The 84,615-nt window shown below is 72.5% G+C and carries 76 protein-coding genes and 2 pseudogenes (1 of these 78 cut by a window edge); 48 read left to right on the top strand and 30 right to left on the bottom strand.

The genetic code is table 11. The features are described 5' to 3' along the window. Both ggt and J7E86_RS07555 read left to right on the top strand, forming a co-directional pair. On the top strand, positions 1 to 1,749 hold a 1,749-nt coding region (gene ggt, locus J7E86_RS07560), incomplete at its 5' end, for a gamma-glutamyltransferase (RefSeq protein WP_215080732.1). Between the two features lie 89 nt (positions 1,750 to 1,838). Continuing rightward, positions 1,839 to 2,873, top strand: coding sequence for a hypothetical protein (locus J7E86_RS07555; RefSeq protein ID WP_215080731.1), 1,035 nt, complete (start codon positions 1,839 to 1,841; stop codon positions 2,871 to 2,873). 43 nt (positions 2,874 to 2,916) lie between these two features. Here J7E86_RS07555 and J7E86_RS07550 read toward each other — a convergent pair whose 3' ends face one another. After that, a complete protein-coding gene (locus J7E86_RS07550) occupies positions 2,917 to 3,468 on the bottom strand; it encodes an isochorismatase family protein (protein WP_215080730.1) in 552 nt (183 codons plus the stop codon). Between the two features lie 58 nt (positions 3,469 to 3,526). Next, positions 3,527 to 3,991 (bottom strand): MarR family winged helix-turn-helix transcriptional regulator, encoded by a 465-nt coding sequence (locus J7E86_RS07545; protein ID WP_215080729.1) that lies wholly within the window; start codon positions 3,989 to 3,991, stop codon positions 3,527 to 3,529. A gap of 173 nt (positions 3,992 to 4,164) precedes the next feature. Here J7E86_RS07545 and J7E86_RS07540 point away from each other — a divergent pair, with 173 nt between their 5' ends. The 4 genes from J7E86_RS07540 to J7E86_RS07525 all read left to right on the top strand — a co-directional run bounded on the left by J7E86_RS07540 (position 4,165) and on the right by J7E86_RS07525 (position 8,850). Next, positions 4,165 to 5,007: a nitrilase-related carbon-nitrogen hydrolase gene (locus J7E86_RS07540; protein WP_215080728.1), complete on the top strand. Its 843-nt coding sequence runs from the start codon at positions 4,165 to 4,167 to the stop codon at positions 5,005 to 5,007. A 134-nt stretch (positions 5,008 to 5,141) separates the two neighbouring features. After that, positions 5,142 to 6,416, top strand: a complete 1,275-nt coding sequence (locus J7E86_RS07535) for an aspartate aminotransferase family protein (RefSeq protein WP_251018801.1) — start codon at positions 5,142 to 5,144, stop codon at positions 6,414 to 6,416. Next, the gene (gene hydA, locus J7E86_RS07530; RefSeq protein ID WP_215080726.1) at positions 6,413 to 7,813 is read left to right on the top strand and encodes a dihydropyrimidinase; all 1,401 of its coding nucleotides are present in this window, start codon (positions 6,413 to 6,415) and stop codon (positions 7,811 to 7,813) included. The genes J7E86_RS07535 and hydA overlap by 4 nt, the downstream gene beginning before the upstream one ends. A gap of 11 nt (positions 7,814 to 7,824) precedes the next feature. Beyond that, positions 7,825 to 8,850, top strand: a complete 1,026-nt coding sequence (locus J7E86_RS07525) for a TIGR03842 family LLM class F420-dependent oxidoreductase (RefSeq protein ID WP_215080725.1) — start codon at positions 7,825 to 7,827, stop codon at positions 8,848 to 8,850. 37 nt (positions 8,851 to 8,887) lie between these two features. Here J7E86_RS07525 and J7E86_RS07520 read toward each other — a convergent pair whose 3' ends face one another. After that, entirely contained in the window at positions 8,888 to 9,943 is a 1,056-nt protein-coding gene (locus tag J7E86_RS07520) for a biotin/lipoate A/B protein ligase family protein (RefSeq protein WP_215080724.1), read from the bottom strand. Positions 9,944 to 10,072: 129 nt separating this feature from the next. Here J7E86_RS07520 and J7E86_RS07515 point away from each other — a divergent pair, with 129 nt between their 5' ends. From J7E86_RS07515 to J7E86_RS07505, 3 genes are all read left to right on the top strand, one after another. After that, the gene (locus J7E86_RS07515) at positions 10,073 to 11,854 is read left to right on the top strand and encodes a gamma-glutamyltransferase family protein (protein ID WP_215080723.1); all 1,782 of its coding nucleotides are present in this window, start codon (positions 10,073 to 10,075) and stop codon (positions 11,852 to 11,854) included. A gap of 87 nt (positions 11,855 to 11,941) precedes the next feature. Then, complete coding sequence (locus J7E86_RS07510; RefSeq protein ID WP_215080722.1) at positions 11,942 to 12,769, top strand: inositol monophosphatase family protein; 828 nt, start codon at positions 11,942 to 11,944, stop codon at positions 12,767 to 12,769. 28 nt (positions 12,770 to 12,797) lie between these two features. Then, entirely contained in the window at positions 12,798 to 14,234 is a 1,437-nt protein-coding gene (locus tag J7E86_RS07505; protein WP_308312508.1) for an NAD(P)/FAD-dependent oxidoreductase, read from the top strand. Between the two features lie 38 nt (positions 14,235 to 14,272). Here J7E86_RS07505 and J7E86_RS07500 read toward each other — a convergent pair whose 3' ends face one another. Beyond that, complete coding sequence (locus J7E86_RS07500) at positions 14,273 to 14,911, bottom strand: Clp protease N-terminal domain-containing protein (RefSeq protein ID WP_215080721.1); 639 nt, start codon at positions 14,909 to 14,911, stop codon at positions 14,273 to 14,275. Positions 14,912 to 14,913: 2 nt separating this feature from the next. After that, a complete protein-coding gene (locus J7E86_RS07495; RefSeq protein WP_215080720.1) occupies positions 14,914 to 15,138 on the bottom strand; it encodes a hypothetical protein in 225 nt (74 codons plus the stop codon). A gap of 133 nt (positions 15,139 to 15,271) precedes the next feature. On the opposite strand from J7E86_RS07495, the gene J7E86_RS07490 reads away from it, so the two are divergent. Then, positions 15,272 to 16,747: an AlkA N-terminal domain-containing protein gene (locus J7E86_RS07490; RefSeq protein ID WP_215080719.1), complete on the top strand. Its 1,476-nt coding sequence runs from the start codon at positions 15,272 to 15,274 to the stop codon at positions 16,745 to 16,747. A 29-nt stretch (positions 16,748 to 16,776) separates the two neighbouring features. Beyond that, positions 16,777 to 17,283, top strand: coding sequence for a methylated-DNA--[protein]-cysteine S-methyltransferase (locus J7E86_RS07485; RefSeq protein ID WP_215080718.1), 507 nt, complete (start codon positions 16,777 to 16,779; stop codon positions 17,281 to 17,283). A 12-nt stretch (positions 17,284 to 17,295) separates the two neighbouring features. Here J7E86_RS07485 and J7E86_RS07480 read toward each other — a convergent pair whose 3' ends face one another. After that, positions 17,296 to 17,865 (bottom strand): hypothetical protein, encoded by a 570-nt coding sequence (locus J7E86_RS07480; protein WP_215080717.1) that lies wholly within the window; start codon positions 17,863 to 17,865, stop codon positions 17,296 to 17,298. Then, on the bottom strand, positions 17,862 to 18,173 hold the full coding sequence (locus J7E86_RS07475) for a hypothetical protein (protein WP_215080716.1): 312 nt from the start codon (positions 18,171 to 18,173) through the stop codon (positions 17,862 to 17,864). Before J7E86_RS07475 ends, J7E86_RS07480 begins: the two co-directional genes overlap by 4 nt. Positions 18,174 to 18,279: 106 nt before the next feature. Between J7E86_RS07475 and J7E86_RS07470 the strand changes: the two genes are divergently transcribed. Then, complete coding sequence (locus J7E86_RS07470) at positions 18,280 to 18,858, top strand: TetR/AcrR family transcriptional regulator (RefSeq protein WP_215080715.1); 579 nt, start codon at positions 18,280 to 18,282, stop codon at positions 18,856 to 18,858. 87 nt (positions 18,859 to 18,945) lie between these two features. Continuing rightward, positions 18,946 to 19,728: an oxidoreductase gene (locus J7E86_RS07465; protein ID WP_215080714.1), complete on the top strand. Its 783-nt coding sequence runs from the start codon at positions 18,946 to 18,948 to the stop codon at positions 19,726 to 19,728. A gap of 285 nt (positions 19,729 to 20,013) precedes the next feature. Here J7E86_RS07465 and J7E86_RS07460 read toward each other — a convergent pair whose 3' ends face one another. Further along, entirely contained in the window at positions 20,014 to 21,735 is a 1,722-nt protein-coding gene (locus tag J7E86_RS07460) for a BCCT family transporter (RefSeq protein ID WP_215080713.1), read from the bottom strand. 147 nt (positions 21,736 to 21,882) lie between these two features. On the opposite strand from J7E86_RS07460, the gene J7E86_RS07455 reads away from it, so the two are divergent. After that, positions 21,883 to 23,034, top strand: a complete 1,152-nt coding sequence (locus tag J7E86_RS07455) for a glycerate kinase (protein WP_215080712.1) — start codon at positions 21,883 to 21,885, stop codon at positions 23,032 to 23,034. Between the two features lie 308 nt (positions 23,035 to 23,342). Here the strand turns inward: J7E86_RS07455 and pssA are convergent, their stop codons facing one another. From pssA to J7E86_RS07410, 9 genes are all read right to left on the bottom strand, one after another. Beyond that, on the bottom strand, positions 23,343 to 24,197 hold the full coding sequence (gene pssA, locus J7E86_RS07450) for a CDP-diacylglycerol--serine O-phosphatidyltransferase (RefSeq protein ID WP_215080711.1): 855 nt from the start codon (positions 24,195 to 24,197) through the stop codon (positions 23,343 to 23,345). Continuing rightward, positions 24,184 to 24,840: a phosphatidylserine decarboxylase gene (locus J7E86_RS07445; protein ID WP_215080710.1), complete on the bottom strand. Its 657-nt coding sequence runs from the start codon at positions 24,838 to 24,840 to the stop codon at positions 24,184 to 24,186. The genes pssA and J7E86_RS07445 overlap by 14 nt, the downstream gene beginning before the upstream one ends. Positions 24,841 to 25,010: 170 nt before the next feature. After that, positions 25,011 to 26,222, bottom strand: coding sequence for an acyl-CoA dehydrogenase family protein (locus J7E86_RS07440; RefSeq protein ID WP_215080709.1), 1,212 nt, complete (start codon positions 26,220 to 26,222; stop codon positions 25,011 to 25,013). A gap of 1 nt (position 26,223) precedes the next feature. Next, the gene (locus tag J7E86_RS07435) at positions 26,224 to 26,736 is read right to left on the bottom strand and encodes a MaoC family dehydratase (protein WP_215080745.1); all 513 of its coding nucleotides are present in this window, start codon (positions 26,734 to 26,736) and stop codon (positions 26,224 to 26,226) included. Positions 26,737 to 26,741: 5 nt separating this feature from the next. Next, positions 26,742 to 27,704 (bottom strand): CoA ester lyase, encoded by a 963-nt coding sequence (locus J7E86_RS07430; RefSeq protein ID WP_215080708.1) that lies wholly within the window; start codon positions 27,702 to 27,704, stop codon positions 26,742 to 26,744. Further along, on the bottom strand, positions 27,701 to 29,713 hold the full coding sequence (locus J7E86_RS07425; protein ID WP_215080707.1) for a protein meaA: 2,013 nt from the start codon (positions 29,711 to 29,713) through the stop codon (positions 27,701 to 27,703). The genes J7E86_RS07430 and J7E86_RS07425 overlap by 4 nt, the downstream gene beginning before the upstream one ends. A gap of 13 nt (positions 29,714 to 29,726) precedes the next feature. Further along, on the bottom strand, positions 29,727 to 31,064 hold the full coding sequence (ccrA, locus tag J7E86_RS07420; RefSeq protein WP_215080706.1) for a crotonyl-CoA carboxylase/reductase: 1,338 nt from the start codon (positions 31,062 to 31,064) through the stop codon (positions 29,727 to 29,729). Between the two features lie 438 nt (positions 31,065 to 31,502). Continuing rightward, complete coding sequence (locus J7E86_RS07415; protein ID WP_215080705.1) at positions 31,503 to 32,342, bottom strand: TetR family transcriptional regulator; 840 nt, start codon at positions 32,340 to 32,342, stop codon at positions 31,503 to 31,505. Between the two features lie 85 nt (positions 32,343 to 32,427). After that, a complete protein-coding gene (locus J7E86_RS07410; protein WP_215080704.1) occupies positions 32,428 to 34,239 on the bottom strand; it encodes a 3-hydroxyacyl-CoA dehydrogenase family protein in 1,812 nt (603 codons plus the stop codon). 351 nt (positions 34,240 to 34,590) lie between these two features. On the opposite strand from J7E86_RS07410, the gene J7E86_RS07405 reads away from it, so the two are divergent. The 5 genes from J7E86_RS07405 to J7E86_RS07385 all read left to right on the top strand — a co-directional run bounded on the left by J7E86_RS07405 (position 34,591) and on the right by J7E86_RS07385 (position 41,932). After that, entirely contained in the window at positions 34,591 to 35,208 is a 618-nt protein-coding gene (locus J7E86_RS07405) for a HEAT repeat domain-containing protein (RefSeq protein WP_215080703.1), read from the top strand. A gap of 296 nt (positions 35,209 to 35,504) precedes the next feature. Further along, the gene (locus tag J7E86_RS07400; RefSeq protein ID WP_215080702.1) at positions 35,505 to 35,948 is read left to right on the top strand and encodes an SRPBCC family protein; all 444 of its coding nucleotides are present in this window, start codon (positions 35,505 to 35,507) and stop codon (positions 35,946 to 35,948) included. Between the two features lie 187 nt (positions 35,949 to 36,135). Beyond that, positions 36,136 to 38,604, top strand: coding sequence for an MFS transporter (locus J7E86_RS07395; RefSeq protein WP_215080701.1), 2,469 nt, complete (start codon positions 36,136 to 36,138; stop codon positions 38,602 to 38,604). A gap of 163 nt (positions 38,605 to 38,767) precedes the next feature. Continuing rightward, positions 38,768 to 41,125: a SpoIIE family protein phosphatase gene (locus J7E86_RS07390; RefSeq protein WP_215080700.1), complete on the top strand. Its 2,358-nt coding sequence runs from the start codon at positions 38,768 to 38,770 to the stop codon at positions 41,123 to 41,125. An 84-nt stretch (positions 41,126 to 41,209) separates the two neighbouring features. Beyond that, a complete protein-coding gene (locus J7E86_RS07385; RefSeq protein ID WP_215080699.1) occupies positions 41,210 to 41,932 on the top strand; it encodes a class I SAM-dependent methyltransferase in 723 nt (240 codons plus the stop codon). A gap of 228 nt (positions 41,933 to 42,160) precedes the next feature. Here J7E86_RS07385 and J7E86_RS07380 read toward each other — a convergent pair whose 3' ends face one another. Beyond that, positions 42,161 to 42,661: a rodlin gene (locus tag J7E86_RS07380; RefSeq protein ID WP_308312507.1), complete on the bottom strand. Its 501-nt coding sequence runs from the start codon at positions 42,659 to 42,661 to the stop codon at positions 42,161 to 42,163. 205 nt (positions 42,662 to 42,866) lie between these two features. Here J7E86_RS07380 and J7E86_RS07375 point away from each other — a divergent pair, with 205 nt between their 5' ends. Further along, a complete protein-coding gene (locus J7E86_RS07375) occupies positions 42,867 to 43,250 on the top strand; it encodes an ATP-binding protein (protein ID WP_215080698.1) in 384 nt (127 codons plus the stop codon). 174 nt (positions 43,251 to 43,424) lie between these two features. Here J7E86_RS07375 and J7E86_RS07370 read toward each other — a convergent pair whose 3' ends face one another. After that, positions 43,425 to 43,871: a hypothetical protein gene (locus J7E86_RS07370; protein ID WP_215080697.1), complete on the bottom strand. Its 447-nt coding sequence runs from the start codon at positions 43,869 to 43,871 to the stop codon at positions 43,425 to 43,427. A 157-nt stretch (positions 43,872 to 44,028) separates the two neighbouring features. On the opposite strand from J7E86_RS07370, the gene J7E86_RS07365 reads away from it, so the two are divergent. From J7E86_RS07365 to J7E86_RS07320, 10 genes are all read left to right on the top strand, one after another. Next, positions 44,029 to 44,862 (top strand): M55 family metallopeptidase, encoded by an 834-nt coding sequence (locus J7E86_RS07365; RefSeq protein WP_215080744.1) that lies wholly within the window; start codon positions 44,029 to 44,031, stop codon positions 44,860 to 44,862. 8 nt (positions 44,863 to 44,870) lie between these two features. Then, complete coding sequence (locus tag J7E86_RS07360) at positions 44,871 to 46,229, top strand: M20/M25/M40 family metallo-hydrolase (RefSeq protein ID WP_215080696.1); 1,359 nt, start codon at positions 44,871 to 44,873, stop codon at positions 46,227 to 46,229. A 5-nt stretch (positions 46,230 to 46,234) separates the two neighbouring features. Further along, positions 46,235 to 48,220: a prolyl oligopeptidase family serine peptidase gene (locus J7E86_RS07355; protein WP_215080695.1), complete on the top strand. Its 1,986-nt coding sequence runs from the start codon at positions 46,235 to 46,237 to the stop codon at positions 48,218 to 48,220. 221 nt (positions 48,221 to 48,441) lie between these two features. Continuing rightward, positions 48,442 to 49,221, top strand: a complete 780-nt coding sequence (locus J7E86_RS07350) for a 2,3-dihydro-2,3-dihydroxybenzoate dehydrogenase (protein ID WP_215080694.1) — start codon at positions 48,442 to 48,444, stop codon at positions 49,219 to 49,221. 187 nt (positions 49,222 to 49,408) lie between these two features. Further along, positions 49,409 to 50,635, top strand: coding sequence for an isochorismate synthase DhbC (gene dhbC, locus J7E86_RS07345; RefSeq protein WP_215080693.1), 1,227 nt, complete (start codon positions 49,409 to 49,411; stop codon positions 50,633 to 50,635). After that, positions 50,632 to 52,287, top strand: coding sequence for a (2,3-dihydroxybenzoyl)adenylate synthase (locus J7E86_RS07340; protein ID WP_215080692.1), 1,656 nt, complete (start codon positions 50,632 to 50,634; stop codon positions 52,285 to 52,287). Before dhbC ends, J7E86_RS07340 begins: the two co-directional genes overlap by 4 nt. A gap of 92 nt (positions 52,288 to 52,379) precedes the next feature. After that, positions 52,380 to 53,012, top strand: a complete 633-nt coding sequence (locus J7E86_RS07335) for an isochorismatase family protein (protein ID WP_215080691.1) — start codon at positions 52,380 to 52,382, stop codon at positions 53,010 to 53,012. A 7-nt stretch (positions 53,013 to 53,019) separates the two neighbouring features. Further along, a complete protein-coding gene (locus J7E86_RS07330; protein WP_215080690.1) occupies positions 53,020 to 53,250 on the top strand; it encodes a phosphopantetheine-binding protein in 231 nt (76 codons plus the stop codon). Then, complete coding sequence (locus tag J7E86_RS07325) at positions 53,247 to 57,245, top strand: amino acid adenylation domain-containing protein (RefSeq protein ID WP_374223773.1); 3,999 nt, start codon at positions 53,247 to 53,249, stop codon at positions 57,243 to 57,245. The genes J7E86_RS07330 and J7E86_RS07325 overlap by 4 nt, the downstream gene beginning before the upstream one ends. Beyond that, on the top strand, positions 57,245 to 57,952 hold the full coding sequence (locus J7E86_RS07320; RefSeq protein WP_215080689.1) for a 4'-phosphopantetheinyl transferase superfamily protein: 708 nt from the start codon (positions 57,245 to 57,247) through the stop codon (positions 57,950 to 57,952). Before J7E86_RS07325 ends, J7E86_RS07320 begins: the two co-directional genes overlap by 1 nt. Positions 57,953 to 58,133: 181 nt before the next feature. Here the strand turns inward: J7E86_RS07320 and J7E86_RS07315 are convergent, their stop codons facing one another. Together J7E86_RS07315 and J7E86_RS07310 are read right to left on the bottom strand one after the other, a co-directional pair. Further along, positions 58,134 to 59,786 carry an FAD-dependent oxidoreductase gene (locus J7E86_RS07315; RefSeq protein ID WP_251018778.1) on the bottom strand — a complete coding sequence of 551 codons (1,653 nt, stop codon included), beginning with the start codon at positions 59,784 to 59,786 and terminating at the stop codon, positions 58,134 to 58,136. A 584-nt stretch (positions 59,787 to 60,370) separates the two neighbouring features. Next, the gene (locus J7E86_RS07310) at positions 60,371 to 61,141 is read right to left on the bottom strand and encodes a glucose 1-dehydrogenase (protein ID WP_215080687.1); all 771 of its coding nucleotides are present in this window, start codon (positions 61,139 to 61,141) and stop codon (positions 60,371 to 60,373) included. Positions 61,142 to 61,248: 107 nt separating this feature from the next. On the opposite strand from J7E86_RS07310, the gene J7E86_RS07305 reads away from it, so the two are divergent. Beyond that, a complete protein-coding gene (locus J7E86_RS07305) occupies positions 61,249 to 61,848 on the top strand; it encodes a TetR/AcrR family transcriptional regulator (protein WP_215080686.1) in 600 nt (199 codons plus the stop codon). Positions 61,849 to 61,936: 88 nt separating this feature from the next. Here J7E86_RS07305 and J7E86_RS07300 read toward each other — a convergent pair whose 3' ends face one another. Continuing rightward, positions 61,937 to 62,521 carry a hypothetical protein gene (locus J7E86_RS07300; protein WP_215080685.1) on the bottom strand — a complete coding sequence of 195 codons (585 nt, stop codon included), beginning with the start codon at positions 62,519 to 62,521 and terminating at the stop codon, positions 61,937 to 61,939. 399 nt (positions 62,522 to 62,920) lie between these two features. Between J7E86_RS07300 and J7E86_RS07295 the strand changes: the two genes are divergently transcribed. After that, a complete protein-coding gene (locus tag J7E86_RS07295) occupies positions 62,921 to 64,543 on the top strand; it encodes an MFS transporter (RefSeq protein ID WP_215080684.1) in 1,623 nt (540 codons plus the stop codon). A gap of 95 nt (positions 64,544 to 64,638) precedes the next feature. Here J7E86_RS07295 and J7E86_RS31800 read toward each other — a convergent pair whose 3' ends face one another. The 3 genes from J7E86_RS31800 to J7E86_RS07280 form a co-directional block, all read right to left on the bottom strand. Next, positions 64,639 to 65,025 carry a VOC family protein gene (locus J7E86_RS31800; protein WP_215080683.1) on the bottom strand — a complete coding sequence of 129 codons (387 nt, stop codon included), beginning with the start codon at positions 65,023 to 65,025 and terminating at the stop codon, positions 64,639 to 64,641. Between the two features lie 107 nt (positions 65,026 to 65,132). After that, a complete protein-coding gene (locus J7E86_RS31795) occupies positions 65,133 to 65,288 on the bottom strand; it encodes a hypothetical protein (protein ID WP_215080682.1) in 156 nt (51 codons plus the stop codon). Further along, entirely contained in the window at positions 65,285 to 65,533 is a 249-nt protein-coding gene (locus tag J7E86_RS07280) for a hypothetical protein (protein ID WP_215080681.1), read from the bottom strand. The genes J7E86_RS31795 and J7E86_RS07280 overlap by 4 nt, the downstream gene beginning before the upstream one ends. Positions 65,534 to 65,665: 132 nt before the next feature. On the opposite strand from J7E86_RS07280, the gene J7E86_RS07275 reads away from it, so the two are divergent. Genes J7E86_RS07275 through J7E86_RS07265 form a run of 3 tightly spaced genes read left to right on the top strand, consistent with a single transcriptional unit; the run spans position 65,666 to position 67,649 of the window. Further along, complete coding sequence (locus J7E86_RS07275; RefSeq protein WP_215080680.1) at positions 65,666 to 66,493, top strand: helix-turn-helix transcriptional regulator; 828 nt, start codon at positions 65,666 to 65,668, stop codon at positions 66,491 to 66,493. Continuing rightward, on the top strand, positions 66,490 to 66,699 hold the full coding sequence (locus J7E86_RS07270) for a DUF397 domain-containing protein (protein WP_215080679.1): 210 nt from the start codon (positions 66,490 to 66,492) through the stop codon (positions 66,697 to 66,699). Before J7E86_RS07275 ends, J7E86_RS07270 begins: the two co-directional genes overlap by 4 nt. 50 nt (positions 66,700 to 66,749) lie before the next feature. Beyond that, positions 66,750 to 67,649 carry an aminoglycoside phosphotransferase family protein gene (locus tag J7E86_RS07265; RefSeq protein WP_215080678.1) on the top strand — a complete coding sequence of 300 codons (900 nt, stop codon included), beginning with the start codon at positions 66,750 to 66,752 and terminating at the stop codon, positions 67,647 to 67,649. Positions 67,650 to 67,679: 30 nt separating this feature from the next. On the opposite strand, the gene J7E86_RS07260 is transcribed toward J7E86_RS07265, so the two are convergent. Continuing rightward, positions 67,680 to 67,829: a hypothetical protein gene (locus J7E86_RS07260; RefSeq protein ID WP_308312506.1), complete on the bottom strand. Its 150-nt coding sequence runs from the start codon at positions 67,827 to 67,829 to the stop codon at positions 67,680 to 67,682. Positions 67,830 to 68,298: 469 nt separating this feature from the next. Here J7E86_RS07260 and J7E86_RS07255 point away from each other — a divergent pair, with 469 nt between their 5' ends. After that, on the top strand, positions 68,299 to 69,000 hold the full coding sequence (locus tag J7E86_RS07255; RefSeq protein ID WP_215080676.1) for a class I SAM-dependent methyltransferase: 702 nt from the start codon (positions 68,299 to 68,301) through the stop codon (positions 68,998 to 69,000). Here J7E86_RS07255 and J7E86_RS30870 read toward each other — a convergent pair. The 3 genes and pseudogenes from J7E86_RS30870 to J7E86_RS07245 form a co-directional block, all read right to left on the bottom strand. Next, positions 68,913 to 69,107, bottom strand: a pseudogene (locus tag J7E86_RS30870) (response regulator transcription factor); the annotation flags it as partial. The gene J7E86_RS07255 and the pseudogene J7E86_RS30870 overlap by 88 nt on opposite strands. 1 nt (position 69,108) lies before the next feature. Continuing rightward, positions 69,109 to 69,204 (bottom strand): annotated as a pseudogene (locus tag J7E86_RS30865) (DNA-binding response regulator); the annotation flags it as partial. 489 nt (positions 69,205 to 69,693) lie between these two features. Continuing rightward, the gene (locus tag J7E86_RS07245; protein WP_308312505.1) at positions 69,694 to 70,686 is read right to left on the bottom strand and encodes an NADPH:quinone reductase; all 993 of its coding nucleotides are present in this window, start codon (positions 70,684 to 70,686) and stop codon (positions 69,694 to 69,696) included. A gap of 198 nt (positions 70,687 to 70,884) precedes the next feature. Between J7E86_RS07245 and J7E86_RS07240 the strand changes: the two genes are divergently transcribed. Both J7E86_RS07240 and J7E86_RS07235 read left to right on the top strand, forming a co-directional pair. Next, complete coding sequence (locus J7E86_RS07240; protein WP_215080674.1) at positions 70,885 to 71,517, top strand: DsbA family protein; 633 nt, start codon at positions 70,885 to 70,887, stop codon at positions 71,515 to 71,517. Positions 71,518 to 71,522: 5 nt separating this feature from the next. Beyond that, positions 71,523 to 71,963: a GNAT family N-acetyltransferase gene (locus J7E86_RS07235; protein WP_308312504.1), complete on the top strand. Its 441-nt coding sequence runs from the start codon at positions 71,523 to 71,525 to the stop codon at positions 71,961 to 71,963. Between the two features lie 25 nt (positions 71,964 to 71,988). Here the strand turns inward: J7E86_RS07235 and J7E86_RS07230 are convergent, their stop codons facing one another. Then, positions 71,989 to 73,032 carry a LuxR C-terminal-related transcriptional regulator gene (locus J7E86_RS07230; protein ID WP_251018777.1) on the bottom strand — a complete coding sequence of 348 codons (1,044 nt, stop codon included), beginning with the start codon at positions 73,030 to 73,032 and terminating at the stop codon, positions 71,989 to 71,991. A gap of 362 nt (positions 73,033 to 73,394) precedes the next feature. Here J7E86_RS07230 and J7E86_RS07225 point away from each other — a divergent pair, with 362 nt between their 5' ends. The 10 genes from J7E86_RS07225 to J7E86_RS07180 all read left to right on the top strand — a co-directional run. Further along, positions 73,395 to 74,144 carry an SDR family oxidoreductase gene (locus J7E86_RS07225; RefSeq protein ID WP_215080672.1) on the top strand — a complete coding sequence of 250 codons (750 nt, stop codon included), beginning with the start codon at positions 73,395 to 73,397 and terminating at the stop codon, positions 74,142 to 74,144. Positions 74,145 to 74,201: 57 nt separating this feature from the next. Further along, positions 74,202 to 75,251: an Inducer of phenazine A gene (locus J7E86_RS07220; RefSeq protein ID WP_215080671.1), complete on the top strand. Its 1,050-nt coding sequence runs from the start codon at positions 74,202 to 74,204 to the stop codon at positions 75,249 to 75,251. 433 nt (positions 75,252 to 75,684) lie between these two features. Further along, positions 75,685 to 77,856 carry an iron-containing redox enzyme family protein gene (locus J7E86_RS07215; protein WP_215080670.1) on the top strand — a complete coding sequence of 724 codons (2,172 nt, stop codon included), beginning with the start codon at positions 75,685 to 75,687 and terminating at the stop codon, positions 77,854 to 77,856. Continuing rightward, entirely contained in the window at positions 77,849 to 79,684 is a 1,836-nt protein-coding gene (locus J7E86_RS07210) for a carbamoyltransferase (RefSeq protein ID WP_215080669.1), read from the top strand. The genes J7E86_RS07215 and J7E86_RS07210 overlap by 8 nt, the downstream gene beginning before the upstream one ends. A gap of 358 nt (positions 79,685 to 80,042) precedes the next feature. Continuing rightward, the gene (locus J7E86_RS07205; protein WP_215080668.1) at positions 80,043 to 80,186 is read left to right on the top strand and encodes a hypothetical protein; all 144 of its coding nucleotides are present in this window, start codon (positions 80,043 to 80,045) and stop codon (positions 80,184 to 80,186) included. 36 nt (positions 80,187 to 80,222) lie between these two features. After that, positions 80,223 to 81,179 (top strand): TauD/TfdA family dioxygenase, encoded by a 957-nt coding sequence (locus J7E86_RS07200; protein ID WP_215080667.1) that lies wholly within the window; start codon positions 80,223 to 80,225, stop codon positions 81,177 to 81,179. 69 nt (positions 81,180 to 81,248) lie between these two features. After that, positions 81,249 to 82,505, top strand: a complete 1,257-nt coding sequence (locus J7E86_RS07195) for an ATP-grasp domain-containing protein (RefSeq protein ID WP_215080666.1) — start codon at positions 81,249 to 81,251, stop codon at positions 82,503 to 82,505. 71 nt (positions 82,506 to 82,576) lie between these two features. Beyond that, positions 82,577 to 82,825 (top strand): hypothetical protein, encoded by a 249-nt coding sequence (locus tag J7E86_RS07190; RefSeq protein WP_215080665.1) that lies wholly within the window; start codon positions 82,577 to 82,579, stop codon positions 82,823 to 82,825. Continuing rightward, a complete protein-coding gene (locus J7E86_RS07185; RefSeq protein WP_215080664.1) occupies positions 82,822 to 84,099 on the top strand; it encodes an acetyl-CoA carboxylase biotin carboxylase subunit family protein in 1,278 nt (425 codons plus the stop codon). The genes J7E86_RS07190 and J7E86_RS07185 overlap by 4 nt, the downstream gene beginning before the upstream one ends. A gap of 27 nt (positions 84,100 to 84,126) precedes the next feature. Beyond that, positions 84,127 to 84,615 carry the 5' portion of a LysE family translocator gene (locus tag J7E86_RS07180; protein WP_215080663.1) on the top strand. It continues 135 nt past the right edge of the window, so only the first 489 of its 624 coding nucleotides appear in the window; its start codon is at positions 84,127 to 84,129; its stop codon lies beyond the right edge, outside the window.

Raw genomic sequence — 84,615 nt, 5'->3', positions numbered from 1 at the left:
GGCCGGGAGGCCCCGGCGGGCACGGCCGCCCGTACGCCCGCCAAGTCGCCCGTCGCCGTCGGCTACGGCGGTGCGGTGGCCAGCGTCGACCCCGACGCCTCGGCCGCCGGTATCGAGGTGCTGCGCAAGGGCGGCAACGCCGTCGACGCGGCCGTCGCCACCGCCGCCGCCCTCGGCGTCACCGAGCCGTACTCGGCCGGCGTCGGCGGGGGCGGCTACTTCGTCCACTACGACGCCAAGCGGCACCGCGTCTCCACCCTCGACGGCCGCGAACGCGCCCCCTTGTCGGCGGACAAGAACCTCTTCCTGGAGAAGGGGCGCCAGATCCCCTTCAACGACGCCGTCACCAGCGGCCTGAGCGTCGGCACCCCCGGCACGCCCGCCACCTGGGACACCGCCCTGCGCACCTGGGGCAGCCGGTCGCTCGCCCAGGTCCTCGAGCCCGCGGAGCGCCTCGCGCGCTCCGGCTTCACCGTCGACGACACCTTCCGCAAGCAGACCGCCGACAACGAGGCGCGGTTCAAGGACTTCCCGGCCTCCGCGAAGCTCTTCCTGCCGGGCGGGCGCCTGCCGGTCGTCGGCAGCACCTTCAAGAACCCCGACCTCGCCCGCACCTACGCCCTGCTGGCCCGGCGCGGCACCGGGGCGATGTACGACGGCGACCTCGCCCGCGACGTCGTACGGACCGTCCGCAAGCCGCCCGTCGACCCGAAGGCGAAGCGCGTCGCGCGGCCCGGCGACCTCACCGCACGGGACCTGCGCGCGTACACGGTCAAGCGGCAGGACCCGACCCGTACGTCCTACCGCGGCCTGGACGTCTACGGCATGGCCCCGTCGTCCTCCGGGGGGACGACGGTCGCCGAGGCGCTGAACATCCTGGAGACGGGCGACCTCGCCAAGCTCTCCGAGAAGACCTATCTGCACCGCTACATCGAGGCCAGCCGCGTCGCCTTCGCCGACCGCAACCGCTGGGTCGGCGACCCCGCGCAGGAGCGCGTGCCCACCAAGGAGCTCACCTCGCAGCGCTTCGCCGACGCGCGCGCCTGCCTGGTCGCGGACGACGCCGTCCTCACCAGCCCGGTCGCGCCCGGCGACCCGCGGCATCCGGCGCCCTGCGGCACGCACGGCAGGGCGGCCCCCACCCCGTACGAGGGCGAGAACACCACGCACCTGACGGTGGCCGACAAGTGGGGCGATGTCGTCGCCTACACGCTCACCATCGAGCAGACCGGCGGCAGCGGCATCACCGTCCCCGGGCGCGGCTTCCTGCTCAACAACGAGCTGACGGACTTCTCCTTCGTCCCGGTGACCCCGGGGGTCCACGACCCCAACCTGCCGGGCCCGGGCAAGCGCCCCCGCTCGTCGATGTCGCCGACGATCGTCCTGGAGCACGGCCGGCCCGCGTTCGCGCTCGGGTCGCCCGGCGGCGCCACCATCATCACCACCACGCTCCAGACGTTCCTCAACCACGTCGACCGCCGGATGCCGCTCGTCGACGCGATCGCCGCGCCGCGCGCCAGCCAGCGCAACTCCGTGACGACCGACATGGAACCGGCCCTGTGGGACAGCCCGCTGCGGGGCCGGCTCGAAGCCCTCGGCCACGTCTTCAAGGAGGTACCGGAGATCGGCGCGGCGGCCGGCGTGCAGCGGCTGCCCGACGGCCGCTGGGTGGCCGCTGCCGAGAGGTCGCGGCGCGGGGGCGGCTCGGCGATGGTCGTGCGCCCGAGCGGGCGGCCGCCCGTGCGCTGAGCGCGTGCCCTGACGATCCGTCCCCCACATGGGTGCATTGCCGCCGGGCTCCGGTTCACCCGGCCCGCATCCGGTGACGCTCTTGGCATATGGCTGGGGAGCGCGGGGGACGGATCGGCCGGGGGATCCCGGCTGTCCTGGTGGTGTTCGGCGTGTTCGCGATGTGGCTGCTGACGGCCCCCGCCGCGAGCGCGGCTCAGGCTCCCACCTGCCGGGTCGGCACGTACCTCAGCGACCTGTACGACCTCGACCCCGCCAAGCACACCTTCTCCGCGCGGCTGACGCTGTGGAGCGTGTGCCCCACGCGCGCACTGGACCCGCTGCCCACGGCGTCCTTCGGCAACTCCAACGACCCCGAGAAGGGCGAGCCGACGCTGACGTCCGAGGGGGGCGGCTTCCGGGACGTGACACAGGTCCAGGGGGTCTTCCGGCAGCACTGGGACGTGCGGGCCTTCCCCTTCGACCGGCACCGCATCACGATCAAGATCAACTCGCCCCGGAACCACGACGCGTTCCGGTTCACCCCCGACAACAAGAACTCCGCGGCGAACCGGGACATCGCGCCGCCCGGCTGGCGGCTGACCGGCTTCCGGCTCAGGGAGGTCGCCCGGCACTACCCCACGAACTTCGGCGACCCCACGCTTCCCACGGGGGCGGGCACCACGCACAGCCGGCTGCTCATCGAGATGGACCTCGAACGCAGCGACCCCACCATCTTCTGGAAACTGACCGGGCCGCTGTACCTCATGCTGCTCATCGCCACCGCCACCTTCCTGCTCCCCTCGCACAGCGAGGAGTTGGGCATGGCCGAGCGGCTGGACACCCTGCAGAGCCGGCTCGCCCTGCTGGGCGGGGGACTCTTCGTCGTGATGCTGAATCTCCAGCAGGTCAACGACACCATCGCCAGCACGGCCGGGCTGACGCTCATCGACTGGCTGCACCTGCTGACGCTGGTCTACGTGCTGCTCGCGGTGGTCGCCACGGTGCTGTGCTGGCGCTGGACGGTGCACGGTGGCGACCCCGCGCAGGCGGAGCGCTTCCACCATCGCGGCGCCCTGCTGGGGCTGGTGGGGTACGCGCTGGTCGCCGGGGCGATGGTGGGATGCGCCGCCTGGACGGGATAGCGGCCCGGCGGCGGTAGCGGCCGGGCCCGTGTCGCACCGCCGGTCAGCCGAGGAGCTCGATCACGTCCTCCGTGGTGCCGGTCTCGGCCAGGCGCGGGAAGACCTTCTCCAGGCTGTTGCGGTGCACGTCGGGGTCCATGTCGGTGACGGCGTCGGTCACGACCGTCACGTGGTAGCCGTGCTCGTGGGCGGCGCGGGCGGTGGACTCCACGCCCATGCTCGTCGCGATGCCCGCGAGCACGACCTGGGTGACGCCCCGGCGGCGCAGCTGGAGGTCGAGGTCGGTGCCGAAGAACGCGCCCCAGCTGTGCTTGGTGACGACGATGTCGTCGTCGCGGGGGCCGAGTTCGGGCGCGAGGTCCGCGAAGCCGGCCGGCGGCCGCCCGGCGCGGGCCGGGGCCTGGGCACGGCCGGGCGCGGAGCCCACGACGCGTACGAGCACGACGGGCAGCCCGCGCTCGCGGAAGGCGTCGGCCAGCCGGGCGCCGCGCTTCAGGATCTCGCCAGCCGGGTGGACGGTGGGCAGGGCGAGGATGCCCTTCTGGAGGTCGACGAGGACGAGGGCGGCGTTCGCGTCGAGGGTGGTGACGGGCACGGTGGTCCAACTCTCGGTCGGGATCGGTGCGGGGGACGTGCGGGGTGGCTCCGGCGCCTCACTCCTCCAACAGGCGCCTGAGGAGCCGGGTGGCCTCGGCAAGGGTGTGCTGTTCGTCGGGGCCGAGCCGGTGGGTGATGGCGTCGGTGAGCCAGGTGTGCTTGGAGTGGCGTACGGACGCGACGGCCTCCCGCCCCCGGCCGGTCAGCGAGAAGATCACCTGCCGGCCGTCCGTGGGGTGGGGCGAACGGGCGACCAGGGCCAGGTCCTCCAGCGCGCCGAGGATCACGCGCATGGACTGCGGGCGGACGAGCTCGGCGCGGGCCAGGGCGGCGGTGGTGGCCGGGCCGCCGGTGTCCAGGCGGGCGAGGACCGTGCGCTGCGAGGGGGTGAGGGAGCCCTGCGGCGAGGCCGTGCGCAGCCGGCGCACGAGCTGGGAGACCGTGGCGGCCAGGTCGGCCGCGACGCGTTCCTGCTCTTCGCCGGCCGGGCTCACGGGGCGTTCCCGTTGCGTGTCGGGCATGCTCGCACCCTAGAGAAAGACAGGAAGACTTGCAAGTTTTCCTGTCTGGTTATCCACAGGTCGAGCGATGGTCTTGCCACAGAGTGTGACGGGTCATACGGTCGCATTCACACGTGGATCTCCGCGGGTCTACGCGTGTCAGCCTGGCTTACGCCCCGGCAAAGGAGCAGCTCATGGCCAATGTTGTCCGCGCCGCACTGGTTCAGGCGACCTGGACCGGCGACACCGAGTCGATGATCGCCAAGCACGAGGAGTACGCCCGCGCGGCCGCCGCGCAGGGCGCCAAGGTGATCGGGTTCCAGGAAGTCTTCAACGCCCCCTACTTCTGTCAGGTCCAGGAGAGCGAGCACTACCGCTGGGCCGAGCCGGTCCCCGACGGGCCCACGGTCCGCCGGATGCGTGACCTCGCCCGCGAGACCGGCATGGTGATCGTCGTGCCCGTCTTCGAGGTCGAGGGCTCCGGCTTCTACTACAACACCGCCGCCGTCGTCGACGCCGACGGCAGCTACCTCGGCAAGTACCGCAAGCACCACATCCCGCAGGTCAAGGGCTTCTGGGAGAAGTACTACTTCAAGCCGGGCAACGTCGGCTGGCCCGTCTTCGAGACAGCGGTCGGCAAGGTCGGCGTCTATATCTGCTACGACCGCCACTTCCCCGAGGGGTGGCGCCAACTGGGCCTGAACGGCGCCCAGCTCGTCTACAACCCCTCCGCCACCTCGCGCGGTCTGTCCGGCTATCTCTGGCAGCTGGAACAGCCCGCCGCGGCCGTCGCCAACGAGTACTTCGTCGCCGCGATCAACCGCGTGGGCCAGGAGGAGTACGGCGACAACGACTTCTACGGCACCTCGTACTTCGTGGACCCGCGGGGCCAGTTCGTCGGCGGCACCGCCAGCGACACCAAGGAGGAACTCCTCGTTCGCGACCTGGACTTCGGCCTCATCGACGAAGTGCGGCAGCAGTGGGCCTTCTACCGCGATCGCAGGCCCGACGCGTACGACGGACTGGTCCAGCCATGAGCCCCGCGGCCGGGGCCGCCGGCTCGTCCCCGCTCCCCGGGGCGGACCCCGCCGGCGGCTCCCCGCCGGCCGACGGCGGGCAGGCCCCCGCGTTCCCGCCCGCCACGCACCTGCACGCCCGGCACCGGGCCGTCATGCCCGAGTGGCTCACCCTCTACTACCGGGAGCCGCTGGAGCTGACCCACGGCGAGGGCCGCCACGTCTGGGGCGCCGACGGCCGGCGCTACCTCGACTTCTTCGGCGGCATCCTCACCACCATGACCGCCCACGCCCTCCCCGAGGTCACCAAGGCCGTCGGCGAGCAGGCCGGGCGCATCCTGCACACCTCGACCCTCTATCTCGACCGGCACATGGTCGAGCTCGCCGAGCGCGTCGCCGCCCTCTCCGGCATCCCCGACGCCCGCGTCTTCTTCACCTCCTCCGGCACCGAGGCCAATGACGCGGCCCTGCTCCTCGCGACGACGTACCGCCGCTCCAACCAGATCCTGGCGATGCGCAACAGCTACCACGGCCGCTCCTTCTCCTCGATCGGCGTCACCGGCAACGCCTCCTGGTCGCCCACCAGCCTCTCCCCGCTCCAGACGCTGTACGTGCACGGCGGGGTCCGCTCGCGGGGCCCGTTCGCCGAGCTGAGCGACGAGCGCTTCACCGAGGCGTGCGTGGCCGACCTGCGGGACGTCCTCGGCCAGACGCACGGCAATGTGGCCGCGCTCATCGCCGAACCCGTCCAGGGCGTCGGTGGGTTCACCGCACCGCCCGACGGTCTGTACGCGGCCTTCCGCGACGTCCTGGCGGACCACGGCATCCTGTGGATCTCCGATGAGGTGCAGACCGGCTGGGGCCGCACCGGAGACCACTTCTGGGGCTGGCAGGCGCACGCCGCGAGCGGCCCGCCCGACCTGCTCACCTTCGCCAAGGGCATCGGCAACGGCATGTCCATCGGCGGTGTCGTCGCCCGCGCCGAGGTCATGAACTGCCTGGGCGCCAACTCCATCTCCACGTTCGGCGGCAGCCCGGTCACCATGGCCGCCGGCCTCGCCAACCTCACCTACCTGCTGGAGCACGACCTCCAGGGCAACGCCCGCCGCGTCGGCGGGCTCCTCATCGAGCGGCTCCGCGCCATCGCCGCCCCCCTCCCCGTCGTCCGCGAGGTGCGCGGCCGCGGCCTGATGATCGGCGTCGAGCTGGCCCGGCCCGACGGCTCGCCCTCGCCCGAGGCCGCCACGCTCGCCCTCGAACTCGCCCGCGAGCGCGGCCTGCTGATCGGCAAGGGCGGCCGCGAGGCCGACGTCCTGCGTATCGCACCGCCCCTCTCGCTCACCGTCGCCGAGGCCGAGGAGGGCGCGGCCGTCCTCGAAGCGACCCTGCGCCACGTGCAGTCCACCCTCGCCGGAAGGGAAGCGCCATGACCACGACGGCCATCCGCGGCGGCCTCGTCATCACCGCCGCCGACGAGATCGACGCGGACGTCCTCGTCGAGGACGGCAAGGTCGCCGCCCTCGCCGCCCCGGACAGCGCGTACGCCCGGGGCTGGACCGCCGACCGTACGCTCGACGCGACGGGGAAGTACGTCATCCCCGGCGGGGTCGACGCCCACACCCACTTCGAACTCCCCTTCGGTGGCACGGCCTCCTCCGACACCTTCGAGACGGGCACCCGCGCCGCCGCGTGGGGCGGCACCACGACCGTCGTCGACTTCGCGGTCCAGTCCCGCGGGAAGGCGCTGCGCGAGGGGCTCGACACCTGGCACGCCAAGGCCCAGGGCACCTGCGCCGTCGACTACGCCTTCCACATGATCCTCTCCGATGTGAACGAGAGTTCGCTGAAGGAGATGGACCTGCTGGTGGGGGAGGGGGTGACGTCCTTCAAGCTGTTCATGGCCTATCCCGGCGTCTTCTACAGCGACGACGGGCAGATCCTGCGGGCCATGCAGCGCGCCGAGGGCAACGGCGGACTGATCATGATGCACGCCGAGAACGGCATCGCCATCGACGTCCTCGTCGAACAGGCACTCGCCGCCGGCCGCACCGACCCCCGCTACCACGGCGAGGTCCGCAAGGCGCTGCTGGAGGCCGAGGCCACCCACCGTGCCATCGCGCTCGCCCGCGTCGCCGGCAGCCCGCTGTACGTCGTGCACGTCTCCGCCGAGGAGGCCGTCGCCGAGCTGGCCCGCGCCCGCGACCAGGGCCTGCCGGTCTTCGGCGAGACCTGCCCGCAGTACCTCTTCCTGTCCACCGACAATCTCGCCGAGCCGGGCTTCGAGGGCGCGAAGTACGTCTGCTCCACGCCACTGCGGCCCCGCGAACACCAGAAGGCCCTCTGGCGGGGGCTGCGGACCAACGACCTCCAGGTGGTCTCCACCGACCACTGCCCCTTCTGCTTCTCCGGCCAGAAGGAGCTGGGCCGCGGTGACTTCTCCAAGATCCCCAACGGGCTGCCGGGCGTGGAGAACCGTATGGACCTGCTCCACCAGGCCGTCGTGGACGGGCACATCTCCCGCCGCCGCTGGATCGAGATCGCCTGCGCCGCCCCCGCCCGGATGTTCGGCCTCGCCCCGCACAAGGGCACCATCACCCCAGGCGGCGACGCCGACATCGTCATCTACGACCCGCACGCCACCCAGACCCTCTCCGCCGCGACCCACCACATGAACGTCGACTACTCGGCGTACGAGGGCAGGCGGATCACCGGACAGGTCGAGACGGTCCTCTCCCGCGGCGAACCCGTCATCGAGCGCCGGCGCTTCACCGGCCGTGCCGGGCACGGCCGTTACGTACCGCGCGCCACCTGCCAGTACCTCGCGTAAGGAGCACCACCGTGGACTTCGGCCTCGTCCTCCAGACCGACCCGCCCGCCTCGGCCGTGGTGGACCTCATGCGCCGCGCCGAGGGCGCCGGCTTCCGCTACGGCTGGACGTTCGACTCCGCCGTGCTGTGGCAGGAGCCCTTCGTCATCCACAGCCGCATCCTCGACCACACCGAGCGGCTCATCGTCGGTCCCATGGTCACCAACCCCACCACCCGTACCCCCGAGGTCACGGCCTCCACCTTCGCCACCCTCAACGACATGTACGGCAACCGCACCGTGTGCGGCATCGGCCGCGGCGACTCGGCCATGCGCGTGGCCGGGCGCAGGCCCAACACCCTGGCCACCCTGCGCGATTCCATGCGGATCATCCGCGACCTCGCCGAGGGCCGCGAGACGGACGTCGGCGGCACCACGCTCAAACTCCCCTGGGTACGGGACGGCCGGCTGCCCGTGTGGATGGGCGCGTACGGACCCAAGGCGCTCGCCCTCGCCGGCCGGGAGGCCGACGGCTTCATCCTCCAGCTCGCCGACCCGTTCCTGACCGAGTGGATGGTCAAGGCCGTCCGCACCGCCGCCGCCGACGCCGGCCGCGACCCCGACGACGTCACCATCTGCGTCGCCGCGCCCGCCTACGTGGGCGACGACCTCGCCCACGCCCGCGAGCAGTGCCGCTGGTTCGGCGGCATGGTCGGCAACCACGTCGCCGACCTCGTCGACCGTTACGGCGCACACTCCGGCCTCGTGCCCGAGGCCCTCACCGCCTACATCCAGCAGCGCCACGGCTACGACTACAGCCACCACGGCCGCGCCGGCAACCCCTCCACGGACTTCGTGCCCGACGAGATCGTCGACCGCTTCTGCCTGCTCGGCCCGGTGGCGGCCCACCGCGAACGCCTGGAGGAGCTCCGCGCGCTGGGAGTCGACCAGTTCGCGGTCTACGCCATGCACGATGCGAAGGAGTCCACGATCGACGCTTACGGGCGGCACATCATCCCCGCACTGGGCGGCGGCGCGGCCGGCCCGGACCCGTCGTAGACCCCCGGGCCGTGACCGGCGGAGGGGGTGCCCCCGGTCACGGCACGCGCGCGGTCCACTCCGGCGAGGAGAACTTCGTCGCCGCCAGCTCCCGCGCCCGCGCCATCTCCTCCGGCGTCACCGCTCCCCGCGCCAGCCCGTAGCGCTCCCGGAAGGAGCCGACCATCCTCTCGATGACCGCCTCACGCGGCAGCCCCGTCTGCCGGCGCAGCGGATCCACCCGCTTCTTCGCGCTCTTCGTGCCCTTGTCGGACAGCTTCTCCTTGCCGATCCGCAGCACCTCCAGCATCTTGTCCGCGTCGATGTCGTAGGCCATCGTCACGTGATGCAGCACCGCGCCCCGGTCCCCCACCAGCCGCTTCTGCGCCGCGCCCGCGATCTTCCCGGAGTCGGTGGCGATGTCGTTGAGCGGCTGGTACCACGCCTTGACGCCCATGTCCTCCAGCGCGCCCAGCACCCAGTCGTCGAGATAGGCGTAGCTGTCGGCGAAGGACAGCCCCTGCACCAGGGCGTCGGGCACGCACAGCGAATAGGTGATGGTGCTCCCGGGCTCGATGAACATGGCGCCGCCGCCGCTGATCCGGCGCACCACCGTCATCCCGTGCCGTTCCGCGCCCTCCGGGTCGACCTCGTTGCGCAGCGACTGGAAGCTGCCGATGACCACGGCCGGCGCCCCCCACTCCCACACGCGCAGCGTCGGGGGCCGCCGTCCGGCCGCCACCTCGGCCGTCAGCACCTCGTCCAGCGCCATGTGCAGGGCGGGAGGCTGGGGGCCGTCGTGGATGAGCTCCCAGGCGTAGTCGGTCCAGTCGGTGGCCTGCGCCAGCGCCCGGCGGACGGCGATCCCCACGGCCTCGGAGGTGAGGCCGAACATCACCGTCCCCTCCGGCAGCGCCGCGTCGATACGGGCCGTGAGCTGCGGGGCGAGGGTGTCGGCGGGGGCGCCCTCCAGGGCGCGGTCGATCGCGGGGAGCGCCTCGTCGGGCTCCAGGAAGAAGTCCCCGGCCACCCGCACATCGCGCAGCACCCCGCCGTCGACCTCCAGGTCCACCACGACGAGCTTGCCGCCCGGCACCTTGTACTCACCGTGCACGGGGCATCCTCCAGCGTCTTCTCTCCGGCCGGCCCGCACGGCCGGCAGCGCCCTCCACCGTAACGCCGCGCGCGCGGACCATCCCCGGCGGTATTGCGCGGCGGGCGACGGTCTGGCTGGCTGGACGTCATGTTCACGACCCGGCCCACCCTCCAGGGCACGTTCGGCATGGTCTCCTCCACCCACTGGCTCGCCTCGCAGTCCGCGATGGCCGTGCTGGAGAGCGGCGGCAACGCCTTCGACGCCGCCGTCGCCGCCGGTTTCGTCCTGCACGTGGTCGAACCGCACCTCAACGGACCGGCCGGCGAGGTGCCCGCCCTCCTCGCCCCGGCCGGCGGTCCGGTGCGGGTGCTCTGCGGCCAGGGCCCCGCGCCGGCCGGGGCGAGCGTCGCCCACTACACCTCGCTCGGCCTGGACCTCGTCCCCGCCACCGGCCCCCTCGCCGCGGCCGTGCCGGGCGCCTTCGACGCCTGGATGCTGCTCCTGCGCGACCACGGCACCAAGCCGCTCGCCGACGTCCTCTCCTACGCCATCGGCTACGCCGAGCACGGCCACCCCCCGGTCGAGGGGCTCGGCCTGACCGTCGAGAGGGCCCGCGGGCTGTTCACGGCCGAGTGGCCGGCCTCCGCCGCGCTGTACCTCCCGGACGGCCGGCCGCCCGCCCCCGGCAGGCTCTTCCGCAACCCCGCGCTCGCCGCCACCTGGCGCCGCCTGCTCACCGAGGCCGACGCGGCCGGCGGCAGCCGCGAGCGGCGGATCGACGCCGCCCGCCGCGTCTGGCGCGAGGGCTTCATCGCCGAAGCCCTCCTGCGCACCGCCGCCCGCCCCACCCTCGACACCTCCGGCGAACGCCACACCGCCACCCTCACCGGCGACGACCTCGCCCGCTTCCGCGCCGGCTACGAGGACCCCGTCACCCTCGACCGCGACGGCTGGACCCTCTGCAAGGCCGGCCCCTGGTCGCAGGGCCCGGTCCTGCTCCAGCAGCTCGCCCTGCTCCCGGACCGGGACGACCTCCCGGCCCCCGGCACCCCGGAATACGTGCACACCCTCGTCGAGGGCGGCAAGCTCGCCATGGCCGACCGGGAGGCGTGGTACGGGGACGCCGCCGAGGTGCCGCTGACCGCCCTGCTGTCACCCGGCTACAACGCCGCCCGCCGCACCCTGATCGGCGACACCGCCTCCTACGCCCTGCGCCCCGGCAGCCCCGACGGCCGCACTCCCCGCCTGCCCCGGCTGCCGGACGGCCCGGCGGCCGGCGACGCCGCGGGCGCGGGCGAGCCGACCGTCGCCCTCGACAACGCCACCCGCGGTGACACCTGCCACCTCGACATCGTCGACCGCTGGGGCAACATGATCTCCGCGACGCCCAGCGGCGGCTGGCTCCAGTCCAACCCGGTCGTCCCCGAACTCGGCTTCCCCCTCGGCACCCGCCTCCAAATGGCCTGGCTCGAACCCGGCCTGCCCAACTCCCTCACCCCCGGCCGCCGTCCGCGCACCACGCTCACCCCCTCCCTGGCCCTGCGCGACGGCGAACCGGTCCTGGCGTTCGGCACGCCGGGCGGCGACGCGCAGGATCAGTGGCAACTGCACTTCTTCCTCGCCGTCGCGCTGCGTCCGCCGGTGCGCGGCGGCCTCGACCTGCAGGGCGCGATCGACGCGCCCAACTGGCACCAGGAGTCCTTCCCCAGCTCCTTCCACCCGCGCGTCACGCGCCCCGGCGCCGTCACCGTGGAGTCGAGGATCGGCGAGCGGACGATCGCGGAGCTGCGGCGCCGGGGACATGACGTGACGGTGGGCGGCGCGTGGTCGGAGGGGCGGCTGTGCGCGGTCGCGCGGGACCCGGCGACCGGCCTGCTGTCGGCGGCCGCGAACCCGCGCGGCAGACAGGGGTACGCGGTCGGGCGCTGAGCCGCGTTCATCCCGGGGATGCCCGTCGGACGCGGTGCGGCCATCACCGCACCCCCGTTTGTCAGTGCGGCGTGATTCGATGGACGTATGATCGATGACTTTCTCGCAGGTGACCTGAACGACGTCGAGGAGGCGGTCCGCAAGGCGGCCGCCGCCGAGATCGTGCCCCGCTTCCGGCAGCTCGCCGCGCACGAGATCGTCGAGAAGAACGGTCCGCACGACCTGGTGACCGTCGCGGACCGGCTGGCCGAGGAGCACCTGACCGCCTCGCTCACGACCCTGCTGCCCGGCTCCGTCGTGGTGGGGGAGGAAGCGGTGCACGCCGACCCGGGCGTCCTCGACGCGCTGCGCGGCGAGGACCCGGTGTGGATCGTCGACCCCGTCGACGGCACCCGGCAGTTCGTCCACGGCGACCCCGGTTTCGCCACCCTCGTCTGCCTGGCCCACCACGGCGAGCTGCTCGCGTCCTGGACGTACGCGCCCGCCCTGGAGCTGATGGCCACCGCCCGCCGGGGCCGGGGAACGCTGCTCAACGGCGTGCCGCTGAGCAGCGGCACGCCCGAGCCGGGCAAGGTCCTCGAAGTGGCGATATCGCACTACGACTTCACCACCGACGAGCAGAAGCGCGTTCTGGAGCCGCTGCGCACGGACGGCGTCGCGCCGCGCCCGTGCGGCTCCGCCGGCCTCGAATACCTGAACGTGGCGCGCGGAATCATCGACGCCACGGCCTTCTCGTGGGAGAACGCCTGGGACCACGCCGCCGGGCTGCTGCTCGTCGCCGAGGCGGGCGGCGCGAGCGGGACCGTCGCGGGCGAGCCGTTCCGCGTCGGCGGCGGCAACGCCCTGCCGTTCGCCGCCGCACGGGACGAGGTGACGCTCCGGCATATCCTGGGCCTGCTGGCGTCCGCCGGCTGACCCACAGGGACGAGGGGAGTGGCGACCGGTGCCGACCATGCTGGACGCGGTCGTCGTAGGGGCCGGGCCCAACGGGCTGACCGCCGCCGTCGAACTGGCCCGTCGCGGCCTGTCCGTCGAGGTGTTCGAGGCCGCCGGCGCCATCGGCGGGGGAGCGCGGACCGAGGAGCTCACGCTCCCGGGCTTCCGCCACGACCCGTGCTCCGCCGTGCACCCCCTCGCCGCCGGCTCGCCCGCGTTCAACGCCATGCCGCTGGCCCGCCACGGCCTTGAGTGGCTGCACCCCGGGCTGCCCATGGCCCACCCCTTCCCCGACGGCACGGCCGCCGTGCTCGCCCGCTCCGTCGGCGAGACGGCCCACTCCCTCGGGCCGCGGGACGCGGGCGCCTACCGGCGGCTCGTGGCGCCCTTCCATGGCCGGTGGGAGACGGTGGCCGCCGACTTCCTGCGCACCCAGTGGGACGGCCTGCCGCGCGACCCGGCGCTCTACGCGCGCTTCGGCCTGGTCGCCGCGCAGCCGGCGGCCCTGCTGACCCGCCGCTTCCACGACGCGAAGGCCCGCGCGCTCTTCGCCGGGCTGGCCGCCCACGGCATCGCCCCGCTCACCGGTCTCGGCACGGGCGGCATGGCCCTGGTCTTCGCCCTCGCCGCGCACGCGGCCGGCTGGCCCGTCCCGCGCGGCGGCTCCCAGGCCGTCGCCGACGCACTCGCCTCGTACCTACGGGAATGCGGCGGCGCCGTGCACACCGGCTTCGAGGTCAAGCGCCTGGACGACCTGCCGCCCGCCCGCGCGTACGTCTTCGACACCTCACCCACCGCCCTCGCCCGGATCGCCGGGCTCGGCGACGCCTACCGCCACTTCCGGTACGGCCCCAGCGTCTTCAAGATCGACTACGCGCTGAGCGGGCCCGTGCCCTGGACCTCGCCGGAGGCCCGAGAGGCCGGCACGGTCCACGTCGGCCCCACCTATGGGGAGATCGGCGCCGCCCTGCACGCCGCCGTCGACGGCCGGGACCCCGAGGTCCCCTTCCTCATCACGTCACAGCCCAGCCTCTTCGACCCCACCCGGGCACCGGAGGGGCGGCACACCTTCTGGGTCTACGGGCACGTACCGCGCGGCTGGGAGGGCGACGCCACCGAGGTGATCGAGCGCCAGATCGAGCGCTTCGCCCCCGGCTTCCGCGACCTGGTCCTCGCCCGCGCCACCGCCGGGCCCCCACAGCTCGCCGCCCGCAACGCCAACTACGTGGGCGGCGACATCGCCACCGGCTCCGTCGCGGGCCTGCGCCTGCTGATCCGCCCCAAACTCGCCCGCGTCCCCTACGCCACCGCCCACCCCGCCGTCTTCCTCTGCTCCTCGGCGACCCCACCGGGCCCTGGCGTCCACGGCATGTGCGGCCACCACGCGGCGAGGGCGGTCTGGAAGCGCCTGCGGGGCGGCGGGGCGGCCCGCGGCCGGGGCTGATCCCGCGCGGCGCGCCCGCGTCCCGGCCTGTGCCGGGCCTACGCCGCCTGTCCCAGGTCCGCCAGGATCGCGGCGTGGACCGTCTCCGGCGTCAGCTCCAGACGGCGCAGCACCTGCACGATGACCTTGTCCTCCGAGGTGAGGAGGGCCAGGGCGAGGTGCGCGAAGGAGATGCGGTTGTCCTGCTGTTCGAGCGTCACCTTCAGGGTGTTCTCCAGTGCCTTCTTCCCTCGGGGGGCCCAGGGGAGGTGGCTGGAGTCGGTCTTGAGAGCGGGGCGCTCCGCCGGCTTCTTGCGGCGGCCGAAGGACAGCAGACGGCGCCGGGGTTCGGGCTCGTCGCCGTCGAGGGGCGGCGGTGCCGGCCGGTCCAGGGCTCCCGGACCGAACGCGCTCTCCGCGCGCTCGCGCACCGCGTCCAGGTCGATGCCGAAGGCCAGCAGGGGGTCGCGGTCGTCCTCGTCCACCCCGGAACCCCCGCCCACCGTCGAGCGGACTGCGGCCCGGCAGAGCTCGTGGGTCAGGCCGAGCCGGGCGAAGGCGGGCAGCGGCGCGTCCTTCTCCCCGACGAGCGCGAGCAGCAGGTGCTCACTGCCGATCCACGGGTGCCCCAGGTCGCGCGCCTCCTGCTGGGTGCGCACCACCGCCATGCGCGCGCTCAAGGTGAACCTCTCGAACATCCCTACCTCCTGGAGTGCTTCTTGTGGGCGGCCTGCCGGCTGACGCCGAGCGCGACCCCGATCTCTTCCCAGGACCAGCCCTGCCGCCGCGCGTTGTCGACCTGGAGCGCTTCCAGACGCTCCACCAGCCGTCGCAGCGCGGCGACGGCACGCAGTCCCACGTGGGGATCGCTGTTCATGGCGGCCTGGGCGGTACCGACCGCGTCGTTCGCTTCCGTTCCGGCCATGCTGTCAACCTACGATGACAGGCGGCCGGTGGTCAACCTCCGTTGACGAGGTGAGCGGCGGAGGGCACGGCCATCGAAGGACCATGTCGGATTTCCGCGAGCCACGACGGCTCGTACGGCGGATGCTGGAGACATGCACACCGACTTCGAGCGCTGCGTCAGGGCCGTCCGGTCCAAGGACGCCCGGTTCGACGGCTGGTTCTTCACCGCCGTGCTCACCACGCGCATCTACTGCCGTCCGAGCTGCCCGGTCGTCCCGCCGAAGGACCGGAACATGACCTTCTACCCGAGTGCGGCCGCCGCCCAGCAGGCCGGCTTCCGCGCCTGCAAGCGCTGCCGGCCCGACGCCAGCCCGGGCTCGCCGCAGTGGAACGAGCGCGCCGACCTCGTCGCCCGGGCCATGCGGCTCATCGGCGACGGCACCGTCGACCGCGAGGGCGTCCCCGGCCTCGCCGCCCGCCTCGGCTACAGCACCCGGCAGATCGAACGCCAGCTCCTCGCCGAACTCGGCGCCGGACCGCTCGCGCTCGCCCGCGCCCAGCGCGCCCAGACCGCCCGGCTCCTCATCGAGACGAGCGAACTGCCCATGGCCGACGCCGCCTTCGCGGCCGGATTCTCCTCCATCCGCTCGTTCAACGAGGCCGTCCGCGAGGTCTTCGCCCTCACCCCCACCGAACTCCGCGCCCGCGCCGTACGCGGCACCCGGCCGGCCACGCCCGGAACACTGACCCTCCGCCTGCCCTTCCGGGCTCCCCTGTGCCCCGACACCCTCTTCGGGCTCCTCGCCGCCACGGCCGTCCCCGGCGTGGAGGAGTGGCGCGACGGCGCCTACCGCCGCACGCTGCGCCTGCCCTACGGGCACGGCACCGTCGCCCTGGCCCCGCACCCCGGCCACATCGAGTGCCGGCTCACCCTCTCCGACCAGCGCGACCTCGCCGGGGCCATCAGCCGCTGCCGCGCCCTCCTCGACCTCGACGCGGACCCGGAGGCGATCGACGCGCTCCTCGGCACGGACGAGCGGCTGGCCCCGCTGGTGGCCGAGGCGCCGGGGCGGCGGATACCGCGCACCGTGGACCCGCAGGAGCTCGCCCTGCGGGCCGTCCTCGGCCAGCAGGTGTCGACCGCCGCGGCCCGCACGCTGGCCGCCCGCCTCGTCATCGCCCACGGCGAACCCGTCAAGGACCCCGTGGGCGGCACGCTGACCCACCTGTTCCCCTCGGCGGAGGCGCTCTCGGGCCTGGATCCCGCGGCGCTCGCCATGCCCGCCGGCCGCCGCGCCACCGTCGTCCGGCTGGTACGCGCCCTCGCCACCGGCGAGCTCGGCCTCGGCGTCGGCAGCGACTGGTCGCGCGCCCGCGAGCAGCTCGCCGCCCTTCCCGGCGTCGGCCCCTGGACCCGCGAGATCATCGCCATGCGGGCCCTCGGCGACCCCGACGCCTTCCTCCCGACGGACCTCGGCGTCCGGCGCGCGGCGGCCGCCCGCGGCCTGCCCGGGACGCCGGGCGCCCTCACACGGCACGCCGCCGCCTGGCGGCCGTGGCGCTCGTACGCCGTGCAGTACCTGTGGTCCGCCGACGACCACGCCGTCAATCGCCTGCCGACGACCTGACACCGACCCGGAACCCGAACGGACTCGCCATGCCCCGCGTTGTGCACACCGTCACCGACAGCCCGTACGGCCCGCTCACCCTCGTCGCGACCGACGACGTCCTCAGCGGCCTCTACATGACCGGCCAGCGGCACCGGCCGGCCCAGGAGACCTTCGGCCCGCGCGACGACGCGCCCTTCACCGAGGCGCTGCGGCAGCTGACGGCCTACTTCACCGGCGAGTCGGCCCGCTTCGACCTCCCGCTGCACCTGGCGGGAACGCCCTTCCAGCGCCGCGTCTGGGCCGGCCTCCAGGAGATCCCGTACGGCCGCACCCTCTCCTACGGCGAGCTGGCCGAGCGACTGGGCGCCCCCAACGCCTCCCGCGCGGTGGGTCTGGCGAACGGCAGGAACCCCATCGGCATCATCGTCCCCTGTCACCGGGTCATCGGTTCCACCGGCGGCCTCACCGGTTACGGCGGCGGGCTGGACCGCAAGCGGCGGCTGCTCGCCTTCGAACGGGGAGAGGCGGCGCCGGAGCAGGAGGGACTGTTCTGACCCGGCCCGGCGTCAGTCCCGCTTCAGCGGCCGCTTGTAGTAGCGCCAGGGGAACGAGCCCGAGCCGACCTGGGTCCACCCCTCGCTCTCCATGCGGCGGTGCCGGCTGCCGACCGCGAAGGGCACCCGGCGGTGCTCCCAGGGCCGGTCGGAGGACTCCACGACGTGGAACAGCGGCCCGTAGTCGACCAGCTGCCAGCACTCCAGGCCCGCCTCGGCGAGCGCCTGCATCTCGTCGAAGGCGGTGAGCGGTGTCAGCACCCGCCGTTCGGCGGCGCCGGAGGTGTCCGGGTCCGGCCCCTTGCCGGCGAACCGCTGCTGGGCGGCCTGCCGGCTCACGCCCAGGACGCGGCCCACGGTGTCCCAGCTGTGCCCGGCGGCCCGGGCGCCCTGCACCGCCTCGCGCAGGAGCCGGCTGGTCTCCTCGGCGCCGGCCCGCGTGGCGGCGACCAGGCGCAGATAGCCCTCGGGGTCGTGCTCCAGCGACGCGGCCAGTCCCTCCGGCGCCCCCAGGACGGCGGCCGCGATCCCCTCGCGGATGCGGGCGGTCTCCTCAAGGCTGAGCGGCCCCTCCTCGCTCATCGCCGATCACCTGCCGCGCCCTCGGTGCGCAGCGGCTCCAGCGCGTCCAGCGTCTCCTGGTCGCGCCGCAGCCGCTCGGCGTCGGCACCGCCGGCGGCCGTCGCCGCCCGGGCGACGCCGAAGAGCGTCCCCATGCCGAGGACGATCAGGAGTTCCGCCGCGATCAGGACGCAGAACGCCGGTGTGCCGAGGTCGTCCGCGAGGGAGATCCCCAGGGAGATGAGGGCCGTGGCGGGCGTCAGGAAGGCCGCCGCGAGAGCGGCGGGGGCAGGCCGGGAAGCGGCCCGGGGCCGCGTCGGGGTGATCATGACGTCAAGATTCCCTTGACGCCGCCTTGTTGTCAACTTTTCCTTGACGTGATCACCGGCGCACGATACTTGACCCGCAGGTCAATAATCCTGCTAAGGTCATCCCATGGGCAGACCCAAGCAGTTCGACCCGGACGTCGCGATCGACAAGGCCATGGACGTGTTCTGGCGCAAGGGCTACGCCGCGACCACCCCGCAGGACCTGGTCGACGAGATCGGCATCGGCAAGGGCAGCCTCTACCACGCCTTCGGCAGCAAGCAGGGCCTGTTCGAGCGGGCGCTGGAGCGGTACCGCGACACCCGGGCCGCCGAGCTCGTCGGGATACTCGACCGGCCGGGGCCCGTACGCCCGCGCCTGCGGGCGGCGCTGGAGCTGCTCGTCGAGATGGACCTCGCCGACCCCGCGCGGCGCGGCTGCCTCGCCGTGAACACGGCGACCGAACGGGCGGGCGTGGACCCCGTGTCCGCCGAACTCGTACGGAAGATGTTCGCGCGCACCGAGGACGCCTTCCGGGCGGCCGTCGAGCGCGGGCAGCGGGCCGGTGAGATCGACGCTGGGCGGGACGCCCATGCCGTCGCCGGCCTGCTGCTCGCGACGATCATCGGTATGCGTGTGATCGCCCGGACCGCGGAGGGCCCGGAGCGGCTCCACCGCGTCGTCGACGCGGTGCTCACCGCGCTCTGACGCCTGCCGTACTCCCATCACCCGCGCCCGGGCGGGTTCACCCTTAACCATTTTTTGTACCTACAGGTCAAGAAAAAAGGAACTCCCATGGACCTCCACCTCACCGGCAAGACCGCCCTCGTCACCGGCGCCAGCCGCGGTATCGGCCTCGCCACCGTCCGCCGCCTCGTCGCCGAGGGCGTACAGGTGGTCGGCGCCGCCCGTACGATCACGCCGGAGCTGACGGAGACCGGGGCCGTCACCGTCGCGGTGGACCTCAGCACCCCGCAGGGCGCGGACACCCTCGTCGAGCGGGCCCTGGAGGAGCTGGGCGGCCTGGACCTGCTCGTCAACAACGTCGGCGGTGGTGACACCTTCGAGCTCGGTGGGTTCCTCGCCCACGATGACGAGCAGTGGCGGTCCACCTTCGACCTCAACTTCCTCAGCGCCGTACGGACCAGCCGGGCCGCGCTGCCGAGCGTGGTCGAACGGCGCGGATCGGTCGTCAACGTCTCCTCGATCAATTCCCGGCTGCCCGCGGCCGGCCCCGTGGCCTACAGCGTGGCGAAGGCCGCGCTCAGCGCGCTCGGCAAGTCCCTGTCCGAGGAGTTCGGCCCCCGGGGATGCCGGGTCAACACCGTCTCGCCGGGCGTCGTCCGCACCGCGATCTGGGAGGCCCCGGGCGGCTTCGGCAGTGAGGTGGCCGCTGCCGCCGGGGTGGGGCACGAGGAGTTCCTCGGCCGGGTGCCCGAGCTGTTCGGCATGGCCAGCGGGCGCATCACGGAGCCCGACGAGGTGGCCGCGCTGATCGTCTTCCTCCTCTCCGACGTGGCGGGCAACATCACCGGCGCGGACCACATCATCGACGGCGGCACCGTGAAGACGGTTTAGGCCGTGTCCGGCGGATCATGTGAGCGGGCGCTGCGGGCTGTGTCGTGCGCACCACCGCTGCGCGGTGGTGTCCTCAATCTCCCCCAGCTACCGCTGGGAGGTGCCCCCAACGGGCTTGTTTCGGCTGAGCCCAGCTCTCCGATCAGCCCGTCCGAGGTTTGAGGACGCGCCCGCCAGGGCGCCCGTCGCTGCAGGCGGCAAAAACAGCCCGCAGCCGAGGATCCGCCGGACACCGCCCAGGGCAGCGGCCGGCGCGGCCCGGTCGTCGCCGTCGTGGCCGCGGGCTCAGTCCCGGGGCCCGTCCGGGCCGGTGTCGTCGCGGTCGCGGGCGCTCTCCACGATCCGCCGCAGGCGGGGGTGGCGGACCGGCCCCTGCTCCGTCATCGCGTCGCCGACCATCGTGCGCAGCGCGTCCCGCAGGCCGTGCATCGCGTGGTGACGGGCCGGGCCCGCGCCCGGGTCCTCGCGCAGCTCCTTCAGCAGCGCCCAGCACAGGGCCAGCATCACCAGGACGAACGGCAGGGCGACCAGGATCGTCGCGGACTGGAGGGACTTGAGCCCGCCGGCCACCAGCAGCACCGCCGCCACCGCCGCCATCAGCACCCCCCACGTCACCACCAGCCAGGTGCGCGGGTGCAGGGCGCCGCGGCTGGAGAGCGAGCCCATCACGAGGGACGCGGAGTCGGCGCTGGTGATGAAGTACGTCATCACCAGCGCCATCGCGATCCACGACGACAGCGTCTCCAGCGGCAGCGTGTCCAGCAGCGCGAACAGCGACGCCTCCGCGCCCTCCCGCACCGTCCCCGCCATGTCGGCGGCGCCCGACATGTCCAGGCGCAGCGCGCTGCCGCCCATGACGCAGAACCACACCACCGTCGCGCCGCTCGGCACCAGCAGCACGCCGATGAGGAACTCCCGGATCGTCCGGCCGTGCGAGATGCGGGCGATGAACGTGCCCACGAAGGGGGCCCACGACAGCCACCACGCCCAGTAGAAGATGGTCCACGCGCCGAGCCACTGCGGGTCCGTGAACGCGCCGGTGCGCGTCGCGAGCGGCACCAGGTCGTGCAGGTAGCCGCCGGCGGCCGCCGGGATGGTGTTGAGGACGAAGACCGTCGGGCCGAGGACGAAGACGAAGAGCATCAGGCACGCGGCCAGCACGATGTTGAGCGTGCTCAGCCACTTCACGCCCTTGTGCAGGCCGGAGAACGCCGACAGCACGAACGCCGCCGACAGCGAGCCGATGATGATCAGCTCCAGGGTGGTGGAGTCCTCGACGCCGGTGGTGAGGTTCAGGCCCTTCGACACCTGGAGGGCGCCGAGGCCGAGGCTGGTGGCGGTGCCGAAGACCGTCGCGAAGACCGCCAGCAGGTCGATGACCCGGCCGGGCCAGCCGCCCGCCCGCGCCTCGCCGAGCAGCGGTACGAACGCCGAGCTGAGCCGGTTGCCGCGGCCCTTGCGGAAGCCGGCGTAGGCGAGGGCGAGACCGGACATGCCGTAGATCGCCCACGGGTGCAGGGTCCAGTGGAAGAAGGAGTACTCCAGTGCCGTACGGGCCGCCCCGGGGGAGTTGGCGGTGACCCCGCTGCCCGGTGGCGGCGAGACGAAGTGCTGGAGCGGTTCGCCGACGCCGTAGAACATCAGGCCGATGCCCATGCCGGCGCTGAACATCATCGCGATCCACGCCAGGTTGCCGAACTCCGGACGGTCGTCGTCCCGGCCGAGCCGGATGGCGCCGAAGCGGCTGACGGCGATGACCACGCACAGGCCGAGGAAGACATCGGCGGCGATGACGAACAGCCAGGCGAAATTGGAGAGCACCCAGTTCAGGGCCGTCGAGGACACCCGGTCGAAGGAGTACTTACCGAGCGCCGCCCACGCCACGACCGCCAGGACGGCGGCGCCGCCGATCGCGACCAGGACCAGGTCCGGTGGTTCGTCCCCGGACGCGGCGGCGGGGCTGGACGGACCGGTCGGGCCGGCCGGCTCGTACGCGTCGGTGCTCATGCCGCCCCACTATGGACGGAATTGACCTGATTGCGTGGGCTGGCACGCCGTTCGCGGCCAGGGGTAACCGCGCATACGTCCGGGTAGGGTCGCTGCGGCGCGACCGCCTGTGCGAGAGCACGGCACGGAAGCAAGGGGATGTGCGAGATGGCAGACGCTGCGAGGGCGAAGGCCGCGCGGGTGCTGGTCGCCGCGGACAAGTTCAAGGGCTCGCTGACGGCCGTGGAGGTCGCCGAGCACTTCACGGCCGGGCTGCGGCGGGCCGTGCCCGGCCTGGAGGTGGCCGCCCTGCCGGTCGCCGACGGCGGCGACGGCACGGTGGACGCCGCCGTGGCGGCCGGGTTCGAACGCCGCGAGGCCCGGGTGACCGGGCCGCTGGGAGAGCCGGTCACCGCGGCGTACGCGCTGCGCGGCGACGGCACGGCGGTGGTGGAGATGGCCGAGGCGTCCGGGCTGCGGCGGGCGGCCCGCCGGGCGCCGCTGACGGCCACGACGTACGGCACCGGGGAACTGGTGCGGGCCGCGCTCGACGCGGGCGCCCGCACGGTCGTCCTCGGCGTCGGCGGAAGTGCGACCACGGACGGCGGGGCGGGGATGCTCGGTGCGCTGGGCGCGCGCTTCACGGACGCCGCCGGGCGCCCCGTGGCACCCGGCGGCGGGCCGCTGGCGGAGCTCGCGCACGCGGACCTGTCGGGGCTGGACGAACGGCTCGCCCGCACCCGTGTGATCCTCGCCAGTGACGTCGACAACCCGCTGACGGGTCCGAAGGGCGCCGCCGCCGTGTACGGGCCGCAGAAGGGCGCCACACCGGCCGACGTGGCCGCGCTGGACGCGGCCCTCACGCACTACGCCCGCGTCCTGGAGCACGCGGCCGGCCCGCGCGCCGCCGAGTACGCGCGGGCGCCGGGCGCGGGCGCGGCGGGCGGCATCGGCTACGGCGCCCTCGTCGGGCTACGGGCGGTCTTCCGGCCCGGCATCGAGGTGATGCTGGAGGTCCTGGGTTTTGACGCGGCCCTGTCCCGCACGGACCTGGTGATCACGGGCGAGGGCTCCCTGGACACCCAGACCCTCCACGGCAAGGCTCCCGCCGGGGTGGCGGCGGCGGCGCGGGCGCGCGGCGTGCCGGTCCTGGCGGTCTGCGGCCGGGTCTCCCTGCCCCCTACGGCCCTGCGGGCCGCCGGCATCCAGCGCGCCTACGCCTTGACCGACCTCGAATCGGACCTGTCACGCTGCGTGTCCGAAGCGGGGCCGCTCCTGGAGCGGCTGGCGGAGTGTGTCGCGACGGATTACCTGCGGTAAGCGGCAGGGACGTTCTCGGGCCCGCCCTTGCCGTCTGCGGCGGCGAGCGCCCTGCGGGCGCGTCCTCAAACGCCGGACGGGCTGGTTTTGGCTGAGCCCGGCGGACATCAAGCCGTCTGTGTTTGAGGACACCACTGGGCTCAGCCCAATCAAGCCCGTCCGGCGTTTGAGGACACCGCCGCGCAGCGGTGGTGCGGACGACACGGCCCGCAGGCGGCGCGGCCGCCCCCCCCAAACGCCAAACGGGGTGCCCCGAATCACAAGGATTCGGGGCACCCCACTCGGAGGAAAAGCCCGTGCCGTCGCCGCTAAGGCAACTGCGCCGCCCGCGCTTCGCGGCGGTTGTCGCGGAACGTGTTCACGCGGCGGGCCGTCGCGAAGAGCGGGATCACCGCGCCCAGGACGACCTGGAGCGCGCAGCCCGTCTGGAGGAGGAGCTCGCCGCCGGGGGCGTCGAAGGCCCAGGCCGCCAGCAGGCCCATGCTCAGCACGATCCAGCTCAGCATCGCCACCGCGAGGCGTCCCCGCGGCTTGGGGTACTCGACCCGGCTCACCATCAGCCACGCCACGCCCACGATCGCCAGCAGCGTCGGGACGAAGGGCAGCTCCAGCAGCACGATCGAGACGACCGTCAGTGCCCCGAAGGGGCTCGGCATTCCCTGGAAGATCCCGTCCCGCAGCTGGACGCACGAGAAGCGCGCCAGACGCAGGACGACCGCCAGCAGCACCACGACGGCCGCGACCGCCGAGACGCGCTGGTGCGCGTCGTCGGCGACCATGCCCCAGACCACCACGAAATACGCGGGGGCCAGGCCGAAGCTGATCAGGTCCGACAGATTGTCCAGTTCCGCGCCCATCGCCGAGCTGCGCAGCTTCCGTGCCACGAGCCCGTCGAAGAGGTCGAACACCGACGCGAGGAGCATCAGTATCACCGCGGTGGCGGCGCTGTGGCGGGCCATGCCGCCGTCCTCGTTGCCCGTCAGATGCGGGATGAGGACACCGGTGGTGGTGAAGTACACCGCCATGAAGCCACAGATGGCGTTACCGAGAGTGAGCGTGTCCGCTATCGACAGCCGCGTGGACAGCGGCATGTCGACCTCGTCCTCAGCCGCCTCGGCCTCGGGCACCCAGGAAGCCTGTGTGTCCTGATCAATCACGGTCAAGGCGTGTCACCCCCGCCATGGTGGGCTGGCCGACCTCGACCGCGACCTCGATCCCGGCCGGGAGGTAGACGTCGACGCGCGAACCGAAGCGGATCAGGCCGATCCGCTCGCCCTGCTCCACCTTCGTGCCCTGCGGCACGTACGGGACGATCCGACGGGCGACGGCACCGGCGATCTGCACCATCTCGATGTCGCCGAGCTCGGTGTCGAAGTGCCAGTGGACGCGCTCGTTGTTCTCGCTCTCCTTGTTGAACGCCGGGACGAACCCGCCGGGGATGTGCTCCACGGACGTCACCGTGCCGGCCAGCGGCGCGCGGTTGACGTGGACGTTCAGCGGGCTCATGAAGATCGCGACGCGGGTGCGCCCGTCCTTCCACGGCATGATGCTCTGCACCACGCCGTCGGCCGGGGAGATGACCCGACCCTGGGTGATCTCGCGATCGGGGTCGCGGAAAAACCACAGCATGCCCGCCGCGAGCGCGGTGGTGGGCACGGCCAGCGCCGCCCAGCGACCGGAGCGCCGGGCGCGGCTGAGACTGACCGCCGCCGTGGCGACGGTCGGGAGGAGCCACGGCGATGCTCCGCGCGCGAGGCGTACGCCAGCAAGGCTGTCGCGTGGTGCAGAGGAAGAGCTGTGGGGCATGGGTGACCTTCGTAGCGGAGGGTGCCGCGTAACGATTGGGGGACGGCGGCTTTCCGGGGATGCTATCGGTTGCGGGTGGCAACTGGCCAAGCGCCAGGGCCAGTCGATGACCGAAGTTCGATGACTGGGTGTGATCTTCTTCTCGGTCAAACAACCCCTAATTGGGACAATCAGCCCTGGAGTCGGTACTCCTCCAGTAGCCGCCGCCCAATGATCATTTTCTGGATCTCGGCCGTGCCTTCGCCGATGAGCAGCATCGGAGCCTCCCGGTAGAGGCGCTCGATCTCGTACTCCTTGGAGAAGCCGTAGCCGCCATGGATGCGGAACGCGTCCTCGACCACTTCCTTGCAGTACTCCGACGCGAGGTACTTGGCCATTCCGGCCTCGAGGTCATTGCGCTGTCCCGAGTCCTTCTTGCGTGCCGCGTTCACCATCATCGCATGCGCCGCTTCGACCTTTGTCCCCATTTCGGCCAGTTTGAATTGAATGGCCTGGTGTTGCGCGATGGGTTTTCCGAAGGTCTGCCGCTGCTGGGCGTAGGAAACACCCAGCTCGAAGGCGCGCTGAGCGACGCCGCAACCACGCGCGGCGACATTGACGCGGCCGACCTCCACGCCGTCCATCATTTGGTAAAAACCCCGGCCGGTGGTCCCGCCGAGCACCCGGTTCGCCGGCACCCGCAGGCCATCCATGATCAATTCGGTGGTGTCGACACCCTTGTAGCCCATTTTGTCGATCTTTCCGGGAATGGTCAGACCCGGCTTGACCTGCCCGAATCCCGGTTCCTTCTCGACGAGGAAGGTGGTCATCGACTTGTGCGGCGCGGTGCCCGCCGGATGACCCTCGTCCGTCCGGCAGAGCACGGCCACGAGCGTGGAGGAGCCGCCGTTCGTCAGCCACATCTTCTGGCCGTTGAGCACGTAGTCACCGGAGTCGCCGTCCAGTACGCCCTTCGATGTGATGGCCGACACATCCGAGCCCAGGCCCGGCTCGGACATCGAGAACGCGCCCCGCACCTCACCGGTGGCCATCCGGGGCAGGAAGTGCTCCCGCTGCTCCTGCGTGCCGTGCTGCTTGAGCATGTAGGCGACGATGAAGTGCGTATTGATGATTCCCGACACACTCATCCAGCCGCGCGCGATCTCCTCGACGCACAGTGCGTATGTGAGAAGCGACTCACCCAGGCCGCCGTACTCCTCCGGGATCATCAGCCCGAAGAGGCCGAGTTCCTTGAGGCCCTCGACTATCCGGGTCGGGTACTCGTCGCGGTGCTCCAGCTCGGTCGCGACCGGGATGATCTCTTTGTCGACGAATTCACGGACCGTGGCGAGGATTTCCCGCTGGATGTCCGTCAGACCGTCGGTCTGCGCGAGGCGTCGCATCTCACTTCTCCCGGGTGATCGGCTCGGGGCGGCCGGGCTGCTCTCCGCCGCGCTCCTCGATGTACGTGGCGGTGGGCACCATCACCTTGCGCCGGAAGACACAGACGACGGTTCCGTCCTGCTTGTAGCCCTTGGTCTCGACATACACGATGCCGCGGTCGTTCTTGGACTTCGAGGGCGTCTTGTCCAGCACGGTCGTCTCGCCGTAGAGGGTGTCGCCGTGGAAGGTCGGCGCGATGTGCTTCAGCGACTCCACCTCCAGATTGGCGATCGCCTTGCCCGAGACATCGGGGACGGACATGCCCAGCAGCAGCGAGTAGATGTAATTGCCGACCACGACGTTCTCGCCGAAATCGGTCGTCTTCTCCGCGTAGTTGCTGTCCATGTGCAGCGGATGGTGATTCATCGTGAGCAGACAGAAGAGGTGGTCGTCGTATTCGGTGACCGTCTTGCCGGGCCAGTGCTTGTAGACATCGCCGACGGTGAACTCTTCATAGGTGCGGCCGAACTGCATCGTGCTCATGCCTCCGGAACTTCGAACTTGGACGTACGGGTCATGCCCGCCGCGCGGCCCTTGCCGGAGACGACCAGTGCCATCTTCCGGCTGGCCTCGTCGATCATCTCGTCGCCGAGCATGGCCGAGCCCTTCTTGCCGCCCGCCTCGGAGGTGCAGTACTCGTACGCGTCCAGGATCAGCTCGGCGTGGTCGTAGTCCTCCTGCGACGGCGAGAAGATCTCGTTCGCCAGCTCCACCTGGTCCGGGTGCAGCACCCACTTGCCGTCGAAGCCCAGCGCGGCGGCGCGGCCGGCCACCTCGCGGTAGCCCTCGGAGTTACGAATCTGAAGGTAAGGACCGTCGATCGCCTGGAGATCGTTGGCGCGGGCCGCCATCAAAATGCGCATCAGGATGTAGTGATAGGCGTCCGCGCCATAGCCGGGGGGCTGGTGGCCGACGACGAGGGACTTCATGTTGATGGAGGCCATGAAGTCGGCCGGGCCGAAGATGATCGTCTCGACACGCGGCGACGCGGCGGCGATGTCGTCGACGTTGATCAGGCCCTTGGCGTTCTCGATCTGCGCCTCGATGCCGATGAGCCCGACCTCGAAGCCCATGGTCTTCTCGATCTGCGTCAGCAGCAGGTCCAGGGCGACGATCTGCTGGGCGTCCTGCACCTTCGGCAGCATGATGCAGTCGAGGTTCGGGCCGGCGCCCTCCACGACCGTGACGACGTCGCGGTACGTCCAGTGCGTCGTCCAGTCGTTGACCCGTACGACCCTGGTCTTGCCCGTCCAGTCGCCGTTGTTGAGCGCGTCGACGATGGTGTGCCGGGCCCCCTCCTTGGCGAGCGGCGCGCAGGCGTCCTCCAGGTCGAGGAAGACCTGGTCGGCCGCCAGGCCCTGCGCCTTCTCCAGGAACCGCGGGTTGCTGCCGGGGACGGCGAGGCAGGAGCGGCGCGGCCGCAGACGGTTGGGCGTGGTCATGCGGGGACCTCCAGAGGGTCGAGGTGGTTCGCTTTCCGGATCTCGTCGACGATACGGCCGATGATCTCCGTGATACCGAAGTCCTTGGGTGTGAAAACGGCCGCGACACCCGCCGCCCGCAGGGCGACGGCGTCCGCGGACGGGATGATGCCACCGACGATGACCGGGACCTCGTCCGCCCCCGTGCTCCGCAGCCGGGTCAGCACGTCCGGCACCAGCTCGGCGTGCGAACCCGAGAGGATCGACAGGCCGACGCAGTGCACGTCCTCCGCGACGGCCGCCGAGACGATCTGCTCCGGGGTGAGCCGGATGCCCTGGTAGACCACCTCGAAGCCGGCGTCGCGGGCCCGTACGGCGATCTGCTCGGCGCCGTTGGAGTGCCCGTCCAGGCCGGGCTTGCCGACCAGCAGGCGCAGCTTGCCGCTGCCCAGCTCCTCGGCGGTACGGGCGACCTTGGTGCGGACGGCGGCGAGCGGGGTGCCCGCCTCCGCGGTGACGGCCACCGGGGCGCTGCTCACGCCCGTGGGGGCGCGGAACTCGCCGAAGACGTCCCGCAGCGCCCAGGCCCACTCGCCGGTCGTCACGCCGGCGCGTACGCACTCCACGGTGGCGGGCATGAGGTTCTCGATGCCCGCCGCCGCCTTCTTCAGCGCCGACAGCGACTCCTGCGCGCGGCCCTCGTCGCGGTCGTCGCGCCAGCGGTGCAGGGACGCCACGACGCGGGCCTCGTTCGCCGGGTCGACCGTCATGATCGCGGTGTCGAGATCGGCGGTGAGCGGGTTGGGCTCGGTGGACACGTGGCAGTTGACGCCGACGATCTTCTCCTCGCCGGCCTCGATCCGGGCCCGCCGCTCGGCGTGCGAGGAGACGAGCTGGGACTTCAGGTAGCCGGACTCGACGGCCGCCATCGCGCCGCCCATCCGCTCGATGCGCTCCATCTCGGCGAGGCACTCGGTGACCAGCTCCGTCACCTTCGCCTCGATGACGTGCGAGCCGGCGAAGATGTCCTCGTACTCCAGCAGGTCGCTCTCGAGGGCGAGGACCTGCTGGATGCGCAGCGACCACTGCTGGTCCCAGGGGCGGGGCAGGCCCAGCGCCTCGTTCCAGGCCGGCAGCTGCACGGCGCGGGCGCGCGCGTCCTTGGAGAGGGTGACGGCCAGCATCTCCAGGACGATGCGCTGGACGTTGTTCTCCGGCTGCGCCTCGGTCAGACCCAGGGAGTTGACCTGGACGCCGTAGCGGAAGCGGCGCTGCTTGGGGTCCTCGATGCCGTAGCGCTCCCGCGTGACCTGGTCCCAGATGCGCCCGAAGGCGCGCATCTTGCACATCTCCTCGACGAACCGGACACCCGCGTTCACGAAGAACGAGATGCGGGCGACGACCTCGCCCTTGCGGTCCTCCGCGATCTGGCCCGACGCGAACACCGCGTCGAGCACGGCGATCGCGGTGGACATCGCGTAGGAGATCTCCTGGACCGGCGTGGCGCCCGCTTCCTGCAGGTGGTAGCTGCAGATGTTGATCGGGTTCCACTTCGGGATGTGGTTCACCGTGTACGTGATCATGTCGGTCGTCAGCCGGAGGGACGGCCCGGGCGGGAAGACGTGCGTGCCCCGGGAGAGGTACTCCTTGACGATGTCGTTCTGGGTCGTCCCCGACAGCCTGGTGATGTCGGCGCCCTGTTCCTCCGCGACCACCTGGTACATCGCCAGCAGCCACATGGCCGTGGCGTTGATGGTCATGGAGGTGTTCATCTGTTCCAGCGGGATGTCCTGGAACAGCCGCCGCATGTCACCGAGATGGGCCACCGGGACCCCGACCCGGCCCACCTCGCCGCGGGCGAGGATGTGGTCGGAGTCGTAGCCGGTCTGCGTCGGCAGGTCGAACGCGACCGAGAGGCCGGTCTGCCCCTTGGCGAGGTTGCGGCGGTAGAGCTCATTGGACGCCTCGGCCGTGGAGTGACCGGCGTAGGTCCGCATGAGCCACGGACGATCCTTGTGACGATCGGTCATGTGTACACGTCTCTCAGACGTTCCGGAATCGGTTGATCGCGTCGATGTGGCGGGCGCGCATTTCGTGGTCGGTGACACCCATGCCCTCCTCGGGCGCGAGCGCGAGGACGCCGACCTTGCCCTGGTGGAGGTTGCGGTGGACGTCGTAGGCGGCCTGACCGGTTTCCTCGAGGGTGTAGGTCTTCGACAGCGTCGGGTGGATCTTCCCCTTGGCGATCAGGCGGTTGGCCTCCCATGCCTCACGGTAGTTGGCGAAGTGGGAGCCGATGATCTTCTTCAGCGACATCCACAGGTAGCGGTTGTCGTATTCGTGCTTGTAGCCGGAGGTGGAGGCGCAGGTGACGATGGTGCCGCCCTTGCGGGTGACGTAGACCGAGGCGCCGAAGGTCTCGCGGCCGGGGTGCTCGAAGACGATGTCCACGTCCTCGCCGCCGGTGAACTCGCGGATGCGCTTGCCCAGGCGCTTCCATTCCCTCGGGTCCTGGGTGTGCTCGTCCTTCCAGAACTTGTAGCCCTCGGCGTTGCGGTCGATGATCGCCTCGGCGCCCATCCGCCGGCAGATCTCGGCCTTCTGGTCGCTGGAGACCACACAGATCGGGGTGGCGCCGCCGGCCAGGGCGAACTGGGTGGCGTACGAGCCGAGTCCGCCGCTCGCGCCCCAGATCAGCACGTTGTCGCCCTGCTTCATGCCGGCGCCGTTGCGGGAGACCAGCTGGCGGTACGCGGTGGAGTTGACCAGCCCCGGCGCCGCGGCCTCCTCCCAGCTCAAGTGCTTGGGCTTGGGCATCAGCTGGTTGGACTTCACCAGCGCGATCTCGGCCAGGCCGCCGAAGTTGGTCTCGAAGCCCCAGATGCGCTGCTCGGGGTCGAGCATGGTGTCGTTGTGTCCTTCGGCGCTCTCCAGCTCCACCGACAGGCAGTGCGCGACCACCTCGTCGCCCGGCTTCCAGGCGTTGACGCCGGGTCCGGTGCGCAGGACCACGCCCGCGAGGTCCGAGCCGATGACGTGGTACGGCAGGTCGTGGCGCTTGCCCAGCGGGGAGGTGCGCCCGTAGCGCTCCAGGAAGGCGAAGGTGGAGACGGGCTCGAAGATCGAGGTCCAGACGGAGTTGTAGTTCACCGAGCTGGCCATCACGGCCACCAGTGCCTCGCCGGGCCCCAGTTCGGGGACCGGCACCTCTTCGATGTGGAGCGACTTCCGCGGATCCTTCTCCCGCGTGGTGAGGCCCTCGAACATCGCGGCCTCGTCCTTGTGCACGGTCACCGCGCGGTAGGACTCGGGGACGGCGAGGGCGGCGAAGTCCTCGGTGGTGCTGTCTGACGCCAGGATCGCGTCGAGTATGTGGTTCACGGTATTGCCTCCGGCGAAGCGCGTCGGGGAACGGCTTGAGGGAACGTCGGGGTGGTGCAGAGGCGGTGCCGTCGGTTCGGCGGGTCGTGCTGAGGGGTCCGGCCGGGCGCGGGTGGTTCTCCCGGCTGTCGCCGGGTGGTGCCCCCCGAGGAGCCTGTGACGCAGGCGGGTCCGGGCGCACGGCGTACCTGTTCGGCACTTGGTGGGGACAGCCGGCGCACGACGGTTGTGTCTGCGCGCCGGCCGCCCGGACACCCACAAGGTATGGCACCGCGTGCCACGCGACAAGACACTGGGTGCCAACAATTTCTCTCAGATGTCATCTCGATGGCACGTATGAGCAACACGTAGTCGGCAGGTGACGCACAATGGCCGCCCCGGTGGGGCGGCCATTGCCTGAAATGGTGAGCTATAGGGGGATTTGAGGCCCGATGGGGTTCAGCCCTTCTTGAGCGCCTTCTCGATGGCCCGCATGACCTCGCCGAGCGGCGCGTCCGTACGGGCCACCGTGACCAGCACCTCGCCCTCGGCCCGCGCCGTGGCGGCCGGGGCGTCGGCGGCCGCCTCCTGGGCGGGCCGGCCGGCGCCGATGCCCGTGCCGAACGTCTCGCGCACGATGGAGAAGGCGTGGTCGAGCTGGGTCTCCACGTCGCCCACGCCGCCGCCGCGCAGCCAGCGCCGCAGCACGTGGTTGTGCGCGGTGACGACGGCGGAGGCGGCGACCTCGGCGAGCAGGGGGTCGTCATCGCCGACGTGGTGGGCGGTCTCGTCGAAGTGGCCCAGGAGGTAGCGGGTGAACAGCCGCTCGTAGCGGGCGACCGAGGCGATCTCCCGCTCGCGGAGCGCGGGCACCTCACGGGTCAGGCGGTAGCGCTCCACGGAGACGGCGGGGGAGGCCGCGTACATCCGCATGACCTCCTTGATCCCCCGGCAGACGGTGTCGAGCGGGTTCTCGTGGGCCGGGGCGGCGTCGAGGACGCCCGCCGCCCGGACGAGGGTGTCGTCGTGGTCGGGGAAGATGGCCTCTTCCTTGGAGCGGAAGTGGCGGAAGAAGGTCCGGCGGGCGACGCCGGCCGCGGCCGCGATCTCGTCGACGGTCGTCGCCTCGTAGCCCTTCGTCGCGAACAGCTCCATCGCGGCCGCGGCGAGTTTGCGGCGCATGGTGAGCCGTTGAGCGGCGGCGCGGCGGCTGCCGGCGCTCTCGGTGCCGGCGTGCGGCTCCCGGGGTTCTTCGACGGCCCCGCGCGTGGAGCGGGCGGCCTTGGCGGGCTGGGACATGTGGGGAACGTAACACGCGTGCGCGGCGGTGTGCCGGGGCGGACCTCCGGCCGGTTCGAGCAGGCCGCCCCAGCCCGGGGTTCCGTCAGGCCTTCGCATACTCGCGGAAGCCGCGGCCCGTCTTCCGGCCCAGGCAGCCCGCCGCCACCAGGTGCTCCAGCAGCGGCGCCGGGGCGAGCCCCGGATCGCGGAACTCCCGGTGCAGGACCTTCTCGATGGCCAGCGAGACATCGAGGCCGACGACGTCGAGGAGCTCGAAGGGGCCCATCGGATAGCCGCCGCCGAGCTTCATCGCGGCGTCGATGTCGTCGAGCGTCGCGTAGTGCTCCTGCACCATCTTCACCGCGTTGTTGAGGTAGGGGAACAGGAGCGCGTTCACGATGAACCCGGCCCGGTCGCCGCAGTCCACGGGGTGCTTGCGGACCCGGGCGCACACCGCGCGGACGGTGGCGTGCGCGTCGTCGGCGGTCAGGACCGTACGCACCACCTCGACGAGCTTCATCGCCGGCGCGGGGTTGAAGAAGTGCATCCCGATCACGTCCTGCGGCCGGGAGGTGGCGCGGGCGCAGGCGACGACGGGCAGCGAGGACGTCGTGGTGGCGAGCACCGCGCCCGGCTTGCAGATCTTGTCGAGCGCGGCGAACAGCTGCTGCTTGACGGCCAGGTCCTCCGCCACCGCCTCGACGGCCAGATCGACGTCCGCGAAGGCGTCGAGCGAGCCCGCCGGGGTGACGGCGGCGAGCGCGGTCTCGCGCTCGGCGGCCGTGAGCCGCCCCTTCTTCACCGACCTGGCCAGCGACGCGGCGATCCGCTCCTTCGCCGCCTCCGCCTTCTCCGGGGTACGGGCCGCGAGCACGACCCGGTAACCGGCCTTGGCGAAGACCTCGGCGATGCCGCTGGCCATCGTGCCCGACCCGGCCACGCCGACGGCCCGCACGTCGCGCACCACCGCACCGCCGTCCCCGGCCGCGCCCGGGGTCCGGTCGTCCGGCACGACGACGGCGGAGTCCCGCGCGTCGTACGTGTAGAACCCGCGGCCCGCCTTGCGGCCGGTCAGTCCCGCCTCGGCGAGCTGGCCCAGGATCGGCGCCGGCGCGTGCAGCCGGTCGTGCGAGGCGGCGTACATCGCCTCCAGGACCGTACGGGCGGTGTCGATGCCGATCAGGTCGAGCAGGGCGAGCGGCCCCATCGGCAGCCCGCAGCCCAGCCGCATCGCCGCGTCGATGTCCTCGCGGGTGGCGTAGCGCGACTCGTACATCGCGGCGGCCTGGTTGAGGTAGCCGAACAGCAGCCCGTCGGCGACGAATCCGGGCCGGTCGCCGACCGCGACCGGCTCCTTGCCCAGCTCGTGGGCGAGCTCGGTGACGGTGGCGACGGCGGCCGGGGCGGTGAGCACCGAGGAGACGATCTCGACCAGCTTCATGGCCGGCGCGGGGTTGAAGAAGTGCAGGCCCAGGACGCGCTCGGGGCGGGCCGAGTCGGCGGCGAGGCGGGTGACGGACAGGGCGTTGGTGCCGGTCGCCAGGATGGTGTCCGGACGCACGATGGCGTCCAGGGCGGTGAAGACCTCATGCTTGAGTGCGTAGTCCTCCGGGACGACCTCGATCACGAGGTCGGCGGCCGCGGCGTCGCGCAGATCGGCGGAGGTGCGGAAGCGGGCGAGCACGGCCTGCCGCTCGGGCTCGGTGATGCGTTCGCGCCGCACCGCGCGGGCGGTGGAGATCTCCAGCGCCCGGACGGCGTGGGCGGCGGCGGCCTCGGAGACGTCGATGCCGATGACCTCGCGGCCGGCCTGGGTGAGCACGTCGGCGATGCCGGTGCCCATGGTGCCGAGGCCGACGACGGCGACGGTGCGGAGGGGAGAAGGGGACGGCTCAGGGGTGGACGGACGGTCCATCGCGAGACTCCAGAAGGTGTTCCCCTTGTGCGGGGGATACGTCGGTTGAGTGAGCGGGCCCTGGCGGACCGCGGCGACCGTGGGATTTCCGGGTACGGGTAAGGAGCGCCCACGGAAAGGGAGTTGATCGACCGGCGGGCCCTGTCCCGGGGCCCTGCCGTCATGACGTTGCCGAACCGACGAACCGACGTCACTGTCTGAGCGAGTGGAGCGAGGGCGGCTGCGTCACCAGGCCGCCCGAGCGGGTGTGCCGCTCTTGCCGGGAGATTAACTCACGGGTAACCAAGAGCGCCAGGGGTCGAGCGCGCGACTTACGATGTGGTCCAGGCCACTCGGGGAGGAGAGCGGGCAATGGAAGACGAATTTCGCGCGCTGTTGAAGCGGGTACGCGCCGAACTGGCCGGCCCGGCCGAGTTCGCGGCCTTCGAGGAGCTCCTCGCGCTCGTCCGCGCGGGCGACCCCGGCCCCCGCGGTGACCGCCGGGCCCGGCGTCGCGACGAGCTCGCCACGATCCTGGTGGCCGACGAACAACCGCTCTGGGCGCGGGAGATCGCCGCCTTCGCCCTCGGCGCGGAGGGCGACCGCCGCGCCTTCGAGACCCTCGTGCTCCTCCTGAACTACCGCGAACCCGTGCGCTGCGCCACCGCCGCCCGCGTCCTGGCCCGCCTCGGCGACCCCCGCACCGCGCGCGCGGCGGCCGCCCTCGCGACGAATCCGCTGCGCACGGCCTACGCCCTCCACCCCGTCCGGCTTCTGACCGAACTGCGCGCCCCGGAGTCCGTGCCCGCGCTGATCTCCACCCTGGAACGCCTGCTGGCCGCCCGCGACCACTGCTGGCCGGTGGCCCGAGCCTGCGTCGAGGGCCTGGGGGCGCTGGGGGACCGCCGGGCGGAGGACGTCCTGGTCGCCGCCCGCCGCCATGATCGCTTACGCGATGTTGCCCACGAAGCGCTGGCACGGCTCGGATAGGAGATGTCCGGTCTGCGGCTGCGGGCCGTCTTTGCCGCCTGCGGCGGCGGGCGCCCTGCGGGCGCGTCCTCAATCGCCGGACGGGCTTGATTTCGGCTGAGCTCAGCCGAAATCAAGCCCGTCCGGCGATTGAGGACACCGCCGCGTAGCGGTGGTGCGGACGACACGGCCCCGGTGGGTCACAGACACGTGTTCGCAAACGGCGACCCCACCCGGATTTGGGCGGGTGTGGCGATGGTGGTTGGCTGTGGCGCGAAGGCAGGTACGCCACAGCACGACGTCCGGGAGGACAAGCCATGGGCCAGGTCGAGGCCACCACGGAGCGGATCATCGCGGCGGACCCGGAGGAGGTGTTCGACGCGCTGGCGGACTACACCGGCACCCGGGCCAAGCTGCTGCCCGAGCACTTCAGCGAGTACGAGGTGCGCAAGGGCGGCGACGGCGAGGGCACCCAGGTGCACTGGAAGCTCCAGGCCACCAGCAAGCGCGTCCGCGACTGTCTGCTGGAGGTCACGGAGCCGACCACCGGGCAGCTGGTCGAGAAGGACCTCAACTCCTCCATGGTCACCACCTGGACCGTCACCCCCGCCGGTGAGGGCAAGGCGAACGTCGTCGTCTCCACCGTCTGGAACGGCGCCGGCGGCATCGGCGGCTTCTTCGAGCGCGCCTTCGCGCCCAAGGGTCTCGCCCGCATCTACGACGCCGTGCTCGCCAAGCTCGCCGCGGAGGTCGAGAAGTAGGGCCGGGAACGGGCCGGACCGGCCCGGGGGAAGCCGAGGATCCGGGCTTCACCGTTTCGAGTGGTTTCCCCGGCGGCGCCACGGTGTGCCGTATGCCTCCGACCGGCGAAAAGCCGCACAGAGGGCACTCTCCGGTCATTCGTCGCGCTTGCTAGCCGTCGTCGCGAAATGCGAGAAAAGGGCGGCGATGCAGGCGCGACGAGGGGAGCGGTACGTGGGCGGGACCACACGCGGGACCACCTTGGTGCAGAGCGACGGACCACCCGGCGCCCGGCTCGCCGGGCCGCCGCCCGGCCACCGGCCCGCCGTCGCACCCGAGCCGGCCCCGGCCTCGCGGGAACCCCGGCTCGGCCCCGCCCGGGTGCGCCTGGTCTTCACGGGGCTGCTGCTCGCCCTGCTCCTCGCCGCGCTGGACCAGACCATCGTGGCCACCGCGCTGCCGAAGATCGTCGGAGAGCTGCACGGCCTGGACCGGATGTCCTGGGCCGTCACGGCCTATCTGCTCAGCTCCACCGCCGTCCTGCCGGTCTACGGCAAGCTCGGCGACCTCTTCGGCCGCAAGGGCCTCTTCCTCTTCTCGATCGTCGTCTTCGTCGCCGGCTCCGCGCTCGCCGGCCGGGCCGCCACCATGGACCAGCTCATCGCCGTCCGCGTGGTCCAGGGCATCGGCGGCGGCGGACTGATGATCGGCGTCCAGGCGATCATCGCCGACATCGTCCCGCCCCGGGAACGCGGCCGCTTCATGGGCGTCATCGGCGCCGCCTTCGGCCTCGCCTCCGTCGCCGGCCCGCTGCTCGGCGGCTTCTGCACCGACCACGCCTCCTGGCGCTGGTGCTTCTACCTCAACATCCCGGTCGGCCTGGTCACCTTCGCCGTCGTCGCCCTCGGCCTCAAGCTGCCCCGGCCCCGGCGCCGGGCACGGTTCGACGCCGTCGGCGCCCTGCTGCTCATGGTCTTCTCGACCTGCCTGGTGCTGCTGACCACCTGGGGCGGCACGGAGTACGAGTGGAGGTCCCGCGTCATCCTCGGCCTCGCCGCCGGCGCGGTCGGCACCGCGCTGCTGTTCCTCGCGGTCGAGAACGTCGTTGCAGAACCGATTATCCCACCGCGGCTCTTCCGTGATCCGGTCTTCACCGTCTGCGGACTCATGGGCGCGGCGGTCGGCCTCGCCCTCTTCGGCGCCGCCAGCTACCTGCCGACCTTCCTCCAGATGGTCGACGGCGCCGACGCCACCGAGTCGGGGCTGCTGATGCTGCCGATGATGGGCGGCGTCGTCCTCGCCTCGCTCGTCACCGGCCAGCTCATCAGCCGCACCGGCCGCTACAAGCTCTTCCCCGTCCTCGGCGGCGCCATCGCCTCGGTGGGCATGTACCTGCTCTCGCATCTCGACACCGACACCGAACGGGCCGTCTACAGCGCGTGGATGGGCATCCTCGGCATCGGCGTCGGACTCGCGCTGCCGGTCCTCGTCCTCGCGGTGCAGAACTCCGTCAGCCCCGCCGACCTCGGCACCGCCACCAGCGCCAACAACTACTTCCGCCAGATCGGCGGTTCCGTCGGCGCGGCGGTCTTCGGCACCCTCTTCGCCCGCCGCCTCACCGACCGGCTCGCCGACGAACTGCCGCACCGGGCCGGCCTGCCCGCGCCCGACTCCCTGACCCCGCAGCTGGTCCACGCGCTGCCCGCGGCCCTGCGCGACAGCTACGTACGGGCGTACGCCGACGCCATGCCACGGCTGTTCCTCTATCTCGTACCGGTGCTCATCCTCGGCTTTCTACTCGCCTTCCTGCTGAAAGAGAAACCCCTGGTGTCCCACAACGCATCCGAAGCCCCAGTCATCCCGTCCGCGCGCCCCGCGCCGCCGGAGGAGGCGCCCCTGCCCCCCGCGGCCTTCGTCGCGGGCATCCCCGTCACGGGCACGGTCCAGCACCCGGACGGCACCACCGTCCCGCGTGCCGCCCTGACCCTCATCGACGTCCGCGGCCAGCAGATCGGGCGCGGTGCGAGCGGTGAGGACGGGCGGTACGCCTTCAGTACCCCCGGCACCGGCTCGTACGTCCTCATCGCCGCCGCCCAGGGCCATCAGCCGCAGGCCGTCACCGTCTCCATCGGCGAACGGCCCGTGGAGCTCGACGTCGTCCTCGGCGGCGCCGGCCGCCTCGCCGGCACCGTGCTCACCCCCGACGGCAACCCCGTGCGCGACGCGCTCGTCACCCTCACCAACGTGCACGGCGAGGTCGTCGCGTCCACCCGCACGGCCCGCGAAGGCGGCTATGTGATCTCGGAGTTGGTCGCCGGCGAGTACACCCTCGCCTCCAGCGCCCCCGCCTTCCGGCCCGCCGCCCTGCCGGTGACCGTGCAGTCCTGCCGCGAGACCCGCCAGGACATCGAGCTGGCGGGCGGTGCCGTGCTGCGCGGCGTCGTACGGGCGGGGGCCGGCCGGGTCGTGGAGGACGCCCGCGTCACGCTCCTGGACGCCGCGGGCAACGTCGTCGACTTCGCCACCACCGGAGCCGACGGCGCCTTCCGCTTCGTGGACCTCTCGGCGGGCGAGTACACCGTCATCGCCGCCGGATACCCGCCCGTGGCAACGGTGTTGCAGGTCGCGGGTGGCGGCCGCACCGAACGGGATCTTCAACTGGGCCATTCCGACTAGCCGGTTCCGGCCGGGGTGAGCCGGTACGCGACGTGCGCCGGGGGGCGTGGAGGCCCCCCGGCGCACGGCATCTTCGCCAATGGCTCCCGCCCGGACCGTCCCGGGCCCTACGGTGGTAGTGGTGGCGCAGATCTTGCGTACGCGTACGAAGGAGCAACCGCCCATGGACCGTGGCAGGCCGGATCCCGTACCCGCGCAGCGGCGAGCAGCCCCAGGACGGATCCCGCTCGCGGTGGCCGTGGTCGACTTCGCCGGGCTGGTGACGCACTGGAGCAGCGGCGCCCGCAGGCTGTTCGGCCACACCCGCGAGGAGGCCGTCGGGAGCGCCGCCACCGATCTGATGCCCGTGAGCGGCGCGCTGTCAGCGGCCCACGGCTATCCCAGCTGCGGCCGGGCCCGGCTCACCGACTCCGGGCGCGGGCCCGTCGATGTGCTGTGGTGGGCGTATCCCCTGGTCGGATCCGGCCCGGAACGGCTGCTCGTACTGGCCTCCGACGCCGGTGACCCGGACGGCGGCGCCGACGGCCGGCTGTCACCGGCCTTCGCCCCGCACACCGACTTCCCCGAAGCCGCGCGGCTCGCCGGCCGGCTGCCCGACATCCTGCCCAGCATGGGCCCCGCCATGAGCGGACGCATCGCCGAGCAGGTACTCGAACTGGGCTACCCCGTCCTGGAGATCAACCACAGCGAGCGCCTCCCCGTCACCCCCGACTGGGGCCTGCCGAAGTACGTCGAGCGCCGGTCCCGGCGGACGGCGGCCGCCGCCGGCGGGGACGCCGTGCCTCCCGCGGGCGACGCGGATCTCGCACCGGACCTCGAATACGCCGCCGTGCGCGAGCGCCTGGAGTTCCTCAACGAGGTCAGCGGCGGCATCGGCACCTCCCTGGACCTGGAGCGCACCATCCGCGAGGTCACCAGCGCCGCCGTGCCGCGCTTCACCGACTTCGCCGGTACGCACCTGCGCGCCGCCGTCCTGGCCGGCGAGGGCTTCCCCGACGGCCCGCCCGACGTCACCACCGTCTGGCACCGCGTCTGGGTCGAGCACAACGACGAACCCGGCCGCTGGGACGACACCGTCCCCGTCGGCGAGGCCATCGCCTTCCCCGAGCACACGCCGTTCTTCCAGTGCATGGTCACCGGTGAGCCCGTGCTCATCCCGCGCATCAGCGAGGAGCTGGGCAACCGCATCTCCGGACAGTTCGAGAAGCGCGACCTGCGGCCCCTGATCAACGGCCGCTCCATGCTGGTCGTCCCGCTCAAGGCGCGCAACGTCGTCCTCGGCTTCATGGTCCTCATGCGGCGCGACGGCCGCGAACCCTTCAACGACATGGACCGCACCACCGGCGCCGAACTCGCCGCGCGCGCCGGCCTCGTACTCGACAACGCCCGCATGTACACCTACCAGGAGAACGTCGCCGAGACCCTCCAGGACAGCATGCTGCCGCAGTTCACGCCGCGTATGGCCGGCTGCGACACCGCCACCCGCTATCTGCCCGGCACCCGCCTCGGCCGGGTCGGCGGCGACTGGTTCGACACCATCAAGCTGCCCGGCTCGCGCACCGCGCTCGTCGTCGGCGACGTCATGGGTCACGGCCTCAACGCCGCCGCCATGATGGGCCAGCTGCGCACCGCCGTGCAGACCATGGCCGCCCTCGACCTGCCGCCCGAGCAGCTCCTGCGCAACCTCGACGACCTCGCGCAACGACTCGGCGAGCACTACCTGGCCACGTGCCTGTACGCCGTCTACGACCCGGTCCGCTCGGAGCTGCGCATCGCCAACGCCGGGCACATCCCGCCCGTGCTCGTCCGCGCCGAGGACGGTCGCAGTGAACTGCTGACGCTGCCCACCGGTGCGCCGATAGGGGTGGGCGGGGTGGCGTTCGAGACGGCGAGGGTACGGGTGGCGCCGGGCGACCGGCTGGTGCTGTGCACGGACGGGCTGGTGGAGGTCCGCGGCCAGGACATCGGCACGGGCCTGGCCGCGCTGTGCGAGTCCGCCGCCCACCCGGCCGCGTCCATGGACGACGCCTGCGACACCATCATCCGCGCCCTCAACCCCGCCGACGGCCGCAACGACGACGTGGCGCTGCTGATGGCCCGGCTCAACGGCATCCCGCCGGAGCACGTGGCCCAGTGGCAGCTGGACCGGGAGCCCGCCGCGGCCGGCCGGGCCCGCCGGCTCGTCCGCGACCGGCTGCTGGAGTGGGGTCTGGCGGAGGCGGCCGGGACCACCGAGCTCCTCGTCAGCGAGCTCGTCACCAACGCCGTGCGGCACACCGTTTCCCGCCGGGTGGGGCTGCGGCTGGTGCGTACGGAATCGCTGCTGTGCGAGGTCACCGACGAGGACCACCGGCTCCCGGCGCTGATCGGCGCGGGCCCGGCCGAGGAGTTCGGGCGGGGGCTGAGAGTACTGGGCGGCCTGGCGCGGGAGTGGGGCGCGAGCCATGACAGGGACGGCAAGACGGTCTGGTTCGAACAGTCGTTGATCCGCGCCGCGCGCCCCGGGTCGAACATGGCGTGAAAATCGGCGTCAGGGCCTTGATCGGCCGTGCGACGGGTAGTCAAGACTTCGACGATCCGTCACACGGCCGACCGGGGAGCGGGCATGACCGAAGCACAGCGGTACACCGAGGCTTGGGAAGGGTTCTGGGGGAACACCTCCGACGTGCCGGGCGAGGCGATCTGGGACTCGGACCCCGCGCTGACCGCCGCCCCCCACCTGGACCTGCTCCAGCCGTACGTCGCCGACCCCGGGCTGCCCATCCTCGACCTCGGCTGCGGCAACGGCACCCAGACCCGCCACCTGGCCACCCGCTTCCCGCGCGCCCTCGGCGTGGACCTCTCGCACGCCGCGGTGGAGCTGGCGCGCCGCGCCGACCGGGCCGGCGTCGCGCGGTACGAGCAGCTCGACCTGGCGGACGCGGAGCGGGTACGGGCGCTGCACGAGCGGCTCGGTGACGGCAATGTCTACATGCGGGCCGTGATCCACCAGAGCCGCCCCGAGCACCGGGCCCCGGTCGCGGGCGCCGTGGCGGAGCTGATCGGTACCGCGGGCCGGGCCTTCGTGGTCGAGTTGACTCCGGCGGCCAAGGAGGTGCTCCGGGACCTCGCGGAACAGCCGGGCGGCCCGCCGGAGAAACTCCGGCGGGTGTTCGCGCACGGCCTGACCCCCGCCGAGGCGACCGACGACGAGGTCCCGGCGCTGCTCCGGTCGGCGGGTCTGGAACTCCTCGCCGAAGGGCGCACCGAGCTGGTCATGACGGAGTGCCGCCGCGACGGCACGCGGATCGATCTCCCGGCGCGCTGGTTCGTGGCCGGGCGCGGCTGAGGGCGTACCGGCGCAATCGCCGGACGGACTGCTGTGTTGTGTCCTCAAGCTCCCCCAGCTACCGCTGGGGGTGCCCCCAACAGGCTGAAGCGGCTGAGCCCAGCCGAATCAAGCCCGTCTGGGGGCACCTCCCAGCGGTAGCTGGGGGAGATTGAGGACGCGCCCGCAGGGCGCCCGCCGCCGCAGGCGGCAACGACGGCCCGCGGCCGAAGATCCGCCGGACACCGCCTAATGGTGACCGCCCCCGCGGTGGTCGTGCCCGTGGTGACCGTCCCCGTGGTGACCCTGCTCGTGGTGGTCGCGCTCGTGGTGCTCGTGGTGGTGGTCGTAGCGGTGGTGCGTGCGGTTGCCGGAGCCGTTGCCCGAGAGGACGGCGATCTCGTCGACGAGGTGGCTCAGCGGGTCGTCGCCGTCGTTGATCGTGGAGGTGTCGGTGCACTGCTGCTGTTGCTGCGAGGTGAGGACCGGGATGTCCTGGAGGCCGATGTTGATCAGCAGGAGCGACTGGAGTCCGAGCTTCCCGATCGGCACGCACAGCTTGTTGAGGCTGCCCTGCACCCCGCTCATCTGCGGGCTGGCGTGTCCACCGGTCACGGTGTTCCCGTAGCCGGTCCTCGCGCCGTTGCCGTTCGCGACGTCCTGGCCGTCCCCGGCGGCGAGGACGGGAGCGGTGGCCATGGTGGCGGCGGCGGCCGTGAGAGCGACTGTCGCGCATACCTTCTTGAGCACGGGCGTGCCTTTCGAGCGTGGGGTTGCTGCCGGGTGGGGATTGACCTGAGCAACTCCGGTAAAGTCATGCGGTTCCGAACCCTCACCCATTCGTCGCATTTACGTCACTTATGGTCAAGTCGGGCAGGGGGTGGTCCGTGCGTGTCCTGACGATCGGCCGGTCGTTCAAGTCGTAAAAGCCCACCGCCTTCTTGGAGGAGACCCGATGCGCCGAGCTCTTGCCGCCGCCACCCTTGCCGCAGCCGCCCTGGCAGCCGGATCGACCGCCGCCGCGCACGCCGCCGAACTGCCGGCGGCACCGGATCTCGGCGGGTTGAGCGCCGTCGACCCCGGCACCCTGGGTGCCACCGTGGACGGGGCGGCGCAGAAGGCGACGGGACTCGCCGGAGACGCCGGGAGCAAGGCCGTGAAGAAGGCCGTACCGGTGGCGGGCGGGGCGGTCGGCCCGACCGTGAAGGCCACCGGTGATGTCGCGGGGCCGGCCGGCGAGATCCTCGGTGGGACCGCGAAGGCGGCCGCCGAGGGCGGCTTGCCGACCGGTGGTCTGCCGACGGACTCGCTCCCGGTGAAGAGCCTGCCCCTGAGCTGACGCGGACTTCGCGCCGGGGTGTGGCGGGCGATCGCCGCGCGATCGAGCGGCCACGCCCCGGCCGAGCCGCTCGCCGCGCGTCCTCCGCCACGACCCCGCCGACCCCACTCCCTCCGTGGGCGGGCCCCTGCTCTCGCGCGGTGCTGCCGGCCCCCGCGGCGGGTTGACGGAGCGTTACCGGCCGCTCGTCACCCAAGTGCTGTACAAGCAGGCGGCGATGAGCGCGGCCATACAGGTGATCACCAGCCAGGAGCCGAGGCCCGTGTGACGCCCCCGGGGGACACGGCGCGACCCCACGCGCCGTGCCGGCCGCGGGTTGTGCGGCGCGGGGTCGGAGGCGGTCTCGGCGAGCAGGCGGCGGCAGGCGGCGGCGAGCTCGCTCGTCCCGGCGGAGAGCGGCACGACCGCCTCCGAGCGCGCGGGGGCGGTCGTACCCCCGTCGAGGATGCGGCCCGCGCGGACGAGGATCTCGTCATGGCCCCCCGCGGGAGCCAGGCTGATCCACCGCTGTACGTGCTCCCCCCGGATGACCACGTGCCCGGACCTGTCCCGGTACACGATGTGTTCCCGCCACAACACCTCGGCCAGCTCGACCGCGGTCTCTCTCAGTCTCGCCCTCATGTCCTCTCCCCCTCCACCGTCCGACAATCGAACAAATATCTCATGGCCGGTTCGGTGTCGGATGCCCCCTTCCCCCGACCGCCGCGCGCGCCGCCGTCCGACAACTCCCCTCCGCACCGGTGCGCCGCCACCCCGCCTGCGATAGAACGGGTGAATGGTGAAGATCCTGATCTCCGCGGACATGGAAGGCGTCACCGGCGTCACCTGGCCCGCCGACGTGCTGCCCGGGGCATCGCAGTGGGAGCGGTGCCGGCACCTGTTCACCTCCGACGTGAACGCGGCGATCGCCGGGTTCTTCGACGGTGGCGCCGACGAGGTGGTCGTCAATGAGGCGCACTGGTCCATGCGCAATCTGCTGCTGGAGAAGCTCGACGAACGGGCGCAGATGCTCACCGGGAAGCACAAGAGCCTGAGCATGGTCGAGGGGGTGCAGCACGGCGACGTGGACGGTGTCGCGTTCGTCGGCTACCACGCGGCGGCGGGTGCCGAGGGGGTGCTCGCGCACACCTACCTGGCCAACTCCCTCACCGGCGTGTGGGTGGGCGGCGCGCGCGCCAGCGAGGGGTTGCTCAACTCTCTGGTCGTCGCGGAATACGGTGTGCCCGTGGTGCTGGTGACCGGGGACGACCGGACCTGTGAGGACGCCAAGGGGTATGCCCCCGGGGCGCCTTCGGTCGCCGTCAAGGACTATGTCTCGCGGTACGCGGCGGTGTGCCGCACCCCCGCCCGCACGGCCGCCGACATCCGGGCCGCGGCCCGGGAGGGGGCCGCGCTGGCGGTGCGGTACGAGCCGGTGCGGGGCGGGCCGTTCACGGTGGAGATGGAGTTCGACGCCGAGCACCTGGCCGGTCAGGCCACCTGTGTGCCGGGTGTCGAGCAGTGCGGTGAGCGCCGGGTCTCCTACACCACGCCGACCATGTACGAGGGCATCCGCGCCTTCAAGGCGGTCACCACCGTCGTGTCGGCCGCGGTGGAGGAGCAATATGGCTGAGGAACGCGATGACTGACACCGGCGTGCTGTCCGAGGAGCGGATCGACGATCAGGCGCTGGACGAGGCGGTGCGGTTCACCTCGGAGCTGATCCGTATCGACACCACCAACCGGGGCGACGGGGACTGCCGGGAGCGGCCCGCCGCCGAGTACGTGGCGGGGAAGCTGGACGAGGCGGGCATCGAGGCGACGCTGCTGGAGAAGGCGCCGGGCCGGACGAACGTCGTCGCCCGGATCCGGGGCGCCGACCCGGACGCGGACGCCCTGCTCGTCCACGGCCACCTGGACGTGGTGCCGGCCGATCCGGCCGAGTGGACCGTCGACCCCTTCTCCGGCGAGATCCGCGACGGGGTGGTCTGGGGCCGGGGCGCCGTCGACATGAAGAACACCGACGCGATGGTCCTGGCGATCGTACGGGCCTGGGCGCGCGCCGGGGTGCGGCCGCCGAGGGACATCGTGCTGGCCTTCACCGCCGACGAGGAGGACACCGGAGACGTCGGTTCGGGGTTCCTCGCCGACAAGCACGCCGGGCTGTTCGAGGGCTGCACCATCGGCATCGGCGAGTCCGGCGGGTACACCTTCCACGGCGCCGGGGGCCTGCGGCTCTACCCGGTGGCGGCGGGGGAGCGCGGCACGGCCTGGCTCAGACTCACCGCGCACGGCACCGCCGGCCACGGCTCGAAGGTCAACGGCGACAACGCGGTCAGCCATCTGGCGGCCGCCGTCGACCGGATCGGCGCCTACCGGTGGCCGGTGCGGCTGACCCCCACTGTGCGGGCCGCGCTGACGGCCATCGCTGCCGCGCAGGGCATCGAGGCCGACCCGGACGCGCCCGGCTTCGACGTCGACGAGCTGCTCGACAAGCTCGGCCCGGCCCGTGCGCTGGTCGCCGCGACGGTCCGCAACAGCGCCAACCCGACCATGCTCAAGGCCGGTTACAAGGTCAATGTCATTCCGGGCACGGCCGTCGCCCATGTGGACGGGCGGGTGGTGCCCGGCGGCGAGGAGGAGTTCCTCGCCACGATGGACGAGCTCACCGGGCCGGCGGTGCGGTGGGAGTTCCACCACCGGCACACCTCGCTGGCCGCGCCCGTGGACGCCCCGGTGTTCGCGCGGATGCGGGCGGCCATCGAGCGCTTCGACCCGGAGGGCCGGGTGGTGCCGTACTGCATGTCGGGCGGCACGGACGCCAAGCAGTTCGCCCGCCTGGGCATCACCGGCTACGGCTTCGCCCCGCTGCGACTGCCCCCCGGCTTCGACTACCAGCCGCTCTTCCACGGCGTCGACGAACGGGTGCCCGCCGAGGCACTGCACTTCGGCACCCGGGTGCTGGATCATTTCCTGATGGACCGTCCTGAGGAGGCGTAGCAATCATGGTGTCCACGGCGCCCTACGGAGCGTGGCAGTCGCCGATCCACGCCGAGCTCGCCGCGTCGCACGGCGGCCGGCCGGACTTCGTGGCCACGGTCGGCGACGAGGTGTGGTGGGTGGCGCCGCGCCCGGTGGAGGCCGGCCGCTTCACGCTGGTGCGGCGGCGGGCCGACGGCACGGAGGCGTCCGTCCTGGCCGCGCCGTGGAACGTCCGCAACCGCCTCTTCGAGTACGGCGGCTGCCCCTGGGCGGCGACGGCCCGGGAGGCCGGCGGCCCGCTGGTGGTCTTCACGCACTTCACCGACCAGCGGCTCTACGCCTACGAGCCCGACGCGCCCGGCGCCGTGCCCCGGCCCCTGACGCCGCTCTCGCCGGTCGGCGGCGGGCTGCGCTGGGCGGACCCCCTCCCGCGCCCGGAGCTCGGCGAAGTGTGGTGCGTGCTGGAGGAGTTCACGGGCGAGGGGCCCGGCGATGTGCGCCGGACGATCGTGGCGGTGCCCCTGGACGGCTCGGCGGCCGCCGACCGCCGCGCGGTGCGCGAGCTGTCGGACGACCGGCACCGCTTCGTCACCGGCCCCAGGCTCTCCCCGGACGGCCGGCAGGTGGCCTGGATCGCCTGGGACCACCCCCGCATGCCCTGGGAGGGCACCGAACTCAAGGTCGCCCAGGTCACCGAGGACGGGCGGTTCGCGCGGGCGCGGACCGTCATGGGCGGGCCGGAGGAATCCGTCGCCCAGGTGGAGTGGGCACCGGACGGTTCGCTGATCGCGGCGAGCGACCGTACGGGCTGGTGGAACCTGCACCGCGTGGACCCGGTCACCGGACGCGCGGTCAATCTGTGCCCTCGTGAGGAGGAGTTCGCGGGGCCGCTCTGGGTGCCGGGACTGCGCTGGTTCGCGCCGCTGCCCGGCGGTCCGATCGCCGTCGTGCACGGCCGGGGCGCCGCCGTCCTCGGCGTACTCGACCCCGAGACGGGCGAGGTCGTCGACGCGGCGGGCCCGTGGACCGAGTGGGCGGCCACCCTGACCGTCAGCGGCACCCGCGCCATCGGCGTCGCCGCGAGCCCCCGCAGCGCGTACGAAGTGGTCGAGCTGGACGTCCGCTCCGGCCGGGCCCGCGTCATCGGCGCCCCGCACACCGACCGCGTGGACCCGGCGTACTACCCCGAGCCGCAGATCCGGGTCTTCACCGGCCCCGACGGGCGGGAGATCCACGCCCACCTCTACCCGCCGCACAGCCCTGACCACACGGGGCCGTCCGACGAGCTGCCGCCGTACGTCGTGTGGGCGCACGGCGGTCCCACCGTGCGGATGCCGCTCGTACTCGACCTGGAGATCGCCTACTTCACCTCGCGCGGCATCGGCGTCGCCGAGGTCAACTACGGCGGCTCGACCGGCTACGGGCGCGCCTACCGCGAACGGCTGCGGGAGCGGTGGGGGACGGTCGACGTCGAGGACTGCGCGGCGGTCGCCGAGGCGCTCGCCGAGGAGGGCACGGCCGACCGCGCCCGGCTGGCGATCCGCGGCGGCAGCGCCGGCGGCTGGACGGCGGCGTCCTCGCTGGTGGCCACCGGCCTGTACGCCTGCGGCACCATCCTCTACCCCGTGCTGGACCTGCTGACCTGGGCGAAGGGAGGCACGCACGACTTCGAGTCGCGCTACCTGGACAGCCTGGTGGGCCCGCTCGACGAGGTGCCCGACCGCTACCGGGACCGCTCGCCGCTGTACCGGGCGGACCGGGTCTCGGCCGCCTTCCTGCTGCTCCAGGGGCTGGCGGACCCCATCTGCCCGCCCGAGCAGAGCGAGCGGTTCCTGGAGGCCGTGGCCGGGCGCGGGGTGCCGCACGCGTATCTGACGTTCGAGGGGGAGGGCCACGGCTTCCGCCGGGCCGAGACGAGGGTGCGCGTGCTGCACGCGGAACTCTCGCTGTACGCCCAGACGTTCGGCTTCACCGCGCCCGGTACGCCCGTACTGGAGCTCGTGAAGTGAGCGGTCGCCCCGGCCTCGGGTGAGCAGGGGCGTGCGCCGGGGGCGCCTCCCTATAGGCAAGAGCCTGAGGTTAGCCTAACCTAAGCCTTGTTTCGCGCCCGCGCGCCCGACGCGCGTGGGTGCCGAGGCATGTCCTCAGCCCCTGTGGGCCGTTCACTTCGGTCGAAACGGTCATGTAAGGTAAGCCTTGCCTTAGCTCGAATGGAATCGGGGGAACCGCCGTGCAGCAGTCAGAACTCGCCGGCCGCGTCGCGCTGGTCACCGGCGCCGGCCAGGGCATAGGCGAGGCCGTGACCCGCGCCCTCGTCGAACGGGGAGCGCGCGTGGCGGCCCTGGACCTGACCCCGGACGGCATCAAGGACCTCGAAGCCGAGTACGGGCGGGACACCGTCACCGCCCACACCGCCGACGTCGCCGACAGCTCCGCCGTCGAAGCCGTCGTCGAGGAGGTCGAGCGCACCGTCGGCCCGCTCGCCATCCTCGTCAACGTCGCCGGAGTGCTGCGCACGTCCCCCGTCATCGACATCACCGACGACGTGTGGGAGCACACCTTCGCCGTCAACTCCACCGGCGTCTTCCACACCTCACGGGCCGTCGCCCGCCGCATGAGCGAACGCCGCGCCGGCTGCATCGTCACCGTCGGCTCCAACGCCGCCGGCGTGCCGCGCACCAGCATGGCCGCGTACGCCGCGTCCAAGGCCGCCGCCACGATGTTCACCAAGTGCCTCGGCCTGGAACTGGCCCGCAGCGGAGTGCGCTGCAACGTCGTCTCGCCCGGCTCCACCGACACCGCCATGCAGCGCGGCCTGTGGACCGACGAGCAGGCGCCCGAGCGGGTCGTCGAGGGCGACCCTGCCACCTACCGGGTCGGCATCCCCCTCGGGCGGATCGCCGAACCGGCGGACGTCGCCGACGCGGTGACGTTCCTGGTCTCCGACCGGGCCCGGCACATCACGATGCACGACCTGTACGTCGACGGCGGCGCGACGCTGCGGGCCTGACGGCCCGTCCGCCGCGCTCCTGACCCGGGGGCGCCGCCCCGGCTCCCGGCCGCGCTGAAGCGCGGTGTCCTCGATCGCCGGACGGGCTTGAAAAACCGGAGCTCCGGCCACCCACAAGGCGGCTCGCCCCGCCCACTTCACCACCCCACAAACCCGGTGGGACCCACCGGAGGAACGGAGCAGCAAGGTGACCACGGCTCACCACGTCGCCGACCCGCGAACGGCGTCCGACAGACCCGGCCACCGCACCGTCGGCGCCGCGACCTCGCTGCTCGACGCCTACGAGCCCGGCGACGCCCGCTTCTTCGCGTCCCCCACCCGCACCCTCCTCGCCCGCGGCGTCCGCGCCGAGGTGCCCCACGGTGACACGCCCCTGACCCGGCGCGTCACCGAGACCCTCGACGCCGAACTGCTCGCCGGCAACCCCGCGCCCGTCGTCATCGGCGCCGTGCCCTTCGACCCCGCCGCGGCCGCCTCGCTCGCCGTGCCCGGGACCACCCGGTGGGCCGCGCCGCTCGCCGAGGACCCGCTGATCGCCCTGCCCGCCGCCGCCCCCACGGCCGCCCGCTGGGACATCCGGCCCGTACCCGAGCCCGCCGTCTACGGCGCGGCCGTCGCCGAGGCCGTACGCCGCATGAAGCGCGGCGAATTCGGCAAGGTCGTCCTCGCCCGCACCCTGGAGCTGCGCTCCGACCGCGAAGTGGACCTGCCCGCGCTGCTCCAGCGCCTCGCCCGTCGCGACCCCTCCGGCTACACCTTCGCCGTCCCCTCCGGCCCCGGCCGCACCCTCCTCGGCGCCAGCCCCGAACTCCTCGTCGCCCGCCGCGGCGGCCGGCTCATAGCCAACCCGCTCGCCGGCTCCACGCCCCGCAGCGCCGACCTGGCCGAGGACGTCCGCAGGGCCGCGGCCCTGCTCCGGTCGGAGAAGGACCTCCACGAGCACGCCGTCGTCGTCGACGCCGTCCGCGACGCCCTCGCCCCCTTCGCCCGCGGCCTCGACGTGCCCGCCCGCCCCACGCTGGTGCGCACCGCCGCGATGTGGCACCTGTCCACGACCCTCACCGGCGACCTGGCCGACCCCGCCGTCTCCGCCCTGGAACTGGCCTCCGCCCTCCAGCCCACCCCGGCCGTCTGCGGCACCCCCACCGATGTCGCCCGCGAGGTCATCGGGGAGCTGGAGCCCTTCGACCGCGGCGCCTACACCGGCATGGTCGGCTGGAGCGACGCGAGCGGCGACGGCGAATGGGTCGTCACCATCCGCTGCGCCGAGGCCGAGGGGCGCACCCTGCGGTTGTTCGCCGGCGCCGGCGTCGTCGAGCAGTCCTCGCCGGAGTCCGAGACCGCCGAGACCGCCGCCAAGTTCCGTACGTTCCTCGACGCCGTCGGCGCCGACCAGCAGGAGACCGGCCGATGAGCCCGCAGGCCCTCACCCAGGACGCCCCCGCCCACCCCGCCGAGTACGCCGAGCGCTACCGCGCCGCCGGCTACTGGCGCGGCGAGACCTTCGGACGGATGCTCCGCGAGCGCGCGGCGGCCCACCCGGACCGGATCGCGATCGTCGACCCCGCCGGTGAGCGCCGGGCCTGGACGTACGGCGAGCTCGACGAGCGCGCCGACCGGCTCGCCGCCGGCTTCCTGGACCGCGGCATCGCCAAGGGCGACCGGGTCGTCGTCCAGCTGCCGAACGTCGCCGAGTTCTTCGAGGTCGTCTTCGCGCTCTTCCGCATCGGCGCCCTGCCCGTCTTCGCGCTGCCCGCGCACCGCGAGAGCGAGATCCGCCACTTCTGCGCGTTCACCGAGGCCGTCGCCTACGTCATCCCCGACGTCGCCGCCGGCTTCGACCACCGCGAACTGGCCACGAAGGTACGCGCCGAGGTCGCCACCCTGCGCCACGTCTTCGTCGTGGGCGAACCGGGCGAGCACACCGCGCTGCGCGACGTGCCCCGCGACACCGCCCCCCTCCAGGACGGCCCGGCCCCCGACGACCTGGCCTTCCTCCAGCTCTCCGGCGGCTCCACCGGCGTGCCCAAGCTCATCCCGCGCACCCACGACGACTACATCTACTCCCTGCGGGGCTCCAACGAGATCTGCGCGGTGGACGAGAACAGCGTCTACCTCTGCGCGCTGCCGGCCGCCCACAACTTCCCGCTGAGCTCCCCGGGCACGCTCGGCGCGCTCCATGCCGGCGCCCGCGTCGTCCTCGCCCCGCAGCCGAGCCCCGACGTCGCCTTTCCGCTGATCGAGCGCGAGGGCGTCACCATCACCGGGCTCGTACCGCCGCTCGCGCTGGTGTGGACGGAGGCCGCGGCGAGCACCCCGCACGACCTCTCCAGCCTCGATGTGCTGCTCGTCGGCGGCGCGAAGTTCAGCGAGGAGGCCGCCCGGCGGGTGACGCCCGCCCTCGGCTGCACGCTCCAGCAGGTCTTCGGCATGGCGGAGGGCCTGGTGAACTACACCCGGCTCGACGACCCGTACGAGACCATCGTGACCACCCAGGGCCGCCCCATCTCGCCCGACGACGAGATCCGCGTCGTCGACGACGCCGACGCCGACCTGCCCGTCGGCGCCACCGGCCACCTGCTGACCCGCGGCCCGTACACCATCCGCGGTTACTGGCGGGCGGCCGAGCACAACGCGACGGCCTTCACCGAGGACGGCTTCTACCGCACCGGCGACATCGTCCGGCGCACGGAGACCGGCCACCTGGTGGTCGAGGGACGGGCCAAGGACCAGATCAACCGGGGCGGCGAGAAGGTCGCCGCCGAGGAGATCGAGAACCACATCCTCGCCCATCCGGCCGTCCACGACGCCGCCGTCGTCTCGATGCCCGACGACTATCTCGGCGAGCGCACCTGCGCCTACGTCGTCCTGCGCGAGGGCGCCGAACCGGTGAGGTCCCCGGCCATCAAGAAGTTCGTCCGCGAGCGCGGCCTGGCCGCCTACAAGGTCCCCGACCGGGTGGAGTTCGTGGAGCGCTTCCCGCAGACGGGTATCGGCAAGGTGTCGAAGAAGGACCTCCGCGCCGCGATCGCCTCCCGGCTGAGCTCCGTGTCACCGCCCCGCTGAGCGGGGCGGCCCCGACGCCGGGCGGCGACCGCCCGCGCCCGGTGACCGAACCACCCCTACGAGGCAGACCTCCCGCACCTGAAAGGCCCTTCATGGCACTGCCGGCCATTGCTCCCTATCCGATGCCCAGCGCGTCCGACCTGCCCGCGAACAAGGTCGACTGGACCGTCGACCCCGACCGGGCCGTGCTGCTCGTGCACGACCTGCAGAACTACTTCCTCGACGCGTTCGAGCCGGGCGCCTCGCCGTTCACCGAGCTCCTCGCCAACGTCGCCGCCGTGAAGAAGGACTGCGAACGCCTCGGCGTCCCGGTCGTCTACTCCGCCCAGCCCGGCGGCCAGAGCGCCGCCGAACGCGGTCTCCAGCAGGACTTCTGGGGCCGCGGCCTGCCCGACGACGCGCACGCCAAGGCCATCGCCGCCGAGGTCGCCCCGGCCGGCGGCGACACGGTCCTGACGAAGTGGAAGTACAGCGCGTTCGTCCGCACCGACCTCGCCGAGCGGATGGCCGCACAGGGCCGCGACCAGCTGATCGTCGTCGGGGTGTACGCGCACATCGGCGTGCTGATGAGCGCCGCCGACGCCTGGATGCGCGACATCCGGCCGTTCCTCGTCGCCGACGCCGTCGCCGACTTCTCCGCCGAGGACCACGCCATGGCCCTGCGCTGGGCCGCCGCCAAGTGCGCCGTGGTGACCACCACCGACCGGCTCTTCGAAGGGGCATGACACTCCGATGGCTCTCACCCTCGAACAGATCCGGGCCGATGTCGCCGACGTCCTCGGCGAGGACCCCGCGGACATCCCCGACGACGAGAACCTCGTCGACTACGGGCTCGACTCGGTGCGCATCATGACCCTCGTCGAGCGCTGGCGCCGCGACCACGGCACGGCGGTCACCTTCGTCGAGCTCGCCGAGCAGCCGGCCATAGAGCAGTGGGCGCCCCTGCTGGGGGCCGGGACGTGAACGTTCGTACGCTCGACCGGCTCACCCCCTCCGGCGCGCGGCCCTCGCCCGCGCCGGAGGGGCTGCCCCTGACCTCGGCCCAGGCGGGCATGTGGTTCGCCCAGGCACTCGACCCGGTCAGCCCGGCCCTCAACACCGCCGAGTACATCGAGATCCACGGCGAGGTGGACCCCGTCCTCTTCGCCGACGCCCTGCACCGCACGGTCGGCGAGGCGGACGCCCTGCGCGTCCGGCTCGCCGACACCGGCGACGGCCCCCGCCAGCTGCCCATCGCCGTCGAACCGCCCGGCCACGGCTTCCCCCTGCACGCCGCCGACCTGCGCGACCAGGGCGACCCCGACGCGGTCGCCCTCGCCTGGATGCGCGCCGACCTCGCCGAGCCCTTCGACCTCGCCGCCGGCCCGCTCTTCGCCCACGCCCTCTTCCGCGTCGGCGACCGGCGCTGGCTGTGGTACCAGCGGGCCCACCACGCCGTCCTGGACGGCTACGGCCACTCCCTCGTCGCCCGCCGCGTCGCCGAGGTCTACTCCGCCCTCGCCACCGGCGCCGACCCCGGCGCCAGCCCCTTCGGCCGGCTCGCCGCCCTCGTCGAGGAGGACACCGCCTACCGCGCCTCCGGCACCCGCGCCCGCGACCGCGCCCACTGGCTCGGCCTCTTCGCCGACCGCCCCGCGGCCTCCACCCTCGCCGGCCGCACCGCCCTGCCCTCGCGCACCTCCGTCCGCAGCACCGCCCACCTGGCCCCCGACGCGACCGACCGGCTGCGCCGCCTCGCCGCGTCCGTACGGGCCACCTGGACCGATGTGCTCTTCGCCGCCCAGGCGTTCTACCTGGCCCGCGCCACCCGCAGCGAGGACGTCGTCCTGGGCCTGCCGATGATGGGCCGCATGGGCTCGGTCGCCCTGCGCGTCCCCGGCATGGTCATGAACGTGCTGCCCCTGCGGCTGACGGTCACCGCCGACACCACCTTCGCCGAGCTGACCCGCCAGGTGGTCCTCGGCATCCGCGCCGCCCGCCGCCACCAGCGCTACCGCCACGAGGACATCCGCCGCGACCTCGGTCTGCTCGGCGAGGGCCGCGCCCTGGTCGGCCCGCTCGTCAACGTCATGCCCTTCGACTACGGGCTGACCTTCGCCGGCGCCCGCTCCGACGCGCACAACCTCGCCTCCGGGCCGGTGGACGACCTCACCGTCAACATCTACGACCGTGCCGACGGCTCGGGCCTGCGCGTCGACTACGACGGCAACCCCGCCCTGTACCGCCGCCGCGAACTCGCCGCCCACCAGCACCGCTTCCTCGACCTGCTGACCCGCATCGCCGACAGCGACCCGCACCGCCCGCTGGGCGCCCTCGCGCTGGCCACCGACGCCGAGTGCCAGCAGGTCCTCGTCGACTTCAACGACACCGCCGCCGAGCTGCCGCCCACCACCCTCATCGGCCCGATCGAGGCCCGCGCCGCCCGCACCCCCGGCGCCACCGCCGTCGTCCGCGGCACCGAGAGCCTCACCTACGGCGAGCTCAACACCCGCGCCAACCGCCTGGCCCGGCACCTGACCACCCTCGGCGTGGGTCCCGGCGCCCTCGCCGCCGTGGCCCTGCCGCGCTCCACCGACCTCGTCGTGGCCCTGCTCGCCGTCCTCAAGGCGGGCGGCGCCTATCTGCCGCTCGACCTCGACCACCCGTCCGCGCGGCTCACCGCCGTCCTGGACGGCGCCCGGCCCGCCTGCGTCGTGACCGACCTCGCCGGCCTGGCCGCGCTGCCCGCCGGCGCCCCGCCCGCCCTCGCCCTGGACGACCCCGCACAGCGGGCCGCCCTCGCCGCGCACCTGCCCACCGACCCCGGCCGCGCCCTCACCCCGCAGCACCCCGCCTACGTCCTGCACACCTCCGGATCCACCGGCACCCCCAAGGGCGTCGTCGTCCCGCACTCCGCGATCGACAACCGGCTGCGCTGGATGCAGGACCGCTACCGGCTCACGCCCGAGGACCGGGTCCTGCAGAAGACGCCCATCGGATTCGACGTCTCGGTGTGGGAGTTCTTCTGGCCGCTGCGCGAGGGCGCCACCCTCGTCGTCGCCGAGCCCGGCAGCCACCGCGACCCCGCGCGGCTGGCCCGCACCATCCGCGAACAGGGCGTCACCACCGTCCACTTCGTGCCCTCCATGCTCCAGCTGTTCCTCGACGAGCCCGGCGCGGCCGGCTGCACCGGCCTGCGCCGGGTGTTCAGCAGCGGGGAGGTGCTGCCGCGCGCCACGGCGGAGACCTTCCACCACCGGCTCCCCGGCGTCCCGCTGCACAACCTCTACGGGCCGACCGAGGCCGCCGTCGACGTCACCCACCACACCTGCGTGCCGGGCGAGAGCGGGCCCGTACCCATCGGCCGCCCCGTCCACAACACCCGCCTCTACATCCTCGACACCGCCGGCCGGCCCTGCCCGCCCGGCGTCCCCGGCGAGCTGCACCTCGCCGGCGCCCAGCTCGCCACCGGTTACCTCGGCCGGCCCGACCTCACCGCCGAGCGGTTCGCCGAGGACCCCTGGGGCCGGCCGGGCACGCGCATGTACCGCACCGGCGACCTCGCCCGCTGGCGGCAGGACGGCGTCGTCGAGTACCTCGGCCGCACCGACCGCCAGGTGAAGCTGCGCGGCCAGCGCGTCGAACTCGGCGAGATCGAGGCCGTGCTGGTCTCCGACGAACGCGTCGCCGCCGCCTGCGCGCTGGTCCGCGAGGACCGGCCCGGCGACCCGCGCCTGGTCGCCTATGTGACTCCGGCCTCGGCGGATGCCGCCGCCGAGGCCGGTCCGCCCGACCCCGCCGCGCTGCGGGCCCACGTCGCCTCGACGCTGCCCGCCGCCATGGTCCCGGCCGCTGTCGTCGTCCTCGACGCCTTCCCGGCCGGCCCCAACGGCAAGCTGGACCGCGCGGCCCTGCCCGCCCCCGCGGCCGCCGTGACCGGCGGCGCGGGACGCGCGCCCCGGGGCCACCACGAGGAGACCCTCACCGGTCTCTTCGCGGAAGTCCTCGGACTGCCCCACGTCGGCGTCGACGACGGCTTCTTCGACCTGGGCGGCGACTCCCTCCTCGCCGTCCGCCTCGTCACCCGCGTACGGGAGGCGCTCGGCGCCGACCTCGCCCTGGGCACGCTCTTCCGGGCCGCCACCCCGGCGGCGCTCGCCGAGCGGCTGGGCGGCGAAGGAGAAGGCGACGCGTCGGCGCTCGGCGTCGTCCTGCCGCTGCGCGCCACCGGCGGCGGCACCCCGCTGTTCGCCCTGCACCCCGCGGCGGGCCTGGCCTGGTGCTACACCGGGCTGCTCACCCACCTGGGCCCCGACCGGCCGGTCTACGGGCTCCAGGCCCGCGGCCTGCTCCCCGGCGACGAACTCCCCGCCACGCTGGAGGAGATGGCCGCCGACTACGTCACCCACATCCGCCGGCTCCAGCCGGACGGCCCGTACCGCCTGCTCGGCTGGTCGGCGGGCGGCGTCCTCGCCCACACCGTCGCCGTGCTGCTCCAGGAGGCGGGGGAGAAGGTCGAACTGCTGGCGATGATGGACGCCTACCCGTCCGACCAGTGGCGGCGGCGCGCCGCCACCGTCGAGGCGGACGCCCTGGCGGCGCTCCTGGAGACCGCCGGCTGCGAGCGGGACGAGGGCGTGCCGCTCACCCGCGACGGCGTCACCGCCCGGCTCCGCGAGGAGGGCAGCGCGTTCGCCGCGCTGACCGGCCGCGCGCTCGGCGCCGTCGTCGACGTCGCCGTCAACACCACCACGCTCACCCGCGCCCACCGGCACCGCGTCTACGACGGCGACGTCCTCTTCTTCACCGCCGTGGCGCCCCGCCCGGAGAAGTGGCTGACGCGCGACGCCTGGCGGCCCTACGTCACCGGTAATCTGATCAACCGCGACATCGACTGCGCGCACGCGCGGATGACCTGGCCGGGCCCGCTCGCGGAGGTCGTCGAGGCGGTGACCGGCCACCTGGGGGAGAGCGACTGATGCACGTGGACGGGGCGCCCCGCGTCCTCGGCCGGGACCCGCTGCCCGGCGTCTGGGCGCCGGGCCCTCCCCGGCTGTGGCTGCTGCGCGTGAGCGACCGGCCGGTCCCGCCGCCCGGGGAGTACGAGCGGATCCTCGACGCCCGGGAACGGGAACGCGCCGCCGGCTTCGTACGCGACCTGCACCGGGAGCGCTACGTCGCGGCGCACCTGGGACTGCGGCAGCTCCTGGGCGCGTATCTGGACCTCGCCCCGGCGGCGGTCGGGACGGTCCGCGAGCCGTGCCCCGGCTGCGGGGGACCGCACGGCCGCCCGGCCGTCGCCGGGGCGCCCTTCCACTTCAGCCTCTCGCACGCGGGAGACCTGGCGCTGTTCGCCTTCGCCTCCACGCCCGTCGGCGCGGACGTGGAGGAGGAACAGGGCCCCGGCGTCATCGACGAGGTGGCGCGGATGCTGCACCCCGACGAGACCGCCGAGATCACCGCCCACGCGGGCCCCGAGCGGCCGGCGGCCTTCGCGCGCTGCTGGACGCGCAAGGAGGCGTACCTCAAGGGGACCGGGACCGGCCTGTCCGAGGACCCGTCGGTGACCTACGTCGGCGCGGGGCCCGTCCCGGGGGCACCGGGCGGCTGGGCGCTGACCGATGTGGCGGTGGGGCGGGGGTACGCGGCGGCGGTCGCGGTCGCTTTCAGCCCGTCCGGCGTTTGAGGACACCGCCGCGCAGCGGTGGTGCGGACGATACGGTCCGCGGATCTTCGGCTGCGGGCCGTCTGTGCCGCCTGCGGCGGCGGGCGCCCTGCGGGCGCGTCCTCAATCTCCCCCAGCTACCGCTGGGGGTGCCCCCAACGGGCTTGTTTCGGCTGGGCTCAGCCGACTTCAGCGCGCCCGCTCACTTGGCGGGCGCCACCGACAGGGAGTGGCGGAAGACGTCGGCCGGGTCCCAGCGCTTCTTCACCTGCTGGAGCCGGGCGTAGTTGTCCTTGTAGTAGAGCGCGTGCCACGGCACACCCGAGGTGTTGATCTTCGGGTCGGCCATGTCGCTGTCCGGGTAGTTGATGTAGCAGCCGTCCGACTGACCGTTCAGGCCCGGCACGCCGCCGGTCTCGGCGAAGAACTTGCCGTACATCCCGCGGATCCAGCCCAGGTGGGTGTCGTCCTGGGCCGGGTCGTTCCAGAACGTCTGGAAGAGCAGCTTGAAGGCCGAGCTGCGCTGTGCGTAGGCGGTGGCGTCCGGGGCGACGGCGTTGACCTGGCCGCCGTAGGAGAACAGGATCGCCATGGTGCGGGCGTTCTTGTAGTTGGGATCGGTCAGGGCGGCGTACAGCGCGGCGACCTGGGTGTCGGTGAAGTTCTTGCGCAGGTAGGCCGACTTGTGGGCGCCGCGCACCGCCGGGTCGTTGAGGGTGGAGTTGCTCGTGGCGATCAGGCGGGTCGCCTGGAGCCACGGCAGCTGCCGCGCCGCGGCCAGCTGCGGCAGCGCCGGGAGCTCGCCGTTGGGCTTGTCCAGGGCCTTGACCGTGGCACCGACACCCGCGGTGATCGCGGCGAGGTACTCGTCCAGCAGCTGGCTCGCCCCCGGCACGGTCGCGTCGACCTGCGTGAACAGGCCGATGACGCCGTTCGCCTGGGAGGAGATGTTCATGATGCTGCTCAGGTGGCGGTTCTTGTTGTCCGCGGCGCTGTTGGCCTCGAACCACGCGCCGTAGTTCTTCACCAGCCGCGTGAAGCCCTGCTGGTCCAGCTGGCTCCAGGGAATGCCGACCGCGCTGACCAGCACGGTCGACGGCGGCTGTATCAGCTGGTTGCCGGGTGTGGAGCCGGTGGCACCCGGCGAACGGAACCAATAGCGGGTCACCAGACCGAAGTTGCCGCCGCCGCCACCGGCGTGCGCCCACCACAGGTCGCGGTTGGGGTCGCCCGCCTCCCGGGTGGCGCGGACGACCTTGACCTCGCCCGAGGCGCTCGCGACGACCACCTCCACCGCGTACAGGTGGTCGACGACCAGGCCGTTCCGGCGTGAGAGGAGCCCGTAGCCGCCGCCGGCGATGTGGCCGCCGATGCCCACGCTGTAGCAGGTGCCGCCGGGGATGGTGACGCCCCAGCCCTTGTAGAGGGCCTCGTAGACGTTGAGCAGCCGGGCGCCCGGCTCCACCGAGAACGCGCGCAGCGACGGGTCGTAGCCGACCGCCGTCATCTCGGAGAAGTCCAGGATCACCTTGGCGTCGGGGTGACAGACGAAGTCCGCGAAGCAGTGCCCGCCGCTGCGCACCGAGACCCGTTTGCCGGCCTTGATGGCGTCGCTCAGGGCGCGTACGGCGTCGCCCGAGGACTTGATCATCTTGACGTACTCGGGCCGGGCGACGAAGCGCTGGTTGTTGCCCGTGGTCAGCCCCGGGTAGCGGGCGTCGGACGGTGCGATCGTGGCGCCTCCGGCGCGCTCCAGCGGGCTGGACTCGCCGGGCGCGGGCTCGTCGGCCGCGTGCGCCTGGCCGGCGAGGCCGGTGAGCGCGGCGCCTCCGGCGACGGCGGCGCTTCTTCTCATGAGGGTACGACGATCCATGTGCTGCAAGGTGACTCCCCCGTGTGTGCCGTGGTGGTGACGCGAAAGGCGCTGAGCGCAAGGCAGTTGTGCGCCAGACCGCTCAATGCCTGGGGGGATTAACTCCCGGAATTCCGGCTTCACCGGAAGTGATGTCGGTCATAGGCGCGGTGGGGGCGGCCGATGGGTTCCGCGCACCCGGCTCTTCCTGCGCTTTTGCGTGCGCGGCCGGTGATCTCGGTCGGCCGGGGGCGCCGGGCGGACTTTGTCATGTCGGTGCGCGGGTACGGCGAAGGGCCCCTCGCCGTGTGGCGAGGGGCCCTTGTCGTGCGCACCACCGCTGCGCGGTGGTGTCCTCAATCTCCCCCAGCTACCGCTGGGAGGTGCCCCCAACGGGCTGATAGTGGCTGAGCTCAGCCGCAATCAAGCCTGTCCGGCGATTGAGGACGCGCCCGCAGGGCGCCCGCCGCCGCAGGCGGCAAGGACGGCCCGCGGCCGAAGGCCCGCGCCCGCCGCCGCGGGCGGCAAGACCGCGGCCGGCGGCCGAAGACCCACCGGACACCGCCTAAGGGGTACTTCGGATCAGGTCACCGCTTGGCGGCAGCCGGTCCGTTGCCGAGCGCGGAACCGCCGCTGACGTCGATGACCTGGCCGGTGGTCCAGCGGGAGTCGTCCGAGGCCAGGAAGGCCGCGAGGCCCGCCACGTCCGCGGGCGTACCGGTGCGGCCCAGGGCCGACCAGCTCTCGGCGGTGGCCTTCATCTCCGGTATGGCGAGCCACGGGTTGAAGTCGGTCTCGACGATGCCGGGCGCGACCGCGTTCACGGTGATGCCGCGCGGCGCCAGCGCCTCGGCGAGCGTCAGGGTCAGGGTGTTGACCGCGCCCTTCGCGGCGGAGTACGCCACGATGTTCGGCATGGCGATGCGGGTGGTGGCGCTGGAGACGTTGATGATCCGCCCGCCGTCGCGCACCCGGGTGAGCGCCTGCTGGGTGACGAAGAACAGCGACTTGACGTTGACCGCGAACAGCCGGTCGTAGTCGGCCTCCTGTACGGCCTCGATCGGGCCCATCAGGCCGACGCCGGCGTTGTTGACGAGGATGTCCAGCCCGTCGGCGTGCTTGTCGAACTCCGCCCACAGCTCGGCCGCGTCACCGGGGACACCCAGCTGGGTGCGGATCGCGAACGCCTGGCCGCCGGCCGCCTCGATCGCGCTCACGACCTCCTTGGCCGCCTCGTCGTTGCTGCCGTAGTGCACGCCCACGCGGGCCCCCTCGGCGGCCAGTCGCTCGGCGACGGCACGTCCGATGCCCCGGCTTCCGCCGGTGACGAGGGCGGTCTTTCCCGAAAGTGCACCCATGGCACTGCTCCCCTTCGTGGTTCTGCGTCCGGTCGTACGTACTTCTGTAGCGATCGCTATGCGGCGGACCCTAACACAATGATTAGTGGCCGATATAGAATTCGGTCATGACAGCGAGCAAGCGCGGCCGGCCCCGCTCCTTCGACCGCGAGGCGGCCCTGGAGACCGCGACCCTCGCCTTCTGGGAGCACGGCTACGAGGCGACGTCGGTCGCCGACCTGACGCGGGCGATGGGCATCGCCCCGCCCAGCCTCTACGCCGCGTTCGGCAACAAGGAGACGCTCTTCGCCGAGGTCGTCGACGCGTACGCGCGGACGTACGGCGACTTCGTGCGCCGCGCCCTGAAGGAGGAGCCGACCGCGCGCCGGGCCGTCGCCCGCGTGCTGCGCGAGGCCGCGTACGAGTACACGGCGCCGGGGCGCCCCACGGGCTGCCTGATGCTCATGGCGGCCACCAACTGCACCACCGCCTCCGCCGAGGTGGAGGCGTCGCTGCGGACCCGCCGCGCCGCGACGATCGCGGCGATCGAACGCCGCGTCCGCGACGACATCGCCACCGGCGAACTGCCGCCGGACACCTCGGCGGCCGCGCTCGCGCGCTGCGCCGGCGCGGTGATGCAGGGCATGTCCCAGCAGGCCCGCGACGGCGCGACGGAGGAGGATCTCCGGGGGGTGGCGGAGACGGCGATGGGGGCCTGGCCGGTGTGAGGGGGCCCGCTCCGGACGCGGTGAGGCCGCCCCGGTGCCGGCGGTCCGGGGCGGCCTCGTGTCTCGATCGCGGTGGGCTCCGGCCGCCTCAGCAGTTGACGATGCTGCGGACCGGGTCCCAGCTGCCGTTGGCGTCCCTGCTGTGGGCCGGGGGCGTCCGGTAGATCACCGCGCCGCTGGGGTTGTACATGAGGGCCACCGTGCCTGCGGTCTGGTTGTTGTCCCAGGAGCCCCTGCCGCCCCAGGTGCTGAAGTAGTAGCGCTTGCAGGTGTACATGTCGACGGTGTCGCCCGAGTAGTTCGTGCCGCGGTAGGCGCACATGTGCTTGTAGTCGGCGCCGCCGCCCGCGCAGGGGTTGTAGTGCGCTGCGGCACCGGCCGGGGCGGCCAGGTCACGGGGGCTCTTCTCGCCCGGTACGGTCAGGTAGACCATGCCGCCGTCCAACTGGATCCGGCTGGGCGCCACTTGCTTGCCGCCCATGGTGTCCAGGTAGCCGTTCACCTTCTCCTGCAGCGCGTCGGCCTGGCTCGCGGACAGCCCGGCGGCCCGTGCCTGGGCCGTGAACTGCGCGGAGGTCGCCTCCTGGCCGGCCGAGGCCGGCCCGGCGGTGACGAGTGCCCCGAACAGTGAGAGCAGGCCGGTGGTCAGTAGCGCCGTGGTCCTGGATCGCATGGATGACTCCCTTGTCGTTGCCGTGTGAGCGCGGTGTCCACGAGTTCCGCGGTGTCCGGCAGCAGTCTCGTGGGGCCGCCCGGCGGTGTCATCGACGATGCGTGCACCGTTCTTGTCACCGTGGGCACGAAGGGGAGCGTGTGACGGGGGAGGCGTGGGGCTCCCCACGCGCATTTCGCCACCAGGGCGAATTGGCAGAGGCGCGAAAGATATGCCCCCGGCGACTCGCTAAAACCAGCGGTTTGTTAGCGGGCGGAAATTGACAAGGGCGTGAACGATATGCCCCGGCAACTCCCCGGATTCGGCGGCCAGTTCACGGTCGGTCAGTAATTGACAGAGGCGTGGCGATTGCCTACCGTCCCGTCGTCAGGTTTTTACCGATCGCACCCGAGGGTATTCATGACCACGCCCCCAACATTGCCGAAGTTCAGGCAGCAGTCGATCCTTGCCGTTCTCATGTTGTGCTCGCTGCTGATCTGGCTGGACAACACCGTCCTGAGTACCACCTTGGATACCCTCGCGGACCCGGTCCGTGGACTGGATGCCGGCCCGGCCGAGCTTCAATGGGCCACAGGCTCGTACACCCTGGCCTTCGCCACCTTGATGTTCACCGCAGGCGCAGTGGGTGACCGCTTCGGTCACCGGACCGTGCTCGCAACCGGATCGGTGATCTTCGCCGGGTCCTCGGTGTGGGCGGCGTACGCAAGCGACGCAGGCCAACTGATCGCCGCGCGAGCCGCGATGGGAGTGGGCAGCGCGCTGATCATGCCCGCCAACCTGGCCATCCTTATGTGGACCTTCACCGGTCCCGCGCGGGCAACCGCGATCGCCATTTCCTCGACATCCGCCGGTGTCGGAATGGCCGCGGGCCCGGTGTTGGCGGGGTTGCTTCTCGACCATTTCTGGTGGGGCTCGGTCTTTCTGGTCAATGTCCCGGTCGTGGTGCTGGCGTTGGTCGGGATCGCCATGCTGGTCCCGAATTTCCGCAGCCCCGTCCGGCGGCCGCTGGACCCGGCCGGGATGTTGCTGTCGATCAGCGGGCTCGCGGCATTGGCCTACGGGCTGATCCGTGCGGGGCAGGTGGCCGCCTGGAGTCGTACGGATGTCTGGGCGCCGATCGTCGTCGGACTGGTCCTGCTGGCCGCTTTCGTACTCGTCGAACTGCGGATCAAGGTGCCCAGCTTCGATCCCCGACTGCTCGCACAACGTGCGTTCGGTGGCGGTAACGTGGCGCTCGGATTGCTCCTCTTCGCTGTGACCGCCGTGACCTTCTACAACGCGTTCTACCTACAGGGCGCACGCGACTTCTCGCCGATGGAGGCGGGCTTGGCCAGTCTCCCGACCGCGCTCGGTGCGGTCCTGGGGGCGCCCCTCGGTGCGCGTCTGGTTCATAACTGGTCACTACGATCTGTCACCGTACCGGCGCTCACCGTGGCGGCGCTGACCATGGGCGCGTGCGGGTTCCTCGGATTGCACACCCCACTCATCGGGATCGAGATCCTGTTGTTGGTCCAGGGCCTCTCCATCGGCCCGGTGACGGCAGCATTGATCAGCTCCCTGCCGTTGGAACGGGCCGGTGCCGGGTCGGCCGTCACCAACACCGTGCGACAGACCGGCAGCGTGATCGGGATCGCAGTGGGCGGCACGATCATGTCGATCGTGTATCGGCGCGCGATCGAACCCTCGCTGAGCGATGTACCCGGGCCGGTGCAGGAGCGGGCGCGGGTCTCCGCCGAACAGGCCCGGCATGTCGCCACCGCGATCCACCGGCCCGCTCTTGCGCGCGCTGCCGATGATGCGTTCATTCACGCCATGCACGTCGGCGCGGTCTGGATCATGCTCATCGCACTCTTCGGAGCAGCCGTGCTGGTGATTGCCCTGCGTCCTGCCGGAAGGCCCACGGGGCCGGCGCAGGAGCCGGACTCCGATCGAGGAGGCAGCCGCTCCGTGACGGGGGCGACCCCCCACTCCGGGGCCGATCACCAACCTGCTTATGAGGGCGATGACGTGGGCAGCCGCTGACCCGACGCACACGGCGACGCGGTGCTCGCCGACGAATGGGGGCCCGGTAAGACGCTGTTCCCTCGGCGGCCGCCCCGTCCATCACGGCGTACGCGTCACGCCGGGCGTTCCGCCGCGCTGGCCTCGATGCAGAATTCGTTGCCGGCCGGGTCCGCGAACACCACCCAGCCCCCGCCGTCCGGCCTGCGCCGGTCGTCCACGACGGTCGCACCGAGCGCCGCCACCCGCTCCACTTCCTCCTCCCGAGGCCGGTCCGGCTGGAGGTCGAGGTGGACCCGGTTCTTCAGCGTCTTCTTCTCGGCCACCCGCACGAACAGCAGGGTCGTCCGACCGGCGGGCACGTCCAGCGCCACCTCGTCGTCGCCGGGCCGGTCCGCCGGATCGACCGGATGGCCGAGCACCTGGCTCCAGAACTCGGCCAGCGCGTACGGCTCGTGGGGTGCGGCGCAGTCGAAGGTGATGTGCCGGATGAGGGACGTCACGGGGTCTCCCGGGATGCGATGAGTACGGGACGGGGTGCGGTGCCTCGCGGGACTGTACCGGGGCGGGCCGGGCGGCCGGCGGGCATTTTCCCCGGCGTGTACGGCTCTTACGGGTGCGCCTCCCACAGATGGCGGCCCATCGCGACCCGCCACGCGCGGGCCTCCTCCACGTCGCCCTCCCGCATGGCCTGATAGCGCGCGTCCTTGATCTCCCGGCACTCCGCACACGGAGGCACCTCCGGCGGTGTGGTCGGCGTGCTCACCGGTGGCCGTCCCGCCGTCGGCTCTCGGCGTTCGCGGCGGCGACGCGCGCGGCGAGCACTTCCGCGCGGGTGGCCGGGCGGATGTCCGCCGGTGCGGCATGCCACTCGATTCCGCCGCCGGGCAGCCGCAGTTGGTAGCGCGACCACTGATCGTCCATGACCTCGCCCACGCGCTTGCCGGCACGGTCCCAGACGAGTTCGCCTACGGCGGGCGCGTAGCGGATGGGGGGCTGGGTATGGGCCATAGGGCAACCTCACGTAACCGGTTCGCCCACACGGGGCGATGTTCACTGTCTGTGCGCCCAGCGTTGCCCTCCGCTCGTACTCTGACCAGGGTTGAGGCCACCCCAATGAGGCTGGGGTGAAAGGGGTTTGGCATGGCAGGCGATCAGAGTGAAGCGACGCCGCTGAACGGTGCGGCCTATTTCGGCACAGAGGTACGGGAGTGGCGCGTGCACCTGGGGCTGAGCCAGCGGGAGCTGGGTGAGAAGGCGACGTACGGGCAGCAGTACGTGGCCAAGGTCGAGGCGGGTGAACGTCTGGCCAGTCTCGAATTTGCGGTCGCCTGCGACAAGGCGTTCGGTGCACCGGGCACGTTCGCACGTTTGCGAGAGCGGGCTGCCCGTCGCGGGTATCCCGAGTGGTTCGAACCGTACGTGAGGCTCGAACAGCGGGCGACGACGATCCTGGACTACAGCCCGGCTCTCGTCATGGGCATCCTGCAGACCGAGCGATATGCGCACGCGGTCTTCCGGAAAGCGCACCCGCGAGACGATCTCGATGTGACTGCGGAAAAGGTCGCGCGACGGCTCAAGCGACGTGAGGTGATGGAGGTCGAGAACCCTCCGCTGCTCTGGGTGATTCTGGATGAGGCGTGCCTTCGCCGGATGATCGGTGGTCCGGAAGTCATGGGTGAGCAGCTGGCGCACCTGTTGCGGGAAGCCGAGTCGCCGCATGTCACCCTCCAGGTGCTCCCGTTCGGGGCGGGGGCACCGGCGTCGCATTTCGCGTTCAACGTGATGAAGTTCGGTGATGACGAACCGGACGTCCTCTACGTGGAGAACCCGGTATCCGGGCAGGTGATCGACTCTGCGGCCAGCGTGGCTGATGCCAACGTGACCTACGATCGGCTGCGTGCCGACGCACTGTCCCCAGAGGCCTCGCTGGCCTTGATTCGTAAGGTGATGGAGGAGTGGATCTCGTGAGCACACCCGATATAGCCGACGCTGTCTGGGTCAAGTCCACCTACAGCGGCGGTAACGAAGGTCAATGCCTGGAAGTCGCCGAGAACATACCCGGCACCGTCCCCGTCCGGGACAGCAAGCACCTCCACCGACCGCCCCTCCTCTTCCCCGCCCCCGCGTGGGCCGCATTCGTCACCGCCCTCCGGCAGGGGGAACTGCGGCCCTAGCCGGAAAAGCGTTTGACGCCCGTCGGCGTCCGGCGATCGGATGGCGGCGCATGAGCACAGGACAGACGCATCCCGGGCCGCACCCCGTCGACGAGGACCTCGTACGGCGGCTGGTCGCCGGGCAGTTCCCCCGGTGGGCGGGGCTGGCGGTGGAGCGGTTTCCGTCCGGTGGCACGGTCAACGGTATGTACCGGCTGGGCGACGGCATGGTCGTACGGCTGCCGCTGGTGAAGGGCGGAGCCGAGGACGTAGGGGTGGAGCGTGAGTGGCTGCCCCGCCTCGCCGCCCGGCTGCCCGTGCCCATCCCGGAGGTGCTCGGGGCGGGGGAGCCCGCCGAGGGGTATCCCTGGCCGTGGTCGGTGTACCGGTGGCTGCCGGGGGAGAACCCCGAGGCGGGGGCGTTGAGCGAGCCCGTGCTGCTGGCCGAGGATCTCGCCGGGTTCGTGGCGGCGATGCGGAGCGTCACCCTGCCGGGGGCACCGGCGGCCTACCGCGGTGGGCCGCTCGCCTCGCTCGACGCGTCGACCCGGGCGGCGATCGAGGAACTGCGCGGGATCCCGCAGGAGGGCGTCGACTGCGATGCCGTGGCCGCCGTATGGGAGGACGCGCTGCGGGCCCCGGACTGGGACGGGCCGCCGGTCTGGCTGCACGCGGATCTGATGCCGGGCAATCTGCTGGTGGACGGTGGCAGGCTCACCTCGGTGATCGACTTCGGGTGCATGGGGGCGGGCGATCCGGCCTGCGATCTGTTCCCGGCGTGGAATCTGCTGCCGGCCGATGGGAGGAAGGTCTTCCGTGAGGCGCTCGGCGTGGACGACGCGACGTGGAGCCGCGGCCGGGGCCGGACGCTCTCGCAGGCGCTGATCGCGCTGCCGGACCACCGGAGGACGAACCCGGCGATGGCGGGCAACGCCCGGCACGTGATCCGGGCGGTGCTGGAAGAGGGCTGAGACCTCCCCACCGTCGGTGGCCCCGGCTGCTCACCACACGCCGGGGCCTCCGCCGCGCCACTCCACGAATCGCGGATCGTCCAGCTGGACCTCATCCGGATCCGCCCCGGCCCGCCGAAGGAATTCGAGGACATCGGCCACGCCGTACGCCACCCCGAGGTGCTCGGCACCGGCACTCACCCGCCGTCCTCCTGATGACGAGGGCGGATGAACCGTGATCCTGACGTGTCCCGGCATGCCTCCAGCGTCTGCCCGGATCCGTCCGGGCGCATCCGGAGCCGGGATCCGGACAGGCGCTCGCCGCCTCGCTCGCTTCCCGGCCAGGCCGGGCCAGGCCGCCGGCGGGCGAGTCCCGCGGCGAGGTGCAGGGGGCTAGGCCGTGTCCGGCGGATCTTCGGCTGCGGGCCGGCTTGGCCGCCTGCGGCGGCGGGCGCCCTGGGGGCGCGTCCTCAATCTCCCCCAGCTACCGCTGGGAGGTGCCCCCAGACGGGCTTGATTTCGCTGGGCTCAGCCGCTTTCAGCCTGTTGGGGGCACCCCCAGCGGTAGCTGGGGGAGTTTGAGGACACCGCCGCGCAGCGGTGGTGCGCACGACACGGCCCGCAGTGCCCGCTCACATGATCCGCCGGACACGGCCTAGTGTCGCCCCCTGTGACTGACTCCTCCTCCTATCTGCGGGCTACAGCGGATGCCTACGACGCCGTCGCCGCCCTCTACGCCGATCTCGTCCGCAATTGGCTCGACCAGCAGCCCCTCGATCGTGCGGTGCTCGCCGCGTTCGCCGAGTCCGTGCGCGCCGCCGGTGCGGGACCCGTCGCCGAGCTCGGATGCGGCCCCGGACATGTGACGACGCACTTGCGGAGCCTGGGGCTGGACGCCTTCGGTGTCGACCTGTCCCCGGTGATGATCGACCTTGCCCGCCAGGCACACCCCGACCTGCGCTTCGAGATCGGGTCGATGGACGCCTTGGACCTGGCCGACGGCGAACTGGCCGGCATAGTGTCCTGGTATTCGGTCATCCATACCCCTCCGCAGGAAATACCTTCGTACTTCGCCGAGTTCCGCCGGCTGCTGGCCCCTGGCGGACACCTCCTGCTCGCCTTCTTCGAGGCAGAGGGAGGGCCGGTGGCGGCTTTCGACCACAAGGTGACGACGGCCTACCGGTGGCCGGTCGACGACCTCGCCGGCCTGGCGCGCGAGGCCGGGTTCGTCGAAGTCGGGCGGATGCTGCGCGAGCCCCACGCGGAGGAGCGGTTCCGCCGAGGTCATCTGCTGATGCGCAGCGCACCGCCCGGCGCCCTGGTGGACGTGTCGTCCGGCCCGTCCACGGGGCCGATCAGCCCCGCCTCGTAGGCAAGGACGACCGCGTGGGTGCGGTTGCTCGCGTCCAGTTTGGTCAGCACGTTGCCCACGTGCGTCTTGACGGTCTCCAGGCTCACCGTCGGCGCGGCGGCGACCTCCTGGGCGCAGCCGCGCGACCAGGGGCAGGACGTCCGCGCCGTCGGCGGCCTCGCCGACGACCTCCAGGTCGGGTTTGGCCGCCAGCAGGGCCCGCAGGCCGGTGCGCGTGAGTTCGTCGTCGACGACGTCGGCATCCTGTGCGCCGCTTTCGTCCGGCGGGCGGGTCTTCTCGGCGGGCTGCGTGCCGTGACCCTGTCCATCGGTGTCGTCGCGGTGGCCGCGGCGGTCATGTTCTTCGTTCAGTGCGATCCGGGAATCGGACTGGGCGGAATGGAACGCGTCGCCGCGTTCGGGATGGACGGATGGGTGCTGGTCCTCGCGGTCACCATTCTCCGCATACGGGCGGCCCGTGCGGGCATGCCGTCCGGCCTCGACGATCGCGTCGGGCTCCGGCCCTGTCCTCAATCGCCGGACGGGCTGAAGACGGCTGAGCCCAGCCAAATCAAGCCCGTCCGGCGATTGAGGACGCGCCCGCAGGGCGCCCGCCGCCGCAGGCGGCAAGGACGGCCCGCGGCCGGAGACCCGCGCCCGCCGCCGCAGGCGGCAAAAACCGGCCCGCAGCCGAAGACCCGCCGGACACCGAGTTCACCCGCGAAGCCCCGTCCGCAGGACGACCCGGCGGCCATTGGCCTCACCGGCCTCCACCCGCCGGTGCGCCTCCGCGGCCGCACTCAGCGGCAGGACGTCCACGGCGCGCGGCCGCAGCAGCCCGGCCGCGAGCAGCCGGTTGATGGCCCCGGCCGCCTCGGCGAGCTCCCCGGTGCTCGCCTGCGAGATCGCGAAGCCGACCACGGAGGCGTCCTTGAGGTACAGCGGGCCCACCGGCAGCACGGGCCGCGTCCGCAGCCCGGCGAGCAGCACGATCCTGCCGCGCTTGGCCAGCAGGTCGACGGCGGTGGGCAGGTCGTTGCGCGCGGAGGTGTCGATGTAGAGGTCGGCGCCGTGCGGGCACGCCGCGCGGACGCGGTCCGCCTCGTCGGGTTCGCGGTAGTCGATGACCTCCGCGGCGCCCAGCGAGCGGCAGTACTCGGCGTCCTTCGCGCTCGCCGTCGCCACGACGCGGGCGCCCGCCCGCGCGGCCATGACGACGAGGGCGCCGCCGACGTTCCCGCCGGCCCCCGCGACGACCACCGTCTCCCCGGCCCGCAGCCGGCCGTGGGTGAACAGGGCGAGATAGGCGGTCGCCGCCGGGTGCGCCAGCGCGACCGCGTCGGCCGGGTCCACCCCGTCGGGCAGGTGGTAGAGCCGCTCGGACGGCACCACGACCCGCTCGGCCGCGGCGCCCTGACGGCCCCCGTGGCCCATGCTGTTGGACCACACGACGTCGCCCGGCCGGAAGTCCGGCGCGCCCGGCCCGGCCTCGGCGACCGTGCCGACCAGGTCGCGGCCGACGACGAACGGGAACTCGACCGGGGTGCGCCAGGCACCCGAACGCACAAAGGTGTCGACGTGGTTGACGGTGGCGACCGTGACGTCGACGATCACATCGGTGGGGCCTGCGGGGACAACGGGCAACTCGCCGTACTGAATGACGTCCGGCGGCCCGAGCTGTTCGATATAGGCGGCGCGCTTGATCACGGGCAGATCCTGACAGCCGCCGGCGGACGGCGTCTGCCGTCGCCCCGGATTTCGCCCGCCCTCTGTCAAGTCACCCGGGGGCAGCGCCCGTCCCGCCGGCCGCGGACGACGCCCCGTGTGCGGCCGGGCAATTGGCCCAAGGAATTCCCGGCCGAGTGGCCCACAACCCGGGTCCACTGTCCGGCTTATGGTCGCCGCGTGACCAACGATCAGCAGACACCGGTGAAGAAGACCACCGTCGACTTCTACTTCGACGCCGCATGCCCCTTCTCCTGGATAGCCTCCCGCTGGATCCTGGAGGTCGAGGCCCGGCGCGACATCGACGTCAGATTCCGCGCCATGAGCCTGTTCATGCACAACGAGGGCAATGACCTGCCCGAGTGGTACCGCGAACTGGTCGACAAGTCCATCGGCCCGGCGCGCGTCGCGGTCGCCGTGGCCCAGGGGCACGGCGAGGAGCACCTGCGCGACCTTTACACCGCCTACGGCACCCGCATCCACCAGGGCAAGAACGAGGACTTCGACGCGGTGGTCCGCGAGAGCCTGGCCGAGCTGGGCCTGCCCGCCGAACTGGCCGCCGCCGCCCACGACCCCGGCCTCGACGCGGCCCTGCGGGCCAGCCACGACCAGGGCAAGGACCCCGTCGCGGAAGCGTACGTCGGCACTCCCACCCTGCACATCGACGGCGTCGTGTTCTTCGGTCCCGTCCTCAGCTCGATACCGCGCGGCGAGGACGCCGTACGGATCTTCGACGGTGTGCGCCTGCTGACCTCCTATCCCGACTTCTTCGAGCTGAAGCGCACCCGCACCGGCTCGCTGAACGTCGACTGACCGCCGTGCCCCTCGACTTCGCGGAGATCACGCCCGGCGACCCGCGCATGGCGTCCGGCGTCCGGCCGCTGCTGCGCGCCCTGCGCCCGGCGCTGAGCGAGGACGACTGCGCCCGCTTCGTCACCGAGGCGCACGGGCAGGGCCTGGTGTTCCTCGCCGCGTACGACGCGGACGGGGCCTGCGCGGGCGTCGCCACGTACCGCGTGCTGGCGACCAGCCGCGGCCGGGTGCTCCAGGTCGACGACCTCGTCACCGAGCCGCGGCTGCGCTCCACAGGGGTGGGGACGGGCCTGTGGGAGGAGCTCGTCGCCCGGGCCGGACGCGCAGGCTGCGCGCGCGTCGAGCTCGACTCGGGCGTGACCAACCGGGGGGCCCACCGCTTCTACCACGCCCGCCGGATGGCGGTCTCGGCCTTCCACTTCGCCCACGACGTCACGGCGGGGTGAGGCGGGAGGCCGGTCCGTACCGGCCTCATACGACAGAGATCCCGTCGCTCGATGCGACGGGATCTCTCTTTCTCGCGGCGGCCGGCCCGGTGGCGGGTGTGCTCGCCGTGTCGAGCAGGCCGGTGCGGGCGATCAGATAGCCGAGCTGTGCCCGGCTGCGACTGCCCAGCAGGTCGGCCGACTTCTTCACATGGGCCGAGACCGTGCGGGTGCTGATCCCCAGCCGGGCCGCGATGGCCGCGTCCGTGTGGCCCCGCACGATCAGTTCCAATATCGCGCGCCGGGTCTCGTGGGTGAGGGTTTCCGGGCCGTTGTTGCCGTTCTCGTGCAAGGGTTTCGCGCGCTCCCATATGTACTCGAAGTACTTGAGTAAATACTGGATGACGCCGCGGTCCTGTATGACCAGCGCGGAGGTACGGCGCTGCTGGTCACCGGGGATGAAGGCGACCGAGCGGTCGCAGATGATGAGGCGGTCGATGACCTCGTCCACGGTGCGGACCTGGGCGCCGCCGGCGCTGATCCGCTCGATGTAGGCGAGCGTGGGGCCGTGCGAGCGCACGGTGTGCTGGTAGACGGTCCGCTGGCGCACCCCCCGGGCGCTCAGCGCGAGATCGCGGTCCAGGGCCTCGGCGAGCAGCTCGGGATCGCGGCCGCCGCCGGGCTGTGCGGTCAGCAGCTCGCGGCGGCAGGAGCGCACGGCCTTCTCCAGGGCCGCGCTGATGGCGTCCTCGCCCAGGATCAGCCGCACCGGTGCCGAGCGCTGCTGCACTTCCTGATAGACCGTCTCCAGGCGGGAGACGGACACCCTCATGGAGGCCAGCGCGTGCTGCTGGGTGAGGATGGAGCGCTCGATGGGGCGCGCCATGTCGAAGAGGGCCACGTCGGGGGGCACGGGGACGTACGTGCCGAGCGCGTCCGGCGACGGGCGCAGCAGTCCGAGCTCCAGGAGGCAGTGGGGCACCGGGCCCGAGGCGGTGCCCTGGATCAGCGCCTCGCGGTAGTGCTCCATGCCGGGGCCGCACACCTCGATCTGACTGTTCTGTCCGGTCTGATCACGTCTTACACACATTCGCTCCCCCTTCTGGTTTCCGCACTTCTCGATCATGATGCCATTCAGGACTGATGAATGATGAAGTTTTGTCGTTAGTGTCCTCGACGGCGCCGGAAAACAAATGCGCCGGAATGCCGAAGAGGTGGGGACCATGAATCACCGCGATATTTCTGGAATCTTCGATCTTCTTTCACCGGTAGCGTCCACGGGATTTGCTCTCTCCGAACAGATCGGAGTGTCGGATTCCGGTAACCGTCCTTCCGTAAAGGCCGCCACAGCCGCCGAGCCGTCGGCCCGCCGCGATTCCGCGTGGGGCTGAGCGGGCCGCCCGGCCCGACCGGCTTCCCCTTTATCAAGAGACATTCCAGGAGGTGGTCCGCATGGCCGGAACGGCCGTGGTGACCGGTGCGAGCAGCGGGATCGGCGCGGCCACCGCCCGCCGGCTCGCCGCCGCCGGCCACGACGTCGTCGTCATGGCCCGGCGCGAGGAGCGGCTGACCCGGCTCGCCGAGGAGATCGGCGGGCGGGCACTGCCGCTCGACGTCACCGACGCGGCGGCGGTCGAACAGGCCGTGGCCGCCCTGGACCGCTGCGACGTCCTGGTCAACAACGCCGGCGGCGCCCTGGGCGCCGACCCGGTGGGCCTGGCCGACGCCGACCACTGGCAGTGGATGTTCTCGGTGAACGTCCTCGGCACCCTGCGCGTGACCCAGGCGCTGCTGCCCCTGCTGCGCAAGGACGACGGCGGCACGATCGTCAACATCACCTCGACCGCGGCCTTCGTCAACTACGAGGGCGGCGCGGGCTACAGCGCGGCCAAGCACGCCGAGCACGCCCTGACCGAGACCCTGCGCCTGGAGCTGTGCGGGGAGCCCGTACGGGTCGTCGAGATCGCGCCCGGCATGGTGGCGACCGAGGAGTTCGCCGTCAACCGCTTCCAGGGCGACGCCGCCAAGGCGGCTTCCGTATACGCCGACGTGGACCGGCCGCTGACCGCCGAGGACGTCGCCGAGTGCGTCGCGCTGGCCGTCGGGCTGCCGCAGCACGTCAACGTCGACCAGCTGGTGGTGCGCCCGCTGGCACAGGCGGCACAGCACCGGATTCACCGCGGGCCGCTGTTCCGGGGCTGACCGGGGCCGGCCGCAAGCGATCCCGGGGGCGACCCCCGGAAACAGGGAGACAGTTCCGTGAAGTTGTACCGTGAGACCCTCACCCCCCAACTGCTCCAGTACGACGACTTCGACGACCGGGGCGAGGTGCGCTACCTGCCCTACCTGATGTACTTCCACCGGGCCGGCTACCGCTCCGACGTGATCAACACCGACCGGCTGGGCTTCCGTCTCTCCCACGGGCCGGACGGCCGCACCGCCTCGGCGGCCGGTGACGTGCCCCAGGGCCCGGTGAAACTGCTCATGGGCAGCTCCACGGCGCTCGGCATCGGCGCCACCAGCGACGCCGCCACCACCCCCTCGCTGCTGTGGTCCAAGTACGCCCCGTCCGCCCCCTGGCTCAACTTCTCCGGCCGCAGCTACAACTCGGCCCAGGAGCTGATGCTCTACACCCTCCACCGCCACCTGCTGCCGGAGGTCGAGGAGATCGTCGTCGTCTCCGGTCTCAACAACCTCGCGCTCTCCCTGCTTCCCGAGTGGCAGCACGGCGAGCACGGCGCCTTCTTCTTCTGCGGCGAGTACTACGAGTCCGTGGAGGAGCTGCGGGCCAAGGCGCGCAAGGAGGCGGCACCGCCGGCCAAGGGCTTCAGCCTGCGCGGCGACCGCAAGCCCGCCCCCGCCCGCCCGGCCCCGCCGGAGCGCAAGCGGCCGCTGTCCGAGCTCATCGGCACCGCCGTCGAGCTGACCGGCCGCCACCTGGAGACGCTGCGGCAGCTCGTGGGCCCCGACGTCCGCATCACCTTCGCCCTCCAGGCCATGGCCCCGTGGCTGCGCGAGGAGCACGCACCGCAGGAGAAGCTGCTCTTCGACGAGCTGAACAGCCTGTCGAGGAACGGTTCCTTCGAGGAGAACTACGGCGTCATCGCCTCCATCGAGGCCGGCCGCGCCTACGCCGACGCCCTCCGGCCCGCCTGTGAGAAGGCCGGCGCGCGGTTCTTCGACCTCAACCCCGTCGTCGCCGACGCGATCACCACGAAGGACTGGATCTTCGTCGACCGCGCCCACTACACGGACCTGGGCCACGACATCGTCACCCGCGTCATGGCCGACACCCTCGGCCTGTCCTGACCGCACCCTCCCGCCCAGCCACCCACTTCCCCGGAAAGGGCGTGCCCGCCATGTCCATCGTGCGAAAGATCCTGGACGCGTTGTTCCGCCGCAAGCCGAAGAAGAAGAACGACGCCTCGATCTACCCCATGTTCTAGGGGCCCGGCGGACTTCGGCTGCGGGCCGGGCCGTCCTTGCCGCCTGCGGCGGCGGGCGCCCTGCGGGCGCGTCCTCAATCTCCCCCAGCTACCGCTGGGAGGTGCCCCCAACGGGCTGAAAGCAGCTGAGCTCAGCCGAAATCAAGCCCGTCCGGCGATTGAGGACACCACCGCGCAGCGGTGGTGCGCACGACGCAGCCCGCAGCCGCCCGCTCACATGACCCGCCGGACACCCCCGCCGGCCCAAGGCGCCCCGCGTTCCCGATCAGCGATCGACAAGCGAAGGAGGTAAGAGGTTGCCGACCGACACCCCGGCGTCCCCTGCCCCGAGCCCTCACCGGCGGCGCGACGCCCAGGGCGCGTCTCGCGGCGTCTACGCGCGGGCCGCCGACCCGGAGTGCTCGCTCCCCGGCGGCCGGCTCCTGGAGGAGATCCGCGCCGAACTGCGCCGCGCCCCCGACCCGGGACCGGCCACCCGCGACGACCTCGCCGGACGGGCCGCGACCTGGGCGGCCGGGGAGCGGCAGCGCTTCAGCGCGCTCCTCGGGCAGGCGGACGACGACGGGACCCGCGACGCCCTGGTGCGCCGCGCCGCCCTCGCCTGCGCACCGCTCGCCCTGATGTCCGGCGCCTGGCTCCAGTGGCTGAGCTCCCCGGCCACCGCCGACGAACCGGTCGCCCTGCGCGTCCTCACCCTCTACGCCGACGACGTCGGCGCCGGCCACCCCGGGGCCTCCCGGGGTAGCGCCTACCTGGCACTGCTGCGCCGGCTCCTGCTCTCCGAACACGCCGTACCGGCGGCCCGGCTCGCACTCGACCAGCGCATCGACGACGCGGCCTTCCGGCTGCCCGGCCTGCTGCTGGCCATGAGCCGCAGGCCGGAGGACTTCCGGCCCGAGATCCTGGGCGCCGACCTCTGCCTGCGCCACGCCGGGACGCCGCCCGCCCTCGCCCTGGTCCGCGACGCCCTGCCGGGCACCATCGACTGGCCGGCCGTCGACCCCGCCGCCGCCCGCGCCGAGGGCGGCCCCACCGGCCTCGACCGCGCCCGTACGGCCGTCGACGCCCTGCTGGCCGACGACCCGGAGGCGGAGCCCCGCGTCATCGCGGGCCTCGCCTGGGCGCTGGACGCCCTGCGCACCTGGAGCGCGGCCCTGCTCGCCGAGCTCGACGCCTCCCGCGACCCGGCCTACGACATGGCCGAGCTGATGCGGCTGCGCGCCCGGGAAGGCGCGGTCTACCACCACGACTTCGCCGTCGAGGGCCGCTCGCTGTCCGCCTGGCTCACCGAGTGCCGCACCGACCCGGCGCCACTGCTGGGCGTGCTGTCCCGCAGCCGCCTGGTCAAACCGGGCCGCTCCGCGGCGAGCCCGCTGGTCAACGGACTGGTCAGTGAACGCGGGCCGATGTTCCGGGTGTTCGCGCCCGAGGACCTCACCGTGATCCGCCGCTGGATCGACTCCCTGCCGGCCGACGGCTCCGGCGCCGCGGCCGCCACGCCCGTACCGGACGTGGAACCGCTGCGCCTGCCCTCCCTGGACACGGCACCGGCCGACCGGGGCCGGGCACCCGCCGACCTGCGCGAGGCGTACTGGATGCTGCTCAACCGCGCCGGCACCCCGGCGCTGCGCGGCTGGGCGGTGGACTACGTCCGCGGCTGGCTGGCGCGCTCGCGGCACGGCATCGACCGAGTCGACACGCTGCCCGGGGCGTGGAATCCGGCGGGTCTGCGGCCCTGGCTCGCGGAGCAGCACGACCTGCACGGCCAGGAGTTCGCCGAGGGCCGCGAGGCGCCGCCGGCCGGCCGGGCCGAGCTGATCGACTCCACCGTGCAGCTGGCGCCCCTGACCCTGATCGACGGCAGCTGGCTCCAGGGCTTCACCGACTACGAACAGGCCGCCTCGGAGATCGGTTTCTCCCTCTTCGAGACCTACTGGGACGAGCTCGGCAACGGCGAGGAGCGGCTGAACCACCCGCTGATCTACCGCGAGGTGCTCGCGGAGATGGACGTGAAGCTGCCGCCCACCGGCTCCCGGGAGTTCTCGCGCTGGTCCGGCTTCCGGGAGAGCTCCTTCGAACTGCCCGTCTACTGGCTGTGCGTGGGGCGCTTCCCGCGCACGTTCCTGCCCGAGGTCCTCGGCCTGAACCTGGCGATGGAGCTGTCCGGCGTCGGCGGTTCGTACCGGCGGGCCAGGATCGCCCTGAAGTCCCACGGCTTCAGCACCCGGTTCGTCGACATCCACAACACCATTGACAACGTCTCCAGCGGGCACTCCGCCTGGGCGGCCGACGCCGTCGACACCTACATGGCCGGCGTGCCCCTCTCCGGCGGCCCCGGCGGCCGCGACGAGGTCTGGACGCGGGTGCGCGTCGGCTACCGCTCGCTCAACCCCCCGGCCGGGTTCCTGGCCCGCCAGGCCGCCCGGCGGGCGGCCCGTACCAGCGTGAAGGAGCACAGGCATGTCTGATCTGGTTCTGGGCGTCTCCGCCTACTACCACGACAGCGCGGCGGCCCTGGTCGCGGACGGTGTCCCCGTCGCGGCGGCCCAGGAGGAACGATTCACCCGGCGCCGCCACGACTCCGCGTTCCCCGCGCAGGCGGTCGAGTACTGCCTGCGCGAGGCCGGTGTCACCCTGCGGGACGTCTCCGCGGTCGCCTACTACGAGGACCCGGCGCTGAAGTTCCGCCGGGTGCTGACGACCCTGGCGGGCGCGGCCCCCAAGGGCTTCGCCTCCTTCGAGCACACCCTCCCCGAGTGGCTGGCCTGGAAGCGGCGCACGGCCGACACCGTCCGGCGCAGCCTGCTCGAACTCGGCCTGGGCCGGGTTCCGGAGATCAAGGTGCGCCGCCACCACGAGTCGCACGCCGCCTCCGCCTTCTACCCCAGCCCCTACGAGTCCGCCGCGGTGCTGTGCATCGACGGCGTCGGCGAGTGGGCGACCACCACGATGTGGCACGGCCGCGGCGACCGGCTGCGGCCCGTCGCCGAGCTGCGCTTCCCGCACTCGCTGGGCCTGCTGTACTCCGCGTTCACCTATTTCTGCGGCTTCAAGGTCGACTCCGGCGAGTACAAGCTGATGGGCCTCGCGCCCTACGGCAAGCCGCGCTTCGCCGGGCTCATCCGCGAGAAGCTGATCGACGTCAAGCCCGACGGCTCCTTCCGGCTCGACATGCGCTACTTCGAATACCTGCGCGGCCAGGTCATGACCGGCCGGGCCTTCGAGAAGCTCTTCGGCGGGCCCCGGCGCCGCTCCGAAGGCGCGCTGACGGAGCGCGAGTTCGACCTCGCGGCATCGGTGCAGCAGGTCACCGAGGAAGTGGTGATCAAGCTGGCCCGTACGGCGCGGGAGCGCACCGGCGAGTCGCGGCTGTGCCTGGCCGGCGGCGTGGCGCTCAACTGCGTGGCCAACGGCAAGGTGATCAAGGAAGGGATCTTCGACGAGGTCTGGATCCAGCCCGCCGCCGGTGACGCGGGCGGCGCCCTGGGCGCCGCCCAGGCGGTGGCCGCCGAGCGCGGCGCCCGCCGCACCCACCTGGGCACCGGCCGGGACGCGATGTCCGGCTCGCTGCTGGGCCCCTCCTACAGCGACGACGAGATCGCCGCGTACCTCGACGCCAAGGGCGCCCCGTACACCCGGCTGGAGCCGGACGCGCTGGCCCGCGAGGTCGCCAAGGGGCTGGCCGCCGGAAAGATCGTCGGCTGGTTCCAGGGCCGGATGGAGTTCGGCCCCCGCGCGCTGGGCGCGCGCTCGATCCTGGGCGACCCGCGTGACCCGGTGATGCAGTCCGCGATGAACCTGAAGATCAAATTCCGGGAGTCCTTCCGGCCGTTCGCGCCCTCGGTGCTCGACACCGAGACCAAGGACTACTTCGATCTCCAGCAGGAGAGCCCGTACATGCTCGTGGTGACCGACGTCGCCGAGGCGCAGCGCGTCGAGGCCAAGGCCCCCGAGAACGCCTCCGGGCTGGATCTGCTCAAGGTCCAGCGGTCGACGATCCCCGCGGTCACGCACGTCGACTCCTCGGCGCGGGTGCAGACCGTCTCCGCGCACAACAACGAGCCGTACCACCGGCTGCTGACGGCGTTCAAGGAGGAGACCGGCTGCCCCGTGGTCGTCAACACCTCCTTCAACGTGCGCGGCGAGCCGATCGTGAACACGCCGGACGACGCCTACACGTGCTTCATGCGCACCGACATCGACCTGCTGGCGCTGGGCGGCTTCCTGCTGGAGAAGTCCGCGCAGCCGGAGTGGCGCGAGGAGAACGACTGGCGCGAGGCCATCCCCCTCGACTAGGCCGTGTCCGGCGGATCTTCGGCTGCGGGCCGGCTGTGCCGCGTGGCCGCCTGCGGCGGGGCGGGTCCTCTTTGCCGCCTGCGGCGGCGGGCGCCCTGCGGGCGCGTCCTCAAGCTCCCCCAGCTACCGCTGGGAGGTGCCCCCAGACGGGCTTGATTTCGCTGGGCTCAGCCACCTTCAGCCCGTTGGGGGCACCCCCAGCGGTAGCTGGGGGAGATTGAGGACACCGCCGCGCAGCGGTGGTGCGCACGACACGGCCCGCAGTGCCCGCTCACATGATCCGCCGGACACGGCCTAGCCCACCCGGGACGGCCCTCTCCCGCCCTGACGAAGACGACCTCTTGGAAAGAGCAGGCCGATGCGCAAACCCCTTCTCATCGCTGTCTACTACCTGTTGGTCACGCCCATCGGCCTGCTGAGCCGGCTGGTGCGCGACCCGCTGACCCGCCGCTGGGACCGCGGCGCGCGGAGCTACTGGATTCCCGTCGCGAGCCATGACTGAGCCGGCGACCACGCGAGTGACCGATCGGAGCCCTCGATGACAGGCGGCATACGACTGTCCCAATACCGTCTCGACGACGGTACGCGAGATGTGCTGGGCAAGGAGATCTCCGCGCGCGTCGCGGCGACGGAACTGGACTCGGACGCCGACGAGGCGATCCTGGCCACCATCGGCGCCCACGCGCTGGGCAATCTGCTGCCCGGGCAGGTCCTGCACGAGCTGGAGATCTTCTCGGTCGCCGGCGCCCACGCCCTGCTCCTGGGGAACCTGCCCCGCCAGGACTTCCCTCCCACCCCGGTGCACGGCTACGGCGACGAGACCGCCCTGGCCGCCACCAACGCGCTCCACTTCGGGCTGCTCCAGTTGCTGGGCCGCACCCCGTTCGCGGTGAGCTACGAGAACGACGGCCGGCTGGTCCGCAACGTGGTGCCCAACCCGGCCGCGTCCGGGATCACCAGCTCCTGGGGCGCGGACTCGGAGTTCTTCTGGCACTCCGACCAGCCCCACCTGCCCTTCGGCGAACCCGGCACGGACCCCCGGCTGTACGTGCCGCACTACCTGTCCTTCTACGCCGTGCGCAACGCCGAACGCGTCCCCACGGAGCTCACCTCCGTGGACGGCATCGCCGACGCCCTGGACGAGAGCACCCTGCGGCTGCTGGAGCGGCCCGAGTACGCGGTCGGGGTGCCCGCCTCCAACGACGCCGACGCGCCCGTACGGCAGCTGGAGAACGCTCGGCTCCTGGAGACCGGCCCCGACGGCCGCCGACGGGCCCGCTACGACCAGGGCACCACCCGGGGCCTCACCGAGGACGCGGCCGCGGCCCTCGCCTCGTACGGCGACTTCCTGGCCGAGGTCCCGACCGCCGACCTCATGCTCACCCCCGGCGACTTCATGATCTTCGACAACTGCCGGGTGCTCCACCGCCGGCGGGCCTTCACCCCCCGCCCCGACGCCGAGGCGCGCTGGCTGCGCCGCGTCTACGCCAGCTGACCCGGGCCCGGGCCCCCACCGGCCCGGGCCGCGCCGACCACCAACCCACAGACACCACAAGGAGTCCGCATGTCCCGGAAGTTTCGCGTTGCGGTGATCGGCGGCCGTCCGGCACCGATCAACGGAGCCAAGGACCTCGACATCGACATCGTGCTCGTCCACGAGAAGGGCGCGTACGACGAGGCCGTCGCGGAGCACTGCGAGCGGATCATCCACGCGCCGCTCGACGACGGCCCGGCGATCCTGGAGGTGCTGCGCCCGCTGCACGAGGAGCGCCCCTTCGACCGGGTGATGACCACCACCGAGCCGGCGGCCGAGTCGACCGGCTTCGTGGTCGACGCCCTCGGCCTGCCGGGCGTCAGCGAGGCCACCGCCCGGGCCCTGAAGGACAAGGCCCTCACCCGTGAAATGCTGGCCAAGCACGACCTGAGCCCGGTCCGCTACCGCGTCGTGCGCAGCGTCGAGGAGGCCACCGACTTCCTCGCCGAGGTCGGCGGCCCGATCGTCATCAAGCCCGTCGACGGCGTCGCGAGCCTGCACATCCACGAGATCTCCGAGCCCGGCCAGGTGGCGGCCGCCTGGGACGCCCTCCAGGCCGCCGGCGCCACCGCGCCCATCGCCGAGGAGTTCCTGACCGGCCCGGTCGTCAGCGTCGACTCCTTCTCCTTCGAGGGCCGTCACCTGACCATCGGCTACTCCGAGTACCGCATGAACGACCGCTTCGTGGAGTGGGAGGTCAGCACCCCCAGCCGCGTCGCCGTGCCGCAGCTGGCGGAGCTGCGGGCGCTGACCGTCAAGCTGCTGGACGCCGTCGGCCTCACCGAGGGCCCCTCGCACAGCGAGTTCGTCCTCACCCCCGACGGTCCGCGCGTCCTGGAGTCCCACGCCCGGCTCGCCGGCAGCGGGGCCCCCGAGCTCGTACGCCGCGCCTTCGGCCTCAGCCTCAACCGGATGTTCCTCACCGTGCCGCTGGGCATCGACGAGCTGCCCGAGACCTCGCCCGAGCCCATCGGCGGCGCCGCGGTGCGCTTCTTCACCCCCGACGCCGGCCCGGTGCGCGCCGTCGACGTGGACGAGGACATCCCGGCCGTCGTCCGCCGGCTGCCCAAGGGCGAGGTGCCCCTGGTCTTCCTGCCCTACCTCGACGAGCTCACCGGCCACGAGGTGGCGGCCGTCATCCAGAAGAGCCCCGGCGACGAGGTGCCCCCGCTGCTCACGGTCGCCGACTGCGTCTCCGGCTATGTGATCGCCTCCGGCCGCGACGCCGACGACGCGGTGGCCAAGTGCGACGACATCAACGACCGCGTCCGCTTCCGGATCGGCTGACGGTCCGCCCGACGAGGGACCGCACACCGGCCGGGCCGCCGCCTCGCGCCGTCGACCGAGGGGAGAACCCTGTGCACAACAACGCAGCGGAACTGCTGGAGACGGCGCACAAGGCCGTCGCGGACGAGTTCGGCCCGGACGACGGCCTGGCCCGGGTCGCGCTGCACCTCATCGAATGCGCGACGGACGTCGTGGAGGGCCTGCCCGGCACCGACCTCGACGCCGCCCACGAGGCCCTGCGCGCGGCCCGCGCCGCCGTGCTCACCGCGACCTACGCCGTACGCCACATCCACGACCACGCCAGAAGGGAACAGCCTTGAGCGACCACATCCTGGTCATCCACCGGTGGCGCGACCGGTACGCGCTGTACGCGGACTACATCGACCACAGCGCGCACCACGTCACCTACGTGACCACGGTGCTGGGCAGGCAGTCGATCCCCGACAGCGCGGCGGGCATCGTCACCGTCCGGGAGACCGACGACTTCCACCAGGTCAAGCAGGCCGTGGACACCCTCTCGGTGCGGTTCGGCCCGCCCGCCCGGGTGGTGGCGCTCAACGAGGGCGACCTGGACACGGCGGCCCTGCTGCGGGCGCAGCTCGGCTGCCCGGGCCAGAGCCCGATGGAGCTGGCGCGGTTCCGCGACAAGCTGACGATGACGGAGATCGTGGCGTGCGCCGGGATCCGGACGCCCGCCTTCGCGGACGCCCCGGACCCGGAGGCGGTGCGGGAGTTCGCCGAAACCCACGGCTGGCCGGTGATCGTCAAGCCGCGGCGCGGCACCGCCAGCCGGGGCGTCCTGCGGATCGGCTCGCCCGGCGAGCTGGACGGGCTGGCGGCCCAGCCGCCGGAGGCCCGGCTGGTGCAGACGTTCTGCCCGGACGGCATCTTCCACGTCGACGGCGTGTGGACGGGCACCGCCCTGGGCCCCTGGCGGGCCTCGCGGTACGTCAACACCTGCGTCGACTTCACCGAGGGCCAGGCGCTGGGCTCGGTGGAGGAGGACGACCCCGCCCTCCTCGGCCCGCTGGGCGAGTTCACCGCCGCCGTCGCGGCGGCGCTGGGCGGCCGCCGGCCGTGGGTGTTCCACCTGGAGGTGTTCGTCGGGCCGGGCGAGGGCGGCGGCTCGCCGCGCCTGACCTTCCTGGAGGCCGGCTGCCGCGTCGGGGGAGCGGAGATCCCGTTCATCTGGCGCGAGGTGCACGGCCTGGACCTAATGGCCGCCGCGGCCGCCATCCAGCTCGGCCACGACCCCGTGGCCGCCCCCTCCTCCCGCCCTCGGCAGGACGGCCGGGGCGGCTGGCTGCTGGTGCCCACCCCGGTGCCCGCCCCCTGCGAGGTCGTCGCCGCCGCGCTGCCGTCCGCCGGCGGCACCGCAGGCCCGTACACCCAGGTGGTGCCGCCGGTGGGGTACGTGATGCCGAAGGTCGGCGGCTACGAGCACGTGGGCGCCCGGTTCCGGTTCCGCGGGTCGACAACTCACGAGGTGGAGAAGGCGATTCAGGCCACCGCCGACCAATTCACCCTCGACTGCGTTGCGGTTGAATACCCGAGGTCACCCGTCAGCCGGGGCGGCTGTGGTCTCGACCGCTAGCCGACGCCCCGTTCGGTAAGGAGTTCTATGGTCAGCACGCACGCCGTGGTCGGCATGGCCCTCGTCGCCCTGGGCATGGTCCTGACTCCCGGCCCCAACATGATCTACCTGGTGTCGAGGTCGGTGACGCAGGGACGCAAGGCCGGAATGGTCTCCCTGATCGGCGTCGCCGTCGGCTTCTTCGTCTACCTCCTCGCCGCGATCGCGGGCATCGCCGCCCTCTTCGCCCTGGTGCCCGCCGTCTACACGGCGGTCAAGCTGGCCGGCGCCGCCTACCTGGCCTGGCTCGCCTGGAAGACGCTCAAGCCCGGCGGTGTCTCCGCCTTCGACCCCAAGCCGCTGCCGCCGGACCCGCCGCGCAAGCTCTTCACGATGGGCCTGGTCACCAACCTCCTCAACCCCAAGATCGCGATCCTCTACATCTCGGTGCTCCCGCAGTTCGTCGAGCCCGACCGGGGCAACGTGGCCGGCCAGAGCCTGATACTCGGGCTCACCCAGATAGCCATAGCGATCACC

Origin of the sequence: Streptomyces sp. ISL-11 (assembly GCF_018614525.1) — a bacterium.
GTDB lineage: Bacteria > Actinomycetota > Actinomycetes > Streptomycetales > Streptomycetaceae > Streptomyces.
Note: the sequence above shows the minus strand (reverse complement) of the source record. Positions and strands in the feature narration are given on the sequence as shown.

Coding starts and splice junctions, on each gene's coding strand:
- J7E86_RS07555 (WP_215080731.1), top strand. CDS start 1,839: ATGGCTGGGGAGCGCGGGGGACGGATCGGCCGGGGGATCCCGGCTGTC.
- J7E86_RS07545 (WP_215080729.1), bottom strand. CDS start 3,991: ATGCCCGACACGCAACGGGAACGCCCCGTGAGCCCGGCCGGCGAAGAG.
- J7E86_RS07540 (WP_215080728.1), top strand. CDS start 4,165: ATGGCCAATGTTGTCCGCGCCGCACTGGTTCAGGCGACCTGGACCGGC.
- J7E86_RS07535 (WP_251018801.1), top strand. CDS start 5,142: ATGCCCGAGTGGCTCACCCTCTACTACCGGGAGCCGCTGGAGCTGACC.
- hydA (WP_215080726.1), top strand. CDS start 6,413: ATGACCACGACGGCCATCCGCGGCGGCCTCGTCATCACCGCCGCCGAC.
- J7E86_RS07515 (WP_215080723.1), top strand. CDS start 10,073: ATGTTCACGACCCGGCCCACCCTCCAGGGCACGTTCGGCATGGTCTCC.
- J7E86_RS07510 (WP_215080722.1), top strand. CDS start 11,942: ATGATCGATGACTTTCTCGCAGGTGACCTGAACGACGTCGAGGAGGCG.
- J7E86_RS07500 (WP_215080721.1), bottom strand. CDS start 14,911: ATGTTCGAGAGGTTCACCTTGAGCGCGCGCATGGCGGTGGTGCGCACC.
- J7E86_RS07495 (WP_215080720.1), bottom strand. CDS start 15,138: ATGGCCGGAACGGAAGCGAACGACGCGGTCGGTACCGCCCAGGCCGCC.
- J7E86_RS07490 (WP_215080719.1), top strand. CDS start 15,272: ATGCACACCGACTTCGAGCGCTGCGTCAGGGCCGTCCGGTCCAAGGAC.
- J7E86_RS07485 (WP_215080718.1), top strand. CDS start 16,777: ATGCCCCGCGTTGTGCACACCGTCACCGACAGCCCGTACGGCCCGCTC.
- J7E86_RS07480 (WP_215080717.1), bottom strand. CDS start 17,865: ATGAGCGAGGAGGGGCCGCTCAGCCTTGAGGAGACCGCCCGCATCCGC.
- J7E86_RS07475 (WP_215080716.1), bottom strand. CDS start 18,173: ATGATCACCCCGACGCGGCCCCGGGCCGCTTCCCGGCCTGCCCCCGCC.
- J7E86_RS07470 (WP_215080715.1), top strand. CDS start 18,280: ATGGGCAGACCCAAGCAGTTCGACCCGGACGTCGCGATCGACAAGGCC.
- J7E86_RS07465 (WP_215080714.1), top strand. CDS start 18,946: ATGGACCTCCACCTCACCGGCAAGACCGCCCTCGTCACCGGCGCCAGC.
- J7E86_RS07460 (WP_215080713.1), bottom strand. CDS start 21,735: ATGAGCACCGACGCGTACGAGCCGGCCGGCCCGACCGGTCCGTCCAGC.
- J7E86_RS07455 (WP_215080712.1), top strand. CDS start 21,883: ATGGCAGACGCTGCGAGGGCGAAGGCCGCGCGGGTGCTGGTCGCCGCG.
- J7E86_RS07445 (WP_215080710.1), bottom strand. CDS start 24,840: ATGCCCCACAGCTCTTCCTCTGCACCACGCGACAGCCTTGCTGGCGTA.
- J7E86_RS07440 (WP_215080709.1), bottom strand. CDS start 26,222: ATGCGACGCCTCGCGCAGACCGACGGTCTGACGGACATCCAGCGGGAA.
- J7E86_RS07435 (WP_215080745.1), bottom strand. CDS start 26,736: ATGCAGTTCGGCCGCACCTATGAAGAGTTCACCGTCGGCGATGTCTAC.
- J7E86_RS07430 (WP_215080708.1), bottom strand. CDS start 27,704: ATGACCACGCCCAACCGTCTGCGGCCGCGCCGCTCCTGCCTCGCCGTC.
- J7E86_RS07425 (WP_215080707.1), bottom strand. CDS start 29,713: ATGACCGATCGTCACAAGGATCGTCCGTGGCTCATGCGGACCTACGCC.
- J7E86_RS07415 (WP_215080705.1), bottom strand. CDS start 32,342: ATGTCCCAGCCCGCCAAGGCCGCCCGCTCCACGCGCGGGGCCGTCGAA.
- J7E86_RS07410 (WP_215080704.1), bottom strand. CDS start 34,239: ATGGACCGTCCGTCCACCCCTGAGCCGTCCCCTTCTCCCCTCCGCACC.
- J7E86_RS07405 (WP_215080703.1), top strand. CDS start 34,591: ATGGAAGACGAATTTCGCGCGCTGTTGAAGCGGGTACGCGCCGAACTG.
- J7E86_RS07400 (WP_215080702.1), top strand. CDS start 35,505: ATGGGCCAGGTCGAGGCCACCACGGAGCGGATCATCGCGGCGGACCCG.
- J7E86_RS07395 (WP_215080701.1), top strand. CDS start 36,136: ATGCAGGCGCGACGAGGGGAGCGGTACGTGGGCGGGACCACACGCGGG.
- J7E86_RS07390 (WP_215080700.1), top strand. CDS start 38,768: ATGGACCGTGGCAGGCCGGATCCCGTACCCGCGCAGCGGCGAGCAGCC.
- J7E86_RS07385 (WP_215080699.1), top strand. CDS start 41,210: ATGACCGAAGCACAGCGGTACACCGAGGCTTGGGAAGGGTTCTGGGGG.
- J7E86_RS07375 (WP_215080698.1), top strand. CDS start 42,867: ATGCGCCGAGCTCTTGCCGCCGCCACCCTTGCCGCAGCCGCCCTGGCA.
- J7E86_RS07370 (WP_215080697.1), bottom strand. CDS start 43,871: ATGAGGGCGAGACTGAGAGAGACCGCGGTCGAGCTGGCCGAGGTGTTG.
- J7E86_RS07360 (WP_215080696.1), top strand. CDS start 44,871: ATGACTGACACCGGCGTGCTGTCCGAGGAGCGGATCGACGATCAGGCG.
- J7E86_RS07355 (WP_215080695.1), top strand. CDS start 46,235: ATGGTGTCCACGGCGCCCTACGGAGCGTGGCAGTCGCCGATCCACGCC.
- J7E86_RS07340 (WP_215080692.1), top strand. CDS start 50,632: ATGAGCCCGCAGGCCCTCACCCAGGACGCCCCCGCCCACCCCGCCGAG.
- J7E86_RS07335 (WP_215080691.1), top strand. CDS start 52,380: ATGGCACTGCCGGCCATTGCTCCCTATCCGATGCCCAGCGCGTCCGAC.
- J7E86_RS07330 (WP_215080690.1), top strand. CDS start 53,020: ATGGCTCTCACCCTCGAACAGATCCGGGCCGATGTCGCCGACGTCCTC.
- J7E86_RS07320 (WP_215080689.1), top strand. CDS start 57,245: ATGCACGTGGACGGGGCGCCCCGCGTCCTCGGCCGGGACCCGCTGCCC.
- J7E86_RS07315 (WP_251018778.1), bottom strand. CDS start 59,786: ATGAGAAGAAGCGCCGCCGTCGCCGGAGGCGCCGCGCTCACCGGCCTC.
- J7E86_RS07310 (WP_215080687.1), bottom strand. CDS start 61,141: ATGGGTGCACTTTCGGGAAAGACCGCCCTCGTCACCGGCGGAAGCCGG.
- J7E86_RS07305 (WP_215080686.1), top strand. CDS start 61,249: ATGACAGCGAGCAAGCGCGGCCGGCCCCGCTCCTTCGACCGCGAGGCG.
- J7E86_RS07300 (WP_215080685.1), bottom strand. CDS start 62,521: ATGCGATCCAGGACCACGGCGCTACTGACCACCGGCCTGCTCTCACTG.
- J7E86_RS07295 (WP_215080684.1), top strand. CDS start 62,921: ATGACCACGCCCCCAACATTGCCGAAGTTCAGGCAGCAGTCGATCCTT.
- J7E86_RS07280 (WP_215080681.1), bottom strand. CDS start 65,533: ATGGCCCATACCCAGCCCCCCATCCGCTACGCGCCCGCCGTAGGCGAA.
- J7E86_RS07275 (WP_215080680.1), top strand. CDS start 65,666: ATGGCAGGCGATCAGAGTGAAGCGACGCCGCTGAACGGTGCGGCCTAT.
- J7E86_RS07265 (WP_215080678.1), top strand. CDS start 66,750: ATGAGCACAGGACAGACGCATCCCGGGCCGCACCCCGTCGACGAGGAC.
- J7E86_RS07230 (WP_251018777.1), bottom strand. CDS start 73,032: ATGTGTGTAAGACGTGATCAGACCGGACAGAACAGTCAGATCGAGGTG.
- J7E86_RS07225 (WP_215080672.1), top strand. CDS start 73,395: ATGGCCGGAACGGCCGTGGTGACCGGTGCGAGCAGCGGGATCGGCGCG.
- J7E86_RS07210 (WP_215080669.1), top strand. CDS start 77,849: ATGTCTGATCTGGTTCTGGGCGTCTCCGCCTACTACCACGACAGCGCG.
- J7E86_RS07205 (WP_215080668.1), top strand. CDS start 80,043: ATGCGCAAACCCCTTCTCATCGCTGTCTACTACCTGTTGGTCACGCCC.
- J7E86_RS07200 (WP_215080667.1), top strand. CDS start 80,223: ATGACAGGCGGCATACGACTGTCCCAATACCGTCTCGACGACGGTACG.
- J7E86_RS07195 (WP_215080666.1), top strand. CDS start 81,249: ATGTCCCGGAAGTTTCGCGTTGCGGTGATCGGCGGCCGTCCGGCACCG.